Annotated in this window: 86 protein-coding genes, 1 pseudogene and 1 riboswitch (1 of these 88 running past the window's edge); of the genes and pseudogenes, 41 read left to right on the top strand and 46 right to left on the bottom strand. The window is 65.4% G+C overall.

The annotated features are described in order from the left end of the window. Positions 1-141 precede the first annotated feature (141 nt). The 5 genes from lnt to miaB form a co-directional block, all read right to left on the bottom strand. Entirely contained in the window at positions 142-1,665 is a 1,524-nt protein-coding gene (gene lnt, locus ACN0X6_RS16930; protein ID WP_417705687.1) for an apolipoprotein N-acyltransferase, read from the bottom strand. A gap of 196 nt (positions 1,666-1,861) precedes the next feature. Continuing rightward, the gene (locus ACN0X6_RS16925) at positions 1,862-2,701 is read right to left on the bottom strand and encodes an HlyC/CorC family transporter (RefSeq protein ID WP_072424410.1); all 840 of its coding nucleotides are present in this window, start codon (positions 2,699-2,701) and stop codon (positions 1,862-1,864) included. 6 nt (positions 2,702-2,707) lie between these two features. After that, positions 2,708-3,187 carry an rRNA maturation RNase YbeY gene (gene ybeY / locus ACN0X6_RS16920; RefSeq protein WP_417705685.1) on the bottom strand — a complete coding sequence of 160 codons (480 nt, stop codon included), beginning with the start codon at positions 3,185-3,187 and terminating at the stop codon, positions 2,708-2,710. Further along, positions 3,180-4,172 carry a PhoH family protein gene (locus tag ACN0X6_RS16915; protein WP_417705695.1) on the bottom strand — a complete coding sequence of 331 codons (993 nt, stop codon included), beginning with the start codon at positions 4,170-4,172 and terminating at the stop codon, positions 3,180-3,182. The genes ybeY and ACN0X6_RS16915 overlap by 8 nt, the downstream gene beginning before the upstream one ends. A gap of 87 nt (positions 4,173-4,259) precedes the next feature. Beyond that, a complete protein-coding gene (gene miaB / locus ACN0X6_RS16910; protein WP_417705683.1) occupies positions 4,260-5,603 on the bottom strand; it encodes a tRNA (N6-isopentenyl adenosine(37)-C2)-methylthiotransferase MiaB in 1,344 nt (447 codons plus the stop codon). 189 nt (positions 5,604-5,792) lie between these two features. On the opposite strand from miaB, the gene ACN0X6_RS16905 reads away from it, so the two are divergent. Further along, a complete protein-coding gene (locus tag ACN0X6_RS16905; protein ID WP_013717157.1) occupies positions 5,793-6,116 on the top strand; it encodes a DUF1820 family protein in 324 nt (107 codons plus the stop codon). Positions 6,117-6,224: 108 nt separating this feature from the next. Here ACN0X6_RS16905 and ACN0X6_RS16900 read toward each other — a convergent pair whose 3' ends face one another. From ACN0X6_RS16900 to ACN0X6_RS16880, 5 genes are all read right to left on the bottom strand, one after another. Further along, positions 6,225-6,773: a tetratricopeptide repeat protein gene (locus ACN0X6_RS16900; RefSeq protein ID WP_160017128.1), complete on the bottom strand. Its 549-nt coding sequence runs from the start codon at positions 6,771-6,773 to the stop codon at positions 6,225-6,227. Between the two features lie 105 nt (positions 6,774-6,878). Beyond that, a complete protein-coding gene (locus tag ACN0X6_RS16895; RefSeq protein WP_417705680.1) occupies positions 6,879-7,511 on the bottom strand; it encodes a DUF6962 family protein in 633 nt (210 codons plus the stop codon). Beyond that, on the bottom strand, positions 7,511-8,800 hold the full coding sequence (hemL, locus tag ACN0X6_RS16890) for a glutamate-1-semialdehyde 2,1-aminomutase (RefSeq protein ID WP_417705678.1): 1,290 nt from the start codon (positions 8,798-8,800) through the stop codon (positions 7,511-7,513). The genes ACN0X6_RS16895 and hemL overlap by 1 nt, the downstream gene beginning before the upstream one ends. 22 nt (positions 8,801-8,822) lie before the next feature. Then, entirely contained in the window at positions 8,823-9,452 is a 630-nt protein-coding gene (gene thiE / locus ACN0X6_RS16885; RefSeq protein WP_417705676.1) for a thiamine phosphate synthase, read from the bottom strand. After that, positions 9,449-10,246 carry a hydroxymethylpyrimidine/phosphomethylpyrimidine kinase gene (locus tag ACN0X6_RS16880; RefSeq protein WP_417705674.1) on the bottom strand — a complete coding sequence of 266 codons (798 nt, stop codon included), beginning with the start codon at positions 10,244-10,246 and terminating at the stop codon, positions 9,449-9,451. The genes thiE and ACN0X6_RS16880 overlap by 4 nt, the downstream gene beginning before the upstream one ends. Positions 10,247-10,389: 143 nt before the next feature. Between ACN0X6_RS16880 and ACN0X6_RS16875 the strand changes: the two genes are divergently transcribed. The 8 genes from ACN0X6_RS16875 to ACN0X6_RS16840 all read left to right on the top strand — a co-directional run bounded on the left by ACN0X6_RS16875 (position 10,390) and on the right by ACN0X6_RS16840 (position 21,380). Continuing rightward, positions 10,390-11,550 carry an MFS transporter gene (locus tag ACN0X6_RS16875; RefSeq protein WP_417705672.1) on the top strand — a complete coding sequence of 387 codons (1,161 nt, stop codon included), beginning with the start codon at positions 10,390-10,392 and terminating at the stop codon, positions 11,548-11,550. Between the two features lie 194 nt (positions 11,551-11,744). Continuing rightward, positions 11,745-12,512: an ABC transporter ATP-binding protein gene (locus tag ACN0X6_RS16870; RefSeq protein ID WP_417705670.1), complete on the top strand. Its 768-nt coding sequence runs from the start codon at positions 11,745-11,747 to the stop codon at positions 12,510-12,512. Positions 12,513-12,514: 2 nt separating this feature from the next. After that, positions 12,515-14,491, top strand: coding sequence for a Fe(3+)-hydroxamate ABC transporter permease FhuB (gene fhuB / locus ACN0X6_RS16865; RefSeq protein WP_417705668.1), 1,977 nt, complete (start codon positions 12,515-12,517; stop codon positions 14,489-14,491). Further along, positions 14,488-15,378 (top strand): ABC transporter substrate-binding protein, encoded by an 891-nt coding sequence (locus ACN0X6_RS16860; RefSeq protein ID WP_417705666.1) that lies wholly within the window; start codon positions 14,488-14,490, stop codon positions 15,376-15,378. The genes fhuB and ACN0X6_RS16860 overlap by 4 nt, the downstream gene beginning before the upstream one ends. Positions 15,379-15,469: 91 nt before the next feature. After that, the gene (locus ACN0X6_RS16855) at positions 15,470-17,878 is read left to right on the top strand and encodes a 7TM diverse intracellular signaling domain-containing protein (RefSeq protein WP_417705664.1); all 2,409 of its coding nucleotides are present in this window, start codon (positions 15,470-15,472) and stop codon (positions 17,876-17,878) included. A gap of 225 nt (positions 17,879-18,103) precedes the next feature. Next, positions 18,104-18,745, top strand: coding sequence for a TetR/AcrR family transcriptional regulator (locus ACN0X6_RS16850; protein WP_417705662.1), 642 nt, complete (start codon positions 18,104-18,106; stop codon positions 18,743-18,745). Next, complete coding sequence (locus ACN0X6_RS16845) at positions 18,742-20,391, top strand: acyl-CoA dehydrogenase family protein (protein WP_417705660.1); 1,650 nt, start codon at positions 18,742-18,744, stop codon at positions 20,389-20,391. The genes ACN0X6_RS16850 and ACN0X6_RS16845 overlap by 4 nt, the downstream gene beginning before the upstream one ends. A 52-nt stretch (positions 20,392-20,443) precedes the next feature. Further along, positions 20,444-20,647, top strand: a riboswitch (cobalamin riboswitch). A gap of 52 nt (positions 20,648-20,699) precedes the next feature. After that, on the top strand, positions 20,700-21,380 hold the full coding sequence (locus ACN0X6_RS16840; RefSeq protein WP_417705658.1) for an energy-coupling factor ABC transporter permease: 681 nt from the start codon (positions 20,700-20,702) through the stop codon (positions 21,378-21,380). 145 nt (positions 21,381-21,525) lie between these two features. Here ACN0X6_RS16840 and ACN0X6_RS16835 read toward each other — a convergent pair whose 3' ends face one another. Beyond that, positions 21,526-22,254 carry a hypothetical protein gene (locus ACN0X6_RS16835; RefSeq protein ID WP_417705656.1) on the bottom strand — a complete coding sequence of 243 codons (729 nt, stop codon included), beginning with the start codon at positions 22,252-22,254 and terminating at the stop codon, positions 21,526-21,528. A 65-nt stretch (positions 22,255-22,319) separates the two neighbouring features. Between ACN0X6_RS16835 and amn the strand changes: the two genes are divergently transcribed. Continuing rightward, positions 22,320-23,852, top strand: coding sequence for an AMP nucleosidase (amn, locus tag ACN0X6_RS16830; RefSeq protein WP_178094595.1), 1,533 nt, complete (start codon positions 22,320-22,322; stop codon positions 23,850-23,852). A gap of 104 nt (positions 23,853-23,956) precedes the next feature. On the opposite strand, the gene ACN0X6_RS16825 is transcribed toward amn, so the two are convergent. After that, positions 23,957-24,928, bottom strand: a complete 972-nt coding sequence (locus tag ACN0X6_RS16825; RefSeq protein WP_417705654.1) for a threonine dehydratase — start codon at positions 24,926-24,928, stop codon at positions 23,957-23,959. Between the two features lie 80 nt (positions 24,929-25,008). On the opposite strand from ACN0X6_RS16825, the gene ACN0X6_RS16820 reads away from it, so the two are divergent. Next, complete coding sequence (locus ACN0X6_RS16820) at positions 25,009-26,352, top strand: PLP-dependent aminotransferase family protein (protein WP_417705652.1); 1,344 nt, start codon at positions 25,009-25,011, stop codon at positions 26,350-26,352. Here ACN0X6_RS16820 and ACN0X6_RS16815 read toward each other — a convergent pair. Then, a complete protein-coding gene (locus tag ACN0X6_RS16815) occupies positions 26,345-26,782 on the bottom strand; it encodes an acetyltransferase (protein WP_417705650.1) in 438 nt (145 codons plus the stop codon). The two genes, ACN0X6_RS16820 and ACN0X6_RS16815, sit on opposite strands and share 8 nt — an antisense overlap. A gap of 212 nt (positions 26,783-26,994) precedes the next feature. Further along, positions 26,995-28,026, bottom strand: a complete 1,032-nt coding sequence (gene ahr, locus ACN0X6_RS16810; RefSeq protein ID WP_417705648.1) for an NADPH-dependent aldehyde reductase Ahr — start codon at positions 28,024-28,026, stop codon at positions 26,995-26,997. A gap of 123 nt (positions 28,027-28,149) precedes the next feature. On the opposite strand from ahr, the gene ACN0X6_RS16805 reads away from it, so the two are divergent. Then, positions 28,150-28,770: a pseudouridine synthase gene (locus ACN0X6_RS16805; RefSeq protein ID WP_417705646.1), complete on the top strand. Its 621-nt coding sequence runs from the start codon at positions 28,150-28,152 to the stop codon at positions 28,768-28,770. 206 nt (positions 28,771-28,976) lie between these two features. On the opposite strand, the gene ACN0X6_RS16800 is transcribed toward ACN0X6_RS16805, so the two are convergent. The 5 genes from ACN0X6_RS16800 to ACN0X6_RS16780 all read right to left on the bottom strand — a co-directional run bounded on the left by ACN0X6_RS16800 (position 28,977) and on the right by ACN0X6_RS16780 (position 31,921). Further along, on the bottom strand, positions 28,977-29,369 hold the full coding sequence (locus tag ACN0X6_RS16800; protein ID WP_417705644.1) for a globin: 393 nt from the start codon (positions 29,367-29,369) through the stop codon (positions 28,977-28,979). An 85-nt stretch (positions 29,370-29,454) separates the two neighbouring features. Continuing rightward, on the bottom strand, positions 29,455-29,673 hold the full coding sequence (locus ACN0X6_RS16795) for a DUF2788 domain-containing protein (RefSeq protein WP_003240295.1): 219 nt from the start codon (positions 29,671-29,673) through the stop codon (positions 29,455-29,457). Positions 29,674-29,763: 90 nt separating this feature from the next. Continuing rightward, positions 29,764-30,243, bottom strand: a complete 480-nt coding sequence (locus ACN0X6_RS16790; protein ID WP_004424680.1) for an Lrp/AsnC family transcriptional regulator — start codon at positions 30,241-30,243, stop codon at positions 29,764-29,766. A gap of 372 nt (positions 30,244-30,615) precedes the next feature. Further along, entirely contained in the window at positions 30,616-31,470 is an 855-nt protein-coding gene (locus tag ACN0X6_RS16785; protein ID WP_417705641.1) for a cation diffusion facilitator family transporter, read from the bottom strand. Between the two features lie 31 nt (positions 31,471-31,501). After that, positions 31,502-31,921 (bottom strand): polyribonucleotide nucleotidyltransferase, encoded by a 420-nt coding sequence (locus ACN0X6_RS16780; RefSeq protein ID WP_417705639.1) that lies wholly within the window; start codon positions 31,919-31,921, stop codon positions 31,502-31,504. Positions 31,922-32,049: 128 nt separating this feature from the next. On the opposite strand from ACN0X6_RS16780, the gene hrpB reads away from it, so the two are divergent. Both hrpB and ACN0X6_RS16770 read left to right on the top strand, forming a co-directional pair. Beyond that, a complete protein-coding gene (hrpB, locus tag ACN0X6_RS16775; RefSeq protein ID WP_417705637.1) occupies positions 32,050-34,584 on the top strand; it encodes an ATP-dependent helicase HrpB in 2,535 nt (844 codons plus the stop codon). Between the two features lie 7 nt (positions 34,585-34,591). After that, entirely contained in the window at positions 34,592-35,398 is an 807-nt protein-coding gene (locus ACN0X6_RS16770) for a prolipoprotein diacylglyceryl transferase family protein (protein WP_417705635.1), read from the top strand. Between the two features lie 4 nt (positions 35,399-35,402). Here ACN0X6_RS16770 and ACN0X6_RS16765 read toward each other — a convergent pair whose 3' ends face one another. Both ACN0X6_RS16765 and ACN0X6_RS16760 read right to left on the bottom strand, forming a co-directional pair. Continuing rightward, on the bottom strand, positions 35,403-36,137 hold the full coding sequence (locus ACN0X6_RS16765; RefSeq protein WP_417705693.1) for a substrate-binding periplasmic protein: 735 nt from the start codon (positions 36,135-36,137) through the stop codon (positions 35,403-35,405). A 94-nt stretch (positions 36,138-36,231) separates the two neighbouring features. After that, positions 36,232-37,323 carry an endonuclease/exonuclease/phosphatase family protein gene (locus tag ACN0X6_RS16760; protein WP_417705633.1) on the bottom strand — a complete coding sequence of 364 codons (1,092 nt, stop codon included), beginning with the start codon at positions 37,321-37,323 and terminating at the stop codon, positions 36,232-36,234. 90 nt (positions 37,324-37,413) lie between these two features. On the opposite strand from ACN0X6_RS16760, the gene ACN0X6_RS16755 reads away from it, so the two are divergent. The 3 genes from ACN0X6_RS16755 to ACN0X6_RS16745 are packed head-to-tail and all read left to right on the top strand — an operon-like array spanning position 37,414 to position 39,274. Next, positions 37,414-37,653: a CDGSH iron-sulfur domain-containing protein gene (locus tag ACN0X6_RS16755; RefSeq protein ID WP_417705631.1), complete on the top strand. Its 240-nt coding sequence runs from the start codon at positions 37,414-37,416 to the stop codon at positions 37,651-37,653. 32 nt (positions 37,654-37,685) lie between these two features. After that, positions 37,686-38,531 (top strand): SDR family oxidoreductase, encoded by an 846-nt coding sequence (locus ACN0X6_RS16750; protein WP_417705629.1) that lies wholly within the window; start codon positions 37,686-37,688, stop codon positions 38,529-38,531. Continuing rightward, positions 38,531-39,274, top strand: a complete 744-nt coding sequence (locus tag ACN0X6_RS16745; protein ID WP_417705627.1) for a substrate-binding periplasmic protein — start codon at positions 38,531-38,533, stop codon at positions 39,272-39,274. The genes ACN0X6_RS16750 and ACN0X6_RS16745 overlap by 1 nt, the downstream gene beginning before the upstream one ends. Positions 39,275-39,283: 9 nt before the next feature. On the opposite strand, the gene ACN0X6_RS16740 is transcribed toward ACN0X6_RS16745, so the two are convergent. The 3 genes from ACN0X6_RS16740 to ACN0X6_RS16730 form a co-directional block, all read right to left on the bottom strand. Beyond that, the gene (locus tag ACN0X6_RS16740; protein ID WP_417705625.1) at positions 39,284-39,721 is read right to left on the bottom strand and encodes a VOC family protein; all 438 of its coding nucleotides are present in this window, start codon (positions 39,719-39,721) and stop codon (positions 39,284-39,286) included. 33 nt (positions 39,722-39,754) lie between these two features. Continuing rightward, positions 39,755-40,423 carry a hypothetical protein gene (locus ACN0X6_RS16735; RefSeq protein WP_417705623.1) on the bottom strand — a complete coding sequence of 223 codons (669 nt, stop codon included), beginning with the start codon at positions 40,421-40,423 and terminating at the stop codon, positions 39,755-39,757. A 63-nt stretch (positions 40,424-40,486) separates the two neighbouring features. Beyond that, a complete protein-coding gene (locus ACN0X6_RS16730; protein ID WP_417705621.1) occupies positions 40,487-40,972 on the bottom strand; it encodes a YbaK/EbsC family protein in 486 nt (161 codons plus the stop codon). Between the two features lie 101 nt (positions 40,973-41,073). Between ACN0X6_RS16730 and ACN0X6_RS16725 the strand changes: the two genes are divergently transcribed. From ACN0X6_RS16725 to ACN0X6_RS16715, 3 genes are all read left to right on the top strand, one after another. Continuing rightward, the gene (locus ACN0X6_RS16725) at positions 41,074-41,553 is read left to right on the top strand and encodes an NYN domain-containing protein (RefSeq protein WP_075749683.1); all 480 of its coding nucleotides are present in this window, start codon (positions 41,074-41,076) and stop codon (positions 41,551-41,553) included. Between the two features lie 152 nt (positions 41,554-41,705). After that, complete coding sequence (locus ACN0X6_RS16720) at positions 41,706-42,308, top strand: PolC-type DNA polymerase III (protein ID WP_417705618.1); 603 nt, start codon at positions 41,706-41,708, stop codon at positions 42,306-42,308. A 186-nt stretch (positions 42,309-42,494) separates the two neighbouring features. Beyond that, positions 42,495-43,838: a DEAD/DEAH box helicase gene (locus tag ACN0X6_RS16715; RefSeq protein WP_417705616.1), complete on the top strand. Its 1,344-nt coding sequence runs from the start codon at positions 42,495-42,497 to the stop codon at positions 43,836-43,838. Between the two features lie 79 nt (positions 43,839-43,917). Here the strand turns inward: ACN0X6_RS16715 and ACN0X6_RS16710 are convergent, their stop codons facing one another. The 4 genes from ACN0X6_RS16710 to ACN0X6_RS16695 all read right to left on the bottom strand — a co-directional run bounded on the left by ACN0X6_RS16710 (position 43,918) and on the right by ACN0X6_RS16695 (position 47,303). Next, a complete protein-coding gene (locus ACN0X6_RS16710) occupies positions 43,918-44,280 on the bottom strand; it encodes a VOC family protein (protein ID WP_417705614.1) in 363 nt (120 codons plus the stop codon). A gap of 89 nt (positions 44,281-44,369) precedes the next feature. After that, positions 44,370-44,807, bottom strand: coding sequence for a PAS domain-containing protein (locus ACN0X6_RS16705; protein WP_417705612.1), 438 nt, complete (start codon positions 44,805-44,807; stop codon positions 44,370-44,372). A 4-nt stretch (positions 44,808-44,811) separates the two neighbouring features. Next, on the bottom strand, positions 44,812-45,813 hold the full coding sequence (locus tag ACN0X6_RS16700; RefSeq protein ID WP_417705610.1) for a response regulator: 1,002 nt from the start codon (positions 45,811-45,813) through the stop codon (positions 44,812-44,814). Between the two features lie 254 nt (positions 45,814-46,067). After that, a complete protein-coding gene (locus ACN0X6_RS16695) occupies positions 46,068-47,303 on the bottom strand; it encodes a TIGR03862 family flavoprotein (RefSeq protein WP_417705608.1) in 1,236 nt (411 codons plus the stop codon). Between the two features lie 113 nt (positions 47,304-47,416). Here ACN0X6_RS16695 and ACN0X6_RS16690 point away from each other — a divergent pair, with 113 nt between their 5' ends. Beyond that, a complete protein-coding gene (locus ACN0X6_RS16690) occupies positions 47,417-48,550 on the top strand; it encodes an aminotransferase class V-fold PLP-dependent enzyme (protein ID WP_417705606.1) in 1,134 nt (377 codons plus the stop codon). 15 nt (positions 48,551-48,565) lie between these two features. Here the strand turns inward: ACN0X6_RS16690 and ACN0X6_RS16685 are convergent, their stop codons facing one another. The 4 genes from ACN0X6_RS16685 to trhA form a co-directional block, all read right to left on the bottom strand. After that, on the bottom strand, positions 48,566-49,390 hold the full coding sequence (locus tag ACN0X6_RS16685) for a class I SAM-dependent methyltransferase (RefSeq protein ID WP_417705604.1): 825 nt from the start codon (positions 49,388-49,390) through the stop codon (positions 48,566-48,568). A gap of 60 nt (positions 49,391-49,450) precedes the next feature. Further along, entirely contained in the window at positions 49,451-50,371 is a 921-nt protein-coding gene (locus ACN0X6_RS16680; RefSeq protein ID WP_417705691.1) for a histone deacetylase, read from the bottom strand. Positions 50,372-50,622: 251 nt separating this feature from the next. Then, positions 50,623-51,705, bottom strand: a complete 1,083-nt coding sequence (locus ACN0X6_RS16675; RefSeq protein ID WP_417705602.1) for an L-dopachrome tautomerase-related protein — start codon at positions 51,703-51,705, stop codon at positions 50,623-50,625. 196 nt (positions 51,706-51,901) lie between these two features. Beyond that, entirely contained in the window at positions 51,902-52,519 is a 618-nt protein-coding gene (trhA, locus tag ACN0X6_RS16670) for a PAQR family membrane homeostasis protein TrhA (protein ID WP_417705600.1), read from the bottom strand. 271 nt (positions 52,520-52,790) lie between these two features. Between trhA and ACN0X6_RS16665 the strand changes: the two genes are divergently transcribed. Genes ACN0X6_RS16665 through ACN0X6_RS16650 form a run of 4 tightly spaced genes read left to right on the top strand, consistent with a single transcriptional unit; the run spans position 52,791 to position 56,411 of the window. Then, positions 52,791-53,351 carry a GNAT family N-acetyltransferase gene (locus ACN0X6_RS16665; protein ID WP_417705598.1) on the top strand — a complete coding sequence of 187 codons (561 nt, stop codon included), beginning with the start codon at positions 52,791-52,793 and terminating at the stop codon, positions 53,349-53,351. Further along, positions 53,348-54,955, top strand: a complete 1,608-nt coding sequence (locus ACN0X6_RS16660; protein ID WP_417705596.1) for a SagB/ThcOx family dehydrogenase — start codon at positions 53,348-53,350, stop codon at positions 54,953-54,955. The genes ACN0X6_RS16665 and ACN0X6_RS16660 overlap by 4 nt, the downstream gene beginning before the upstream one ends. Beyond that, complete coding sequence (gene tesB, locus ACN0X6_RS16655; RefSeq protein ID WP_417705595.1) at positions 54,952-55,821, top strand: acyl-CoA thioesterase II; 870 nt, start codon at positions 54,952-54,954, stop codon at positions 55,819-55,821. Before ACN0X6_RS16660 ends, tesB begins: the two co-directional genes overlap by 4 nt. Next, positions 55,818-56,411, top strand: coding sequence for an HAD family hydrolase (locus ACN0X6_RS16650; RefSeq protein WP_417705593.1), 594 nt, complete (start codon positions 55,818-55,820; stop codon positions 56,409-56,411). Before tesB ends, ACN0X6_RS16650 begins: the two co-directional genes overlap by 4 nt. A gap of 165 nt (positions 56,412-56,576) precedes the next feature. Here the strand turns inward: ACN0X6_RS16650 and ACN0X6_RS16645 are convergent, their stop codons facing one another. Together ACN0X6_RS16645 and ACN0X6_RS16640 are read right to left on the bottom strand one after the other, a co-directional pair. Continuing rightward, complete coding sequence (locus ACN0X6_RS16645; protein ID WP_417705591.1) at positions 56,577-57,659, bottom strand: alpha/beta hydrolase family protein; 1,083 nt, start codon at positions 57,657-57,659, stop codon at positions 56,577-56,579. Positions 57,660-57,690: 31 nt separating this feature from the next. Beyond that, complete coding sequence (locus ACN0X6_RS16640; RefSeq protein ID WP_417705589.1) at positions 57,691-58,647, bottom strand: SDR family oxidoreductase; 957 nt, start codon at positions 58,645-58,647, stop codon at positions 57,691-57,693. A gap of 106 nt (positions 58,648-58,753) precedes the next feature. Here ACN0X6_RS16640 and ACN0X6_RS16635 point away from each other — a divergent pair, with 106 nt between their 5' ends. Continuing rightward, positions 58,754-59,365 (top strand): TetR/AcrR family transcriptional regulator, encoded by a 612-nt coding sequence (locus ACN0X6_RS16635; RefSeq protein ID WP_417705587.1) that lies wholly within the window; start codon positions 58,754-58,756, stop codon positions 59,363-59,365. Positions 59,366-59,510: 145 nt separating this feature from the next. On the opposite strand, the gene adeC is transcribed toward ACN0X6_RS16635, so the two are convergent. Genes adeC through ACN0X6_RS16620 form a run of 3 tightly spaced genes read right to left on the bottom strand, consistent with a single transcriptional unit; the run spans position 59,511 to position 65,247 of the window. After that, the gene (adeC, locus tag ACN0X6_RS16630) at positions 59,511-60,944 is read right to left on the bottom strand and encodes an AdeC/AdeK/OprM family multidrug efflux complex outer membrane factor (protein ID WP_417705585.1); all 1,434 of its coding nucleotides are present in this window, start codon (positions 60,942-60,944) and stop codon (positions 59,511-59,513) included. Beyond that, positions 60,941-64,084: an efflux RND transporter permease subunit gene (locus ACN0X6_RS16625; protein ID WP_417705583.1), complete on the bottom strand. Its 3,144-nt coding sequence runs from the start codon at positions 64,082-64,084 to the stop codon at positions 60,941-60,943. Before ACN0X6_RS16625 ends, adeC begins: the two co-directional genes overlap by 4 nt. A 14-nt stretch (positions 64,085-64,098) precedes the next feature. After that, positions 64,099-65,247: an efflux RND transporter periplasmic adaptor subunit gene (locus ACN0X6_RS16620; protein ID WP_417705581.1), complete on the bottom strand. Its 1,149-nt coding sequence runs from the start codon at positions 65,245-65,247 to the stop codon at positions 64,099-64,101. A 179-nt stretch (positions 65,248-65,426) separates the two neighbouring features. On the opposite strand from ACN0X6_RS16620, the gene ACN0X6_RS16615 reads away from it, so the two are divergent. Next, entirely contained in the window at positions 65,427-66,083 is a 657-nt protein-coding gene (locus ACN0X6_RS16615; RefSeq protein WP_417705580.1) for a TetR family transcriptional regulator, read from the top strand. Positions 66,084-66,252: 169 nt separating this feature from the next. Here the strand turns inward: ACN0X6_RS16615 and ACN0X6_RS16610 are convergent, their stop codons facing one another. The 3 genes from ACN0X6_RS16610 to ACN0X6_RS16600 form a co-directional block, all read right to left on the bottom strand. After that, positions 66,253-66,435, bottom strand: coding sequence for a hypothetical protein (locus tag ACN0X6_RS16610; protein WP_417705578.1), 183 nt, complete (start codon positions 66,433-66,435; stop codon positions 66,253-66,255). 361 nt (positions 66,436-66,796) lie between these two features. After that, on the bottom strand, positions 66,797-67,813 hold the full coding sequence (locus ACN0X6_RS16605; protein WP_417705576.1) for a zinc-binding alcohol dehydrogenase family protein: 1,017 nt from the start codon (positions 67,811-67,813) through the stop codon (positions 66,797-66,799). Between the two features lie 22 nt (positions 67,814-67,835). Beyond that, positions 67,836-68,129 carry a putative quinol monooxygenase gene (locus tag ACN0X6_RS16600; RefSeq protein ID WP_417705575.1) on the bottom strand — a complete coding sequence of 98 codons (294 nt, stop codon included), beginning with the start codon at positions 68,127-68,129 and terminating at the stop codon, positions 67,836-67,838. Between the two features lie 106 nt (positions 68,130-68,235). Between ACN0X6_RS16600 and ACN0X6_RS16595 the strand changes: the two genes are divergently transcribed. Then, the gene (locus ACN0X6_RS16595) at positions 68,236-69,150 is read left to right on the top strand and encodes a LysR family transcriptional regulator (protein WP_417705573.1); all 915 of its coding nucleotides are present in this window, start codon (positions 68,236-68,238) and stop codon (positions 69,148-69,150) included. A 93-nt stretch (positions 69,151-69,243) separates the two neighbouring features. On the opposite strand, the gene ACN0X6_RS16590 is transcribed toward ACN0X6_RS16595, so the two are convergent. Next, positions 69,244-70,023: a helix-turn-helix domain-containing protein gene (locus ACN0X6_RS16590; protein WP_417705571.1), complete on the bottom strand. Its 780-nt coding sequence runs from the start codon at positions 70,021-70,023 to the stop codon at positions 69,244-69,246. Between the two features lie 290 nt (positions 70,024-70,313). Here ACN0X6_RS16590 and ACN0X6_RS16585 point away from each other — a divergent pair, with 290 nt between their 5' ends. The 13 genes from ACN0X6_RS16585 (at position 70,314) to ACN0X6_RS16525 (ending at position 84,033) form a co-directional block, all read left to right on the top strand. Further along, positions 70,314-71,945, top strand: a complete 1,632-nt coding sequence (locus ACN0X6_RS16585) for an APC family permease (protein ID WP_417705569.1) — start codon at positions 70,314-70,316, stop codon at positions 71,943-71,945. A gap of 18 nt (positions 71,946-71,963) precedes the next feature. Next, positions 71,964-72,995: an Ldh family oxidoreductase gene (locus ACN0X6_RS16580; protein ID WP_417705567.1), complete on the top strand. Its 1,032-nt coding sequence runs from the start codon at positions 71,964-71,966 to the stop codon at positions 72,993-72,995. Between the two features lie 11 nt (positions 72,996-73,006). Then, entirely contained in the window at positions 73,007-73,933 is a 927-nt protein-coding gene (locus ACN0X6_RS16575; protein ID WP_417705566.1) for a 4-hydroxyproline epimerase, read from the top strand. A 43-nt stretch (positions 73,934-73,976) separates the two neighbouring features. Beyond that, a complete protein-coding gene (locus ACN0X6_RS16570) occupies positions 73,977-74,924 on the top strand; it encodes a dihydrodipicolinate synthase family protein (RefSeq protein ID WP_417705564.1) in 948 nt (315 codons plus the stop codon). Between the two features lie 62 nt (positions 74,925-74,986). Continuing rightward, positions 74,987-76,564, top strand: coding sequence for an aldehyde dehydrogenase (NADP(+)) (locus tag ACN0X6_RS16565; RefSeq protein ID WP_417705562.1), 1,578 nt, complete (start codon positions 74,987-74,989; stop codon positions 76,562-76,564). A 3-nt stretch (positions 76,565-76,567) separates the two neighbouring features. Then, positions 76,568-77,827 (top strand): NAD(P)/FAD-dependent oxidoreductase, encoded by a 1,260-nt coding sequence (locus tag ACN0X6_RS16560; RefSeq protein ID WP_417705561.1) that lies wholly within the window; start codon positions 76,568-76,570, stop codon positions 77,825-77,827. A gap of 166 nt (positions 77,828-77,993) precedes the next feature. Next, the gene (locus ACN0X6_RS16555; RefSeq protein ID WP_417705559.1) at positions 77,994-78,380 is read left to right on the top strand and encodes a DUF2946 domain-containing protein; all 387 of its coding nucleotides are present in this window, start codon (positions 77,994-77,996) and stop codon (positions 78,378-78,380) included. A gap of 81 nt (positions 78,381-78,461) precedes the next feature. After that, entirely contained in the window at positions 78,462-79,871 is a 1,410-nt protein-coding gene (locus ACN0X6_RS16550) for a PepSY-associated TM helix domain-containing protein (protein WP_417705558.1), read from the top strand. A 74-nt stretch (positions 79,872-79,945) separates the two neighbouring features. Continuing rightward, the gene (locus ACN0X6_RS16545; RefSeq protein ID WP_417705557.1) at positions 79,946-80,440 is read left to right on the top strand and encodes a copper chaperone PCu(A)C; all 495 of its coding nucleotides are present in this window, start codon (positions 79,946-79,948) and stop codon (positions 80,438-80,440) included. Then, a complete protein-coding gene (locus ACN0X6_RS16540) occupies positions 80,440-80,814 on the top strand; it encodes a DUF2946 domain-containing protein (protein WP_417705555.1) in 375 nt (124 codons plus the stop codon). The genes ACN0X6_RS16545 and ACN0X6_RS16540 overlap by 1 nt, the downstream gene beginning before the upstream one ends. 62 nt (positions 80,815-80,876) lie before the next feature. Continuing rightward, entirely contained in the window at positions 80,877-82,967 is a 2,091-nt protein-coding gene (locus tag ACN0X6_RS16535; protein ID WP_417705554.1) for a TonB-dependent copper receptor, read from the top strand. A 263-nt stretch (positions 82,968-83,230) separates the two neighbouring features. Then, positions 83,231-83,497 carry a PepSY domain-containing protein gene (locus tag ACN0X6_RS16530; protein ID WP_417705552.1) on the top strand — a complete coding sequence of 89 codons (267 nt, stop codon included), beginning with the start codon at positions 83,231-83,233 and terminating at the stop codon, positions 83,495-83,497. Then, positions 83,497-84,033 (top strand): cytochrome b/b6 domain-containing protein, encoded by a 537-nt coding sequence (locus ACN0X6_RS16525; RefSeq protein WP_417705550.1) that lies wholly within the window; start codon positions 83,497-83,499, stop codon positions 84,031-84,033. The genes ACN0X6_RS16530 and ACN0X6_RS16525 overlap by 1 nt, the downstream gene beginning before the upstream one ends. Positions 84,034-84,038: 5 nt before the next feature. On the opposite strand, the pseudogene ACN0X6_RS16520 reads toward ACN0X6_RS16525, so the two are convergent. The 5 genes and pseudogenes from ACN0X6_RS16520 to ACN0X6_RS16500 all read right to left on the bottom strand — a co-directional run. Next, a pseudogene (locus tag ACN0X6_RS16520) lies at positions 84,039-84,980 on the bottom strand (adenosine deaminase); the annotation flags it as partial. A gap of 652 nt (positions 84,981-85,632) precedes the next feature. Then, a complete protein-coding gene (locus ACN0X6_RS16515; RefSeq protein WP_417705549.1) occupies positions 85,633-86,592 on the bottom strand; it encodes a 2-oxoglutarate and iron-dependent oxygenase domain-containing protein in 960 nt (319 codons plus the stop codon). Between the two features lie 177 nt (positions 86,593-86,769). Next, entirely contained in the window at positions 86,770-87,852 is a 1,083-nt protein-coding gene (locus ACN0X6_RS16510; RefSeq protein WP_417705547.1) for a BMP family ABC transporter substrate-binding protein, read from the bottom strand. A 255-nt stretch (positions 87,853-88,107) separates the two neighbouring features. After that, positions 88,108-89,463, bottom strand: a complete 1,356-nt coding sequence (locus tag ACN0X6_RS16505) for an 8-oxoguanine deaminase (protein ID WP_417705545.1) — start codon at positions 89,461-89,463, stop codon at positions 88,108-88,110. Between the two features lie 127 nt (positions 89,464-89,590). Next, on the bottom strand, positions 89,591-89,651 hold the end of the coding sequence (locus ACN0X6_RS16500) for a MerR family transcriptional regulator (RefSeq protein ID WP_417705543.1). Its footprint extends 290 nt past the window's final position; only the last 61 of its 351 coding nucleotides appear in the window; its start codon lies beyond the right edge, outside the window; the stop codon is at positions 89,591-89,593.

Raw genomic sequence — 89,651 nt, 5'->3', positions numbered from 1 at the left:
GGCTAAGCAAGACAGCCGTGAACTGCATCATTGCCCGCAAGCTCCTGCGAATTGCCTTCGCCGTCTGGCGTTCCGGAATACCCTTTGATCGCAATAGGATCGGACAACAGGCTTGCGGCCGAACATAGGATCTACACCATCTTAAAGCGTCTTGGCCATGCGGTTGGCCAGCAGCGCCCAGCCCAGCAACAGGGCGCAGAGAATTGCCAGCGGCCAGATGCGCCATTGCAGATAGGGCGTGAGCCCCTGCATGGGCAGCACTTCGCCGTAGAGCACGCCTTGTTCGAACTGCGGCAAGCCGAACTGGATGCGTCCTTGCGGGTCGATTACCACGGTCATGCCGTTGTTGGTGGCGCGGATCATCCAGCGTCCGGCCTCCAGTGCGCGCATCTGCGCCATCTGCAGGTGCTGCAGCGGGCCGATGGAGGTGCCGAACCAGGTGTCGTTGCTCACCGTGAGGAGGATCTCGCTGTCCGCTGCCAGTGCTGCGGCGAACTCCGGGTAGACCACTTCATAGCAGATAAAGGGCGCGATGCGATGCCCCTTGGCCAGCAGCGGTGGCTGGTCGGCCGGGCCACGGGCGAAGTCGGACATCGGCAGGTCGAAGAAGGCGATCAAGCCGCGCAGCACTTCCTGCAGAGGGACGTATTCGCCGAATGGCACCAGCTTCTGCTTGAGGTAGGTGCCCTGGCCTTCACCAAAGCTGGTGATCGCATTGTAATAACGCAGCTCGCCACGCTCGTTGGACTGGCGCACCGGCACGCCGCTGATCAGTGCACTGTTACGATCACGGGCGAAGCGATCCATCACGCCGATATAGCCCTGGGCCATGTCCTTGAGCACCGGGATCGCCGTTTCCGGCCAGACCAGAATGTCGACCCGCTCGGTGCTGAAACTGAGGTCGCGATACAGCGCCAGCTGCGCGTTGAGGTGGGCCGGGTCCCACTTCAGGTTCTGCTCGACGTTACCCTGCACGGCGGCAACCGTAAGGCTGTTGCCTGCGGCGCGGGTCCAGTGGTGATCCTTAAGCGCCAGGCCGGCGATCCAGGGACTAAGCAACAGGAGCAGGGCGCAGACGTAGCGGGGTTTGTGCTTGCGCAGGCGCTCCAGATTGATGATCAGCGCTGCCGACAGGGCGATGACGAAGGACGAAAGCCACACGCCGCCGACCGGTACCAGGCCGCTCAGCGGGCCGTCGAGCTGGCTGTAGCCGGCATAGAGCCAGGGAAAACCGGTGAGGAACCAACCGCGAAACACTTCCTGTGCGACCCACAGCGCGGCGAACGCCAGCGCGTCCGCCAGTGGTGCTTCGTTGCGGCGTATCCAGCGCGCCCAGAGGGCGCCAGTCAGGGCGAACAACAGGCCCAGGCCGGCGACGAAACCCAGGGTGAGAATGCCGGCCAGTGCCGGTGATGCGGCGCCGTAGTCGTGGATGCTGACATAGACCCAGCTGGTACCGGCGGCGAACAGCCCGAAGCCATAGCTCCAGCCGCGCAGCGCTGCCTGGCCGGGGCGCAGATGGCGCAGGCCGAAATACAACAGGGCAATGGACAGCACGGCCAATGGCCAGAGATCGAAAGGCGCGAGCGCCAGGGTGGTCAGGGCGCCAGCGCCGCAGGCGAGCAGGTGGCCGGGCCAGCCCGGGCGAGTGATCCATTGCAACATGAGCAGATCCTTGGAATCGGGGTGGCACAAGGGTAGGGGCAGGCAGTGGCGGGCGGCAAGTGGTAGGGATGTTCTGAAAAAGCCACTTATCGTCACTCCCGCGAAGGCGGGAGCCCAGGTGATCCGCTGGTTCTGGATGCCCGCCGTTGCGGGCATGACGGCTTTTTCAGTGCTTCCCTGGCCCGGATACCCGCCGTCAGCGGCTGACTGGGGTCAGGCGCAGCAGGTGGATGCGCCGGCTGTCGGCATTGAGCACGCGGAAGCGGAACTCGCCGATCTCGGTGACTTCGTTGCGCTTGGGCAGGTGGCCAAAGGCACTCATCACCAGGCCACCGACGGTGTCGTACTCGTCGTCGGAGAACTGGCTGTCGAAGGTTTCGTTGAAGCTGTCGATGGGCGTCAGCGCCTTGATCAGGTAGTCGCCGGAGGGCAGCGGCTTGATGTAGCCGTCTTCCTCGACATCGTGCTCGTCTTCGATGTCGCCGACGATCTGCTCGAGTACGTCCTCGATGGTCACCAGGCCGGCAACACCGCCGTATTCGTCGATGACCACGGCCATGTGGTTGTGGTTGGCGCGGAACTCGCGCAGCAGCACGTTCAGGCGCTTGGACTCGGGCACGAAGGTGGCCGGGCGCAGCAGGTCCTTGATGTTGAAGTTGGGTTGTTCACCCTGCAGGATCAGCGGCAGCAGATCCTTGGCCAGGAGAATGCCGATGACGTCGTCGAGGCTCTCGCCGATCACCGGGTAGCGCGAGTGCGCCGCGTCGATGATGGCGGGCAGGAACTCGCGTGGCGTCTGGCTGGCCTTGATGCTGATCATCTGCGAGCGCGGCACCATGATGTCGCGTACCTGCAGGTCGGCGACCTGAATGGCGCCTTCGACGATGGCCAGTGCTTCGCTGTCGAGCAGCTTGTTCTGGTGGGCTTCGCGCAGGACTTCCAGCAGTTCCTGGCGGTTTCTCGGCTCATGAGCAAAAGCCTGGGTCAGCTTGTTGAACCAGGACTTCTGCTCGTTGCTCGATCGGTCTTCGCTCATGGCGTTTTACTCGGGGTCCTTGTCAGGAGGGGGTTCGTCGTCCGCATACGGGTCGGGATGACCCAGTTCGGCGAGCAATTGTCGTTCCAGTTCTTCCATCTCGAGGGCTTCGTCTTCCTCGATGTGGTCATAGCCCAGCAGGTGCAGGCAGCCGTGGATCACCAGGTGTGCCCAGTGCGCCTCGGGCGTCTTGCCTTGCTCGGCGGCCTCGCGCTCGACCACCGGCACGCAGATCACCAGGTCGCCCAGCAGCGGAATGTCGAGGATTCCATCGGGAATCTCGGCCGGGAAGGACAGTACGTTGGTGGCGTAGTCCCTGTGCCGCCACGTGTGGTTCAGCTCGCGGCCCTCGGCCTCGTCGACCAGGCGGATGGTCAACTCGGAATCGGCCGTGCGCTGGCGCAGGGCCAGTTCGCACCAGCGGCGCAGCTGTGCTTCGTCCGGGTGCTGGCCGTCAGTGGCCAGTTGCAGGTCGAGTTCAAGCATCGTGGCTGTCGGCCTTGCCGTGCAGGCGCGCGTCGTGGCGCTCGTAGGCTTCGACGATGCGCTGCACCAGCGGGTGACGCACTACGTCCTTGGGCTTGAAGTGGGTGAAGCTGATGCCGGGCACGTCACGCAGTACCTCGATGACGTGCGCCAGGCCGCTCTTGGTGCCGCGCGGCAGGTCGACCTGGGTGATGTCGCCGGTGATCACGGCGGTGGAGCCGAAACCGATACGGGTGAGGAACATCTTCATCTGCTCGACGGTGGTGTTCTGACTCTCGTCGAGAATGATGAAGCTGTTGTTAAGGGTGCGGCCGCGCATGTAGGCCAGTGGCGCGATCTCGATCACCTGCTTTTCGATCAGCTTGGCCACGTATTCGAAACCGAGCATCTCGTACAGCGCGTCGTACAGCGGGCGCAGGTAAGGGTCGATCTTCTGCGCCAGGTCGCCGGGCAGGAAACCGAGCTTCTCGCCGGCCTCGACCGCCGGGCGCACCAGCAGGATGCGTCGCACCTGTTCACGCTCCAGGGCGTCCACCGCGCAGGCTACGGCCAGGTAGGTCTTGCCGGTACCGGCTGGGCCGATGCCGAAGTTGATGTCGTTGTCGAGGATCGCCTTGACGTAGCGCTGCTGGTTGGCGCCGCGTGGCTTGATCACGCCCTTCTTGGTGCGCAGGGTGACCTGCGGCAGGTTGCTGGGGGTGACCAGTTCCTCGACGCCGGATTCCTGCAGGTACAGGTGCACCAGGTCGGGCGACAGCTCGGTGGCTTTGGTTTCGCGGTACAGCTTGCGCAGCAGGGTTTCGGCGGCCTGGGTCTTTTCGACGGCGCCGAGCATCTCGAACTGGTTGCCACGGTTGCGGATTTCCAGGCCGAGGCGCTCTTCGATCAGGCGCAGATGCTCGTCGAACTGGCCGCAGAGATTGGCGAAACGGCGGGCCTCGAAAGGTTCGAGGGTGAAACGATGAGGTTCTAGAGAGGCGTTCAAGGTGATGGTGTGATCGTCACTTGTCTGGGTATGGAAAGGCAGCATAACGCCGGTCGCCCACAACGCAAAGTGTGGGCAATTACGGCTTTAGTTGAGGGTGCTGGCATCGAGCAGGGTGCCGCGCAGGGAGTGGGGCAGGGCGTCGTCGATGTGCACGTCGACGAACTGGCCGATCAGGCGCGGATTGTCGCAACGGAAATTGACGATGCGGTTCTGCTCGGTGCGGCCCTGGAGCATGCCCGGGTCTTTCTTCGAGTAGTCGCTGACCAGGATGCGTTGCACCGTGCCGACCATGCGTCGGCTGTTCTCGAAGCCGTTCTGGTTGATGCGGTGCTGCAGCAGGGCCAGGCGCTGTTTCTTCACCTCGTCCGGGGTGTCGTCGACCAGGTCGGCGGCCGGTGTGCCGGGGCGCGAGCTGTAGATGAAGGAGAAGGAGAAGTCGAAACCGACGTCCTCGATCAGCTTCATGGTCTGCTCGAAGTCCTTCTCGGTCTCGCCGGGGAAGCCGACGATGAAGTCCGAGCTGATCAGGATGTCCGGCACGGCAGCGCGCAGCTTGCGGATGCGCGACTTGTATTCCAGGGCGGTGTGGTTGCGCTTCATCGCCGCGAGGATACGGTCGGAGCCGGACTGCACCGGCAGATGCAGGTATTTCACCAACTGCGGGATCTCGGCGTGGGCCTGGATGATCGCGTCGGAGAACTCCAGCGGGTGGCTGGTGGTGTAGCGGATGCGCTCGATGCCGTCGAGCGCCGCCACGGCATGCAGTAGTTCGGCGAAGTCCGCGATACGGCCGTCCGGCGTTTCGCCACGGTAACCATTGACGTTCTGCCCGAGCAGGGTGATTTCCTTCACGCCTTTCTCGGTGAGGGAGGTGATTTCCATCAGCACGTCGACCAGCGGTCGGCTGACTTCCTCGCCACGGGTATAGGGCACCACGCAGAAGGTGCAGTACTTGCTGCAGCCTTCCATCACCGAAACGAAGGCGCTGGGGCCGTCGACGCGCGGTTCGGGCAGGCGGTCGAATTTCTCGATCTCGGGGAAGCTGATGTCGACCTGCGCGGTCTTGGTCAGGCGCGCGGCGTCGATCATCTCCGGCAGGCGGTGCAGGGTCTGCGGGCCGAACACCACGTCGACATAGGGCGCGCGATCGCGGATCGCCGCGCCTTCCTGGCTGGCCACGCAGCCGCCGACGCCGATCACCAGGTCCGGGTTGGCCTGCTTCAGCTCGCGCCAGCGGCCGAGCTGGGAGAACACCTTGTCCTGCGCTTTCTCACGGATCGAGCAGGTATTGAGCAGGATCACGTCGGCGTCTTCGGGTTTTTCCGTGACCTCCAGGGCCTGATGCTCGCCCAGCAGGTCGACCATGCGCGAGCTGTCGTACTCGTTCATCTGGCAACCGTGGGTTTCGATATAGAGCTTCTTGGTCATGGCACTGTCTGAGGTGGTTAAAAAATGACCGCGCATTATAGGCCTGTGCCAAAGGGGATGCTACCGCTCAGTTCCCGTGGCCCGGATGCAATCCGAGGCCTTGCGTCGTCCGCCCCGGATTGCATCCGGGCTACGCATGCGGCGCTGTGCTATCCTGCGCGCCCCCGTTTTTCCTCACTCCGAGTCTTCATGAGCAAGCGCGATCCCATCTACAAGGTGATTTTCCTCAACCAGGGCCAGGTGTACGAGATGTACGCCAAGCAGATCTATCAGAGCGATCTGTGGGGCTTCCTGGAGGTTGAGGAGTTCGTCTTCGGCGAGCGCAGCCAACTGGTGGTCGACCCCAGCGAGGAGAAGCTCAAGGCGCAGTTCGAGGGAGTGGTACGCAGCTTCGTGCCGATGCACGCGATCATTCGCATCGACGAGGTAGAGCGCCTGGGCACGGCGAAGATCAGCGAGGCCAAGGGCGGCGGCAATGTGATGCCGTTCCCCATGCCGATGCCGGACAAGTAAGCACAAGCCCCAGGCTATAGCTAGGTAGGATGGGCTTCAGCCCACCAGCTTTATTGCGATGCCACTTGGTGGGCTGAAGCGGAACGCCGCCCGGCCCACCAAGCGGGGTCAGGGCAGCGGCGCGAAGGGCGAACGGCCTTCGGCGGTCTGCAGCTCGAGCAGGTAGCTGCGGAAAATCTGTCCCAGCACCTGGCTGGCGATTTCCAGTTCATCGCGGCGCATCTGCGCCGATACCAGATCAGCGCTGTCCATGGCTTCGTCCGAGCCATTGACCGATGCCATCTTCAAGACGATGTAGGCCTGCACGTTGTTGGCAGGTACGCCTTCGCCACGGAAGAACATGGTGCCCAGGCGCAGCTGGGCTTCTGCATGACCCTGCAGTGAGGCGCGTTCGAACCAGGTCAGGGCCTGCTTGAGATCGCGTGGGGTGCGTTTGCCGTCGTAATAGTACTCACCCAGCTCATAAGCGGCCTGCATGTTGCCGGTGCGTGCCATTTCCTGGCAGCTTGCCAGGGCATCGGGCATTTCTTCGGGGGAGGCGTTCAGCGCGCAGCTGCCGCTGGCGGGGATCAGCAGGGAATTGCCGCCTGCAAACGCAAACAGCGGGAGGAAAAGCAACAGGCAGCCCAGTGACAGGGTGCGGCCGGTGCGGTTCATCTGGATAACGGGACCTCGGCAGTTCAGGTCGGGTGACGTGCCCGGTCGGCGCAGAACGTGCCGACCGTCGCATTATGGAATAACCGCGGGCTTGTTACAAAGGCTTTACCCGGTCTGTCGTTTCGCACTTCCCGGCAGGCTCAGCAGCAGCCAGGCCAGCAGCGGATAAGCCGGCGCCAGCAGCACGTGGAACAGGTCGATGCGGCGCAGTGGCCCGATCACGCCTTCGGTGCCGACTGCCAGGCCGGCCAGCAGGAACAGGCTCACCACCACGGCTGCACTGATCACTGGCGCGCGGCGTGGCCATTGGACTGCGCCGGCATAGAGGATCAGTACCAGCGTGGCCAGGTTCAGCGCCAGGCGGTAGTCCTCCAGGTAGCCAAGCTGGCGGAACAGCTCGAAGAAGGCGCACAGCCCGAGCAGGATGCGCCCCCAGTTCGGCCGGCTCCAGGCCCAGCCACGGCCCAGCGCCAATGCAGCAGCGCCCAGCAGTGGCAGGCCGAGAAAGCTGCTGGCCTGGGAGAGCCACAGGTGCGCAGGCTGCCAGCTTGGATCGAAACCGTAGCGAATCACCCCGACGCTGGCCGCTGCGGCCGGCAACAGGAAGCCGAGCAGGGCGCAGAACAGCGCCGGCTGGTCGCCCTCGCCGTAGCGCCCGCGTGCCCGACCGATAATCCAGACGCAGGCGGCGCAGGCCAGTGCCAGTAACGCATCGCTGAAGGCAGTGCTGTATTGCATCAGGCTTTTTTCAGCTCGGCGAAGGCGCGCTCGGCGGCAGCGAAGGTGATTTCCAGTTCCTTGTCGCCGTGGGCAATGGAGGTGAAGCCCGCTTCGAAGGCGCTCGGGGCCAGGTATACGCCGCCGTCCAGCATCAGGTGGAAGAAACGGTTGAAGCGTGCGCTGTCGCTGGCCATCACGTCGGCGAAGGTGACGATGTCGTCGGCGCCGCTGAAGTACAGGCCGAACATGGCACCTGCCTGGGTGGTGACGAAGGGAATGCCGGCGGCATCGGCGCGCTCCTGCAGGCCGGTGAGCATGCGCGAGGTGTAGTCGGTCAGCTCGGTGTGGAAGCCCGGACGGCTGATCAGCTTCAGCGTGGTCAGGCCGGCGGCCATGGCCAGCGGGTTGCCCGACAGGGTGCCGGCCTGGTAGACCGGGCCGAGCGGGGCGATGCATTCCATGATCGCGCGCTTGCCGCCGAAACAGCCCACCGGCATGCCGCCGCCGATGATCTTGCCGAAGGTGGTCAGGTCCGGGGTGATGCCGTAATGCGCCTGGGCGCCGCCGAGGGCGACACGGAAACCGGTCATCACTTCGTCGAAGATCAGTACCACGCCGTGCTTGTCGCACTGCTCGCGCAGGCCTTCGAGGAAGCCCGGCGCCGGCGGCACGCAGTTCATGTTGCCGGCCACGGGCTCGACGATGATGCACGCGACTTCCTGGCCCACCTGCGCCAGGCACTCGGCCACGGCGTCGATGTCGTTGAACGGCAGGGTCAGGGTGTGCTTGGCGAAAGCCGCCGGCACGCCCGCGGAGTTCGGCACGCCCTGGGTCAGTGCGCCGGAGCCGGCCTTGACCAGCAGGCTGTCGGAGTGACCGTGGTAGCAGCCCTCGAACTTGATGATGCTGTCGCGGCCGGTATAGCCACGGGCCAGGCGGATGGCGCTCATGGTCGCCTCGGTGCCGGAACTGACCATGCGCACCATCTCCATCGACGGCACCAGGCTGCACACCAGCTCGGCCATCTCGGTTTCCAGCGCGGTCGGCGCGCCGTAGGACAGGCCGTGCTGCAGCTGGCGACGCACCGAGTCGAGCACGTCCGGGTGGCTGTGGCCGAGGATCATCGGGCCCCAGGAGCCGACGTAATCGACGTAGCGCTTGTCGTCTTCGTCCACGACATAGGCGCCTTCGGCGTGCTTGAAGAACAGCGGTGTGCCGCCGACGCTGCGGAAGGCGCGCACCGGCGAGTTGACGCCGCCGGGGATGTGTTTCTGGGCATTGGCGAAGAGGATTTCGGAACGGGACATGGCAGGTCTCTCTGGAAACGAATCAGACGAACAGCGCGGCAAAGGCGCGGGCGCGGTCTTCCACCTCGGTGGCGGAGTCCGCAGCGAACAGGGCGTGGATCACGGCGACCATGCTGGCGCCACGGGCGATCAGGCCGGGCGCGGTGCCCAGGGTCACGCCGCCGATGGCGACGATGGGCTGGGCAAAACGCGCACGCGCCTCGTCCAGCAGCTCCATGGTGGCAGCCGGAGCGCCGGGTTTGGTGTTGGAATTGAAGAAGCGGCCGAAGGCGATGTAACTGACGCCTTCGCTGGCGGCGCGCTCGGCCAGCTCCAGCTGGGCATGGCAGGTGCCGCCGATCACGACATCCGCGCCGAGGCGGGCGCGGGCGGTGGCCAGCGAGCCGTCGCTCTGGCCCAGGTGCAGGCCGACGCCCAGGCGGGCCGCCAGCTCCAGGTCGTCATTGATGATCAGTATGGCGCCGTGGCGCTGGCACAGTTCGGCCAGGGCCTGGGCTTCGTCGAAGCGGCGTGCGGCGTCGCCCGACTTGTCGCGGTATTGCAGCAGACGTGCGCCGCCGACCAGCGCCGCTTCGGCGTAGGGCAGCAGCTTGCCGCCGGCCAGCAGTGGGGTGTCGGTGATGGCGTAAAGGCCGCGCAGCGCCGCAGTCATTGGGCGAAGTCCAGCGGCAGGCGGCGCGGCACGTACTGGCCGTGGCCGGGTTGTTCGGCGTCACGCAGGGTGCGCCAGGTGTAATCCAGCGCGCTCTTCACGGCGCTGACCAGTTCCTCGCCCAGCGCCAGGCGGCCGGCCAGGGTGCTGGCCAGGGTGCAGCCGGAACCGTGGTAGCTGCCCGGCAGGCGCGCGCAGGTGAAGGTATGACGGCTGCCGTCGCGGCAGTACAGGCGGTTGTGCACTTCGGCTTCGTCGCCATGGCCGCCGGTGATCAGCAGGTGCTCGATGAACGGCAGCAGCTTCTCGGCGCACTCGTCGGCGCTGCCTTGCGGCAGTTCGGCGAGGATGCGCGCTTCCGGCAGGTTCGGTGTGGCGATGGTGGACACGGCGAACAGCCGTTCGCGCATGGCGTAGCCGACGTCGTCCTTGCCCAGCGAGCCACCGCCGCCTGCGCGCAGCACCGGGTCGCAGACCAGCGGTACGTCCGGCAACTGGCTCATCACCTCGAGTACGGTATCGATCATGTCCACCGAGCCAAGCATGCCCAGCTTGACGGCGGCCACCGGCATGTCGGCGATCACCGCGCGGGCCTGGGCCAGCACCCAGTCGCGGTCGAGCACGCGGAAGTCGGAGACGTTGACAGTATCCTGCACGGTCAGGGCGGTCACCGTCGGGGCGGCGTGGCAACCTTGAGCCAGCAGGGCTTCGATATCGGCCTGCAGGCCGGCACCACCGCTGGGGTCGTGACCGGACATGCAGAGCACTACGGGGCGGGAGTTTGGCGTTTTCATGGTGCGCGAGCTTATCACTAACAGGTCGTCAGTCGCTGCATGCCATGCCGGTTGCTAGCCTTTCTGATTCTCGTGCGTATTGGCCTTAGCCGGTCTGGAAATGGCATCATGCGCGGCCCTGCCGCCTTGCCCGATTATCCCCAATGACGCTGCGTACCTGCCTGATCATGATGACCGCCCTGGCGGTGATCACCGATAACCTGATCATTCCTTTTTATCCGCAGTATTTCGCCGAGCGTTTCGACAATCCGCCGGAGCAGCATGTCGGCCTCTATCTGGCGGTGGTCAGCCTGGTGGTGATGGCGGTGTTCCCGCTCTGGGCGCGGCTGGCCAAGCGCGTGCACCCGGTGCGCATCCTGATCAGCGCGCAGCTGATGGCCGGCAGCCTGACCGCTGCCTGCTATTTCATCGATTCGCTGCCGCTGTTCTGGGTGGTGTCGCTGCTGATGGTGGTGTTCAAGGGCAGCTACCTGCTGATGTACCCCTACGTGATGAGCCTGCAGCAACAGGACAGCCACACCCAGACCATCGGCACGCTGTCGGTGGTGGTGCACTTCGGCGCGATTCTCGGTGCCGCGCTGGGTGGCCTGATTCTGCAGATCATGAACATCGGCGACGTGTTCCTGGTGATGGCCGCCGGCGACTTCATCCAGATGGCCATCTGCATGCATCTGGTGCGCGGCTACCTGCCGGCACCGGGTGAGCAGCCGGCGAGCGACGAGGCGCCGGTGAAGAACGAGTCGCGCAGCCTGCCGGCGATCTACCGTCTGTGCCTGGTGATGCTGCTGTTCTATTTCGTCGGTTACGTCACGCGTCCGTTCTTTGCCGTCTATTGGCAACAGGTGGCGCACTGGAACAGCGAGATGGCGGCCGGCTTCGTCTATGCGCTGCCCGGCGCCGTGGCGGTGCTGGCGCTGTGGTGGGGGCGCCGCGCGACGAAACAGGGCAACACCCGCGATGGCATTCTTGCCGGTTTGCTGCTGGGCGCGGCGGCCACCTTCATCCAGGGGTTCGGCGATCAGTGGCTGATTCTGCTCGGCCGCGTGCTGTTTGGCTGGGCGCTGTATCAGGTCACCGTGCGCCTCGATGCCTTGCTGTTCGAGCTCAGTTCGCCAGAGCACTACGCCGTGGACTTCAGCAAGATCAACATCTTTCAGTGCCTGGGTAACATGGGCTCGGCCTATGGCGCGGGGCTGCTGGTCAGCCATTACGGCCAGGCCATGCCGTTCTGGGTCGGTGCGGTCGGCCTGCTGCTGACCGCCGCGCTGTTCCCGTTGCTGGTGCGCAAGCCCGGGCCGGCCTGAGTCTTGAGTGGCGAATGATAATTTGATGCAGGTGCGTATCGATGATTAAATTCGCCCTCCGCACTGCCGCCGTCGTCCGGGTTCGCCGTGATGCAAGACCTCCACCACCTGCTCGATGTCATTTTCCGTAGCCTGCCCGGGCATTCCGGCCAGCGCCGGGAACCGATTGGCCTGCCCAGGGAGCTGGCCCAGGCATGCTGAACCTGCGTGATATCGAAGTACGCCGCGGCGAGCGGCTGACGCTGGCGCTGGACGAACTGCATCTGGACGGTGATCGCTTCACCGTGATCCTCGGCCACAACGGCTCGGGCAAGTCGACGCTGATGAACCTGCTGGCGCGGCAGCTGCAGCCGACCCGAGGTTCGCTGCAGCTGGACGGGCGTGCCCTGGCCGGTTTTTCCGCCCGTGACTTTGCCCGGCGCGTGGCCTTTCTGCCGCAGCATCTGCCCGATGTCGCCGGCCTGACCGTGCGTGAACTGGTGCGCCTGGGGCGCTTTCCCTGGCGTGGGTTGCTCGGTCGCTGGCGTACCGAGGATCACACGGCCGTCGACCAGGCGCTGGCCCAGACCGATGTCGCCCACTACGCCGATCAACTGGCCGACAGCCTCTCCGGCGGCGAGCGCCAGCGCGCCTGGATCGCCATGCTGCTGGCCCAGCAATCGCCGCTGCTTTTGCTCGACGAGCCGACCTCGGCGCTGGACCTGGCCCACCAGTACGAGTTGATGGGCCTGCTGCGCCAGCTCAATCGCGACAGCGGGCGTGGCATCGTCGCCATCCTCCACGACATCAACCTCACCGCGCGGCATGCCGACCGGGTGATCGCCCTCAAGCAGGGGCGGATCTTCTTCGACGGCAGCCCGGACGAGCTGCTCAGTGGAGCGTTGCTCAGCCAGCTCTACGACATCGATATCGAACTGATCGAGCAGCCCGGCAGCGCCCGCAAGATCGCCGTGGTGGCCTGAGCATGACGGCTGTTTCGGCGCCGTCCCGCCACCTTCTGACGCTGCTCGCGCTGCTGCCCCTGGCCTTGCTGCATCTGTGGCTGGCGGCCGATCTTGATCCGTTCGAACTCTGGGCGATGCTTGATTCTGCCGAGCACGGCTTCGCGTTTCTCCAACTGCAATTGTCAGCGCTGCCCAGGCTGAGCATGGCGCTGCTGACGGGCGCTGCACTGGGTTTGTCCGGCAGCCTGCTGCAGCAGATCACGCAGAATCGCCTGGTGTCGCCCATGACCATCGGCGCCTCGTCCGGGGCCTGGCTCGGGCTGGTCCTGGCCACCTTGCTGGTGCCGGCCTTCGCCGCCAATCACGGGCAGTGGGCGGCGCTGGTCGGCGCGCTGGCAGCGGTCTGCCTGGTGCTGCTGATTGCCGGGCGCAGCGGCATCGGCGGGCTGCCGCTGGTGCTGGGCGGCATGGCCATGAACCTGCTGCTCGGTGCGTTGGCCGCCGGGCTGGTGCTGATCAACAACCAGTACACCCAGGGCTTGTTCGTCTGGGGCGCGGGTGATCTGGCGCAGATCGACTGGCATTGGGTGCAGTGGCTGTGGCCCAAGCTGTTGCTGGCGGTGCCGCTGCTGATCCTCGCGCCGCGCCCGTTGAGCCTGCTGCAGCTCGGCAGTGATGCCGCACAGGCCCGTGGCCTGGCGCTGTGGCCGGTGATGCTGGTGCTGTTTCTGGCGGCGCTGTGGCTGTGCGCGGTGTCGATCACGGCGGTCGGCCTCATCGGTTTCATCGGCCTGCTCACACCGAACATGGCGAAGATGCTCGGCGCCCGCACGGCGCGTGACGAGCTTTTCTACAGCGCGCTGCTTGGCGCCTTGCTGCTGCTCGGCACTGACACCCTGGCGCTGCTGGCCAATCGAGTCAGCGGTCAGTTGGTGCCCAGTGGCGCCGCAGCAGCGTTGATCGGTGCGCCGGTGCTGTTGTGGCTGGCGCGGCGACACCTGGCGGCGGAAGACCCGCGTGGCCTGCAGTTGCCGCGCGGCGCCGAGCGTTTCAGCTGGCGCAGTGCGCTGTGGGTGGCGGCCCTCGCCCTGCTGGCGTTGAGCGTTGCGCTGGGGCTGGCGCGCGGTGTCGACGGCTGGCGTCTGCAGTGGCCGTCGGCGCTGGTCTGGTCGCTACGCTGGCCGCGTGTGCTCACCGCAGCTGCAGCTGGCGCCGGTTTGGCGATTTCCGGTCTGCTGCTGCAGCGCCTGCTGCGTAACCCGCTGGCCAGCCCGGATATCCTCGGTCTTTCTGCGGGTGCCACCTTGGCGGTGATGCTGGCGCTGATCGCCTTCGGTGGCGCGGTGTTCGGCGCGGTCGCACCGCTGGCGGCCTTCGTCGGTAGCCTGGCGGTGCTGGCGGTATTGATGCTGCTGGGGCGGCGCCATCACTACTCACCGGCGTTGATGGCGCTGTTGGGGATTTCCCTTGGCGCGCTGCTCAACGCTGCCTTGCAGTTCGTGTTGGCCAAGGGGACCGGGGACTCGTTCGCGTTGCTCGGCTGGCTGGCCGGCTCCACCTATCGCGCCACACCCGCGCAGGCGTTGTGGCTGACATTTGGCGTGCTGCTGTTTGGCGCCCTGGCGCTGCTGTTTCAGCGCGCGCTGACGCTGATCGGCATCGGCGACGGAGTAGCCGCCAGCCGTGGCCTGAACGTGCCGCGCTTACGGCTGGCGCTGCTGGTGCTGGTGGCACTGCTGTGTGCGCTGGTCACCAGTCTGCTCGGGCCGGTGGCGTTCCTGGGGCTCTTGGCCCCGCATATCGCGGTGATGCTTGGCGCGCGTCGGGTGATGCCGCAACTGCTGCTGGCGGCCTCGTTGGGCGCGGTGCTGATGCTGCTGGCGGACTGGGTCGGCCGCACCCTGATCTTCCCGCTGCAGATTCCGGTGGGCATCGTTGCCTCGGTGTTATGTGGCGGTTACTTCGTCTTCCTGCTGATTCGCGGGCGGCTGACATGAGCCGTTGGCTGCTCGGTGCGCTGCTGCTGTGGCTGACTCCGGTATGGGCCGGCGAGGCACCACGGGTGGCGGCGCTGAGCTGGGAGGCCACCGAGCACCTGCTGATGCTCGACGTGACGCCGCTGACCGTGGCCGATGCTGATGACTATCGCGCCTGGGTGGTGCGGCCGACGCTGCCTGAAGGCGTGCCGTCGGCCGGCTCGCGTCTGGAGCCCAACCTCGAGTTGCTGGCCGAGTTGCAGCCCGACCTGATCGTCATTGCGCCGTTGCTGGAAGACATTCGTCCGTTGCTCGAACGTATCGCACCGGTGCAGGTGTATCAGGGTTTCAGCCAGGAGCATGACAATCAGCAGGTGCAGCGCGAGGCGTTTCTCGATCTGGCGCGCTCGCTGGGACGCGAGGCGCTGGCCGAGCAACGCCTGCAGGCGATGGACGCCGAACTGGCGCAGTTGCGTGAGCGGCTACGGGCCCATTACCGGGAGCGTTTGCCGGCGGTCACGGTGATTCGCTTCTCGTCGCCGACGGCCGCCTTCATCAATGGCCCCAACTCCATGCCGCAGCATGCGCTGGCGCTGCTCGGCCTGCAGCCGGCCATGGACCTGGCACCGAGCCCCTGGGGCATCACTCAGGTACCGATCACCGCACTCGGTCGCATCGAAAAAGGCGTCGTGCTGCATATCGAACCCTTCGCTCAGGAGGCGCAGTTGTTCGCCTCGCCACTGTGGCAGGCGATGCCCTTCGTGCGCGAGCAGCGCTTCGCCGCGATGCCTTCGACCTGGACCTATGGCGGCGTGTTTTCCCTGCAGTATCTGGCCGAAGCCATGGCTGACGCGCTGCTTAAACTACCGTCTGAATCTGGAAAAGCGCCCCAACAGTCCCTAGAGTAGGGCGATTCGAATATAAGTCTGCCGTGCGTGACGGTGCCATCTGATGGGCTAATGGGGGCCTGGGCGCCGTTCGACAGGGTTCTGGAGTCGTATGTACCGGCTGCTCCTGCTCATCGTGAGCTTCGTTTTTCCCTCGCTCGTGGGCGCCGTTACCTTCGACGAACAGACGCGTGCACTGCCGCTGGGGCAGAGCATGTACGTGTTCGAGGACGTACGTGGCGACGCCAGCATCGACGATGTTGCCTCGCCGGCCGTGCAAGGCAGTTTCCGCCTGCATGACAAGCCCGTGCTCAATGCCGGCTATTCGCGTTCGGTGTTCTGGCTGCGACTGGATCTGCACTATCTGCCGCAGCAGGCGACGGGCCCGCGCAACTGGTTGCTGGAGCTGGCCTACCCGCCGCTCGATCATCTGGAGCTGTATCTGCCGAGCGAAGCGGGCGGCTTCGCCTTGGCTCAACGTACCGGTGATGCCTTGCCCTTCGACAGCCGGCAGATCCGGCAGAACAACTACCTCTTTGAATTGAACCTCGAGCCGAACCAGGAAAAGCGCATTTATCTGCGCCTGGAAAGCCAGGGTTCGATCCAGGCGCCGCTGACCCTGTGGGCGCCCAATGCCTACCTGGAAGAGCAGCCCGCGCGTATCTACGTGCTCGGCATCATCTACGGTGTGTTGCTGGTGATGCTGGTCTACAACCTGTTCATCTTCCTCAGCGTGCGCGACACCAGCTACCTTTATTACATTCTCTACATCGCCTCGTTCGGCCTGTATCAGGTTTCGGTCAACGGTGCCGGCATCGAGTATTTCTGGCCCAACCGTCCCTGGTGGGCCAACGCCGCGACCCCCTTCCTGATCGGTTCGGCCGCCTTGTTCGGCTGCCAGTTCGCTCGTAGCTTCCTGCACACCTCCGAGCACAGTCCCTGGGTCGACCGCCTGTTGTTGCTGCTCATGGCCTGTGGTGCCGTGGTGATGATCCTGGCGCTGAGCGTCAGCTATGCGACCGCGTTGCGCCTGGCCACCTACCTTGCGCTGCTGTTCACCGTGGTGATCTTCGCCGCCGGGGTACTGGCCTGGCTGCGCGGCATGCGCGTGGCGCGCTACTTCATCTTCGCCTGGACCGCCTTTCTCGTCGGCGGCCTGGTCAACACGCTGATGGTGCTGGGCTACCTGCCCAACGTTTTTCTCAGCATGTACGCCAGCCAGATCGGCTCGGCGCTGGAGGTGGGCCTGCTGTCGCTGGCACTGGCCGACCGCATCAATGCAATGAAGGAAGAGCGTACGCGCATTCTCCAGGAGGCCGGGCGCAAGCTCGAAACGCTGAACCAGGAACTGGCCGACAGCAACCGCTTCAAGGACGAATTCCTCGCCACCGTCACCCATGAACTGCGTACGCCGATGAACGGGGTGATCGGCTCACTGGAGCTGATGCAGACGGTGAAGATGGACATCGAGCTGGAGCAGTACCAGAAGACCGCAGCCGCATCCGCGCGCGACATGATGCGCATGGTCAACGACATCCTCGCGCTCACCGAGCTGCAGGCCGGCAAACTCTATCCGCGACGTGAAACGTTCAGCCTGCGCGGGCTGTTCGATGGCCTGCGTGCCCAGTATGCGGCGCGTGCCGAAGACAAGGGGCTGACGTTCGCCCTGGAGTTGGACGACAACCTGCCCGATACCCTGGAAGGGGACGCGACCAAGCTGGCGCAGGCGCTGGGGTATCTGCTGGACAACGCCATCAAGTTCACCAGCGAGGGCGGTGTGGCCCTGCAGGTCGGCCGTGCCGGCAGCGTGGGCAGCAACCTGCCACTGACTGTGGTGGTCAGCGACAGTGGTATCGGCTTCGCCCATGAGGGCGATCTGTATCAGCGTTTTCACCAGCTCGACGGTTCAATGACCCGCAAGTACGGCGGGTTGGGCATTGGCCTGGCGATCTGTCGGCAACTGGTCGATCTGCTGGGTGGCAGCCTCAGTCACGAGTCTCAGTCGGGGCAGGGCAGTCGTTTTCGCCTCGACGTGCCGCTGACTCTGCCGCTGCAACCACAGGCCAGCGATGTACGCCCGGCACGGCCGCGGGGTGGCGCGCTGCAGCGCCAGGCACAGCAATGCACGGTACTGATCGTCGAGGACAATGCGATCAACCAGCTGGTGACCCGCGGCATGTTGCTCAAGCTCGGCTACCGCGTGCGCACCGCCGACAACGGTGCCGAGGCGCTGGAGTTGCTGCGCGGCGAGACGGTCGATGCGGTGCTGCTCGACTGCCAGATGCCGGTGATGGACGGTTTTGCCACCTGCCGCGCATTGCGCGCGCTGCCGGGCTGCGCGGAGCTGCCGGTGCTGGCGATCACCGCGCACAGCCACAGCGGTGATCGCGAACGCTGCCTGGCGGCGGGCATGAGCGATTACCTGGCCAAGCCGGTGAAGTTCGACGAGTTGCGCGTGCTGCTGCATGACTGGGTGCTGTGCCGCCCGGCGACGGTTTCCGGTGGCGCCGCTCCGGCCTGACGACTTCTTCGTCGGGCGTGATGGAGCCGCTCCGCCCTGTAGGCGCTGGCTTGCCGGCGATGCTTTGCTCCGGTGTGATCGAGACCCGCCAGCCAGCAGACTCCTGCACGTGCCGCTTTGCACGGCCACCTCATTCCCGGTTCGGCGGCAGATTTGGCCGTATCGTCCCTTTAGCCATGGTCTGAATCCTGATTCACTGAACGCAGATGAATCAGGATTCAGACCATGGCTTACCGCACCAGCGAAGCTCGACTCGACCGCGATCAGGCACAGCGCCAGCGCATTCTCGACTGCGCCTTGCTGCGCGTTGCCGAGGGCGGTTTCGCCGCGCTGACCATGCAGGCGCTGGCCGACGATGTCGGCATCGCCACCGGCAGCCTGTATCGCCACTTTCGCAGCAAGGGTGAACTGGCCGCCGAAGTCTTCGCCAGCGCCAGTCAGCGTGAGGTGGATGCCCTGGCCGCCGCCTTGCGCGGGCCGGGCCGACCCAGTGAGCGCCTGCGCCTCGGCCTCGAGCAGTTCGCTGCCCGCGCCTGGCATAGCCGCCGCCTGGCCTTTGCGCTGATCGCCGAGCCGGTCGACCCCGAAGTCGACGAGCAGCGCCTGCTCTATCGCGAAGCCTACGCCGAACTGTTCAGTGACCTGCTGGAGGAGGGCGCCGCTGCCGGCGAGTTTCGAATCGAGCCGATCGGCCTGATGGCGGCCTGCCTGGTCGGCGCCATTGCCGAAGCGCTGGTCGGGCCGCTGTCGCCACCTGCTCGCGCCGCTCGCGAAGCGGGCCAACCCACTCTGGAGCTGGCGCAGGTCAGCGCCGCCCTTGCCACCTTCTGCCTGCGCGCCGTCGGCGCCGAGGAGTCCACGCGATGAAACCCAGTCTGCATGCCGAAACCCACGAGGTGTTCAACCAGGTGCCAAGCCTGGACGGCGCCAATCTCTATCGCCTCGACCTGCCGTTGCAGGAGTGGATTCGCCGCTACGACGGCGCCTGGGCGGATGAACGCTTGAGCGCTTATGGCGCCCTGGCAGGCGGTGCCCTGATGCAGGCCGGCTTTCTCGCCAACGAGAACAAACCGGTGTTCAAGAGCCACGACCGCTACGGCAACCGTATCGATCTGGTGGAGTTTCACCCGGCCTACCACGAACTGATGCGCACGGCGGTGGAGCACGGCCTGCCGTCGCTGCCCTGGACAGATCCGCGCGCCGGCGCTCATGTCGCCCGCGCCGGGCTGACCTACATGCACAGCCAGGCCGAAGCGGCCAGCGGCTGCCCGCTGACCATGACCTTCGCCGCCGTGCCGGCCATTCGCCTGCAGCCCAACGTGGCCGAGCAATGGCTGCCGAAGATCCTCGCCAGTCAGTACGACCCGCGCAACCTGCCGATGGAGCAGAAGGCCGGCGTCACCATCGGCATGGCCATGACCGAGAAGCAGGGCGGCACCGATGTGCGCGCGAATACCACGCGGGCCTATCCCATCGGTCTTGGCGGGCCGGGACAGGGCTATGAACTGGTGGGGCACAAATGGTTCTGCTCGGCGCCGATGTGCGACGCCTTTCTCACCCTGGCGTACACCGACAAGGGTCTGTCGTGCTTCCTGCTGCCGCGTCACCGGCCGGATGGCACGCGCAACGCGTTCTACATCCAGCGCCTGAAGAACAAGCTGGGCAACTGGGCCAACGCCTCCAGCGAGGTGGAATATCGCGGTGCCTTCGCCTGGATGCTCGGCGAGGAAGGACGTGGCGTGCCGACCATCATCGAGATGGTGGCCATGACCCGCTTCGATTGCATGGTCGGCTCCAGCAGCCTGATGCGCCAGGCGCTGACCCAGGCCGCGCACCACTGCGCACACCGCCAGGTCGGCGGCAAGCTGCTCGCCGACCAGCCGCTGATGCAGAACGTGCTGGCCGACCTGGCGCTGGAGAGCGAAGCCGCGCTGGCGCTGTGCATGCGCATGGGCCGTGCGCTCGATAACCCGCATGACGCGCAGGAAGACAAGTTCGCCCGCCTGGTCACTGCGGTGGGCAAGTACTGGATCTGCAAGCGCGCGCCGGAAATGATCTATGAGGCCAGTGAATGCATGGGCGGCGCGGGCTACGTCGAGGACACCATCATGCCGCGCCTGTATCGTGAAGCGCCGGTCAACTCGATCTGGGAAGGCTCGGGCAACGTGCAATGCCTGGACGTGCTGCGCGCCTTGTCCAAGGAGCCCGGCGTGCTCGACGCGTTGTTCGCCGAGCTGGGTGATGGCCACGGTGATGTTCGCCTGAAGGCGCATATCCAGCGGCTGAAGGCCGATTTTGCCGATACCTCCGACATCCAGTACCGCGCCCGCCAGCTCACCGAAGACATGGCCGTCGCGTTGCAGGCCAAGCTGCTGCTGGAGGCGGGCAATGCCACCGTCTCCGATGCCTTCATCGCCAGCCGCCTGGAAGGCCGCGGCCGCGTCTACGGTACCCTGCCGCGCGGTGTCGACGTCGAGGCGCTGCTGGCGCGCAGCACGCCCCACCTGGTCTGAGCGAGGGCCGAGGGTGGATTGCCCGGCGCGCTGTTTTTTGGCCGGGCAGGCGAGTAGTCTTGCGGCCGATGGTTCTGCGTGCACGCCTGTGGCGCGGATGAAAAGGGAACAGGGTGCGGCGAATCTCGCCAATGCCCTGGCTGCCCCCGCAACTGTAAGCGGCGAACGATGCCCTGATGCCACTGACTTCGGTCGGGAAGGCGGGCGAAGTGCCAAGCCGTGAGCCAGGAGACCTGCCATCGACAACGGGCGTTTCGCCCACTCCCTCATCCGAATCGTCGCGCGGTGGGCGCGGCAAAGGAACTCGCATGCATATCGAACCGGACGTCGTCGAAGGCGCCAAGATCCTGCTCAGCCACGCAACGGCCGTCACTGCCTTCGGCCTGACCGCCAAACTCGCTCTGGACAGCGTACGCAACAACGGTGGTGTCGCCGCGCTGGCGCTCCGCGGCCTGCTGACCAGCGCCCTGGTGTTCTGTTTCTTCGAGGTGTTCCCGCATCATGCGGTGGGTGTTTCCGAGGTGCACCTGATCCTCGGTTCGACCCTGCTCCTGCTGTTCGGTGCCGGTGCTGCGGCCATCGGCCTGGCGGCAGGTCTGCTGCTGCAGGGGCTGCTGTTCGCCCAGTTCGACCTGCCGCAGTACGGCATGAACGTCACCACGCTGTTGATCCCACTGTGGGGCATCAGCCTGCTGGCCAAGCGCATCGTCGCGCCGGGCACCGCCTACGTCGACCTTTCCTACAAGCAGGCGCTGGCGCTTTCGACCGCTTATCAGGGCGGCATCGTCGCCTGGGTAGCGTTCTGGGCCTTCTACGGCCACGGTTTCTCCAGCGAAAACCTGGCGGCCGTGGGCAGCTTCGGCCTGGCCTACATGAGCGTGATCCTGATCGAGCCGCTGATCGACCTGGGCGTGCTGGCCGCTGCCAAGGCGCTGTCGCGTTTCAGTCAGGGGCCGCTGTTCAACGTGCGTCTGCACCAGCCGGCCTGAGTCCGTCGATCTGACGGTCATGCGGCAAGAAGCGTCCTGGATGATGAAAGCCTGTGCTGCCTGCCTGCCCTCATCCGGCGCTTCGCGCCACCTTCTCCCGGAGGGAGAAGAACACTAAGGAAGGCGTCGCTGCGCGACTTTCGCGCTAATGGCGGCGCTGCCAGATCATCTTGCCGGTATTGCTTTCGGTGACCAGGTACGGGTCGCTGAAGCGGTAATAGGCGGCGGGGCGATAGTCGGCGGCGCCTGTCAGGCGCACCATCAGCATGCCGTCCTGGCTGCGCCAGTGGCCGCTGTACTGCACCTCGCCGGGGCTGTCGTAATTCCAGTCGCTGCCGCCACCGACCGAACGAGTCCACTGGGTGACGCTGCCATCGGCGTTCAGTTGCAGGGTCATCAGGGTGTTGAACGAGGCGAAGTCGGCGCCACCGCTGTTGATGATCTTCTCGTGTACCCAGGTGCCGACAAGCGCCGGGTCCCGAGCGCCGGCAGCGGACGGTGTCGCCGCTGTTGCTGCCGCTTCGCGCTGAAACAGAGCCTGGCGCTCCAGCACTTCGCCGTTGCGTGGATCGCGTGCGGCGATGCTGGTGTTGAGCATGGCATTGGCATAGGTGGCGTTCATGTTGGCCAGTAGCAGTCCGGTCTGCGGGTCGCTGATTTCGGCACGCAGCAGCTTGCCGTCGTAGCGGCCTTTGACGATCAGACGCAGGCGCTGGCTCTCCACGTACTCGCCTTCCACCACGGCGCCGCTCTGACGCAGGATCAGTTCGCTCGGCTGGCCGTCGAGGGTTGCTCGGTAATGACCGTCGAGTTCACCGGCCTGAATGCTTGAGCATGAGGCGATGGCCAGCAGCAGAGCGATTGCACGAGGCATTGCGGTGACCTCTGACGAATTTATCCAAGCCTAGCCGTTGGCAGCGACAGGCGGGGGATCGCGCTATGTTTTCGTCACCGTATGCAGGCAAGATAGGGGCGTACGTTCAGTCAGGAAGATGCACTGTGAAAGCCTGCTCAGATGATTTCATCATTGCCCACACCCCCGAAGAGGCGGTCGACCGTCTCGCCGCCTTGCACCAGGAAGCCACCGGTGCGTTGAGCCAGGCGCTCAAGCGTTACCTCAAGGAGCGCATCCGCCCCGATGCCAGCGAGCACTGCCTGTTCCGTTATCCCGAGTTGCGCCTGACCTACCTGTGCCAGGGCGAGGTGCCGACCACCGTGCGCGCCTACGCCAAGGTGCAGGTGCCGGGCACCTATGCAATCACCGTGACCCAGCCGGCGGCCTTCCGCAAATACCTGCTGGAGCAGCTGAGCCCGCTGATGAACGACTTCACCCTGCGTGTGGAAGTCGGCCGCAGCCAGCAGAACATTCCCTACCCCTACGTGGTCGAGGGTGGCGATGAGCTGGCTGGCAGTGGCGTGACCGCCGCAGAACTGGCACGGGTATTCCCCAGCACCGACCTGTCCGCCGCCACCGACGGCACCGCCGATGGTCTGTACGACTGGGAGAACATCGACCCGCTGCCGCTGGCGCTGTTCGACGCGGCGCGCACCGACTTCTCCCTCAAGCGCATCCAGCACTACACCGGTAGCGACTGGCGCCACGTGCAGCCATGGATCCTGCTGACCAACTACCACCGCTACGTCGACCAGTTCATCCGCCACGGCCTGGACATGCTGGTGGGCGACTCGCGCTTCACCCGCATGGTGTTGCCGGGCAATGTGGTGATCGAGCGCGGCATGGCCGAAGGCGAGATGCAGGCGATCATCGAGAATGTGGTCTGGCACCGCTACCAGATGCCGGCCTACCACCTGCAGGCCGAAGACGGTCACGGCATCACCCTGGTCAACATCGGTGTTGGCCCATCCAACGCCAAGAACATCACCGACCACCTGGCCGTGCTGCGCCCGCATTGCTGGCTGATGATCGGCCACTGCGGCGGCCTGCGTCAGTCGCAGACCATCGGCGACTACGTGCTGGCCCACGCCTACATGCGCCGCGACGGCATTCTCGACCGCGTGCTGCCGCCGCATATCCCGCTGCCGGCGTTGGCCGAGGTACAGCAGGCGCTACAGGAAGCCGCCAAGCTGGTGACCGGCGAGCAGGGCGACGAGCTGAAGAAGCGCTTGCGCACCGGCACCGTGCTGACCTACGACGACCGCAACTGGGAACTGCGCTGGGCCCAGGAGCGGCCGTTGATCAACCTGTCGCGCGCCGTGGCGGTGGACATGGAAAGCGGCACCATCGCCGCGCAAGGCTATCGCCTGCGGGTGCCTTACGGCACGTTGCTGTGCGTGTCGGACAAACCCCTGCACAGCGAGATCAAGCTGCCCGGCGCGGCTGGCGCCTTCTACGAACGCGCCGTGACCCAGCACCTGCATATCGGTATCGCGGCGCTGGAGCTGATGCGCAGCCAGCTCAACTCGCTGCACTCGCGCAAGCTGCGCAGTTTCGACGAGCCGCCGTTCCGCTGAAGGCTTGAGCGCGGCCAGCAGGCTGCTGTCGCGCTCAGGCATCTGTTTGTCAGCGGTGTGCACAGCGCACCCTACGCCATTCAGCCACCGTTGGTCGGGGGAACTCAGGCCGCGACCGGCGCCTCGTCACGCAGCAGTTCTGCCAGCGCCGCGCGGTCGATGTTGGCGCCGCTGAGCACCACGGCCACGCGCTGGCCGGCATTGAGCTCGCGCTCCTGCATCAGGGCGGCGAGAGCAGCGGCGCCGGCGCCTTCGGCGAGGTTGTGGGTGTCCTCGTGATAAGTGCGGATGGCGGTGCGGATTTCCTCGTCGCCGACCCGCACGATGCGCGCGGCGCCGGCGCGGATCATGTCCAGCGCCAGTTGCTGCGGCTGGCGGCAGGCCATGCCGTCGGCCAGGGTGTCGGCGCGGTCGGTCTGCACCAGGCAGCCCTGCTCGAAGCTCTGCGCATAGGCGTCGGCGCCGCTGGCGACCACGCCGACGATCTCGGTGTCGAGGCCAAGCAGGTCGCGGGTGCGGATCATCGCGCAGATGCCCGAGCCGAGGCCGATGGGCACGTACACCCGGCGCAGGTTCGGCACCGCCTCCAGCAGTTCCAGTGCATAAGTGGCCACGCCACGCACCAGGTCCTCATGCAATGAAGGCACCCAGTGCAGGTCGTCGCGTTCGGCCAGGCGCGCGGCCTCGGCGCGGGCTTCGTCGAAATCGCGACCATGCTCGATCACCTCGGCACCGAGAGCGCGCATTGCCGCGTTCTTCTCGCGGGCGTTGCCATGCGGCACCAGGATGCGGATCGCCAGACCGGCCGCGCGCGCAGCCAGCGCCAGGCTCTGGCCGTGGTTGCCACGGGTGGCGGTGACCAGCCCGCGCACCTGCGGCTCGCGGCGCAGCAGGGCGTCGATATAGACCAGCCCGCCGCGCACCTTGAAGGCGGCGGTGGGCGCGTGGTTCTCGTGCTTGACCCAGACCTCGCAACCCAGGCGCTGGGCCAGCAGTGGCCAGGCCAGTTGCGGTGTGGACGCCATGTGGCGGTGAACCAGTTCAGCGCTCTGGCGCAGTTGGGCAAGGTCGAACATGACGGGCACTCCGAGTGGTGTTGACCCGGATGCTAGTGCGGTGCATTGTATGGGTAAATGTTTATATTGCATGGCAAGCAATGTGGCTTCCTGATCTTCAAGACAACTCCCTTCCGACGTATCTCGCGCTGGTCGAGGCCATCGCCGCTGCCATTGGCCGTGGCGAACTCAAGCCCGGTGAGCGCCTGCCGCCGCAGCGACGCCTGGCCTGGACGCTGGGCATCAATCCGAGCACGGTGATGCTCGCCTATCGCGAAGCGGCGCGTCGGCACCTGGTCTCCGGTGAGGTCGGGCGCGGTACCTACGTGCTCGCCAGCAGCCACGAAGCGAGCCTGTTCCGCCTCAAGCAGCCGGCCGCGCAGGGCGAGCTGATCGACCTGTCGACCAACGTGCCGGTGCATGACTCGGATAACCGCGATCTCTCCACGAGCCTCGCCGCGCTGGCTGCTCGTGGCGAGCTGGACGCGCTGCAGGCCTACCCGTCGGCCGCATTGGTCGAGCGCGCGCACCTGGCTGGGGTCACCTGGCTGCGAAGGCGTGGCCTGGAACTGGCGCCGGGCGCTCTGCTGCTGTGCGCCGGCGCTCAGCAGGGCGTCTCGGCCGCGCTGCTGGCGCTGTGCGAAGCGGGCGAGCCGATTCTGGTGGAGCGCTACACCGCACCGGGAATCAAGGCCGCTGCGCGCCAGTTGCGCCTGCCGCTGCATGGCGTGGCGATGGACGAGCACGGCATCCTGCCCGATGACCTCGACAGGCTGGCCCGTGCCACCGGGGCTCGCGTGGCGGTGCTCACACCCTGTTTGCAGAACCCCACCGGCGCCAGCCTGGACGCCGAGCGCCGCGCAGCCATCGCCGAGGTGGCGCGGCGGCGCGGGTTGTGGATCGTCGAGGATGATGTCTACGGCGTGCTGGGCAGCGAGGCGCCGCTGGCGGTGCAGCTTGCCGAGCGCTGCCTGCTGATCAGCAGCCTGTCCAAGAGCGTCGCGCCGGGCTTGCGCCTGGGCTTTATCGCCGGCGCGCCCGAGCTGCTCGAACGTATCGACCCCGAGGCCCAGGCCACGCGCTGGGCGGTGACGCCGCTGAGCCTGGCCTTGGCCTGTGAGTGGATCGAAAGCAGCATTGCCGAGCAGCGCCTGGCCTGGCAGATCGAGGAGTTGCAGCAGCGCTGGCGCCTGGCTGCGCGCGTGCTCGGCCCGCGCATGCCGCAGGGCAGGGCGGTGGCGCCGCATTTGTGGCTCGATGGCGAGCCTCCGGCCGGTTTGGCTGAGGCCTGCCGGCAGCATGGCGTGGAAGTGGTGCCGGCCGAGGTGTTCGCGGTCGAGGCCAGTCCGGGGAACGCCGTGCGTGTAAGCCTTGCGGCGGCAGCCAGCCGGGTCGAACTCAAGCGGGCGTTGGAAGGGATAGTGGCTGCTTGGCCTATCAGCTGAGCGTCATATGCAGGATCGGAAAGGGCCGGCCGCCGGCGTCCAGGCGCGAGCGATCGGTCACCACGAATCCCAGGTGCTGGTAGAACCCCACGGCTTGCGGGTTCTGTTCGTTGACGTCGACCCGAGTGGCGCCCAGTTCGTCGATGGCATGGCGCATCAGCCGCTTGCCCACGCCCTGGCCGTGGCAGGCCGGATCGACGAAGAGCATTTCCACCATGCCCTCGTTCGTACCGAGAAAACCCAGTATCCGCCCCGTTTCGTCCCGCGCGCAGGTCAGTTGCACGGCCGGGAAATATTGCTCGCGCAGCAACGGCTTGATCACCTGCAGGTCGCTTTCCGGGAGGAAGTGGTGGGTGGCGCGCACGGCAGCTTCCCAGATGTCCACCAGGGTGGGCAGTTCGGCATCGGTGGGGGTGTCGAGAATCAGCATGCTAATTGGTATCGGTAGGCAAGCGGGGGATGGAGTATACCCGTCGGTTGAGTGTCTCAAGGCCTCTCAACCCTGTAGGTGCGGATTTGTCCTTGGCGCGCAACATCCAGGCGATAGGTAGGAGCCCGCTTGCGGGCGATCCTTCCGGGCCTATGATCGCCGGCAAGCCGGCTCCTACACCCACGTTACGCCGACAGCTTTCGCCCGTGCTGTCATTTGCTGGCGTCGAGTACCACGCGGTAGCGCGCCTTGCCGCTGCGCAGGTGATCGATGGCCGCATTCACCTGGCTCATGGGGAAGTGCTCGACCTGCGGCAGGATCTGGTGGCGCGCGCAGAATTCGAGCATGGTCGCCATGCTCGAGGGCGAGCCCACTGGCGAGCCGGACAGGCTCTTCTGTTGCGGGATCAGGTTGAACACGTGCACCGGGATGGCGCTGGGCACGATGCCGACGAAGTGCAGCCGGCCCTTGCCGCGCAGGGTGCCGAGCAGGGCGATCCAGTCGAGGTCGGCGCTGGCGGTGACCAGAAGGAAATCCAGGCTACCGGCAATCGCCTTCATCGCCGCACTGTCGGTGGAGGCCACCACCTTGTGCGCGCCCAGACGCTTGGCCTCGTCCTGCTTGTTCAGCGACGAGGTGAAGGCCGTCACCTCGCAGCCCCAGGCATTGAGAAAGCGCAGCGCCAGGTGGCCAAGACCGCCGATGCCGACCACGCCGACGCGGTCGGTGGGCTTGATGTCGAATTCCAGCAGCGGGCTGAACACCGTGGAGCCGGCGCAGAACAGCGGCCCGACCAGGGCCGGGTCGAGGCCGTCGGGCAGCGGCACGGCCCAGGCCCAGTGCGAACGCAGGCGGTCGGCGAAACCGCCATGGCTGCCGACGATGGTCGGCTTCACCGAGCGGCACAGCTGGTGCGAGCCTTCCATACACGAGCCGCAGTGCATGCAACTGCCCTTGTACCAGCCGATACCGACCCGTTGCCCCAGCTTGAGGCCGCGTGCCTGCTCGCCAAGGCGAACGATGGTGCCGACCACCTCATGGCCGGGGATGAAGGGGTAACGCGCGTTGCCCCATTCGTTGTCGATCATCGACTGGTCGGAATGGCAGATGCCGCAATACTCCACCGCCACTTCGACTTCTTCGGCGCCGAGCGGGCCAGGGTCGTAGGTCAGGCGCTCCAGCGCTGCCTTGGGTGCGGTGGCGGCCCAGCCGCTGAAGGTGGCGAGTTCGGCACTGTTGCTCATCGGTGGCTCCTGAATGCAGGGGGTGAATCTGCAGCTTAGTTGCTCTGGCTGGGGGTGGAAGCACCATCAGCGGCGCTTATCGTGGGTTACACTGCGAAGCCCGGTTCCATTGAAGTCCGCCGCATGTCTCGCCCGCGTCTACCTGCCAATCACCGTCCTGCCGCGCCTCGGCGCGTCGCCAAGGCGCCGCCTGCCCAGCCGCGTTTGCTGGTGTTGAACAAGCCGTTCGACGTACTCACCCAGTTCAACGATGACCAGGGTCGTGCCACGCTCAAGGATTTCGTCGAGGTGCCTGGCGTCTATCCGGCAGGGCGCCTGGATCGCGACAGCGAAGGTCTGTTGCTGCTGACCAACGATGGCCGCCTGCAGGCGCGTATCGCCGACCCGAAACACAAGCTGCCGAAGACCTATTGGGTGCAGGTGGAAGGCGAGCCGAGCACCGAGCAACTGCAGCAGTTGCGCGATGGCGTGACGCTCAATGACGGCCCGACCCTGCCGGCGGAGGCGCGGCGCCTGGACGAGCCCGAACTGTGGGAGCGCAACCCGCCGGTACGCTTTCGCAAGAGCGTGCCAACGACCTGGCTGGAACTGGTGATTCGCGAGGGGCGCAACCGTCAGGTGCGGCGCATGACCGCCGCCGTCGGCTTGCCGACCCTGCGCCTGGTGCGCGTGGCCATCGGCCCCTGGCGTCTGGACGGATTGCAACCCGGTCAGTGGCGCGAGGTGCCGGCGTTATTGCCATAGGGAGCGTCATTGCAGGCGAAGTTGGTGCGCACGGCGCACCCTACGGCCGGCGGTGTCCCTGTAGGGTGCGCCGCGCGCACCAGGGTCACGCTGATTGTTCCCGTGTCGCCGCTGGGGGGAGAATGGCGGCGGCCGCGGTGATCAGTGAGGCGCACCGCGCAGCGGACGTTTTGTCGCAGAGGCCGGCTCAGCGAGCATGACCTGAATCAATAACCGGCCTTGATCACGGCGATACCTTTGTTCAGCACTTCACGCCAGGCCTGGCGCACGTCTGCGTCGCACTCCTTGTCGTGTTCGCCGATGGTCAGCAGCAGCGCGTCGAGCCACAGGTCGTAGAGTTCGGGGCGAATGTCCAGGTGCTGGCGCGAGTGTGATTCGCCGAGGGCACGCAGCTTGGTGTCGGGCATGCCGCGGGCGTGCATCACCAGGTTGAGAATGCCCTGGCGCAGCAGCTGCTTTTGCGCGCCCATGTCGGTGTCGACGAACTTCTCGCGGATCAGCGGCGAGCTGGCGAGGAAGTGGCGATAGAAACCGTCGAAGAAATCCGGGCTGGCGCAGCAGCGTCCATAGCTCTGCATCACCAGATTGGCGGCGCTCATGTGTGACTCCTTGAGTAGGCGGCAGGTCGCATCGAGACGATGGCCTGGAGGCGATCAGATTTGGCGCGCGGGCTACTGCGGCCGTTCAGCCGTGAATGCCGCGCGCGGTCTCGATGATGTAAGTGATGATCGGCTTGGCGAGGAAGGCGAACAGGCACAGGCCCAGGCCAAGGAACAGGATGGCGGTGCCCAGGCGGCCGGCCTTGGACTTCTTCGCGAGGTCCCAGATGATGAAGAACATGAACAGCATCAGGCCGCCCACCAGAACGTACATCATCAGAGCTTCAAATTGTTCGGTTTCCATGGTGCCTCGTGATTCGGACGGAAAACGCAGGGCGCAAATTATACGCGCCCTGACCTGGTGCGCGGCATGATCCGCTTCACCCTGCGACTTTCAGTCGCGCAGGTGCTGCAAGGGCAGCTGCGTGCTGGAGAGAATCTGCTGCAGCACGAAGCTCGAGCGCACGCTGGAAACACCGTCGATACGGGTCAGGGTGCCGAGTAGCAGCTTCTGGTAATGATCCATGTCCGGCACCACCACCTTGAGCTGGTAGTCGGCGTCCATCCCGGTCACCAGGCAGCACTCCAGCACCTCGGGGCATTTGCGGATTTCATCCTGAAAGTGCTCGAAGCGCTCGGGGGTATGCCGGTCCATGCCGATCAGCACGTAGGCGGTCAGGCTCAGGCCAAGCTTCTTGCGGTCGAGCAGGGCGACCTGGCCGGTGATGTAGCCGTCGTCTTCCAGCTGTTTGACCCGACGCGAGCAGGGCGAGGGCGACAGGCCAATGCGCTCGGCGAGTTCCTGGTTGGACAGGGCAGCGTTGCGCTGCAATTCGGCGAGAATGTTCAGGTCGTAACGGTCGAGTTTGTCCATTTTTCATCTGGCTAATTATTGGATTGCGCTAGATAGTGCTCCTTTAGTTGTTAATTGCGCAATTGCTAAGTTTGTAAGCAATCTTAGCAATCTTATTTAGCGGCCCAAGGCGTAAGCTTTCTCTCAGTTTCACGGCCCGGACGACAAGTCCTACCGGCCTCGCCCAACCAGGTGAGCCGGCGCCGACGGTCCTACCGGATCGCACCGGCACCCGGGTCCGCACTGCCCAACCAGGCGGGCGACGAAAGCGGCGACAGCATCGCCAGCACCGGACAGATTTCCCGAGGGGGCCGCAAGGCCCCTTTTTATTGCCTGGGATTTCTGCAGGAGGCCCGTGGGCTTTGGCGGTTTTCCAGAGGCGGGGCGCTGCGGTCAGTGCTGGACCACTTCCGACGGATCAGCGTGTACCAGCACTTCGGCGCGTGGATAGTGGCCATGGATCGCCTTTTCCACGGCCTCGCAGTGCGCATGCGCGTCGGACAGGCTCATCTCGCCCGGCAGCTCCAGGTGCAACTGGACGAACCAGCGCGTACCGGAAATACGCGTGCGCAGATCGTGCGCGCCGAGCACGCCTGGCACCGAGGTAGCCAGCTCGTACATATGCTGAGTGGTTTCGCTTGGGAGTTCTTCATCCATCAGTACGCCGATCGCACCGCGCACGATGCTGATGGCGCTCCAGAAAATGTAGACGGCGATGCCGATGGCGAAGATCGCATCCATCTGCAGCCAGCCGAAACGGGTCAACAGCAGGGCGAGCAGAATACTGCTGTTGAGCAGGATGTCGGAGCGGTAGTGCAGCGAGTCGGCATGGATCGCGGTGGAGCCGGTTTCGCGCACCACCTTGTGCTGGAACATCAGCAGCGCGACGGTCAGCGCCAGCGACAGCAGCATGACGGCAATGCCGAGGCCCTCGGCCTCCAGCGGCTGTGGCGCTTGCAGACGCTCGATGCCTTGCAGGCCAATGAGGATGGCACTGATACCAATGAACAGCGCCTGGGCCAGCCCGGCCAACGCCTCCGCTTTGCCGTGGCCGTAGCGATGATCCTCGTCCGCAGGGCGCAGGGCGAAGTGCACGGCGATCAGGTTGATCAGCGAGGCGGCGCTGTCGAGCAGCGAGTCGGTGAGGCCGGCCAGCAGGCTGACCGAACCACTCAGCCACCAGGCAATCGCCTTGGCCAGCACCAGCGTCAGCGCCACGCTCAGCGCGGCGCGAGTGGCCAGGCGCATCAGCCTGGCATGCGGCGGATTGTGCACGGGCTCAGGCAGCCGGGCGCAGGCCGTAGGCGGCCAGTTGCTCAGCACTGCCGCTGTGCTGGATCAGACGCGGGTCGTCCAGCGGCAGCTGGTGGCCGGTGCGGGTTTCGATCAGCGTCTTGAGTGCGTACTGGTCGACCTTGCCGTCTTCGCCGATCAGTTGCTTGAGCTGCTGCGGGTCGACTTGTGCGGTCTGGCCTTCGGGCAGGTAGATGGCGCCGGTGGCGAAGTCCACGGCGAAGGCGATCAGGCCCGGGATGACGAAGAAGAGGATGCCGACGGCGTTGGCCCCGGCGATCAGCGGGTCGATCTTGCCTTCGATCTGGCCACGCCGATCCGGGTAGAAAATCGTGCCACAGGCAGAGAGTTGAGTGAGCAGGGTAGCGGCGATAACGCCGACGATGACGCGGGATTTCGTGCGCATGAGCACCTCCAGAAAAAAGTGGCGCAACTATAGCAAGGCGGTAATTGCAAAACTGCAGCGCGCTGTTTCAGACCAGCAAGTTGACAGGCGGTTCGCCGTTATAATCGCCGGCCTGCTGTGGAGAAATGATGAACACCCTGCCCATCGATGCCCTGTTACCCGCCCTGCGCGACGCGCTGGCCGATCGCCACGAAGTGGTGCTGGAAGCGCCACCCGGCGCCGGCAAGACCACCCGCGTGCCGCTGGCGCTGCTCGACGCGCCCTGGCTGGCCGGGCAGAGCATCCTCATGCTCGAACCGCGTCGCCTGGCAGCGCGCGCCGCTGCCGAGCGTCTGGCCAGCGAGCTGGGCGAGCGGGTGGGTGAGACGGTCGGCTATCGCATTCGTCTGGATAGCAAGGTGGGGCCGAACACGCGCATCGAGGTGGTCACGGAGGGCATTCTCGCTCGTCGCCTGCAGGATGATCCGGCGCTGGACGGCGTCGGTCTGGTGATCTTCGATGAATTCCATGAAAGAAGTCTGGACGCTGATCTGGCCCTGGCGCTGACGCTCAATGGCCGCGCCATGTTTCGCGGTGCGGACAGTGGCGAGGCGCCGCTCAAGGTGCTGCTGATGTCCGCCACCCTGGAAGGCGAGCGCCTGGCCGCATTGCTGGGTGATGCACCGGTGCTGCGCAGCGAAGGGCGCATGTTCCCGGTGGATATCCGCTGGAGTGTGCCGCTGGCGCCCGGTGAGTGGATCGAGCCGCGCGTGGTACAGACGGTGCAGCAGGCGCTGGCCGACGAGCCGGGCAGCCTGCTGGTGTTCCTGCCGGGGCAGGCCGAGATTCGCCGCGTGGCCGAGCAACTGGGGGATGTCCTGGGCGGTCGCGACGACATCCTGCTCTGTCCGCTGCATGGCGAGCTTGATCTGTCCGCCCAGCGCGCCGCCATCGAGCCAGCGCCCGCGGGCAAGCGCAAGGTGGTGCTGGCCACCAACATCGCCGAGACCAGCCTGACCATCGACGGCGTGCGCGTGGTCATCGACGCCGGCCTGGCGCGAGTGCCGCGTTTCGACCCGGCCAGCGGCATGACGCGGCTCGACACCCAGCGCATTTCCCGCGCCTCCGCCACCCAGCGCGCGGGGCGTGCCGGGCGCCTGCAGCCGGGCGCCTGCTATCGGCTGTGGTCGCAGGCGCAGCACGAGCAGCTCAGCGCCTATTCCAGTGCGGAAATCCTTGCGGCCGATCTGGCCGGGCTGGCCCTGCAACTGCTGCGTTGGGGCGTGACACCATCGGAGCTGAGCTGGCTCGACGTGCCACCGCCGGCCGCATACGCACAGGCGCTGGATCTGCTCGGCCGTCTCGGCGCCCTTGATGAACGTGGTGCGCTCAATGCCCACGGCCAGGCCATGGCCGAGCTGCCGAGCCATCCACGTATTGCCCACCTGCTGCTGCGCGGCCAGGCTCTGGGCCTCGGTGCGCTGGCTTGCGACCTGGCGGCGCTGTTGTCCGAGCGCGATATCCTGCGCGGCGGTGGCGCCGACTTGCACAGTCGTCTGGCCCTGCTTGGTGGCGAAAGCCGCGCCGTGCGCTCGGCCCAAGGCGGCGTGCAGAGGGCGCGGCAACTGGCGAAGCAGTTCCACGGATTGCTTAGAGGCCGGTCGATAAGCCAGGCCGTGAGCGACCCCGAGCACCCGCGCTGGCTCGGCTGTCTGCTGGCCTTCGCTTACCCCGACCGCATCGCCCAGCAGCGCCGCGCCGGTGGCGCCGACTACCGACTGGCCAATGGCCGCGCCGCGCAGTTCGGCGAAGCCGATGCCCTGATGAAGCACGAATGGCTGGTGGTGGCCGATCTGGGCAGCCGCCAGGGCCAGCGTGAGGAGCGCATCTACCTCGCCGCCGATCTCGACCCGGCGCTGTTCGAGCGTGAGCTCGCCGAGCAGGTCGAGGCGCTGGACGTGCTCGACTGGGACGAACGCGAAGGCGTGTTGCGCGCCGAGCGCCAACGCAAGGTCGGCGAACTGGTGCTGGAACGCCAGGCGCTGGCTGCGCTGGACGAGGCCGCGCGCAGCCGTGCGCTGGTCGGCCTGGTGCGGCGCAAGGGCCTGGAGCTGCTGCCTTGGACGCCCGAGCTGCGGCAGTGGCAGGCGCGAGTGGCGCTGCTGCGCGAGCTGGACATCCAACAGCAAGGGCAAAGCGAATGGCCGGACCTGTCCGATGTCGCGCTGCTGGCCAGCCTCGAACAGTGGCTGACGCCCTATTTGGGCAAGGTCAATCGCCTCAGCCACTTCGCAGGCCTCGACCTGCCGTCGATCCTGCAGACGCTACTGCCCTGGCCGCTGCCGCAGCGCCTCGACGAGCTGGCGCCGCGCGCGCTGAACGTGCCGTCCGGTTCACGCATCGCCATCGACTACAGGGAGCACCCACCGGTGCTCGCCGTGCGCCTGCAGGAGCTGTTCGGCCTGGCCGCCACGCCGCGCATCGCCGGTGGCCGCCTCGGTCTCAAACTGCACTTGCTGTCACCAGCGCGGCGGCCGGTGCAGGTGACCCAGGACCTGGCCAGCTTCTGGGCCAATACCTACCTGGATGTAAAGAAGGATCTCAAGGGGCGTTATCCGAAGCATTATTGGCCGGATGACCCGCTGATTGCCGAGCCCACTGCACGGGCCAAACCGAGAAAATGAGAAGTCGATGCTGACCCTGGATGTCGGGCCCCTGGCCCTTGGTGTATCCCATGTGCTGCTGTTTGGCAGCCTGCTGCTGGCCACCCTGGTTGGCTGGTTGATCGGTCGGCGCCACGGCTGCAATCCGGAAAGTCAGCTGTTCCGCATGCTCATGCTGGGGCTGCTGGTGGCGCGGCTGGCGTTCGTGCTGCTGTATGCCGGGTACTACCGCGATGAGCCGTGGCGGGTGGTGGATATCCGCGATGGTGGTTTCATCGCCTGGCCAGGCGTGCTCGCAGGGCTGGCGCTGGGCGCCTGGTATCTCTGGCGTCAGGCACCATTGCGGCGGCCGTTGGGGGTGGCGATGAGCGTCGGGCTGGCACTGTGGCTCGGCGGCAACCTGATGTTGCATGCGCTCGAGCAGGGCACGCGGTTGCCCGGTCTGCAGGTGCGGGATATGCAGGGTGAGCCGGTGAACCTGCGTGACTACGCCGGTCAGCCGCTGGTGATCAACCTGTGGGCGACCTGGTGCCCGCCATGTCGGCGCGAGATGCCGGTGTTGATGCAGGCGCAGCAGCGTGAAGCAGGGATTACCATCCTGTTCGTCAACCAGGGGGAAAGCGCTGCGTTGGTGAGTGACTTCCTCCTGACGCAGCAACTGAGCCTGGACAACCTGCTGCTCGACGAGCAGGTGCAGCTGGGTCAGTTGGTGGGCTCGCGGGCGTTACCCACCACACTGTTCTACGACGCCGAGGGCCGGCAGGTCGGCAGTCATCTGGGCGAGCTGTCGCATGCCAGTCTGGAGCGGGCACTGGCCCGATTGCGGGAAGATTGAAGCCTCAATTCAGCCACAGATCCTCGCCGGCATCCTGCAATTGCTGATACACCCGATCCAGCTCCTCGCGCAGGCGCTCGGCATCAGGCGCATGACGGGAGTAGATCAGCCGCAGCGGCAAGCGCTGTACCTCGACGAAGGGCAGGTCGCCCATGCCCAGTGCGCGTTTGGCCTGTTCGACGGGGGCCTGATAGTCCAGCAGGTAGTCGCCGCGTCGGCGCGCCAGCATTTCCAGGGCCGAGCTGTGGTTGGCGGTACGGTGATGAGTGATATTGCGCGCCGGATCTTCCAGCCATTGATTGACGTCCTGCCAGTAGCTGTAGCCGGTGATCAGGATCACCCCACGATCCTGCAGATCATGCGGAATGCGCGGCGCAGGCGTGTCATGGCGAAAATACAGGTTGAGGGTGATCTCCCCCAGCAGGTGCTTGCCTTCGAGGGTGTGCTCGGCCAGCTCCGGCTTGCCTGAGGCGCCGGCCCAGATATGTATGCTGCCGTCGAGCAGGCCGCTGTAGAGGCGGGCACCGGGGTAGGCGCGAAAGTCTGCCTGGTATCCCGCCTCGTCGAGCAGGCGTGCGGTCAGCTCCAGGCCTGAACCACTGGGCTGGCCTTGTGCGTCGGTATAGGAAAAGGGTGGAAACTCGTAGTAACCCACGTGAACGCGTTGCCTGGCCTCGGCAGCATGAGCGGCGTGCAGCCATAGCAGGACGATGAATATCAGGCAGAAGCGTCTTGGCATCCGGGTATTGCGGCTCTTGGCCGTCATTTGTTGTTATCGAGTGGTGCCCCACGAGCATGGACAAGTCGCGGTGGACTTGTCCAGTTCTGCACGTTTATTCCTGACTTGGCAGGAAAAAGCGACCGATCACCGGCAAATGGTCGGAAATGCTCAGGGTATCGTGCTGGCGAACCTGGCTGGCGAAGGGCGTCAGGCGCGGGCTGTAGAACAGGTAGTCGAGGGTGCGATCCGGGCCGCTGGCGGCCGGGTCGTTGGGGTAATGGGTGTACCACCTGGCCTGATCCGCACCGCTGGCCTGTTGCAGGCTGGGGATCATCGGGTAGCGCCGGGCCAGGTCCTGCAGTTCGCTGTCGGCGGCGTACCAGCTACGTTGATCCTCCGGCAGATGCTGGAACTGGCCGGGCGGCAGCAGGTTGAGATCGCCACCCAGCACCCAGGTCTTGCCGGTGCCTTGCAATTGCTGGAGCAGGCCATCGGTCATTTGCACCTGGCGCTGCATGGTGTCCGCGCCCTGAGCGAAGGCATCGAAATGGGTGTTGATCGCCACCAGTTCGTCGCCGCCACGAATCGGCAGGTAGCTGACCAGCAGGGCGCGCTTGAGCTGGAACTGACGGCTCAGCAGGTCGCTTTCCAGCATGGGTAGTTGCAGGCGCTCGGCGCGGGCGATCTGGAAGCGGCTGAGGGTGCCGAGCTTCATGCCGACGCTGCCGAGGATGCGCGGGTGCGGGACGAAGCCGGCCTTCCAGGAGAACGCCTGGGTGCTGCAGGGGTAAAGGTCGCTCAGACGCGCCTGCAGCAGGGCCAGCTGATCCTGGTAGTCGCTGGCCCTGGCGTTGTCGTGCAGCTCCTGCAGCAGCACGACATCCGGTTGTTCGTCGCGCAGCACGCGCACCACTTCGTCCAGAGTGACGGCCAGGTCGGCGCTGCTCGGGCGCTCATCCGGGCCATCGCCGCCGGGCAGGTCGTACCAGAACACATGGCGTTTGCCGGCCAGGTACTGCAGGTTCCAGGTCATCACCTTGAGTGCCTGGCCAGGTTGCAGTTGAGCGACCTGGCCGCTGCATGACACGGCTGCCTCTTCCCGGGGGAGCGGGCGCCAGGTCAGGCTGTAGACCAGCGCAATCAGCACCGCGAGCAATGACAACACAGTGATCAGGAGCAGACGAAGCGGGCGGGGCAGGGACATGGCGAAACGGGCGACTATGCTGGAAGGAGGCGAGGATACCTGACTGCGGCCTGTCGGCCCAGGCATGCGCGATCCTGCCGGGAGGTTGCGATGAACCAGCCGCTGATCGCCCAGCGTGGCCCCTACGCGGTGAATGTGGAAGCCGGGCGGGATTATTTCTGGTGCCGTTGCGGGCACAGCGCCAGCCAGCCATTGTGCGATGGCAGCCACAAGGGCAGTGGACTGACGCCACAGAAGTACCATGCAGAACGCACCGAACGGGTATTTTTCTGTGGCTGCAAGCACACGGCCACACCACCCTGTTGCGATGGCAGCCATAACAGGTTGTAGTGTCGGCGAGGCCAGGGCAGTGGGAGCAACGCATGTATCGCAAGGTATTCGCCAACAAGGTGTTCGACCGCAAGGTCGTACTCATCACGGGAGGTTGTGCCGGCATCGGTCGCGCCCTGGCGATGCGTTTGGCCCAGGCCGGTGCGCGGCTGGTGATTCTCGATCTGCAGCAGGCGTCGCTGGACAGCCTGGTGCAGCACCTGGTCGATCATCACAACGCCGAGGCTCTGGGCCTGCTCTGCGACGTCGCTGACGCCGAGGCGGTGCAGCGCGCCGTGGCGCTGGCAGTGGAGCGTTTCGGCGGCATCGATGTGCTGGTCAACAATGCCGGCATCACTCATCGCAGCACCTTCGCCGAGACCAGTCTGGAGGTCTTCCAGCGGGTCATGGCGGTCAACTATTTCGGTGCGCTGCACTGCACTCAGGCAGCGCTGCCCAGCCTGATTGCGCGGGGCGGGCAGATCATCGTGCTCAGCTCGCTATCGGGCATCGCGCCGTTGCTCTATCGCAGCGCTTACAACGCCAGCAAGCACGCGCTGCACGGCTTGTTCGAGACACTGCGCTTTGAGCTCAAGGGCTCGGGTGTGAACGTGATGCTGGTGTGCCCTGGCTTTACCGCGACCGATCTGCGCAAGAATGCCCTGGTCGGTGACGGCTCGGTGGCCGCCCAGCCACCCTTGGCGATGGGCAAGGTGGCTTCGCCGCAGGATGTCGCCGAGGCCATCTACCATGGGGCGCTCAAGCGTCGGCGTCTGCTGGTGTTGTCCAACGTCGATTGGCGCGCCCGGGTGCTGGCGCGCTTCTTCCCGAGGCTGTTCGAGCGGGTGCTGCTGCCGCGGCTTTCCGGGCTGCGGCCGCAGCGTTCGGGGCGCAATTGATGCGCCTCTGGCTGCTCGCACTGCTGATCCTGGCGCCTCTGTGCCGTGCTGGCGAAGGCGAACCCCTGCGGGTGATGACCGACCTCTGGCCGCCCTTTCGCATGGAAGACGAGAACGGTCAGTTGCAGGGCCTGGATATCGATCTGCTGGCCGAACTGTCACGGCGCACCGGGCTGCGTTTCGACGTGGAGCGGGCGCCCTGGGCGAGAGGCCTGGCTGCGCTGGAGCAGGGCAAGGCCGACCTGATGACCGGGCTGGCCAGGACGGCGGAGCGTGAGCGCTATATCCAGTATCTGGATGCGCCTTACTACGCCTGCTCGCCGCGTTTCTACGCCAATCCGGTGCTGGCTGCGCGCCTGGACGACTACGAGAAGCTTCGCGGGCTGCGCATCGGCCATGTGCTGGAGTCGGTGTACTTCCAGCCGTTCGATGGCGATCAGGCGTTGAACAAGGTCGGTGTCAGTAACGAGAGCCAGTTGCTGCAGATGCTCGTGCGCGGTCGTATCGACGTGCTGGTGGGCACCGACTGCCAGGTCGACTACGCCTTGCTGACCCCCGAACTGGGCGGTCGCATCGTCAAGGCTGCCTACCGTCCCGAGGCGCGCACCGATCTCTACATCGGGTTTTCCCGTCAGCGCCTGGAGCGTCTGCCGCAACTTGCGGCTGCGCTGCAGACCCTGCTACGCGAGGGTTGGGTAGCGCGAGCGGCTCGGCGTTACCAGGTGGTGGTGGCGCATCAATAGCAGGCCCTGTCAGCCATGATCGTGTGGCTCGACGTACAGCTCGTACATCAGCTCCATATCCCAGTAAGCCGCCTCGATCTTGTGGCCGTCGAGGTCCCTGACGAAACAACCGTAGTAGGGCTCGCCGTAGTCCGGGCGCGGGCCTGGCTGGCCTTCGTCCGTGCCGCCGGCTGCCAGCGCCGCCTCGTGAAAGGCATGTACCGAGGCCTTGTCCGGGGCGACGAAGCCGAAGTGGCTGCCGTTGCCGAGCGTCGCCGGCTGACCATTGATTGGCGTCTGCACCCAGAACTCCGGGTACTCGCGGCCGAAGGCCACCGCCCCGGGATGGCGCATGATTTCCCGGCAACCGAGAGTGGCCAGCACCTTGGCGTAGAAGGCGCTGGCGGCGCCGAAGTGGTTGGTGCCGATGGACACGTGGGACAGGATGCTGGGGTTCGTTTCGCTCATGGCGCTCTCCTTGATCGGGCCAAAGCTGCAAGCCTAGTCACTGTTCTCGCTATTCGCCGCCTGCTGCGGTTCGAGCAACATGAACAGGCGAAATAGCACCACGATGGCGAACAGCTGCAGGAAGCCGTTGCCGGTCTGATGCAACACCCACAGCAGGGTGTCGCTCGGGTTGGGTTGCGTCCACCAGTCGAGCAGCCACAACGGCACCAGCACGTTGGCCAGGCAGGCGAACACCGGCCAGAAGCGCCCTTCGGTCAGTGTGAAACTGGCCTGCAGTGCGCGCAGCGGCGGCTCCTGGCGCAGTACCAGGATCAGCTCGGAGAAAGCCAGGCGCATCATGAGCCAGATGCCCGGCACGATGAACAGCGACAGACCGAGCATGATTGCCAGGGTGCTCAATCCGGTCATCAGGGCGAAGGTCGGCCACAGCTGCAGCCCGGCCGCGAACAGCGGCGCGTTGGCGGGTGTCTGGCCGATGCTGCGCGCGTGCAGGAAGAGGATCAGCGGCGCGGCATACAGCGGGTAGAAGAGAATGCCGAGCAGCACGCCGTAGGCCGGGTTGGCGCCTTCGCCGAGCTGGGCGGCGAGGATCGTCTGGGCGATGGCCTCGAGCAGCAACAGCGGCAGGGTCAGGCGGGCAATGGCCAGCAGGTTGTGGCTGGAGAAAAACCAGGCGTCGCGCAGGACGGACAGAGGCTTCATCGGCAGGTTACCAAGTGTGTGGGCGTGGGCGCTGTAGCCGTTCGCCGGGGCAGTCGAATGAGTTCAAGGGTACTCCAGCTGCGCGTTGGGCAGTGCGGCGAGCAGACGCGGTAGTTCGTTACCAGGCACTTCCAGAGTCAGCTCGGGCGGGCCGGGTGAATACAGCAGAAAGTCGCAGGCCAGCACCGCACGGTCGATCAGCAGGGGGATGCCAGCGTCATGGCCGAACGGACAGGCGCACATCGGCACGCAGCCGGTGTGCTCGATCAGTTCCTCGTCGCTGGCGATGCGCGGGCGACTGCCGAGCAGCGCTTTGAGCCTGGCCCAGTCGGCGCGGGCGCCTTCGAGGGTGATCAGCATGGCGTAGTGCTGTGCACCGGTGCGCAGGAACAGGCTCTTGCTCTCCACGCCGCGCAGCCCAAAACGCTGGCGCACGGCATGGGCGGTGGGGTAATCCAGCACCGGCTCGTGTTCGACCAGGCGATGAGCGATATCCAGGCGTTGCAGCAGTTCGAGATTGCGCTGGCAAAGCAGTTGTAGAGGCGTCATGGCGGCAAGGATAGGGTCTGCGCCGCGCCCGGGCCAGCCCCGGCCGCATCCGTGGCCCGGCTCTGGCATACTGGCGCCTTCGTTGCCCCCGAGGACTCCCGGTGAAGAAGATCGCCGTATTCGCCGATGTGCAGAACCTCTACTACACGGTGCGCCAGGTCTATGGCTGCCACTTCGACTACAGCGTGCTGTGGGCCGAGGTCAGTCGCCGTGGTGTGATCGTCGAAGCGTATGCCTACGCCATCGACCGTGGCGACGCCAAGCAGCAGCAGTTCCAGCAGATCCTGCGCAAGCTGGGCTTCACCGTGAAGCTCAAACCCTACATCCAGCGCAGCGACGGCTCGGCCAAGGGCGACTGGGACGTCGGCATCACCATCGACGTGCTCGATGCCGTCGAGCGCGTCGACGAAATCGTCCTGGCCTCTGGCGATGGCGATTTCGACTTGCTGCTCGAGCGCGTGCGCAGCCGTGGCGTCGAGGCCATCGCCTATGGCGCGCCCGGGCTGACGGCGCAGTCGCTGATCCGCGCCGCCAGCTTGTACGTGCCCATCGAGGGTGAACTGTTGCTGCGCAATCACTGAGAACTTGTAAGCAGGTCTACTGCGCTCGGCATCCCGCGCTTCGGCTCTGCTCGCAATGCTCATGCATTTCAATACACTCCGCTTGCTGCGCGCAGGCGAAACGCGACCTGCCTGCGTTCGCGACGACTTCTTCAAAAGCTCCGAGGTTCTAGTTGGAATCCATCGCCGTCATCGACTTCGAAACCACCGGCGTGTCGCCGAGCCAGGCGCGCGCCACCGAGATCGGCGTGGCCATCATCGAGGATGGGCGCATCGTCGACCGCTACCAGAGCCTGATGAATAGCGGCGCCTGGGTGCCGCCATTCATCGAGCAGCTCACCGGTATCAGCAACGCCATGCTGCGCAAGGCGCCGCCGTCTGATCAGGTGATGAACGAGGTGGCCGACTTCATCGGCGAGCGGCCGCTGCTGGCGCACAATGCCTCTTTCGACCAGAAGTTCTGGGACGCCGAACTGGCGCGGGTGCGCCGTCGTCGTGCGCAGCCCTTCGCCTGCTCGTTGCTGCTGTCGCGACGTCTGCTGCCCGAGGCGCCGAGCCACAAGCTGGGCAATCTCAACGCCTGGGCCGGCCTGCCGGATACCGGCCGCGCTCACCGCGCCCTGGCCGATGCCGAGATGGCGGCGAACCTGACGTTGCACCTGTTCGGCCTGCTGCGCGAGCGCCATGGTCGGCACCAGGCCGATCATGCGTTTCTCTGTCAGTTGCAGAACCTCTCCGCCGCCAAGGTGCGAGCATTGCTGGCCGCGGCCTGCTGAGCTTGCCTCGTACCTGTGGGAGCGGCTTCAGCCGCGAGCTTTTATCGCGGCTAAAGCCGCTCCTACGGTTCTGTGGTTTGCCGTCAGAATTTCGCGACTGAAACGGAATCCCGCCCAGCCGCTCCTACGGCGGGTGTGAACGGGTAAACTACTCGCCAGTTCTTCTACTTCCTGCGGTTACCCTTCATGACCTTCGCCTCCCTCGGTTTGATCGAGCCGTTGCTGCATACCCTTGCTGATCTCGACTACCAGATGCCGACCCCGGTGCAGACTCAGGCCATCCCAGCCGTACTCAAGGGCCGTGATCTGATGGCCGCGGCGCAGACTGGCACCGGCAAAACCGCTGGTTTCGCCCTGCCGCTGCTGCAGCGCCTGACCCTGGAAGGCCCGCAGGTCGCCAGCAACAGCGTGCGTGCGCTGGTGCTGACGCCAACCCGCGAACTGGCCGAGCAGGTACTGCAGAGCTTCTTGAGCTACGGCCAGCACCTGCCCCTGACCAGCTATGCGGTGTACGGCGGCGTCAGCATCAACCCGCAGATGATGAAACTGCGCAAGGGCGTCGATGTGCTGGTGGCCACGCCGGGGCGGCTGCTGGACCTGTATCGGCAGAACGCGGTGAAGTTCTCCCAGTTGCAGACCCTGGTGCTGGATGAGGCCGACCGCATGCTCGACCTGGGTTTTGCCCGCGAGCTGGACGAGCTGTTCAGCGCACTGCCGAAAAAGCGCCAGACCCTGCTGTTCTCCGCCACCTTCTCCGATGCCATCCGGCAGATGGCCGGCGAGTTGCTGCGCGACCCGTTGTCGGTGGAAGTAAGCCCACGCAACGCCGCCGCCAAGAGCGTCAAACAGTGGCTGATTCCGGTGGACAAGAAGCGCAAGAGCGAGCTGTTCCTGCACCTGCTGCAGGAAAACCGCTGGGGCCAGGTGCTGGTGTTCGCCAAGACCCGCAAGGGCGTCGATCAGCTCGAACAGGAACTGCTGGCGATGGGCGTGTCTGCTGATTCGATTCACGGCGACAAGCCACAGCCGAGCCGCCTGCGTGCACTGGAACGCTTCAAGGCCGGCGAGGTGCAGATTCTGGTGGCCACCGACGTGGCCGCGCGTGGCCTGGACATCGACGACCTGCCGCTGGTGGTCAACCTCGACCTGCCGATCAATGCCGAAGACTACGTACACCGCATCGGCCGCACGGGGCGTGCTGGCGCTACGGGTGAGGCGATTTCCCTGGTCTGCGCCGACGAGGTGGATCAGCTGGCGGCTATCGAGAACCTGACCCAGCAATTGATCAAGCGTGTCGACGAGCCGGACTTCATTCCCGATCACCGCGTACCGCAGACGGCGGTCGGCGGCCAGGTGCTGAAGAAACCGAAGAAGCCCAAGCAGAAGCTGATCCCAGGTGCGGCCAAGCCTGCCGGCAAGGGCAATATCCACCTCGGCCGCTGGTTCGAGGATGAAGACGCCAAGCCCAAGGCCAAGGCGGTGCGCAAGGTGCCGAGCTTCGGCAGCAAGCCCAAGGGCGGCAAGAAATAGGGGGTCTTGCCATGTGGGAGGGGCTTTAGCCGCGACAGTGCGTAGGGCGGACAACGCGAAGCTTGTCCGCCAATGAGGCTCAGGTGTTCTGGCCGATTCGCCACAGCACGCCGCTGGGGTCGAACACCATGAACTCGCGCATGCCCCAGGGCTGATCCTGCGGCGCGATCAGCCGCGTGTCGAACCGCTCATCCAGGCGGGCTGCCTGAATTTGCGCCCACCAGGCATCGACTTCTTCCACGAGCAGGTGCATGACGAAGTTCTCCGCCTGTTCCTTCACGTAGAAGTTCTGCAGCAGGAAGGCGCAGTGCTCGCCGTGGCTGAAGTAGGCCAGCTGTTCGTCCGCCCAGCCGAGCTTGAAGCCCATCGTCTGGTAGAAGTCCTTGCTCAGTTCGAAGTCCCGTGCCGGGACGAAGGTTTTCAGTTCAACGCTGCGCAGCATGTAAATCCCTTTTTCGTCAGAGCCGTAGCCCGGATGCAATCCGGGAGCACCTGGCACCGGCCCCGGATTGCATCCGGGCTACGACGTTTTTATCGAGCCGGTTGCGCTCGTGCCGCCACGGCCGCCGCCGTCATGTCGTAGATCACCAGGCACACGTGTTCCACCGGCTGGCCGGCCAGCGGCAGCAGGGTGACGTTCTGGTACATGAAATCGGCCTGGCCGGTGATCGGCTGGTAACTCTTGAAACGCATCAGGTACGGGCGTTGCTGCCACAGGCTGAAGGCGCGAGTGCCCAGCTGCACCACGCTTTCCACCTTGCGCTCCAGCCAGGGCCGGTCGATGTCCGGGAACAGCTCGAACAGCGAGCGCCCCTGTACCTTGTCCGGGCCCAGCCCGGAGTGGTTCTCCATGAAGGCATTCCACACTTCGACGCGGTATTGGCGGTCGAGCACCACCACGCCGACGTCGATGCATTGCACGATGTCGAGCAGCCAGTGAACCTCCTTGATATCGATCTGCGTGGGCATCGCCTCACTCCATCAGGTAGCCGATCTTGTCGGTCAGACGTTTGATCGAATCTTCGGTGAACAACAACAGCAGGTCGAAGTGGATGGCATGGCCTTCCAGGCTGTAGCTGATCTCCACGGCCAGGGTCTTGCGCCAGCGCTGGCGGTTGATCTGGATGAGCTGGTCGAGACTGGCATGCTGGCCGAGCAACTGCGGGTGGCCCTGGGAGAAGCGTAAGTCGAGTTGCTCGGCGACGCCGGCCAGGCAGGCGCCGATCAGGATGCTGGCCAGGTCCAGCAGCATCTCCGAGCTTTGCGCTTCGTTCTCCGGTTGCCAGCCGAGCAGGCGCGCCATGTCGTCCACTTCCGAGTCATGGAACAGCAGCAGCGCCTCGCCAGCGATGGCCTCGCCGATGAAACCCTGGCAGATGGCGCTGAAGCGCTCGCCGCGTTGGGCGTCGAGCAGGGTCATGTGCAGTTCGCTGACTTCGAAGATGTTCACCTGCGGCACCGGCAATTGCACGAATACACCCAGTACCTTGGCCAGTAGCGCGGCGGCGCGACCCATGGCGACGTTGCTGACTTCGCGCAGGGCATCGCGGAAGCTGACCTTGAGTTCCGACAGCGCAGCGGCCTGGGCCTGCGCCGCTGGCGTGGCCTGCGGGTCGAACAGCTTCAGGTCGATCAGCGTCTGGCGCAGGATCTCGGGGTCGGCGGGTTTCTTGAGGAAGGCCAGGGCGCCCAGCTCACGCACGCGGCGTACGGCTTCTTCCTGGACGTCGCCGGACACCACGATGACCTGGCTGCTGAGCCCTTCAGCGCGCAGTGCGGCCAGGGTCTGGTAGCCATCGAGCACCGGCATGGTCAGGTCGAGCAGCATGACCTGGCCCAGGCCCTGGCGGATCGATGCCAGCGCCTCTTCGCCGTTGCTGGCCTGGCTGAGGGAAACCGGCCACTCAGCCGGCAGCGCGCGGATCAATTGCTTGCGCGCCATGTTGGAGTCGTCGCAGACCAGCAGCGGGATCACGGCGGGGAATTACCTGTGTGGGAAGCGCCAATTCTGAGCATAGACGCAGCCCGTGTGAGGGCACAGCGGTTTTCAGGCATAGGCGGGTGAAACTCGCCAGACCATGGTGGCGGGTTGCACCCGTCCTACGGACTCAGCCAGTCGGTAGGGTGGGCTTCAGCCCACCAAAAACGGTCAGCTACGTGAGGGCACAGCGGTTTTCCTGCGTAGGGCGGGTGAAACTCGCCGGATCAAAGTGGCGGGTTGCCCCCGCCCTACGGACTCAGCCAGCGCAGCATGCCCCGCGCTGCCACCCGCCCGCTGGCGAAGCAGGCGGTCAGCAGGTAGCCGCCGGTGGGCGCTTCCCAGTCGAGCATCTCGCCAGCGCAGAACACGCCGGGTAGCCCTTTGAGCATCAGTCCATCGTCCAACGCCGCGAAGGGCACACCGCCAGCGGAGCTGATTGCCTCGTCCAGCGGTCGGGTGCGCACCAGGGTGATTGGTAGCGCCTTGATCCACGCTGCCAGTGCGGCTGGATCGGCGAAGGTTTCAGCGGGTGCCAGCTCGCGCAGCAGGGCGGCCTTCACCCCATCGAGGCCGGCCTGGCGATGCAGGTGCTTGGCCATCGAGTGTTTGCCGCGTGGTTTGGCCAGCGCCTGTTGCAGCCTGGCCAGCGGCATCTGTGGCAGCAGGTCGAGGTGGATCAGTGCCTGGCCATCGGCCTCGATGGCGCGGCGCATGTCTGCGGAAAAGGCGTACACCAGGCTGCCTTCGATACCGCCGGCAGTCAGCACGAACTCGCCGATGCGAGGCGCCTGGCCGGGCAGGCCGAGGGCGACGTTCTTCAGCGGCGCTCCAGCGAATTTTTCCCTGAGATGATCGCTCCAGCCGGCCACCTCGAAACCGCAGTTGCTCGGTTTCAGCGCCGCCACCTCGACGCCGCGCGCTTGCAGCAGGGGCACCCAGGCGCCATCGGAACCCAGCCGCGCCCAGCTGCCGCCGCCCAGTGCCAGCAGGCAGGCATCGGCGGCCAGTGCGTGCTCACCATCCGGGCCAGCGATACGCAGGCTGCCATCGGCGTTCCAGCCCAGCCAGCGGCTGCGCGTGTGGATCGTGACGCCCAGTTCGCGCAGGCGGCGCAGCCAGGCGCGTAGCAGCGGCGCGGCCTTCATGTCGGTGGGGAATACGCGGCCGGAGGTGCCGACGAAGGTGTCTATGCCCAGACCATGAATCCAGCTGCGCAGGGCATCGGCGTCGAACTCGCGCAGCAGCGCCGCGACGTCGGCCTGACGCTCGCCATAACGACCAATGAAGGCGTCCCTGGGCTCGGAGTGGGTGATGTTCATGCCGCCGACGCCGGCCAGCAGGAATTTACGCCCCACCGAGGGCATGGCATCGAACAGCTCCACGCGCACGCCGCCCTGTGCCAGCACTTCGGCAGCCATCAGCCCGGCAGGGCCGCCGCCGATGATGGCGACGTGATGAGCGGTGGTCGGGCTGTGTGTGGTCATGGTGGCGGGGCGGTCAGGGAACGGCTGCGTATTCTACCCGAGTGCTCCCCGGCCTTGTCATTTGCTCAGGCTTAGGGCAGGTTCTGGTCGAACCTTTTCGGCTGGAGTCCGTTATGTCCCAGATCTGCCCTGACATCGATCCCGATGGCCTGATCGAATATTCGGTGGTCTACACCGACCGCTCGCTGAACCATATGTCGCAGTCGTTCCAGGGCGTGATGCGCGATATCTCCGCCACCCTGAAACAGGTCTACAACGCCCATGCCGTGGCGGTGGTACCGGGCAGCGGCACCTATGGCATGGAAGCGGTGGCGCGGCAGTTGGCGACCGCTCAGAAGTGCCTGGTGATCCGCAACGGCTGGTTCAGCTACCGCTGGACGCAGATCTTCGACATGGGCCGGATTCCTGCCGAGGCGCGGGTGCTCAAGGCGCGCCCGGTCGCTGACGGCCCGCAGGCGGCCTTCGCCCCGGCGCCGCTGGACGAAGTGCTGGCTACCATCGCCACCGAGAAGCCGCAGGTGGTGTTCGCCCCGCATGTGGAAACCTCCTCGGGCATGATCCTGCCGGACGACTACCTGCGCGCGGTGAGCGACGCGGTGCACGCCGTCGGCGGCCTGTTCGTGCTCGATTGCATTGCCTCCGGCACCCTCTGGGTGAACATGCAGGCCTGTGGCATCGACGTGCTGATCAGCGCCCCGCAGAAAGGCTGGAGCGCCTCGCCTTGCTGCGCCCTGGTGATGATGAGTGAAGCGGCTCAGGCGCGTGTCGAATCGACCCAGAGCACCAGCTTCGCCTGCGACCTGAAGAAGTGGCTGCAGATCATGCAGGCCTACGAGCAGGGCGGCCATGCCTACCACGCCACCATGCCCAGCGACGCCCTTGCGCGTTTCCGCGATGCCATGCTCGAGGCCAAGACCCTCGGTTTCGACCGCGTACGTCAGCAACAGCAGGAACTCGGTGACCGGGTGCGCGCACTGCTGGCGGCGCGTGGCTTCAACAGCGTCGCGGCCGAGGGCTTCGAGGCGCCAGGGGTGGTGGTCTGCTACACCGATGACGCGCAGATCAAGACCGGCGCCAAGTTCGCCACCATCGGCCTGCAGATCGCCGCCGGCGTGCCGCTGCAATGCGACGAGCCGGCGGACTTTCAGACCTTCCGCCTCGGCCTGTTCGGGCTGGACAAACTCGGCAACATCGACCGCACCGTGGCCACTCTGGAGCAGGCGTTGGACAGGGTGCTGGCCGGCTAATCACGGCTCTGCTCGTCAGCGATTCTTCACGGCCTGCAGCGTGTAGCTCAGCGGCAGGCGCTCGGGCCGTGAACGCAGACGCCATTCGCCGTCTGCGCCCAACTGCATCTGCCCGGGCAGGGCTTCCCAGGGCAGGCACTCGTGTTCTTCCAGGGCGGTGAGCGTCATGCCATGGCGCAGCAAGGCCGAGATGATCTCACCCAGGCCGTGATTCCATTCGTGGGTAACGCTGGCTGTGAGCGTCGCTTCGGTCTGCACGTAGGTTTGCTCGTCATCCCAGACCAGCGGTTCGCGGTGTTCGAAGTACGGATGGGCGATGCGCAATTGATCCACGCACGTCTCGTCCAGGCTCAGCAGAACGGGATGCGCCTCGCGCAGAAAGAGGCGCCCACCGGGCTTGAGCAACGCCGCAACATTGCGCGCCCAATCATCGATGCGTGGCAGCCAGCTGAGGGCGCCGATGCTCGTGTAGATCAGGTCGTATCGCCGCTCGTCGAGCGCTTGTGCCGCATCGCAGACCGAGGCTTCGACGAAGTAGATGCGCTGCAGGCAGGCGTCAGCCAGGCGGCGCGCCTGCTCCAGCGAGGCGCAGGAGAAGTCCAGGCCGGTAAGCCGCGCGCCCAGGCGGGCCAGTGACAGGGTATCGGTGCCGATATGGCATTGCAGATGGAGCGCCTCCAGCCCTTGGATATCTCCGAGGCGAGGCAGATCGAAGCGCACGACATCGGACAGGTGTTCGGCCGACTCGATGAATTTCTGCACCTGATAGTCGGGCGAGGCCGCGTGCAGTGCGGCGCGTTCGTTCCAGTTGGCCTTGTTCAGCTCGAATGAGTCATCCATGACGCTGTTTCCATGAAGTGACAAAACGCGATTATGCCAAGGTGTCGCCGGGCATGCAGGTCAACCCAGCCCGCGCGCCGCCCACACCTTCGCCGCGCTGTGGTGCAGGATGCCGTGGCGGCGGGCGAGTGCGGCGTGGTCCTTCGAGTAGCCGCCGCCGATCACCCCCAGCACCGGAATGTCGCGGCCCAGGCAGTGCTGCAGCACGGCTTCGTCACGAGCCGCCAGGCCCGCGTCGGTGAGTTGCAGGTAGCCCAGGGCATCGTCCTTGTGCACGTCGACGCCCGCATCGTAGAGCACCAGGTCCGGCTGATAGATCGGCAGCAGGTAATTGAGTATGTCGTCCACCACCTTCAGGTAGTCCACGTCGCCCATGCCGCGCGGCAGGGGGATGTCCCAGTCGCTCTGCGCCTTGCGCGCCGGGAAGTTCTGCTCGCAATGCAGTGACACGGTAACGGCATCCGGCTCGTCTTCCAGCAGCCGCGCGGTGCCGTCGCCCTGATGAACGTCGCAATCGAAGATCAGTACCCGGTGCACGCGGCCGGCTTCGAGCAGGTAGCGGGCGATCACCGCCAGGTCGTTGAAGATGCAGAAGCCTGACGGAAAGTCGTAGTGCGCGTGGTGCGTGCCGCCAGCCAGGTGGCAGGCCAGGCCGTGACGCAGCGCCAATTCGGCGGTCAGCAGCGAACCGCCCACGGCGCGCACGGTGCGCCGCGCCAGGGCATCGCTCCAAGGCAGGCCGAGGCGGCGCTGGTCTTCATGTGACAGCTCGCCGGCCATGTAACGGGCGATGTAGTCGGGGCAGTGAACCAGGGCGAGAACCTCCGCCGGGCACAGTTCGGGGCGTTGCAACTCGGCATCGGTGGTCAGGCCGCTGTCGACCAGGTGATCGCGCAGCAGGCGGAATTTTTCCATGGGGAAACGATGTCCGGCCGGAAAGGGCGGGCTGTAATCCTCGTGGTAGACCAGCGGTAGCGGCATGCAGTGAGTGCTCATCGAATCGACGCCCTATGGTCGCAGCCAATCGAGACAATCGCCATGCCCCTGATCGAAACCTTCTTCGAGCGACAACTGACTCTCTGCACTGACGTCCACTCGTCCACAGCACCGGACAGGGTCGGTGCTGTGGGAATGGCCTGGCGGTGTAATCGGTGATCAAACCGATAGGCACAGTGGGTACGATGATCCCCGTCAGGGCACGGACGATGCGGGCAGTGGTGCGATCTGCTGCCTTATTCTCCCGGCCACACGCGCATCACGCGATAAGGCGGTTTGCCGCTGTCGGTGCCACCGGTGAAGGCCGGGGTTTTGTACAGCTGGTTGACCGAGATATACAGCCAGCCGTCGTGACCCACATGTACGCTGTCCGGCCAGTCCAGTCGGGCGTCGCGTACCAGCGGCTTGAGCGCGCCGTCGGTATCGAGCAGGTCGATGCCATTGTCGTTGAGGTTGGTGAAAAAATGCCGGCCCTTGGCGTCGGTGCCGGCACCGTCGGAAACGGGCTTGGCGCCGACTCGCTGGATGGCAGCCGCGATCTGCTCGTCGCTGGCGCCGTCACGCAGCAGCTTGCTGGGCAACGAGTACCAGCTCTTGCCGTTCATGGCGCCGAAGTACAGGGTGGCATGGTCGGCCGACAGGGTGATCGGATTCACCGCCACGTTGGCAGGTTTGCCCTGGAACTGAATCGGCACGCCGCCGATGACCATCCTCGCGTCGGGCTCTGCTTGCAGCGCGGCATGGCCGCTGAAGCGCCGCGTCTTGCCGCTGCTGATTTCCACGGCGATCAGGCCGGGGTTGGCGATGTCCGCCAGGTAGATCCAGCCGGCGTCGTCGTCGACGGCCAGATCCTGGATGAAGCTGCCTTTGGGCGCGATATCGGCAGGCAGCTCGATGCGATATAGCTCGCTGCCAGTCGCCACATCGAAGCCCCACAGACGTGTCTTGCCCAGGTTCAGGCCCATGTCGGTTATCCACAGGCGATTCTTGCCGTCGATGGCGATGCCCAGCGGCGTATCGATCTGCGCATCGTTGGCAGCGGCGGTGCCGCGTTGCACCGCGCTGCTGGGCCAGGGTTTGTAGCTGTCGCGGCCAGTGATCTCGATCAGTTGAGCGGCAGCGGGCGAGCCGAAGGGATGGACCGTGGCAAACACCCGGTTGTCCGCGCTGGGGGCGACGTTGCCGGGGCGGATCGGCAGTTCGGCGACCACTTCCAGGTCGCCGACCTTGGCAGCAAGGGCCGAGTTGAAGAACGCTATGGAAAGAGCCAGCAGGGTGGCGCTGGCTGCCCGGCGGATGGGGTGAGAAAGAGACGTCATGACAGGTTTCCTGTTGTGCGCTGGGAAGGGCGAACGCGCTGCACAAGCGTTATCCGCCGTTGCGGCTGCCTCGGTGATTGATGGCGTCGAGTATCCGCCCTGAGGCCGGTAGGCAGTGAGGCTCAGTTTGGCTTTATCAGCAAGGATGAAAAAGACTGGCCAGGTTGAACGTCTTTCAATCGGCGCAAGAAAGTCGTCACAGCACGTAGAACAGAATCGCCACGAAGTGCAGCAGGCTGCCCGCCATGACGAACAGGTGCCAGATGCCATGCCAATGGCGAAAGCGGCTGTCGTAGGCGAAGAAGATGATGCCCACGGTGTAGAGCACGCCGCCAGCCGCCAGCCATGTGAAACCGGTCATGCCCAGGGCGGCGATCAAGGGCTTTACCGCCACCAGCACGATCCAGCCCATCACCGCGTAGATGATCAACGACAGCACGCGTGCTTCGGAGCGGGGTTTGATTTCCTGCAGCATGCCGATCAGCGCAAGGCCCCATACGATACCGAACAAGCTCCAGCCCCACGGGCCGCGCAGGGTTATCAGGCAGAAAGGGGTGTAACTGCCGGCGATCAGCAGGTAGATCGACAGGTGATCGAGCTTTTGCATCACCCGTTTCGCCGGGCCGCGCAGGCTGTGGTAAAGCGTGGAGATGCTGTACAGCAATACCAGGGTGACGCCGTAGATGGCCACCGCGACGATCTTCCAGACGTCGCCCGTGGCGCTGGCCAGTGCCAGCAGCCATACCGCACCGATGGCCGCCAGCACGGCGCCGATCAGGTGGCTCCAGGCGTTGAATTTTTCTCCGTGGTACATGCTATCTGCCGTCTTCCGTTACGCCTGGCTTTGCCAGACCTTTTCTGCGCGGGTTTTCGTATCACAGCTCGCCAGCCCTGTAGCAAGCGATATAGCCGGAGGGCGAGGCCCACCGCTGGATACCGTTCGAGACGATGCGGCTCGGCATCGGTGGTCAGGCCGCTGTCGACCAGGTGCTCGCGCAGCAGGCGAGAAAGGCGGGCTGTAGCGGCTTACAATGAGTGCTCATCGAGTCGACGCCATATGGTCGCAGCCAATCGAGACAATCGCCATGTCCCTGATCGAAACCTCCACCGAGCGCCTGCTGCTGCGCACCTGGCGCGACAGTGACCTGCCGGCGCTGGTCGCACTCAATGCCGACGCCGAGGTGATGCGTCATTTTCCCGCACCCCTGGACGCCGAGCAGAGCGCGCAAATGCTGGCGCGCATCCGTGCGCATTTCGATGAGCACGATTTTGGCTTCTGGGCGCTGCAGCGGCGCGACACTGGCGAGCTGATCGGCGTCACCGGCCTGGCCCTGGTCGGTTTCGACGCGCCGTTCGTGCCGGCTGTGGAAATCGGCTGGCGTCTGGCGCGGGCGCACTGGCGTCAGGGCTATGCCAGCGAGGCGGCGGGCGCTTCACTGGCCGTGGCATTCGAGCAGCTTGGGTTGGACGAGGTACTGAGTTTCACCGTACCGGCCAATCTGCCGTCGCAGGCGGTGATGCGCAGCATCGGTATGCAGCGCGACGAGAGCGGCGATTTTCTCCATCCGCGCGTGCCGGCCGGTCATCCGCTGCAGCCGCACGTGCTCTATCGCATCCGCCGCGATCAATGGCAAGCGCAGCGATGACCGACGTGCTCGCTTACCACCAGCTCAGCAAACATGCTCCCGAGCGTTTCGCACCGGGGCCCGGGCAGTTGGATTGGGCGACCCAGCCGGCGCCCTTTCGCCGCTACGCGGGTGCCCGGCTGATCGAGCTGTACCACCGTCCGCTGGAGGAGGGACCGGCTTACGACTGCGCTTTCGCCGGAGCGCAAACGTCGGCCGCACCACTGGGTCGCGCCAGCGTCTCGCAGCTGCTGTACGACAGCCTGGCCATTTCCGCCTGGAAGGAGGCCGGCGGCAGCCGCTGGGCGCTGCGGATCAATCCGTCATCCGGCAACCTGCACCCGACCGAGGCTTATCTGCTGCTGCCGCCGGGCGTCGTGGATGAGAGCGCTGTGCTGGCCCACTATGCCCCGGATCTGCATGCGCTGGAGGTGCGCAGCGACCTGCCTGCGCCGCTCGGCCAGCAGCTTGCCAACAGCCTGCCGCCGGGTGGTTTTCTCCTGGGCCTGAGCAGCATCGTCTGGCGCGAAGCCTGGAAGTACGGCGAGCGGGCTTATCGTTATTGTCAGCACGACCTGGGGCATGCCCTGGCGGCGTTGGCCATCGCTGCCAGCGTGCAGGGCTGGCAGGTGCGCATGCTGCACGGCCTGGCCGAAGTGCGTCTGGACGGCTTGCTGGGGCTGGATGATGAGGGCTTTCATGAGGCCGAACACGGCGACTGTCTGCTGTGGATCGGCCCGGCGCAGGCGATGGAGTTTGCGCTGCCCGAGACTCTGCTGACGGCATTGGCGCAGCTCGAGCGGGCCGGTGTGCCCAATCGCCTGTCACGCGACTATCGCCACTGGCCCGAGCTGCAGCGCATACATGGGCTGTGCCGTGCACCGGCACGTCCTCGCGCCGCCTGGAGCGTGGATGCTGCTGGTGTTCGCAATGACAACCCCGGCCTGCCCTTGAGGCCCATCCTGCATCGCCGGCGCAGTGCGCAGAGCATGGACGGCCGCAGCGGTATTCAGGCTGCACTGCTGCTGGCCTGGCTGCGCCGCCTGATGCCGGTGCAATCGCCGCTGCCATTCGCCGTCACCGGTGAGCCGAGCGAGATCGACCTGCTGCTGTTCGTCCATCGCGTGCAGGGCCTGGCGCCGGGTCTGTACTGGCTGGATCGCACGGGCAGCGGTGTGCAGCCGCTACGCGAGGATTACCTGTGGCAGCGGGTGGACGAGGAGCTGCCGCTGTATCGTCTGCTCGAAGGCGACGCCCGTGGCCTGGCGGGTTTTCTCAGTTGCGGCCAGGACATTGCCGCCGACGGCTGTGTCGCCCTGGCCATGCTGGCGCGAGTGGAGCGCGCCGTGGCGGATGGCGCCTGGCGCTATCCACGGCTCTACTGGGAATGTGGCCAGATTGGTCAGGTGCTCTATCTGGAGGCCGAAGCGGCCGGGCTTTCCGGCACTGGCATCGGGTGTTATTTCGACGATGCTTTGCGGGAATTGCTCGGCGATGCCGACAGCGACTGGCAAAGTCTTTACCATTTCACCCTTGGCCGCGCCGTGTGGGATGAACGCCTCACATCGCTGCCGGCCTACCCGCAATCGCGTATACCCCCCGTGCAAGGAGACGATACCCCATGACTCAGGTTCTCGATGATCTGGTGGCGCTGCTCAGCCTGGAGCAGATCGAGGAAAACCTGTTCCGTGGCCGCAGCCAGGATCTCGGTTTTCGCCAGCTGTTCGGCGGCCAGGTGCTTGGCCAGTGCATTTCCGCCGCCAGTCAGACGGTCGAGGAAGCGCGCCACGTGCACTCCATGCACGGCTACTTCCTGCGCCCGGGCGATGCCAGCCTGCCGGTGGTCTACCAGGTCGAGCGCACCCGCGATGGCGGCAGCTTCAGTACCCGCCGCGTGGTGGCGGTGCAGAAGGGCAAGCCGATCTTCTTCTGCAGCGCCTCGTTTCAGTACGACGAGGAAGGTTTTCACCATCAGAGCCAGATGCCGGACGTCCCCGGCCCCGAGGATCTGAAGTCGGAAACCGAGCTGGCGCGCATGGTCGCGCCGATGATTCCCGAGCGCATGCGCGAGCGTGCGATCAGCGACAAGCCTATCGAGATTCGCCCGGTCACCCTGATCAACCCCTTTGCCCCGCAGCCGTGCGAGCCGGTCAAGTACGTGTGGTTCCGCGCCGCCGGCGAGCTGCCGGACGACCCGCAGCTGCACAAGTACCTGCTGGCCTACGCCAGTGACTTCAACCTGCTGACCACCTCGATGCAGCCCCACGGCGTGTCGGTGTTCCAGAAGTTCATGCAGGTGGCCAGCCTCGACCATTCGCTGTGGTTCCACCGCAACCTGCGCATGGACGACTGGCTGCTGTACGCCATGGATAGCCCCTGGGCCGGCAATGCCCGTGGTTTCTCCCGCGCCAGTATCTACAACCGCCAGGGCGAACTGGTGGCCTCCGTCGCCCAGGAAGGCTTGACCCGTGTGCGCGAGGACTGGAAGTGAAGACACTGCGTGAGGCGCGTCACTGGGTGTTCGACATGGACGGCACCCTGACCCTGGCGGTGCACGATTTTCCGGCGATCAAGCGGACGCTGGGCATTCCCCAGGAGGATGACATTCTCCATCACCTGGCGGCGCTGCCGGCGGAGGAGGCCGCGCAGAAGCATGCCTGGCTGCTCGAGCATGAGCGCGAGCTGGCGGTGGCCTCGCGCCCGGCACCAGGTGCCATCGAGCTGGTGCGTGCCCTGAGCGAGCGCGGCTGCCAGCTCGGCATCCTGACCCGCAATGCTTACCAACTGGCGCTGCTGACGCTGCAGGCCATCGGCCTGGATGACTGCTTCGCCACGGCGGACGTTCTCGGCCGCGATGAAGCGCCGCCCAAACCCCATCCGGGCGGATTGCTGCACCTGGCCGAGCGCTGGAGCGTTGCGCCGCGTGAGCTGGTAATGGTCGGCGACTACCGCTTCGACCTGGAGTGCGCGCAGGCCGCCGGCGCGCGCAGCGTACTGGTCAACCTGCCGGACAACCCCTGGCCGGAGCTGACCGAGCTGCATGCGCAGGACTGTGCGCAGCTGTTGGCAGGGCTGAGCTGAGCGCGGAACAGCGCCAACGGCCCCCGGATTTCATCCGGGTTACGGGGAAGCCGCCAGTAGCAAGAAAGCGCCTCCGCAAGGACTGTGGGGACGGCGCATTGGACAAGGTCGTTCTTGACGCAGGCTAGGTGCAATCGCTTTCTGGCATCGCTGATCTGCAATGCCTCAGTTGCTGAGGGCTTGCTGCGAGGTGGTGTCCATGCCCCGAGCCTGAGCGAGGATGGGTTGCCAGTCGCTGCGCCACTGCGTCAGTGCCGCGCCATCGCCGCGAAATACCAGATCGAGGAAAGCCAGGCTCAGGTCGGCCGTGGCTGCCTTGGTCTTGGCGTTGAGCGAGGGGCCGCCAGTGAACGCGCGATCGGTGAAGATGCTGTGGGAGCCATCGCGAAATACCGCCAGAAACTTGGTCGGGTTGGCCACCGCATCGTAGATCGCCAGGCGATCATCCGCGCCAGAGCGATAGCCCGGAATCTGGATCACGTCATCGGTGGCGGTCACATGCAGGGTCGGTACCGAGACCTGGCCGAGCACCGCTGTCAGGTTGTACTCACCGTAGAACGGCGGGGCCGAGATGATCACCGCAGCGGCAAAGCGCGGATCGCGATAACTGATGACCTGGCCGTCCCTGACCACCTGTGCCCCTGCCGTGAGCAGCGCCGTGTTGGCGCCGTAGGAATGCCCGGCGACGACGATGCGTTGTGGGTCGACCGCAGCGCCCATCTTCCCTGTCGCAGCGGAAAGCATCTGGTCGAGGGCGAAGCTCACATCGCTGGCGCGGGCCATCGCTTCGCTTTCCTGGGCGGCATCGTGCAGGCGCTCCACCACGGCGAACGGGTTACCCCGCCACAGCGTGGAATCACTGCCGACATGCTGCACGTGCAAGCTGGCGACGCCGTGGCTCGACCAGTGCTTGCCGAGGTAGCTGTAGCCTTTGCGTGAGCCGCCGATGCCATGGGAGAACACCACCAGTGGCACGCTGGCGCCTGGCTGTACGTTGGCCGGCCAGTAAAGGCGTACCGGAACGGCGCGCGAGCGGGATTGATCGAGCCAGTCGAAATCGCTGATTGCGTAGGTCGGCTCCTCTGCTTCGGTGGTATTGGCCGTGGCCGTATTCGACACGGCCAGCATGGCCAGCAATGCGCTTGCCAGCAGCTTCCAGCCTCTGTGCTGTGGCTGTGCGGTGAGGTCGGCGACTGCGCAACCAGCAATGTCGTCGGTGTTGGCGTGGTACTTCGGAGTCGAGTTCATCGTGGTGCGGGTTCCCTGGCGGCGGTTCAGACTATGGAAAGAGTTGGTAGGGCTTGGTGACCCGCAAAGGCGCGGCGGGAAATGACAGGCCGGTGAGGCGTTCGGATTCGTTCCACAGGCGTCTGGCCATACCCAGGTCCATGGCCTGCAGAGGCGTTCTGGCGAGCACGGGGTAACCGCGGGTTTCGCTCAGCCTGTTCGGGCCGTAGTAGGCGCCGCCCTGAGCCTGCGCGGCAGTGGCGGCGAACAGTGTTGGCAGCGCGCCCTGAGCCGCTGGCTGGAACAGGAACCAGAGAAAACGTCGGGCACTGCCGGCCGCGCTCCACTTGCCGGCGCCATTGGGCAGCAGTTCGGTACGTGACACACCCGGATGTGCCGCGATGCTGCGGATACCCCAGCCAGCCGCGTTGCTGCGGCGCTGCAGCTCCAGGGCGAACATCAGGCAGGCCAGTTTGGATTGGCTGTAGGCGACCATCGGCTTGTAGTCGCGGGTAGATTGCAGGTCGCCCAGGTCGATGGCGCCTTGCCTGGCGGCGATGCTCGAAAGGCTGACGACGCGCGGCTGGTCGCCCTTGCGCAGCAGCGTTAACAACTGTGCGGTCAGGGCAAAGTGGCCGAGGTGGTTGGTACCGAGCTGCAGCTCGAAACCATCGGCCGTCTCCTGGCGCTGCGGCGGTGTCATGACGCCGGCGTTGTTGATCAGCAGGTCGAGGTGGCCATCGGACTCTCCAAGGCGTTTGGCGAACGCGTCGATGGAGTCGAGGCTGGCCAGGTCCAGCTGCTCGAAGCAGACGTCGCAACCCGGAGTGAGTTGACGGATCTGCTCGACGGCAGCCTCGCCGCGAGAAGGGTTGCGGCCGGCGAGTATCACCCGTGCTCCCGCCTCGGCCAGGACTTTTGCGTCTTCGAAGCCGAGCCCACCGGTACCGGTGATGACGGCGGTGCGACCCTGTAGCGAGGGAATGTCGGAAGTGGTCCAGTTGGCCATGATCGTTGCCTTGCCTCAGAATGGGGCGCTAATCTGAATGTATAAATAACTGCACTGAGTGCAAACATTAGTGCACTCAGTGCAATTATCGCAATAGGCTATTGGAATGTCCGAATCTCTCCCTCCCGAGGGCAATGCACCTGCCGAAGGCCTGCGAGAGCGCAAGCGCCGGGCTACTCGGCAGCGTATCGCCGAGGTCGGGCTGCAGCTGTTTCTCACAAATGGTTACGAAAGCACCACGCTCGACGCGATTGCCGCCGAGGCTGGTATCTCGCGGCGTACCTTCTTTTCCTATTTCAAGTCGAAGGATGACGTCATCCTGTCCTGGCAGGAGGCCGGCTGGGCCAGCATCCATGGCGAGCTGCTGCAGGTGTCGCCGGATATCGCACCGCTGGACGCCGTGCGCGATGTATTGGTGAGTCATATTTCCCGCTACACCACCGAGCAGATGGCGGCCATCGACCGGCTGATGCGCTCCAGCGAGTCGCTGCTGGCACGCAAGCAGGCGCATTACGCCGAGCAGGAGAGGCAGCTGTTCGCCACGCTCTGCGAGGTATGGCGCCAACCCGAGCGGCGCATGACCCTGCGTGTGGTGGCCATGGCGTCTCTGGGCGCCATGCGCCTGGCGATCCAGACCTGGCAGGAGCAGGTGGGTCAGCCCAGGCCCGTGGCCAGTTATCTCGAGGAAGCGTTCGAGACGCTCAAGTCCGAACTCTGACTGCACCGGCAGCTAACACTTAATTGCCAGTCCGGTATCAACCCGCACTTTCCCCAAACTTTGTGAAGAACCAAAAAAACGCCCCCGCAAAGACTGCGGGGGCGGCGCGTTGGATAAGGTCGTCCTTGAAGCGGGTTACGCGCGGTCAACCTTGTGGGGTGTTGCTCCCCGTATTGCTCCAGCCACCACCCAGAGCCTTGTACAGCTCCACTTCGCTGCTGAGCTGGGCCAGGCGGTCGGCGATCAGTTGCTGGCGCACGCTGAACAGCTGACGCTGGGCGTCGAGCAGGGTCAGGTAGCTGTCCACGCCCGTGCGGTAGCGGCGCTCGGCCAGGTCGTAATAGGTCTCGGTGGTTTCCAGCAGGGCGCGCTGGGCGTCCAGTTGCTGGCGGTAGGTGGTACGTGCGGCGAGGCGGTCAGCGACTTCCTGGAAAGCCACCTGAATGGCTTTCTCGTACTCGGCGACGCGGATGTCGCTCTGCAGTTCGGCATAGTCGAGGTTGGCGCGCAGACGTCCGGCGTTGAAGATCGGCAGGCTGATCTGCGGCTGGAACAGCCAGGTGCCCGAGCCGCCGTCGAACAGGCCGGACAACTGGCTGCTGGCGGTACCGGCATTGGCGGTCAGGCTGATGCTGGGGAAGAACGCCGCACGCGCCGCGCCGATATTGGCATCGGCGGCCTTGAGCTGGTACTCGGCCTGCAGCAGGTCGGGGCGACGCTGCAGCAAGTCGGCGGGCAAGCCAGCCGGTACCTGCTCCAGCAGTTCGGCGTTCAATGCCAGACCTTGCGGCAGGTCGGCCGGTAGGCCAGTGCCGAGCAGTTGAGTCAGGGCGTTGCGATCCTGAGCGACCAGGCGCTGGTACTGCGCCAGGCTGACGCGGGCGCTGTCCACCGAGCTGCGTGCCTGGCTCAGGGCCAGGGCATCGGCGACGCCGACGTCGAAGCTGCGCTGGGTCAGCTGGTAGCTTTCCTCGAAGGTCTTCAGGGTGTCCTGGGTCAGTTGCAGCAGCGCCTGATCCGCCTGCCATTGCAGGTAGGCGTTGGCGACGCTGGCGACCAGGCTGATCTGCGTGCTGCGCTGGGCCTGTTCGGTGGCCAGGTACTGCTGCAGGGCCTGCTCGCTGAGGCTGCGGATACGACCGAAGAAATCCAGCTCCCAGGCGTTGACGCCCAGGGTCGCGCTGTACTGGCCGCTGGTGCGGGCTTCGCCGGTCTGGCTCAGATCGGCAGGCAGGCGCTGGCGAGTGCCGGCGCCGTCGGCGGAAACCGAAGGCAGCAGGTCGGCACGCTGGATGCGGTACAGCGCGCGATAGGCTTCGACGTTCAGCGCAGCGACACGCAGGTCGCGGTTGTTCTCCAGTGCCACCTGCACCAGTTGCTGCAGCGCCGGGTCGCGGAAGAACTCGCGCCATTGCAGGTCGGCCGCCGCACGGCTGCCTTCGCTGGCGGCGCTGCCATAGGCTTCGCCTTGCGGCCAGTCGGCGGCCACCGGAGCGTCAGGGCGCTGATAGTCGGGAATCAGGCTGCAGCCGCTGAGCAGAGCGGCGGCCACGGCCAGGGACAACAGGGACTGCCTCATTGCAGTACCTCCTTCTCGTTTTCACGGGTCGGCTCGGGGCGCTTCTTCTCGAAAATCGAGCAGACCACGACGTAGAACAGTGGAATCCAGAAGATCGCCAGGATCATCGCGCTGAGCATGCCGCCAATCACCCCGGTGCCGATGGCGTGCTTGCTGCCGGCGCCGGCACCACTGGCGATGGCCAGTGGCAGACAGCCGAGGATGAACGCCAGCGAAGTCATGATGATCGGGCGCAAGCGCATGCGGCAGGCTTCGATGGCCGCTTCGGCGAAGGTCATGCCCTGTTCGTACTGGGCCTTGGCGAACTCGACGATGAGAATCGCGTTACGCGCCGACAGGCCGATGGTGGTGAGCAGGCCAACCTTGAAGAATACGTCGTTGGACAGGCCACGCAGCTCGGTGAACATCAAGGCGCCAATGATCCCCAGCGGCACCACCAGCATCACCGCGAACGGGATCGACCAGCTCTCGTACAGGGCTGCCAGGCACAGGAACACCACGATGGCGGAGATCACGAACAGTGCAGTGGTCTGCGAGCCTGCCAGGCGCTCCTCGTAGGACAACCCGGTCCAGGAGTAGCCGACGCCCTGTGGCAATTGCGAGGCGATTTCCTCGACGGCGGCCATGGCATCACCGGTGCTGTAGCCAGGCGCCGGAGCACCGAGGATTTCCACCGCCGAGACGCCGTTGTAGCGCGCCAGCTTCGGCGCACCATAGGTCCATTCACCGCTGGCGAAGGCGCTGAACGGCACCATGCGGCCCTGGTCGTTGCGCACGTACCACTTGTTCAGGTCTTCCGGGCTCATGCGTGCTTCGGATGTGCCTTGCAGGTAGACCTTCTTCACGCGACCGCGATCGATGAAGTCGTTGACGTAACTGGCACCCCAGGCAATCGACAGGGTGCTGTTGATGTCCGCCAGCGACAGGCCGAGGGCGCGGGCGCGCTCGTCATCGATCAGCAACTGGTACTGCGCCTCGTCGCGCAGGCCGTTGGCGCGCACGCTGTCGAGCACCGGGTGCTGGTTGGCCAGCTGCAGGAACTTGTCGCGTGCCTCGTTCATCACCTGGTGGCCAACACCCGCCTGATCCTGCAGGAAGAAGTTGAAGCCGGTGGCGTTACCCATCTCCATCACCGCCGGCGGGGCGAAGGCGAACACCATCGCATCGCGGAAGCTGAAGAAGTGCATCTGTGCACGTTGCGCCAGCGCGGCTACGCCATTCTCCTCACCCGGGCGTTCGCCCCAGGGCTTGAGCATGATGAAGGCCATACCGGAACTCTGACCACGGCCGGCGAAGTTGAAGCCGGTGACGGTGAACACCGACTTGACCGTGCTCGCTTCGTCCTCCAGCAGGTACTGGCGCATCTCGTCGACCACCACCTGGGTACGCTCGGCACTGGAGCCGGACGGCGTCTGTACCTGGGCGAAGAGCACGCCCTGGTCTTCCTCGGGGAGGAAGGCGGTGGGGATGCGGGTGAACATCCACGCCATGATGATGACGATCACCAGGTACAGCAGCAGGTAGGGCGCCTTGCGCTTGATCATGCCCGCAACGCCGCGCTGATAGGCATTGCTGCCGCGCTCGAAGGTGCGGTTGAACCAGCCGAAGAAGCCGCGCTTGGCCTCGTGGTGATCGCCATCGATGGGCTTGAGCAGGGTGGCGCACAGCGCCGGGGTGAAGATCAGCGCCACCAGCACCGACAGAGCCATGGCCGAGACGATGGTGATGGAGAACTGCCGGTAGATCACCCCGGTGGAGCCGCCGAAGAACGCCATCGGCAGGAATACTGCCGAGAGCACCAGGCCAATGCCCACCAGTGCGCCCTGGATTTGCCCCATGGACTTGCGCGTCGCTTCCTTGGGCGATAGCCCATCCTCGCGCATCACTCGTTCGACGTTTTCCACCACCACGATGGCGTCGTCCACCAGCAGGCCGATGGCCAGGACCATGGCGAACATGGTCAGGGTATTGATGGAGAAACCGAACGCGGCAAGTATGCCGAAGGTGCCGAGCAGTACCACCGGCACCGCCATGGTCGGAATGATGGTGGCGCGCAGGTTCTGCAGGAACAGGAACATCACCAGGAACACCAGCACGATGGCCTCGAACAGGGTGTGCACCACCCCTTCGATGGAGGCCGAGATTACCGGCGTGGTGTCGTAGGGGAAGACCACTTCCATGCCGGCCGGGAAGAACGGCTCGAGATTGGCGATGGTTTCACGCACCGCCTTGGCGGTATCCAGGGCGTTGGCGCCGGTGGCCAGGCGAATCGCCAGACCGGAGGCCGGCAGGCCGTTGAACTGCGCGTTGATGGCGTAGTTCTCGCCGCCCAGCTCGACCTTGGCGATGTCACCCAGGCGCACCTGGGAGCCATCGGGCTGAACCTTGAGCAGAATCTTGCGGAACTCTTCCGGGGTCTGCAGGCGCGTCTTGCCAATGATGGTGGCGTTGAGCTGATTGCCCGGCGCCGCAGGCAGGCCGCCGAACTGGCCGGAGGAAATCTGCACGTTCTGCGCCTGGATGGCGCTGCGCACGTCAACTGGAGTCAGCTGGAAGCTGTTGAGCTTGGCCGGGTCGAGCCAGATACGCATGGCGTACTGCGCGCCGAACACCTGGAAGTCGCCGACGCCCTTGGTCCGCGAGATCGGGTCCTGCAGGTTGGAGACGATGTAGTCCGACAGGTCTTCACGGGTCATGCTGCCGTCTTTCGACACCACGCCGATGACCATCAGGAAGTTGCGCACCGACTTGGTCACGCGGATGCCCTGTTGCTGGACTTCCTGTGGCAGCAGCGGGGTGGCCAGTTGCAGCTTGTTCTGCACCTGGACCTGGGCGATATCCGGGTTCACCCCCTGTTCGAAGGTAACGATGATCTCCATGCTGCCGTCGGAGTTGCTCGACGAGCTGACGTAGCGCAGGCCGTCGATACCGTTGAGCTGCTGCTCGATCACCTGCACCACGGTGTCCTGCACCGTCTGCGCCGAGGCGCCCGGGTAGCTGACCTGGATGGCAACGGCAGGTGGCGCGATGCTCGGGTACTGGTTGATCGGCAGCTTGAGGATGGACAGGCCACCCGCCAGCATGATCACCAGGGCGATCACCCAGGCGAAGATCGGCCGGTCGATAAAGAATCTGGACATTCAGTACTTCTCCGTTAGTCCTGGCCGCTGGCTGGTTCGGCGTCTTGGGCAGGCTGTTCGGTGTTGACGTTGCCGGCCGGCACGGCCTTGACCTCGGCGCCAGGCTGCACGAACTGCAGGCCCTCGGTGATCAGGCGGTCGCCTTCGTTCAGGCCTTCCTCTACCAGCCAGGCACTGCCGGCGGTGCGATCAGCCTTGAGCACGCGCAGTTCGACCTTGTTGTCGGCACCCACCACCATCGCCGTGGGTTCGCCGCGCTGGTTGCGCGTCACACCCTGCTGCGGGGCGAGGATGGCGTTCTGCTTGACCCCGGAGAGCAGCTCGGCATGCACGAACATGCCCGGCAGCAGCAGGTGGTCCGGGTTGGGGAACACGGCGCGCAGGGTCACCGAGCCGGTGCTTTCGTCCACTGCCACTTCGGAGAATTCCAGGGTGCCTTCATGGGCGTAACGGCTGCCGTCCTCCAGTTTCAGCGCGACCTTGGCGGCGCTGTCGCTGGCTTTCTGCAGGCGACCATCGGCCAGGTCACGGCGCAGACGCAGCAGTTCCTTGCTCGATTGGGTGACGTCGACGTAGATCGGATCGAGCTGCTGGATGGTGGCCATGGCGCCCGCCTGGCCATTGCTGACCAGCGCACCTTCGGTCACGGCGGAGCGGCCGATGCGACCGCTGATCGGCGCCATCACCCTGGTGTAGCGCAGGTCGATGCGCGCCTGCTCCAGCGCGGCGTCAGCCTGCAGGGCGGCGGCGCGCGCTTCATCGTAGGCCTGTTGGCTGACGGCCCGGTCGGCGACCAGCAGTTTGTAGCGATCAGCCAGGGACTTGGCGGACAGCTGCGTGGCCTGGGCGCTCTTGAACGTGGCTTGGTAGGTGGCTGGGTCGATCTGGTACAGCTGCTGACCCGCCTTGACCTCGCTGCCTTCGGTGAACAGGCGCTTCTGAATGATGCCGTTGACCTGTGGGCGCACCTCGGCGATGCGATAGGCACTGGTGCGGCCTGGCACTTCACTGGTCAGTGCAAAGGGTTTGGCTTCGAGCGTGACCACGCCGACTTGCGGGGTTTGCTGGGTCTGTGGGGCGCTGGATTCCTGGCAGCCGGTGAGACTGAGCATTGCCACGGCGATGGCGGAAACCAAGACAGCGAAGGCTGGCTTCGAGTGCATCTGAGAACCTCGTTTTATCGAATCATGGCCCAAGGGGCGAAGGGGACGAAGGCAGGGGAAAAAATCGATGGAGGAATATACTTACGTACGTGAATGTTTGTAAATGCCTAAAGCTGCCTGCATACTCTCGCTTGTCCTTCCTTACCGAAGGGTTACGGCAAAGCGACAGTAGGTGACAGATGGCCAGAAGAACCAAAGAGGAAGCGCAGGCGACACGGGTGCAGATACTCGATGCCGCCGAGCGGGTGTTCCATGCCCAGGGTGTTTCCCATGCGTCTCTGGCCCAGGTGGCAAAAGAAGCCGGCGTCAGCCGCGGCGCCATCTACTGGCATTTCGAGAACAAGATCGACCTGTTTCAGGCGATGCTCGAACGTCTGCGCCTGCCGCTCGAGGAACTGTCGCGTGCCAGCGAGAGCGAGGATGAGCCGGACCCGCTGGGCTGCATGCGCGAGTTGCTGATCAAGGCCCTGACGCGCCTGGCTTGCGAGCCGCAGACCCACCGCACCCATGACATCCTGCGTTACAAATGCGAATACACCGGTGAGCTGCTCGGCCTGCGCGAACGCATGCAGGCGCTGAGCCTGGAGTGCGATCAGCGTATTGCCAGGGCGCTGAGCAACGCGGTCAACAAGGGCCAGTTGCCGAGCGACCTGGACTGCGCGCGCGCGGCGGTCTGTCTGCATGCCTATATGGAAGGCATCGAGGCCAACTGGTTGCTGGTGCCCAACTTCGACCTGGCGCAGCAGGCGCCCGCGCTGGTCGATACCGCGCTGCACATGCTGCGCAGTCAGGCGCTGCGCCTGATGCCGGTCAGTCAGCTGCCTGACGAGAGGTAGGGCGCGCCGTGCGCACCTGGGGCTAGCCGGTGTTTTCGCTGCGCACAGCGCCCCCTACGGCTGTTCGATACCGCGCTGCACATGCTGCGCAGTCAGGCGCCTGGCGAGGTAGGGTGCGCCGTGCGCACCAGGGGCCTGCACCCTACGCCATCGCAAGCAGGGCTGAGATTCAGCTCGCCTGACGCTGCGCGGGCCAGTCGGGCAGGTTGTGTGGCGCGCGCAAGCGGGCTTGCAGCCTGACGACGAACTGGCGGGCCTCCTCTTCGCTGCGAAAACTCACGCAATGCTGATCCAGTCGAACCTGCCACAGGCATTCGCCGCCCTGATTGCGTGGCTGAACGAGAACTTTCATGCGAACCACCTCTTTAAGCTGCGACGAGTCGCCGGTGCTTGTTGGGGACAATCAGGATAGTTCGCTTGCATGACCTTGTTCTGATCTGGATCAAATGGCCGACCCGCGTGACGCCGCTTCGCGATAAGCGGTACCGTGAAGTCAACGCTGGGTCAGGCGAGGGGGCTGAAGCAGGGAGGTAGGGTGCGCTGTGCGCACCAGGTATTAGCCGGTTTTTTCGGTGCGCACAGCGCACCCTACGACACCGCAAGCAGGGCTGAGATTCAGTCTGTAGGGTGGGCCGGGCGGCGTTCCGCTTCAGCCCACCCCTACCTAACGACCACACTGACCGACCTCATACGACCCAGCCCCGCATCGCGCCTCAGAACCCTTCGAGGACGATCTTGCCCTTGGCCTTGCCGCTCTCCAGCAACGCATGGGCGCGGCGCAGGTTGGCGGCATTGATGGTGCCGAAATGCTCACCGAGGGTGGTCTTGATCACGCCGGCGTCGACCAGATCGGATACCCGTTCCAGCAGACGATGCTGCTCGATCATGTCTTCGGTCTGGTACAGAGAACGGGTGAACATCAACTCCCAGTGCAGCGACAGGCTCTTGCGCTTGAGCTGCATCACGTCCAGCGGTTGCAGCGGGTCGTCGATCAGCGCCAGGCGCCCCTGCGGCTCCAGGGATTCGACCAGTTGTGCGTAGTGCTGGTCGGTCTGGGTCAGGCTGGCGACATGGGTGACCTGGCCGATGCCAATGCGCGCCAGTTCCTCGCTCAGCGGCTTGCTGTGATCGATCACGTGATGTGCGCCCAGCTCACGGACCCAGGCCTGGGTTTCCGGGCGCGAGGCGGTGCCGATCAGGGTCAGGCCGGTCAGGTGGCGCGCCAGTTGGGTGAGGATCGAACCTACACCACCGGCAGCGCCGACGATCAGCAGGCTCTGGCCTTGATCGGCCGAGCCCTCGGTAACCTGCAGGCGCTCGAACAGCAGTTCCCAGGCGGTGATGGCGGTCAGTGGCAGGGCCGCAGCTTCGGCGAACGACAGGCTGCTCGGCATATGGCCAACGATGCGTTCATCGACCCGGTGCAGTTCGCTGTTGGCACCGGCACGGTCGATGGCACCGGCGTAGAACACCCGGTCGCCGGGCTGGAACAGGCTGACTTCGCTGCCCACGGCCTTGACCACGCCGCTTGCATCCCAGCCCAGCACCTTGGCGGCGCCGTTCTCCGGTTTGACGCCGAGGCGGATCTTGGTATCGACCGGGTTGACCGAGATGGCCCGAACCTCGACCAGAAGATCGTGCGGACCCGGAGTGGGTTCGGCCAGTTGCACGTCCTGCAGTGCTTCGGGATGGTCGGCAGGCAGGGATTGGTAGTAAGCGACGGCTTTCATGGAAATGTTCCTCTGTGAGGTATCAGGTAAGGGGTTGCAGCGATAGCAGATCAATGCCCGCAAGCCGCTCACCGAATGTGTTGGTGAAATATAGGAAATGGGGCGCTGCGCGATGCTGATCCAATGCCTCGGCGTCGCGCCATTGTTCGATCATCACGAACTGGTGCGGGTCCAGCTTGTTGCGGTGCAGCGCGTATTGCAGGCAGCCGGGCTCTGCGCAGGTGGCCGTGACCAGACGTTGCAGGCCTGCAGCCACTGCCTCGGCATGACCTGGCAGCGCCTTGATGGTGGCGATCAGTGTGAGAGCAGTGGTCATGGCTGGCTCCTGTAGGGGGATTGGAGTCATGCTCGTTTATTTGTGTGGCGAGAAAAAGCGGCGGGTAATAGAGTCTCTTTCATCATTATTTTGAAAGTGAACGACCATGCTGCGTTTCGACGACCTGCAACTCTTCGTGCGTACCGCCGAAACCGGCAGCCTGTCCGCTGCGGCGCGCCTGCTGGATGTATCGCCAGCGGTGGCCAGCGCCGCCCTCAAGCGTCTGGAGCAGCAACTGCAGGTGCGCCTGCTGGCGCGTTCGACGCGCAGTCTGCGCCTGACGCCCGAGGGCGAGCTGTATCTGGTGCATGCCCGGCTGGCGTTGCAGAGCCTGGAGGAGGGACGTCAGCAACTGGTCGGCAGTCAGGAGGGAATCTGCGGTGTATTGCAGCTGTCGGCGCCCTCGGATCTGGGGCGTAACACGCTGTTGCCCTGGCTCGACGAGTTCCAGAGCGAGCATCCACAACTGCAACTGCGCCTGCTGCTGGCCGATCGGGTGGCCGACCTGTTTCGTGAACCGGTGGATATCGCCCTGCGCTACGGCGCGCCGGAGGATTCCAGCCTGGTGGCGCTGCCGGTGGCAGCGGACAATCGTCGGGTGCTCTGCGCTTCACCTTCCTATCTCGCCCGGCATGGTTCGCCGCAGAGCGTTGAGGAGCTGCATCAGCACAACTGCCTGCTCTATATGCTGCATGGCCGTGCGTATGACCGCTGGCGCTTTGAGGATGGCAAGCGCGAAGTGCTGATGAACGTCGCGGGTGACCGGGTCTGCGACGATGCCGATGTCACGCGACGCTGGGCCGTGGCCGGGCGGGGCGTGGTGTACAAGTCCTGGCTGGATGTCGCCGAAGACGTTCGCGAAGGACGCCTGCAGGTGCTGCTGCCGCATTGGCTGGGCGAGCCGACGCCTTTGTATCTGGTCTGTGCGCACCGTGCCCAACTGAGCAAGGCGGTGCATCTGCTGCGCGAGTTCGTGCAACTGCGCTGCCAGCGTCTGCTGGACGCTGCGCCCTGGCGTTAGCACTCGACGCGATATAGCCCCGAGGCACGGTGGTGCTGCGTTACAAGCCGGTTGCATGCGAGCGTTCATAAGCAGCCTGCGTCTGCCCGAACGTTACGTGTGCCTGCCCATTGCCTGGCGGTACTGCTGCGGCGTAAAGCCGGTGAGCTGCTTGAACTTGCGGCTGAAGGCGCTGTGGTCGGTATAGCCGCATTGCAGGGCGATATCGGTGATGGGCAGATCGGTCAGCAGCAGGCCATGGGCATGCTCAAGGCGGGCCTTGCTGATCATCTGCCGGGGCGTGAGGTGGAAGACGCGCTTGCAGTAGCGCTCCAGCTGGGCGACGGACAGGCCGGCGATTCGGGTCAGCGTCTCCAGGGTGATGCTTTCGTGGAAATGCTGGCGGATGTGTTCGTCCACGGCGGCCAGGCGCTCGTAGGCGGGATGGCTGGCACTGGCCGACTGCAGGTCCACGGAGATGCCCACCAGCCCGATGATGCGTCCGTCGCGGTCGTGCAGGGGGCGCTTGTGCGTCAGGCACCAGCCAGGTTCGCGGCTGCCGTAGAGGTGCAGCTCCAACTGGTCTTCCAGCATCTGGCCCTGTTGCAGAACGCGGCGGTCCTGCTCGGTGTAGCCGGGGCCGAGCTGGGCGGGGAAGACCTCGGCACTGGTCTTGCCCAGCAGGGGGCGCAGATCCCTCAGCCCACAGCGCTGAACCAGGGTGCGGTTGGCCAGCAGGTAGCGCGCCTGGGTGTCCTTGATGAAGATCACCGCATTGGGGATCGCATCCAGCATGGGCAGCAGCAGCCTGGCGCTGCCCAGTAACTCTTCCATGTTCTTCGGACGCGTCTGCTCGCTCTGTGCGAACAGGGCGCCGAGCGCGTTTCGCGACATTTTCCTTTCTCCAGCGGTGGGCCCGACCGTCCGGCAGGTTGCCCCAGGGCCATGGCTGCTGTCGAGAGGCACTCGGCGACATCGCGCGGGATGGGCGCTCTGTGCCGATTTCGTCATGGTGGCCGGGGAAAAGTATCAAGCCCGGGCACCCTGCGCCGGGCCAATCTATGGCCGCTGCAGATGGCGGGAGATCTTTGCCCGGCTCCTGGCGGGTGCCTGAGTCGCCTCCAGAGCAACACGCTGCAGCAGACTCTCTCCAGCCCATCCAAAACATACAAGAGGGCGGCACCATGTCTGGAAAGTTCAAGAAACAACTGTCTCTGACGGACCTCACCTTCATTGGCCTGGGGGCCATCTTCGGTTCCGGCTGGCTGTTTGCCGCCAGCCACGTCTCCGCCATTGCCGGTCCGGCAGGCATCATCTCCTGGTTTCTCGGCGGCTTCGCGGTGCTGCTGCTGGGCATCATCTATTGCGAGCTGGGCGCGGCACTGCCACGTGCCGGTGGGGTGGTGCGCTACCCGGTGTTTTCCCACGGTCCGCTGCTGGGCTACCTGATGGGATTCATCACGCTGATCGCCTTTTCCAGCCTGGTGGCGATCGAGGTGGTGGCTGCACGTCAGTACGCAGCGGCCTGGTTTCCCGGCCTGACCCAGTCCGGCAGCAGCAATCCGACGCTGCTCGGCTGGTTGCTGCAATTCGCCTTGCTGTGCCTGTTCTTCTGGCTCAACTACCGCAGCGTGAAAACTTTCGCCCGCGCCAACAACCTGGTCAGCGTATTCAAGTTCATCGTGCCACTGCTGGTCATTGGTGTGCTCTTCACCTTCTTCAAGCCCGAGAACTTCCAGGTGCAGGGCTTCGCGCCGTTCGGGCTGGCAGGCATCGAGATGGCGGTGTCGGCCGGCGGCATCATCTTCGCCTACCTGGGCCTGACGCCGATCATTTCGGTGGCCAGCGAGGTCAAGAATCCGCAGCGCACCATTCCCATCGCGCTGATCCTCTCGGTGCTGCTCTCCACGGCTATCTATGTGCTGCTGCAGGTGGCGTTTTTGGGCGCCGTGCCGACCGACATGCTGGCCAGCGGCTGGGCTGGGATCTCCAAGGAGTTCGCCCTGCCGTACCGCGACATCGCGCTGGTGCTCGGGGTGGGCTGGCTGGCCTATCTGGTGGTCGCCGATGCGGTGGTTTCGCCCAGTGGCTGCGGCAACATCTACATGAATGCGACGCCACGGGTGATCTATGGCTGGGCGCAGACCGGCACCTTTTTCCGCATCTTCACGCGCATCGACGCCGCCTCTGGCATTCCGCGTCCGGCGCTGTGGCTGACCTTCGCCCTGTCGGTGTTCTGGACCCTGCCGTTCCCCTCCTGGGAAGCGCTGATCAATGTGGTGTCCGCCGCCCTGGTACTGAGCTATGCGGTCGCGCCGGTCACGGTGGCTGCGCTGCGCCGCAATGCGCCGGACATGCCGCGGCCGTTCCGTGTGCGTGGCCTGGCGGTGATGGGACCGCTGTCCTTCGTGATTGCCGCGCTGATCGTCTACTGGTCCGGCTGGGGCACCGTGTCCTGGCTGCTGAGCCTGCAGATTGTGATGTTCGTGATCTACCTGCTGTGCCGCCGCTTCGTGCCGACCGAGCACCTGAGCCTTGCCCAGCAGGTGCGCTCGTCCGCCTGGCTGATCGGCTTCTACGCCGTGACGCTGCTGCTTTCCTGGTTGGGCAGCTTTGGCGGGCTGGGAGTGCTCGCTCATCCCTATGACACCCTCAGCGTCGCGCTCTGTGCCCTGGGCATTTACCACTGGGGCGCAGCCACCGGTGTACCGGCCGAGCTGATTCGCCTGAGCGGCGAAGACGAGAGCGAGGACGGTGATGAAGCGGACGTGGCGCCAGCCTCGACACTGCTGCCTGACCGCGCCCAGTCGGTATGAACCGGAATGGGTACGACCATGACTGATCTCGTCAATCTCAGCCTCGATCAGGTGCACGCCCTCGCGTTGCGTGCCCTGACCGTCAACGGCATGGGCCAGGATCACGCCCGCGTCATCGCTGACACCATCACCCAGGGGCAACGCGATGAGTGCCATTCCCACGGCTTGTACCGCGTGCTGGTGTGCGTGCACTCGCTGCGCTGCGGCAAGGTGGACCCGCTGGCACAGCCTCGCGTGAGTCGCCCGGCACCGGCCATCGTCCGCGTCGATGCGCAGCGGGGCTATTCGCTGCTGGCCTTGCAGACCGGGCTGCCGCTGTTGCTTGAGCAGGCCCGCGAGCTGGGCGTGGCGGCGCTGGTGATCCGCAACTGTTTCCACTTCTCCGCGCTGTGGCCGGAGGTGGAAGCCATTGCCGCCGAAGGTCTGGTGGGCCTGGCCATGACTCCCAGTCACGCCTGGGTGGCGCCGGAGGGCGGCAGCCAAGGGGTGTTCGGCACCAATCCGCTGGCATTCTCCTGGCCACGCCAGGGCCGTGAGCCCTTCGTCTTCGACTTCGCCACCAGCGCCATTGCCCGAGGGGATATCGAGCTGCATGCGCGCCAGGGCAAGCCGATTCCCCCGGGCTGGGGACTGGATGCCGACGGGCAGCCCAGCACCGATGCCCGCGCCGTACTGCAGGGCGCCATGCAGGCCTTCGGCGGTCACAAGGGCTCGGCCCTGGCGGCGATGATCGAACTCATGGCCGGGGCACTGATTGGTGACCTGACCAGTGCCGAGTCGCTGGCGTTCGACGCCGGCGCCGGGGCGACGCCCTGCCATGGCGAACTGTTGCTGGCGTTCGACCCGGCGCGTTTTCTGGGCAGCGAACTGGAAACCGGACGACAGCGCGCCGAGGCACTGTTCAGCGCCATTACCGAACAGGGCGCACGCTTGCCCTCACAGCGCCGCTTCGCGGCCCGCCAGCGCAGCCAACAGGCCGGCGTCCGGGTGAGCCGAACGCTGCTGGACGATATCCAACGGCTGATCGATCAGCCCCATTCCCTGACCTGACGGACCTGGCCATGAAGCGTATCCATGTCATCGATTCCCACACTGGCGGCGAACCCACGCGCCTGGTCATAGACGGTTTTCCCGATCTGGCCGGCAGCACCCTGGCGGAGCAGCGCGACACCTTGCGCGAGCAGCACGACCGCTGGCGCCGTGCCTGTCTGCTGGAGCCGCGCGGCAACGACGTGCTGGTGGGCGCGCTGTACCGTCCGCCGGTTTCGCCCGGCGCAACCTGCGGGGTGATCTTCTTCAACAACGCCGGTTACCTCGGCATGTGCGGCCACGGCACCATCGGCCTGGTGGCGTCCTTGCAGTACCTGGGCCTGATGGCGCCCGGCGAGCACCGCATCGACACCCCGGTGGGCACCGTCAGCGCCACGCTGCACGAGGACGGCAGTGTCACCCTCGGCAATGTGCCGGCCTATCGCTATCGCCGTCAGGTGCCGGTGGACGTGCCGGGACACGGTGTGGTCCACGGCGATATCGCCTGGGGCGGCAACTGGTTCTTCCTGGTCAACGACCACGGCCAGACCCTGCGCCTGGACAATGTCGATGCCCTCAGCGCATACACCTGGGCGCTGTTGCAGGCCCTGGAGGCACAGGGCATCAGCGGCGAGGGCGGAGCGCCTATCGACCATATCGAGTTGTTCGCCGAGGACGACGAGGCGCACAGCCGCAACTTCGTCCTGTGTCCCGGCAAGGCTTATGACCGTTCGCCCTGTGGCACTGGAACCAGCGCCAAGCTCGCCTGCCTCGCCGCAGACGGCAAGCTCGCTGCCGGGCAGACCTGGGTCCAGGCCAGCATCACCGGCAGTCGCTTCGAAGGGCGCTACCAGTGGGAGGGCGAGCGCATTCGTCCCTTCATCACGGGCCGCGCCCACCTGACCGCCGACAACACCCTGCTCATCGATGCGCAGGACCCTTTCGCCTGGGGCATCTGAGCCCCTTCGCGCCATTCTCAATCCCTGCTCAAGGAGCGACAGCATGAATATCGATATCTTCCGTGGCTGCATTCCCGCCCTCATGACGCCCTGCACCGAGACGCGTCAACCCGACTACGATGCCCTGGTCGCCAAGGGCCGCGAACTGATCCAGGCCGGTATGAGCGCCGTGGTCTACTGCGGCTCCATGGGTGACTGGCCGCTGCTCAGTGAGGCGCAACGTCAGGAAGGGGTGGCGCGTCTGGTGCAGGCTGGCGTGCCCACCATCGTCGGCACGGGGGCGGTGAGTAGCCGTGAGGCGGTATCGCATGCCGCCCACGCAGCCAGGGTGGGTGCCCACGGGCTGATGGTGATTCCGCGCCTGCTCTCCCGTGCGGCCTCGCCGGCGGCGCAGAAGGCGCACTTCAGCGCCGTGCTGCAGGCGGCGCCGGAGCTGCCTTCGGTCATCTACAACAGCCCGTATTACAGCTTCTCCACCCGCGCCGATCTGTTCTTCGAATTGCGCGGGCAGCACCGCAACCTGATCGGCTTCAAGGAGTTCGGTGGCGCGGCCGACATGCGCTACGCCGCCGAGCACATCACCTGCCGCGATGACGACGTGATTCTCATGGCCGGTGTCGACACTCAGGTGTTCCATGGTTACGTCAACTGCAACGCCACCGGCACCATCACCGGCATCGGTAACGTGCTGCCCCGTGAAGTGCTGCAACTGGTCGCCCTGAGTCGTCAGGCTGCCAGTGGCGACGCGCGCGCACGGCGCCTGGCCCTGGAGCTGAGTGCTGCGCTGGAGGTGCTCTCGTCCTTCGACGAAGGCTGCGATCTGGTGCTGTTCTACAAGTACCTGATGGTGCTCAACGGCGACCGCGAGTACCGCTTGCACTTCAACGAGAGCGATGCCCTCAGCGACTCCCAGCGCCGCTATGCCGAGCAGCAGTACAGCCTGTTCCGCCAGTGGTATGCCAACTGGACGGCCGAACACGACCTCGCCTGAGTTCGCCCGCCCCGCCGACCGCCGGTACGGCGGGGCCAACCCCTGAACGCTAAGGATGCACCATGACTCTTACAGGCAAGATGCTGATCGGCGGCGCGGCCGTGCCCGGCGTCGGCAAGGCGTTTCACGCCATCGATCCCGCCACCGGCCAGGCCCTCGAGCCTGCCTACCACGGCGCCACTCGCACGCAGGTGGAGCAGGCGTGTGCCCTGGCCTGGGCCGCCTTCGATGACTTTCGAGAGACCACACCGTCAGCCCGCGCGGCTTTTCTGGAGGCCATTGCCGAGTCCATCGAAGCCCTGGGCGAGGCGCTGATCGAGCGGGCCATGGCCGAGACCGGCCTGCCCCAGGCGCGCCTGCAGGGCGAGCGTGCGCGTACCTGCCAGCAACTGCGGACCTTCGCCCGCACCCTGCGCGCGGGTGAGTGGCTGGACGTGCGCATCGACCGCGCGCAACCTCAGCGTCAACCCCAGCCTCGACCCGACCTGCGTCAGCGCCAGGTGCCACTGGGGCCGGTGGCGGTGTTCGGCGCGAGCAACTTCCCCCTGGCGTTCTCCGTGGCCGGTGGCGACACCGCCTCGGCGCTGGCGGCGGGCTGTCCCGTAGTGGTCAAGGCCCACGGCGCTCACCCCGGCACCAGTGAGCTGGTCGGCCAGGCAGTGCGTCAGGCAGTGGCGCGCTGCGGTCTGCCCGAGGGTGTGTTTGCGCTGCTGTTCGGCGCAGGGCGCGAGGTCGGCCTCGGCCTGGTCGGTGATCCGCGTATCAAGGCGGTCGGCTTCACCGGTTCGCGCAGTGGCGGCCTTGCCCTGTGTCAGGCGGCCCAGTCCCGGCCCGAGCCGATCCCGGTCTACGCCGAGATGAGTTCGATCAACCCGGTGTTGCTGTTTCCGGCAGCGCTCAAGGCGCGTGGCGAGGAACTGGCCCAGGGCTTCGTCGCTTCGCTGACCCTGGGCGCCGGTCAGTTCTGTACCCATCCGGGCCTGCTGCTTGCCCCGCGCGGCGCGGCGCTGGATGCGTTTCTCGGCGCGGTGGCTGAACAGCTCAGGCAGTGTCCGGCACAGGTGATGCTCACGCCGGGTATCCACCAGGCATTCAGCGTCGGTGTCGAGGCGCTGGCTGCACACCCCCAGGTGAGCAAGGTCGCCAGCGGCTTGCCGGGAGACGGGCCGAACCGTGGCCAGGCGCAGGTGTTCGTAACGGATGCCGAGTCCTTCCTCGCCGACCCTGCTCTGCATGGCGAAGTCTTCGGCGCGGCGGCGCTGCTGGTGCAGTACGACGACGCGGCGCAGGTTCGCCGTCTGCTTGACGCGCTCGAAGGCCAGCTCACGGCCACCTTGCAACTGGACGCTGCCGACTTCGATGCGGCGCATGCCCTGTTGCCGACCCTGGAACTCAAGACCGGTCGGGTGCTGGTCAATGCCTGGCCGACAGGTGTGGAAGTGTGTGACGCCATGGTTCACGGCGGGCCGTTCCCGGCCACCTCGGATGCGCGCTCCACCTCGGTGGGCACGGCCGCCATTCGCCGCTTCCTGCGGCCGGTGTGCCTGCAGGGCTTCCCGGATGTGCTGCTGCCGTTGGCCCTGCGTGACGCCAATCCGCTGGGGCTGCGGCGACTGATCGACGGCGAGCGGGAGGTCTGATCGATGAGCGATCACCTGTCGGTCGATGTCGATGTGGCCGTGGTCGGCGCCGGTATCGTCGGTGTCGCCTGCGCCCTGCAACTGGCGCGTCAGGGGCTGCGGGTGCAGGTCTTCGACCCGGATGGCGTGGGGCAGGGTGCCTCGTTCGGCAATGCCGGGCACCTGGCCACCGAGCAGGTGTTCCCGATTGCCGACTTCTCCATCCTCAAGCGCCTGCCGGCCATGCTCCTCGACCCGATGGGGCCGCTGCGTCTGGATTGGACCTATCTGCCGCGGGCCACGCCCTGGTTTCTGCGGCTGCTGCTCAATCTGCGGACCGCGCCGTTCGCGCGTACCGTGGCCGGGCTGCGTGCGCTCAACGAGGCCAGTCTGAGCGCCTGGCGGCGTACCTTGCAGGCCATCGGACGGCCAGAGCTGTTGCGTGAGGACGGCTCGTTGCTGGCCTATGAGCACGAGCAATCGCGCCCGGCGCTGCTGGCCCTGCAGGCGCGGATGACGGCGCAGGGTGTGCCGGTCGACTACTGGGACGCGCAAGCCGTGCGTGCGGCGCTGCCCGCACTCAGCGATGGCCTGCGCGGCGGGCTGTTCTTTCCCGCCACCGGGCACTTCATCGATCCCTACCGGGTGGTGGGTGAGCTGGCCCGCGCCGCTCAAGCTCTGGGCGTGGTGTTCCACCAGCGCCGGGTGGTGGACGGGCACCTGTTGCCCGACGGCGTTGCGCTGCGTTTCGATGGTGGCACGCTGCGCGCGCGCCGGGTGCTGCTGGCCTGTGGTGCCCATTCGGCGGCACTCACCGCGCGCCTCACCGGCAGGCGGGTGCCGTTGGATACCGAGCGCGGCTATCACCTGATGCTGCCCCGGGAGCAGGGGCGCTTACCCTTCGCCGTCACCTCCTTCGAGCGTCGCTTCATCATGACGCCCATGCAGGACGGCCTGCGCCTGGCAGGCACCGTGGAGTTCGCCGGGCTCAACAAGCCTGCGAACATGGCCCGTGCCTGGCAGTTGCAGCGTCTGAGCGATGGGTTGTTTCGTGATGAGCTGAACCTCGAGGGCGCCAGCCCATGGATGGGCATGCGGCCTTCGTTGCCGGATTCGCTGCCGGTCATCGATCAGGTCGAGCAGGGGCGTGTCTTGCTCGCCTTTGGCCATCAGCACCTGGGCCTGACGCAGGCCGCCATCACTGCCGAACACATTGCCGGGCTGGCTCGGGGGCAAGCGTTGCCGGAGCTTGCGGCCTATCGGTTGGGGCGTTTCGCTGGTTAGCTGACGGCGGCACGAATCGCACGATCACGGGCCGGTCGGTGCCGGCCCGATCGTGTTGAGCGCCGATAAGTCCCCACTCCCATTACTTTGCTAGACTCTCGTACGCAATGCCTGCAGCAACGCACCGCAGTGTCGCGCTGCCATCCTCTGTTTAGAGTCGCGCCCCATGAAACTGGCCCGCAAAGACCGCTCACTGACCGCCTGGGTGCTGTACTTCAGCATCCTGTTCAGTGCGTTCGTCTGCGCGATCAGCCACGGCCAGATGGCCGGCATGCAGCTCAGCGGTCTGGACGGCCAGTACTGCTCGTTCGATGGCAACTTCGGCGCTGGCGCCGACCTCGACGGCTCCGGCATCGTCGCGTCGAACCCGGCTACCGGCGCCAACTGCGCCCTGGCCAGCCTGTTCAGCGCGATCATTCTCGCCGCCTTCTTCGGCTTGCTCGGGCTGCTTGCCACCGAGCGCAACTGGCCGCTGTCCGCGCTGCATTTGCCGCGGCTCGACCGTTATCGCTGGCCTCCTGCCAACCCTCGCGCTTCTCCGTTGCTCGCCTGATCCGTCCGCCCGCTCAGGGCGTCCCTATCATGCGAATGCCTCGCCGTGTGTCCACGACTGCGGCGGGCTGGAGAAAGCTTCATGGCGTCTTCCCCCGATTGCACTGCACCTACCCGTGAGCGTGCGGCCCCGTCGTTCTACAACCTGGCCTGGCGCTGGCACTTCTATGCCGGGCTGTTCGTCATCCCGTTCATGATCCTGCTGTCGATCACCGGGATCATCTACCTGTTCAAACCGCAGCTCGACGCCTGGATGTACGCCGATCTGATGCAGGTGCCGGTCGCCGAGCAGCGCCTCAGTGCCGATCAGCAACTGGCCATCGTCCGCGAGGCCTACCCGCAGGCTGCGATCAGCCAATACCTGCCGCCCGCTGCGGCGGATCGCAGTGCGCAGTTCGTGATCGATCAGCACGGCCAGGCGTTGAACCTGTTCGTCGATCCCTACAACGGCCACCTGCTTGGCAGCCAGGATGCGCTGTGGAACCTGCAGGCTGTGGTGCGCAAGCTGCACGGTGATCTGCTGATCGGCACCGTCGGCGACCGGCTGATCGAACTGGCCGCAGGCTGGGGCATCGTGCTGGTGGTGTCCGGGATGTACCTGTGGTGGCCGCGCGGCAGCAGCGGGGCGGGCGTGCTGTGGCCACGTCTGAGCGCGCGCGGGCGCCTGTGGTGGCGCGACCTGCATGCGGTCACGGGCTTCTGGGGCAGCGCGTTGCTGCTGTTCATGCTGCTCACCGGCATGACCTGGACGGGCTACTGGGGCGCGCAGTTTGCCGGCGCCTGGAACCACTTTCCCGCCGCGATGTGGGATGACGTGCCCAGGTCCGGGCAACTGACCGGCAGCCTCAACAGCAGCAGCCAGCAGACCGTGGCCTGGGCGGTGGAAGTCACGCCGCTGCCAGCGTCCGACCCGCATGCTGTGCATCAGGGGCATGCCGGGCATCAGCCCGCTGCTGCCTCCGCCAGCCTGCTGCAGCATGTGCTCGACAGCGCCGCCGAGCGCGGGGTCCAGCCTGGCTACAGCATCAGCCTGCCCCAGGGCGAGCGGGGCGTTTACACCGTCGCGCTGTTCGCCGACGACCCACGCAACGACGCCACGCTGCATGTCGATCAATACAGCGGTGCGGTACTCGCCGACGTGCGCTGGCAGGACTACGGCCCGGTGGCGAAAACCGTGGAAACCGGGGTGATGCTGCATGAGGGCAAGCTGTTCGGCCTGGCCAACCAGTTGCTGATGGCGGCGGTCTGTCTGCTGATCATCTTCAGCTCCGTCAGCGGCCTGGTGCTGTGGTGGAAACGCCGCCCGGCCGGACGCTTCGGTGTGCCGCCGCTGCGCCACGACCTGCCGCGCTGGAAGACCGCCATCGGCCTGATGATCGTGCTCGGCGCGATCTTCCCGCTGGTCGGCGCTTCGCTGCTGCTGGTCTTCGTTCTTGACGGGCTACTCTCGCGCTTTCGCCAACTGCGGCCATCGACCCGGCCGCTGGCATGAGTGAACAGTTTGATCGTCGCAAGACCTCATAGGCTCGACCCATGATTCGATTCCAAACCAGGAGGCAATACCCCATGACCCTGAAGAAAACCCTGCTCGGCTTGACCCTGCTGCTGCCGACGCTGTTGGTGCAGGCCCACGAGTACGAAGCCGGCCAACTGCATATCGACCATCCCTGGTCGCGCGAGATGCCGCCGGTGGCGCCGACTGCCGCCGCCTACTTCGTCATCCACAACAAGGGCAGCGAAGCGGATCGCCTGCTCGCCGTGAGCACCCCGGTAGCCGGCAAGGCCGAGTTGCACGAGCACGTGCATGAAGGTGGTGTGATGAAGATGCAGCAGGTGCAGGACGTGGCCATCCCCGCGGGTGGCGAGGTGAAGTTCGAACCCATGGGCTACCACGTCATGCTGTTCAACCTGAAACAACAGGCCAAGGACGGTGAGCGCTTCCCGCTGACCCTGACCTTCGAGAAGGCCGGTGCTGTCGAGGTCGAAGTTGCCGTGCAGAAAGATGCACCGGCAGGCCATGAACATGGCGACGCTCACGACCACGGCAAGCATCAGCACTGATGCTGTGCACGGCACGCAGACGCACGCTCGCCGCCCAGCTTGGGCTGCTGGCGTTCGTCCTCATCGTGCTGGCGCCACTGGCGTCGCAACTGCGTGCCGAGCCGGCTGACTGGCGCTGGCTGAACGAGCTTGGCTGTCATGACGGTTCGGGCAGTGTGCCGGTCTCGCTCGACAGGGGCCTGCCGGTGCTGCAGGCGGATGCCTGCGGCTACTGTTCGTTGTTCTCCCACTGCCCGGCGCTGGCCGACGACAGCTTACCGGTTGCAGGGTGGCAGGGCCCACTTCATCAAACGGGCAGCGTGCAGCCGACGCAGCCGCTGCCTCGCGCTCATTTCCCACACGCGTTGTCACGCGCACCGCCGATGCGCGCCTGAAGTCACCCTTCTCATGAGGCAATGACCAAGCCTCTTCGCCAATCGACTTTTCAGGTATTCGCATGTCCGTTTCCTTCGTTTCGGGCGCTGTTTCCGTGCGCCCTCGTTTTCCCCTGTCCGTCTTGGCTGTCGCCTGCAGCCTGTGTTCCATCACGGCCCTGCAGGCTGCCGAGGCGCCTGTGCACGAACTGCCACCCAGTGTGATCACGGCGATCCAGCAAAGCTCGCCGCTGACCGTGGTGGCCGACCCCAAGGACCCGCGCCAGCCGGTGCCGGCCAGCGATGCAGCCGACTACCTCAAGACCATTCCCGGTTTCTCCGCGATTCGCAGCGGCGGCAGCAACAGCGATCCGGTGTTGCGCGGCCTGTTCGGCTCGCGCCTGCTGCTGCTCACCGATGGCGGGCAGATGATCGGCGCCTGCCCGGGCAGGATGGACGCGCCCAGTTCCTACATTTCGCCGGAAACCTATGATCTGCTGACCGTCACCAAGGGTCCGCAAACCGTGATCTGGGGCCCGGGCGCGTCCGCTGGCGTGGTACGTTTCGACCGCGAACCGGAGCGTTTCGGCGAGCTGGGCACGCGCCTGCATGCCAGTGTGCTGGCCGGCTCCAATGGCCGCTTCGACCGCCTGATCGATGGCGCCGTCGGCAGCGAGCAGGGCTACCTGCGGGTGATGGGCAACCGCTCGCAGTCGGACGATTACGACAACGGTGACGGCGACACCATCGCCTCGCGCTGGGACAAGTGGAACGGTGACGTGGCCCTGGGCTGGACGCCGGATGCCGATACCCTGATCGAGTTCACGGCTGGCCGTGGTGATGGCGAGGCGCGCTACGGCGGTCGTGGCATGGACGGCACCCAGTTCAAGCGCGAAAGCCTCGGCCTGCGCATCGAGCGCAGCAACCTCGGCGGCGTGCTGGACAAGGTCGAGGCCAAGGTCTACTACAACTACGCCGACCACATCATGGACAACTTCCGCCTGCGCGTGCCAGACCCGAGCAGCATGATGGCCGGGCCGATGGCGGCGCAGGTCGACCGTCGCACCCTGGGCGCGCGCCTGGCCGCGACCTGGAAGTGGGACGACGTCGAGCTGATCACCGGCGTCGATGCGCAGCGCAGTGAGCACCGCCAGCGCAGCTCCAGCGGCGGCATGATGGGCATGCCCTATGTCGACGCCGATCGCTCCCCCTGGGACAAGGACGCGCGGATGCACAACTACGGCGTGTTTGCCGAAGCCACCTGGCGCCTGGCCGAACGTGATCGGCTGATCTCCGGCGCACGCCTGGATCGCGCCTCGGCCAAGGACTACCGGCAGAACTTCAGCAACATGATGGGCATGTCGCGGCCCAACCCGACGGCGGGCGAGACCCGTGCCGATACCCTGCCCAGTGGTTTCGTGCGCTACGAGCACGACCTGTCCGGCTCGCCGACCACCGTCTATGCCGGCATCGGCCACGTGCAGCGCTTCCCCGATTACTGGGAGCTGTTCTCCGCCGGCCTCAACGGCCCGGCCGGCGCGGACAACGCCTTCGCTGGCATCGAGCCGGAGAAGACCACCCAGCTCGATATCGGCATCCAGTATCAGGACGACAAGCTGCAGGCCTGGGCCTCCGCCTATGCCGGGCAGATCCGCGACTACATCCTGTTCGACTACCGTGGCATGAGCACCCAGGCCGACAACGTCGATGCGCGCATCATGGGGGGCGAGCTGGGTGTGGCCTATGCCTTCGATTCCAGCTGGAAGGCGGACGCGACCCTGGCCTACGCCTGGGGCAAGAACAGCAGCGATGGCGAAGCACTGCCGCAGATGCCGCCGCTGGAAGCGCGCCTGGGCCTGACCTACCAGCGCGACGACTGGAGCGTCGGCGCGCTGTGGCGTGTGGTCGACGGCCAGGGCCGCATCGCCGAAGGGCGCGGCAACGTGGTGGGGCAGGACTTCGGCGACAGTGCCGGCTTCGGCGTGCTCTCGCTCAATGGCGCCTACCGCGTCAGCCAGCAGGTCAAGCTCAGCGCCGGTGTGGATAACCTGCTCGACAAGCGCTACGCCGAGCACCTCAACCTGGCTGGTGATGCCGGCTTCGGCTTCCCGGCCGAGACCCGCATCGACGAGCCGGGCCGCACCCTCTGGGCCAAGGTGGATTTCGACTTCTGACGTTTCAGTGCTGTTGCTCCCCTCTCCCATTCATGGGAGAGGGGTTGGGGGAGAGGGGCGAATACACCGCAAAACTGACAGTTTTCCTTTCACCGAACGCGGCTCGCAGCACCGCAGCCCGGATGCAATCCGGGAGTTTCCCTGCCGACCTCCCCGGATTGCATCCGGGCTACTGATTTGCATGCGCTAATAGAGTCTTAAGGTTCAGGCGCCAGAGTAGTCCCCGCAGACACACTTTCCCCTGCATCGAAGAGGACTCCACCATGCACAAACTGCTTCTGCTGTCCCTGGCTCTGGCCAGCCCGCTGACCTTCGCCGCCACTCAATGCACCACCGCCGACAAGGCTCAGTGGCAGGATCAGGACAAGTTCCAGGCCGACCTCAAGGCCCAGGGCTACGAGATCAACAAGTTCAAGGTCACTGACGGCAACTGCTACGAAATCTACGGTTTCAACAAGGACGGCAAGAAGGTCGAGATCTACTTCGACCCGGTCAGCGGTAACGCCATCAAGAGTGACGTGGAAAGCTGATGAGCGCACCGACCACACGCCTGTGGGACCCAGTGGTGCGCTTGTTCCACTGGTCCTTGGCCGGCGCTTTCCTGGCCAACTACTTCTTCACCGAAGAGGGCGAGAGCTGGCATCGCTGGCTCGGCTATTACGCCGTGGCCTGGCTGGCGATTCGCCTGGTATGGGGTTTCGTCGGCACGCCGGCGGCGCGCTGGGCGGATTTCTGGCCGAGCCGTGCGCGTTTGAGCGAGCACCTGCGCGCACTGGTTTGCGGGCAGCCGTATCACCGCCTGGGGCATTCGCCGCTGGGCGCGCTGGTGATGCTCCTGATGATGGCGTTGATGCTCGGCCTGGGGGTGACCGGCTTTCTGATGGAGGAGGTCGATTACTTCTGGGGCGCTGACCTGCCGCTGCAGATCCATGAATTCTGTGCCAACGGCCTGATGGCGCTGGTCGGCCTGCATATCGCCGCGGCCTTGTTCGAGAGCTATCGGCTGCGCGAGAACCTGCCGCTGTCGATGGTGACCGGCAAGCGGCGCAAGCTCTCGGAACACTGATACCACAGTCGCGCGTCCAGGCTGTTCTGCGCCAGGCGCCTGGCTTGGGCTTCGGTCATGCCCAGGTGTTCGTGCAGGGCGGCGAAGTTCTCGCCGACGTAGCCGCCGAAGTAGGCCGGGTCGTCCGAGTTCACCGTCACCTTCACGCCGCGCTCGAGCATCTCGAGGATGTTGTGCTGGCCCATGTGCTCGAACACGCAGAGCTTGATGTTCGACAGCGGGCAGACGGTCAGCGGGATCTGCTCGTCGATGATGCGCTGCATCAGCCGCTCGTCCTCGATGGCGCGCACGCCGTGGTCGATGCGCCTGATCTTGAGCAAATCCAGCGCTTCCCAGATGTATTCGGGTGGACCCTCCTCGCCGGCATGCGCCACCGCGTGCAGGCCCTCACTACGAGCCTTGGCGAACACCCGCTCGAACAGTCGGGGAGGGAAGCCCTTCTCCGAACTGTCGAGGCCGACGCCGATGAAGGCATCGCGGAACGGCATGGCCTGTTCCAGGGTCTTGAAGGCTTCTTCCTCGGGCAGGTGACGCAGGAAGCTGAGGATCAGGCCGTGGCTGATGCCCAGTTGCTTCTCGCCGTCGAGCAGCGCCTGCTGAATACCGCGCAGCACCACCTCGAAGGGAATGCCACGGTCGGTGTGGGTCTGCGGGTCGAAGAAAGGTTCGACGTGAATGACGTTCTGCGCCTTGCAGCGTTGCAGGTAGGCCCAGGTCAGGTCATAGAAATCCTGCTCGGTGCGCAGCACGTTGGCGCCGGCGTAATACAGGTCGAGAAATTCCTGCAGGTTGTTGAAGGCGTAGGCCGCGCGCAGGGTCTCGACATCGGTCCAGGGCAGGGCGATCTGGTTGCGTTCGGCCAGGGCGAACAGCAGCTCAGGCTCCAGCGAGCCCTCCAGGTGCAGGTGCAGTTCGGCCTTGGGCAGGGCGTTGAGCCATTCGGGCATGGTCGGTTCTCGTTGTCAGGCTTCGGTGACGGCAAAGTTTAACCGCTGAGACAGGATCGTGCTGCGTCTACGGACCGGCAGCGTAGGTGGACTGATCGTTCCCACGCTCCGCGTGGGAATGTCCTCGCAGACGCTCCGCGTCTGAGGGACGCAGAGCGTTCCAGGCGGGTCTCCCACGCGGGAGCGTGGGAGCCATCATCACAGGATCGTGCTGCGCCGGTGGGCCGGCAGCGTAGGTAGGCTGATCGTTCCCACGCTCCGCGTGGGAATGCCCTTGCAGACGCTCCGCGTCTGAGGGACGCAGAGCTTCCCAGGCGGGTCTCCCACGCCGGAGCGTGGGAGCCATCATCACAGGATCGTGCTGCGCCGGTGGGCCGGCAGCGTAGGTGGACTGATCGTTCCCACGCTCCGCGTGGGAACGCCCTTGCAGACGCTCCGCGTCTGAGGGACGCAGAGCGTCCCAGGCGGGTCTCCCACGCCGGAGCGTGGGCCATCATCACAGGATCGTGCTGCGTCTACGGACCGGCAGCGTAGGTGGACTGATCGTTCCCACGCTCCGCGTGGGAATGCCCTCGCAGACGCTCCGCGTCTGAGGGACGCAGAGCGTCCCGGGTTGGTCTCCCACGCGGGAGCGTGGGAGCCATCATCAGCCCTACGCTTCCTCACGGCGGTAGGCATAGGTGTCGGCGAAGCGCGACAGCAGGTACTCGGCGCTGGTCACCGGCGAATACTTGGCCGGCGCGTCTGCGCTGGAGCAGTTCGGCAGGCAGTCGATCAGCGTGTCCGGGTGCGGTTCGGCGAAGAACGGCATGGAGTAGCGATCCACCCCCAGCGGGCTGATCACCCGATGCGGCGTGGAGGTGTAACGGTCGTTGCTCCAGCGCGCCATCATGTCGCCGATGTTGACCACGAAGCTGCCGGCAATCGGCGGCGCGTCGATCCATTCGCCATCGCGCGCACGCACCTGCAGGCCGCCGGCATCGTCCTGGTAGAGCAGCGTGATGCAGCCGTAATCGCTGTGCGCGCCGGCGCCTTGCTGATCACTGCTGCTGGCGGTGTGGCGCGGTGGATAGTGGATCAGGCGCAGCACGCTGATCGGCTCATGGAAGCGCGCGTCGAAGAAGTCGTGCTCGACGTCCAGGGCCATGGCCATGGCGCGCAGCAGGGTCTTGGCCAGCTCGTGCATGTCGGCGTAATGCTGTTCCATCAGCGCGGCCCAGCCGGGCATGTCCGGGTGACGGTTCGGCCCGCGCAACGGTTTGCCGGCCAGCACCTCGGGGTGATTGGAGGGCATGTGGAAACCCATGTCGAAGGTTTCCTTGAGGTCGCTCGGTTTGCTTGGGTCGAGCTGCTCGGTGGCAATCGCCCCGTAGCCACGGTGGTGGGTGGTCCGGGTGATATCGATCTTGAGTTTTTCCTCGGCGGGCAGGGCGAAGAAGCGCTTCGCTGCACCGAGCAGGGCGTCGATGCGCTCGCTGCCGATGGGGTGGCCGACGATGTAGAAGAAGCCCCAGTCGCGGCAGGCGCGGTCGATCTGCTCGGCCACGGCGGGCCAGGCCGAGGCGTCGTCGGCGTAGAGAGGGGCGATATCGATGATGGGTAGGCTGTTCATAAAAGCTCCGGGGTGTTGCTGCGAGTCTTCTCGTACCCAGGGCAGCGAAAAAGGACGCTTCTGGTGAAGCGTCCCCTTGATGCGGTTCTGCCAATGGCAGGGACGGCATCGGTAGTTGCCGGGTGGCGGGTTGCACCCGCCCTACAGACCGTAGGACGGGTGCAACCCGCCAGCCACTTACTTCGGTATTTCGGCCTTCACGTTTTCCACGTAGTAATTCATCGAGGCCAGTTCGGCGTTGGTCGCACTCACGCCTTCGGCGATGCGCACCGCGCCGCTCTGATCCTTGATCGGGCCGGTGAAGGGGTGGAGCTTGCCGCTGCGAATGTCGGCGATGATCTGCTGGGCCTCGCTCTTCACGTCAGCCGGCACCAGGTCGCTGATCGGCAGTGAGAGGGTGTCTTCGGCCAGACCGCCCCAGAAATCCTGCGGCTGCCAGGTGCCGTCGATCACCGCCTGGGTGGATTTCACGTAGTGCGGGCCCCAGTCGTTGACGATCGAAGTGAGCACGGCTTTCGGCCCGAAGTGGGCCATGTCCGAGGCGTAGCCGACGGAGTAGATGCCCCGGCGTTCGGCGGTCTGGATCGGTGCCGGGCTGTCGGTGTGCTGGAACATCACGTCCACGCCCTGATCGATCAGCGCGTTGGCGGCGTCGGATTCCTTGCCCGGATCGAACCAGGTGTTGACCCACACCACTTTGATCTCGGTGCCCGGGTTGTACTTGTCCAGCGCCAACTGGATGGCGTTGATGTCGCGGATTACCTCGGGGATCGGGAAGGAGGCGACGTAGCCGACCTTCTTGGTCTTGGTCATCTTCGCGGCGAGGAAGCCGCCGACGTAACGCCCCTCATAGGAGCGCGACAGGTAGGTGCCGACGTTCTTGTCCTGCTTGTAGCCGGTGGCGTGCTCGAAGGTGACCTTGGGGAATTGCTTGGCCACCTTGATGGTCGGGTTCATGTAGCCGAAGGAGGTGGTGAAGATCAGGTCGAAACCACCCTTGGCCATGTTGCGGATCACCCGCTCGGCGTCGGCACCTTCCGGCACGTTCTCGACGAAGCTGGTGGTGACCTTGTCGCCCATTTCCTTGATCAGCATCTGCCGGCCCTGCTCGTGCTGGTAGGTCCAGCCGTGGTCGCCGATGGGGCCGATGTAGACGAAGCCGACCTTCAGCGGGTCGGCGGCGGAGGCGCTTAGCATGGCGCCGAAGCCCAGGGCGGCGACGAGGGTGCGCAGCAGCGGTTTTTTGCTCTTCTTGTGCATGGTGGATGCAGCTCCAGTCTTGGTGTTGGGGTGGCCGTTGGTTGGCTGATCCCCTGACTGCAAAAAGCTGACCAACAAGACAGATAGCCGTACTGAAAGCCTTTGTGGGCAAGAGCGGAGAACGGTGTGGAGCGCTATTGGTGCGATGGGCGTGCAGATGCTGCGTTGTGGTGCGATTGCCCTGCTGCAAACCGTAGGGTGCGCCGTGCGCACCGGCAGTTTTCCGGTGCACACGGTGCACCCTAGGGTTCGGGATCAGGCGTTTACCAACTGCTTCGCTGCCTGGCGGTGATCGGCGATCAGTTGCGCCACGTCCAGTCCCTCGATCTGCCCGTCGATGACGCGCCAGGTGCCGCCGATCATCATCCGGTCGGCGCGGTCGGCGCCGCACAACAGCAGCGCGGACAGTGGATCGTGGCTGCCGGAGAAGCGCAGCTCGTCGAGCTTGAACAGCGCCAGGTCGGCCTGCTTGCCCACCGCCAGCTCGCCGATATCGCTGCGCCCCAACAGGCGCGCCGAACCACGCGTGGCCCAGCCGAGCACGCGTTGCGGGGTGATCTGCTCGGCGCCGTAGCGCAGGCGCTGGATGTACAGCGCCTGGCGCGCTTCGAGGATCATGTTCGAGGCATCGTTGGACGCCGAACCGTCGACACCCAGGCCCAGCGGCGCACCGGCGGCTTCCAGCTCGACACTGGGGCAGATACCCGAGGCCAGGCGCATGTTGGAGCTGGGGCAGTGGCAGATGCCAGTGCCGGCTGCGCCAAGGCGGGTGATTTCGTCAGGGTTGAAGTGGATGCCGTGGGCCAGCCAGGTGCGCGGGCCGAGCCAGCCGACGCTGTCCAGATAATCCACGGTGCGCAGGCCGAAGCGCTGCAGGCAGAAGTCTTCCTCGTCGAGGGTTTCGGCCAGGTGGGTGTGCAGACGCACGTCCAGCTCGTCGGCCAGTTTGGCGCTCTGGCGCATGATGTCCTGGGTCACCGAGAACGGCGAGCAGGGCGCCAGGGCGATCTGGATCTGCGCGCCGTCGCCGCGCTGGTGGTACTGGCCGATCAGGCGCTGGCTGTCCGCCAGGATCACCTCGCCTTGCTGTACCGTCTGCTGCGGCGGCAGGCCACCGTCGGCTTCGCCCAGGCTCATGGAACCGCGCGTGAGCATGGCGCGCATACCCAGCTCACGCACCGCCTCGACCTGTACGTCGATGGCATTCTCCAGGCCGCCGGGGAACAGATAGTGATGGTCGGCTGCAGTGCTACAGCCGGACAGCAGCAGCTCGGCCAACGCCACCTTGCTGGCCAGCGCCAGTTTCTCCGGCGTGAGGCGCGCCCAGACCGGGTAGAGCGTCTTCAGCCAGGGGAACAGCGGCTGGTTGACCACCGGTGCCCAGGCGCGGGTGAGGGTCTGGTAGAAGTGGTGGTGGGTGTTGATCAGGCCCGGCAGCACGACGTGCTCGCGCGCATCGAATACATGCTGGCAGGGCGCGGCAGGCTGCTGGCTCTTGCTGAGCACTTCGGCGATGCGGCCATCCTCGATCACCAGGCCGCCGGTAGCGTCCAGGTCGTTGGCGGTGAAGATGGCGAGGGGGTTCTTGATCCAGATACGGGTAGCTGCCATGAGCAGGCTCCTCTGAGGTTGATGTCAGGTAAGCCAGCTCAGTGTTGACCCTGTCTGCTGATCCAGGTGCGTCGGAATCGACGTGCGGGGGAAGATAGCTGACTTTCTGGTCAGCAGGCAATCCGTGTCAGGCGCGCAACGGGCAGGTGGTGGCCAGGCGCTGCTGCAGTTCGCTACGCAATTGCTGC

It is taken from the genome of Pseudomonas sp., assembly GCF_048269965.1.
In the GTDB taxonomy this organism is placed as follows: domain Bacteria; phylum Pseudomonadota; class Gammaproteobacteria; order Pseudomonadales; family Pseudomonadaceae; genus Aquipseudomonas.
This window is presented reverse-complemented; position numbering and strand designations above follow the sequence as displayed.

Bases quoted from the DNA above. Each gene is read 5' to 3' on its own strand.
- lnt (WP_417705687.1), bottom strand. From the start codon at position 1,665: ATGTTGCAATGGATCACTCGCCCGGGCTGGCCCGGCCACCTGCTCGCC.
- ACN0X6_RS16925 (WP_072424410.1), bottom strand. From the start codon at position 2,701: ATGAGCGAAGACCGATCGAGCAACGAGCAGAAGTCCTGGTTCAACAAG.
- ybeY (WP_417705685.1), bottom strand. From the start codon at position 3,187: ATGCTTGAACTCGACCTGCAACTGGCCACTGACGGCCAGCACCCGGAC.
- miaB (WP_417705683.1), bottom strand. From the start codon at position 5,603: ATGACCAAGAAGCTCTATATCGAAACCCACGGTTGCCAGATGAACGAG.
- ACN0X6_RS16905 (WP_013717157.1), top strand. From the start codon at position 5,793: ATGAGCAAGCGCGATCCCATCTACAAGGTGATTTTCCTCAACCAGGGC.
- ACN0X6_RS16900 (WP_160017128.1), bottom strand. From the start codon at position 6,773: ATGAACCGCACCGGCCGCACCCTGTCACTGGGCTGCCTGTTGCTTTTC.
- ACN0X6_RS16895 (WP_417705680.1), bottom strand. From the start codon at position 7,511: ATGCAATACAGCACTGCCTTCAGCGATGCGTTACTGGCACTGGCCTGC.
- hemL (WP_417705678.1), bottom strand. From the start codon at position 8,800: ATGTCCCGTTCCGAAATCCTCTTCGCCAATGCCCAGAAACACATCCCC.
- thiE (WP_417705676.1), bottom strand. From the start codon at position 9,452: ATGACTGCGGCGCTGCGCGGCCTTTACGCCATCACCGACACCCCACTG.
- ACN0X6_RS16880 (WP_417705674.1), bottom strand. From the start codon at position 10,246: ATGAAAACGCCAAACTCCCGCCCCGTAGTGCTCTGCATGTCCGGTCAC.
- ACN0X6_RS16875 (WP_417705672.1), top strand. From the start codon at position 10,390: ATGACGCTGCGTACCTGCCTGATCATGATGACCGCCCTGGCGGTGATC.
- ACN0X6_RS16870 (WP_417705670.1), top strand. From the start codon at position 11,745: ATGCTGAACCTGCGTGATATCGAAGTACGCCGCGGCGAGCGGCTGACG.
- fhuB (WP_417705668.1), top strand. From the start codon at position 12,515: ATGACGGCTGTTTCGGCGCCGTCCCGCCACCTTCTGACGCTGCTCGCG.
- ACN0X6_RS16860 (WP_417705666.1), top strand. From the start codon at position 14,488: ATGAGCCGTTGGCTGCTCGGTGCGCTGCTGCTGTGGCTGACTCCGGTA.
- ACN0X6_RS16855 (WP_417705664.1), top strand. From the start codon at position 15,470: ATGTACCGGCTGCTCCTGCTCATCGTGAGCTTCGTTTTTCCCTCGCTC.
- ACN0X6_RS16850 (WP_417705662.1), top strand. From the start codon at position 18,104: ATGGCTTACCGCACCAGCGAAGCTCGACTCGACCGCGATCAGGCACAG.
- ACN0X6_RS16845 (WP_417705660.1), top strand. From the start codon at position 18,742: ATGAAACCCAGTCTGCATGCCGAAACCCACGAGGTGTTCAACCAGGTG.
- ACN0X6_RS16840 (WP_417705658.1), top strand. From the start codon at position 20,700: ATGCATATCGAACCGGACGTCGTCGAAGGCGCCAAGATCCTGCTCAGC.
- ACN0X6_RS16835 (WP_417705656.1), bottom strand. From the start codon at position 22,254: ATGCCTCGTGCAATCGCTCTGCTGCTGGCCATCGCCTCATGCTCAAGC.
- amn (WP_178094595.1), top strand. From the start codon at position 22,320: ATGTTTTCGTCACCGTATGCAGGCAAGATAGGGGCGTACGTTCAGTCA.
- ACN0X6_RS16825 (WP_417705654.1), bottom strand. From the start codon at position 24,928: ATGTTCGACCTTGCCCAACTGCGCCAGAGCGCTGAACTGGTTCACCGC.
- ACN0X6_RS16820 (WP_417705652.1), top strand. From the start codon at position 25,009: ATGTGGCTTCCTGATCTTCAAGACAACTCCCTTCCGACGTATCTCGCG.
- ACN0X6_RS16815 (WP_417705650.1), bottom strand. From the start codon at position 26,782: ATGCTGATTCTCGACACCCCCACCGATGCCGAACTGCCCACCCTGGTG.
- ahr (WP_417705648.1), bottom strand. From the start codon at position 28,026: ATGAGCAACAGTGCCGAACTCGCCACCTTCAGCGGCTGGGCCGCCACC.
- ACN0X6_RS16805 (WP_417705646.1), top strand. From the start codon at position 28,150: ATGTCTCGCCCGCGTCTACCTGCCAATCACCGTCCTGCCGCGCCTCGG.
- ACN0X6_RS16800 (WP_417705644.1), bottom strand. From the start codon at position 29,369: ATGAGCGCCGCCAATCTGGTGATGCAGAGCTATGGACGCTGCTGCGCC.
- ACN0X6_RS16795 (WP_003240295.1), bottom strand. From the start codon at position 29,673: ATGGAAACCGAACAATTTGAAGCTCTGATGATGTACGTTCTGGTGGGC.
- ACN0X6_RS16790 (WP_004424680.1), bottom strand. From the start codon at position 30,243: ATGGACAAACTCGACCGTTACGACCTGAACATTCTCGCCGAATTGCAG.
- ACN0X6_RS16785 (WP_417705641.1), bottom strand. From the start codon at position 31,470: ATGCGCCTGGCCACTCGCGCCGCGCTGAGCGTGGCGCTGACGCTGGTG.
- ACN0X6_RS16780 (WP_417705639.1), bottom strand. From the start codon at position 31,921: ATGCGCACGAAATCCCGCGTCATCGTCGGCGTTATCGCCGCTACCCTG.
- hrpB (WP_417705637.1), top strand. From the start codon at position 32,050: ATGAACACCCTGCCCATCGATGCCCTGTTACCCGCCCTGCGCGACGCG.
- ACN0X6_RS16770 (WP_417705635.1), top strand. From the start codon at position 34,592: ATGCTGACCCTGGATGTCGGGCCCCTGGCCCTTGGTGTATCCCATGTG.
- ACN0X6_RS16765 (WP_417705693.1), bottom strand. From the start codon at position 36,137: ATGCCAAGACGCTTCTGCCTGATATTCATCGTCCTGCTATGGCTGCAC.
- ACN0X6_RS16760 (WP_417705633.1), bottom strand. From the start codon at position 37,323: ATGTCCCTGCCCCGCCCGCTTCGTCTGCTCCTGATCACTGTGTTGTCA.
- ACN0X6_RS16755 (WP_417705631.1), top strand. From the start codon at position 37,414: ATGAACCAGCCGCTGATCGCCCAGCGTGGCCCCTACGCGGTGAATGTG.
- ACN0X6_RS16750 (WP_417705629.1), top strand. From the start codon at position 37,686: ATGTATCGCAAGGTATTCGCCAACAAGGTGTTCGACCGCAAGGTCGTA.
- ACN0X6_RS16745 (WP_417705627.1), top strand. From the start codon at position 38,531: ATGCGCCTCTGGCTGCTCGCACTGCTGATCCTGGCGCCTCTGTGCCGT.
- ACN0X6_RS16740 (WP_417705625.1), bottom strand. From the start codon at position 39,721: ATGAGCGAAACGAACCCCAGCATCCTGTCCCACGTGTCCATCGGCACC.
- ACN0X6_RS16735 (WP_417705623.1), bottom strand. From the start codon at position 40,423: ATGAAGCCTCTGTCCGTCCTGCGCGACGCCTGGTTTTTCTCCAGCCAC.
- ACN0X6_RS16730 (WP_417705621.1), bottom strand. From the start codon at position 40,972: ATGACGCCTCTACAACTGCTTTGCCAGCGCAATCTCGAACTGCTGCAA.
- ACN0X6_RS16715 (WP_417705616.1), top strand. From the start codon at position 42,495: ATGACCTTCGCCTCCCTCGGTTTGATCGAGCCGTTGCTGCATACCCTT.
- ACN0X6_RS16710 (WP_417705614.1), bottom strand. From the start codon at position 44,280: ATGCTGCGCAGCGTTGAACTGAAAACCTTCGTCCCGGCACGGGACTTC.
- ACN0X6_RS16705 (WP_417705612.1), bottom strand. From the start codon at position 44,807: ATGCCCACGCAGATCGATATCAAGGAGGTTCACTGGCTGCTCGACATC.
- ACN0X6_RS16695 (WP_417705608.1), bottom strand. From the start codon at position 47,303: ATGACCACACACAGCCCGACCACCGCTCATCACGTCGCCATCATCGGC.
- ACN0X6_RS16690 (WP_417705606.1), top strand. From the start codon at position 47,417: ATGTCCCAGATCTGCCCTGACATCGATCCCGATGGCCTGATCGAATAT.
- ACN0X6_RS16685 (WP_417705604.1), bottom strand. From the start codon at position 49,390: ATGGATGACTCATTCGAGCTGAACAAGGCCAACTGGAACGAACGCGCC.
- ACN0X6_RS16680 (WP_417705691.1), bottom strand. From the start codon at position 50,371: ATGCCGCTACCGCTGGTCTACCACGAGGATTACAGCCCGCCCTTTCCG.
- ACN0X6_RS16675 (WP_417705602.1), bottom strand. From the start codon at position 51,705: ATGACGTCTCTTTCTCACCCCATCCGCCGGGCAGCCAGCGCCACCCTG.
- trhA (WP_417705600.1), bottom strand. From the start codon at position 52,519: ATGTACCACGGAGAAAAATTCAACGCCTGGAGCCACCTGATCGGCGCC.
- ACN0X6_RS16665 (WP_417705598.1), top strand. From the start codon at position 52,791: ATGTCCCTGATCGAAACCTCCACCGAGCGCCTGCTGCTGCGCACCTGG.
- ACN0X6_RS16660 (WP_417705596.1), top strand. From the start codon at position 53,348: ATGACCGACGTGCTCGCTTACCACCAGCTCAGCAAACATGCTCCCGAG.
- tesB (WP_417705595.1), top strand. From the start codon at position 54,952: ATGACTCAGGTTCTCGATGATCTGGTGGCGCTGCTCAGCCTGGAGCAG.
- ACN0X6_RS16645 (WP_417705591.1), bottom strand. From the start codon at position 57,659: ATGAACTCGACTCCGAAGTACCACGCCAACACCGACGACATTGCTGGT.
- ACN0X6_RS16640 (WP_417705589.1), bottom strand. From the start codon at position 58,647: ATGGCCAACTGGACCACTTCCGACATTCCCTCGCTACAGGGTCGCACC.
- ACN0X6_RS16635 (WP_417705587.1), top strand. From the start codon at position 58,754: ATGTCCGAATCTCTCCCTCCCGAGGGCAATGCACCTGCCGAAGGCCTG.
- adeC (WP_417705585.1), bottom strand. From the start codon at position 60,944: ATGAGGCAGTCCCTGTTGTCCCTGGCCGTGGCCGCCGCTCTGCTCAGC.
- ACN0X6_RS16625 (WP_417705583.1), bottom strand. From the start codon at position 64,084: ATGTCCAGATTCTTTATCGACCGGCCGATCTTCGCCTGGGTGATCGCC.
- ACN0X6_RS16620 (WP_417705581.1), bottom strand. From the start codon at position 65,247: ATGCACTCGAAGCCAGCCTTCGCTGTCTTGGTTTCCGCCATCGCCGTG.
- ACN0X6_RS16615 (WP_417705580.1), top strand. From the start codon at position 65,427: ATGGCCAGAAGAACCAAAGAGGAAGCGCAGGCGACACGGGTGCAGATA.
- ACN0X6_RS16610 (WP_417705578.1), bottom strand. From the start codon at position 66,435: ATGAAAGTTCTCGTTCAGCCACGCAATCAGGGCGGCGAATGCCTGTGG.
- ACN0X6_RS16605 (WP_417705576.1), bottom strand. From the start codon at position 67,813: ATGAAAGCCGTCGCTTACTACCAATCCCTGCCTGCCGACCATCCCGAA.
- ACN0X6_RS16600 (WP_417705575.1), bottom strand. From the start codon at position 68,129: ATGACCACTGCTCTCACACTGATCGCCACCATCAAGGCGCTGCCAGGT.
- ACN0X6_RS16595 (WP_417705573.1), top strand. From the start codon at position 68,236: ATGCTGCGTTTCGACGACCTGCAACTCTTCGTGCGTACCGCCGAAACC.
- ACN0X6_RS16590 (WP_417705571.1), bottom strand. From the start codon at position 70,023: ATGTCGCGAAACGCGCTCGGCGCCCTGTTCGCACAGAGCGAGCAGACG.
- ACN0X6_RS16585 (WP_417705569.1), top strand. From the start codon at position 70,314: ATGTCTGGAAAGTTCAAGAAACAACTGTCTCTGACGGACCTCACCTTC.
- ACN0X6_RS16580 (WP_417705567.1), top strand. From the start codon at position 71,964: ATGACTGATCTCGTCAATCTCAGCCTCGATCAGGTGCACGCCCTCGCG.
- ACN0X6_RS16575 (WP_417705566.1), top strand. From the start codon at position 73,007: ATGAAGCGTATCCATGTCATCGATTCCCACACTGGCGGCGAACCCACG.
- ACN0X6_RS16570 (WP_417705564.1), top strand. From the start codon at position 73,977: ATGAATATCGATATCTTCCGTGGCTGCATTCCCGCCCTCATGACGCCC.
- ACN0X6_RS16565 (WP_417705562.1), top strand. From the start codon at position 74,987: ATGACTCTTACAGGCAAGATGCTGATCGGCGGCGCGGCCGTGCCCGGC.
- ACN0X6_RS16560 (WP_417705561.1), top strand. From the start codon at position 76,568: ATGAGCGATCACCTGTCGGTCGATGTCGATGTGGCCGTGGTCGGCGCC.
- ACN0X6_RS16555 (WP_417705559.1), top strand. From the start codon at position 77,994: ATGAAACTGGCCCGCAAAGACCGCTCACTGACCGCCTGGGTGCTGTAC.
- ACN0X6_RS16550 (WP_417705558.1), top strand. From the start codon at position 78,462: ATGGCGTCTTCCCCCGATTGCACTGCACCTACCCGTGAGCGTGCGGCC.
- ACN0X6_RS16545 (WP_417705557.1), top strand. From the start codon at position 79,946: ATGACCCTGAAGAAAACCCTGCTCGGCTTGACCCTGCTGCTGCCGACG.
- ACN0X6_RS16540 (WP_417705555.1), top strand. From the start codon at position 80,440: ATGCTGTGCACGGCACGCAGACGCACGCTCGCCGCCCAGCTTGGGCTG.
- ACN0X6_RS16535 (WP_417705554.1), top strand. From the start codon at position 80,877: ATGTCCGTTTCCTTCGTTTCGGGCGCTGTTTCCGTGCGCCCTCGTTTT.
- ACN0X6_RS16530 (WP_417705552.1), top strand. From the start codon at position 83,231: ATGCACAAACTGCTTCTGCTGTCCCTGGCTCTGGCCAGCCCGCTGACC.
- ACN0X6_RS16525 (WP_417705550.1), top strand. From the start codon at position 83,497: ATGAGCGCACCGACCACACGCCTGTGGGACCCAGTGGTGCGCTTGTTC.
- ACN0X6_RS16515 (WP_417705549.1), bottom strand. From the start codon at position 86,592: ATGAACAGCCTACCCATCATCGATATCGCCCCTCTCTACGCCGACGAC.
- ACN0X6_RS16510 (WP_417705547.1), bottom strand. From the start codon at position 87,852: ATGCACAAGAAGAGCAAAAAACCGCTGCTGCGCACCCTCGTCGCCGCC.
- ACN0X6_RS16505 (WP_417705545.1), bottom strand. From the start codon at position 89,463: ATGGCAGCTACCCGTATCTGGATCAAGAACCCCCTCGCCATCTTCACC.